This window comes from Rhodobacter sp. P1_C2, from assembly GCF_056406375.1.
In genome coordinates, this window is record NZ_JBFUAG010000012.1 from 56,452 (window position 1) to 150,911 (window position 94,460).

Sequence of the window (94,460 nt, forward strand, 5' to 3'; positions counted from 1 at the left end):
GCCTACGATAGGGGCGAGGGTGATGTCGGGCGTTACCTCTGGCCCTTCGGCTGGGATCGGAATGTTCCAGAACCCGCGTTCCATCCGTGTCTCAGGGGTCCAGGGGCGAAAGATCAGGGGCGCGCCTTGCGCCATGACGACGGGGAGAGCAGCCCGCGCCCCGCGTGCCGCAAGGCCCGCCAGCCAGCTGCGCAGGTTCAGTTCGGCCTTGATCGGCCACCAGGCGGAAATCGTCAGCCCCCGCAATGACCCGAACCGCTCCGCCAGCACCCGGTCCAGATGGTCCGCGATGGCATGCGATGCGAGATGGCGCGTTTCCACCGGCATCGCGGCACGCTCCGCCAGCAACCGCTGGCGTTCTGCCTTGCGCCAGACCGCCACGTCATGGGCCTGCTCGGGGTCAACATGGCCGGGGTCGAATTCATCGGCCAGACAGGGCGGCGAGGCGGGTGGTTTCATGATGTCATGCCCTGCAGTCTGGTCAGAGCAGTCTGCGCCTCTGCCACAATCGTGGCGATGCGGTCTGCGGCCCTGGGCAGGGTATCAATCAGCGCGACACTTTGCCCGGCAAAGGCCGCCATCGCCTCCAGATCGCCGGTCGTGGTGCGCAAGGGCGAGTCGGTGGAAAATTTCAGAAGCGGGCGGCCTTCGTCCCAGGCAATCACATCACGCGGCAGGCGGTCGGGGTGGTGGCCCATCAGGTCATGGCCCAAGGCCCGTGTCAGCGAATTGCCGATCACCCGAACCGGCGCGTTCGGGGGCCAGTTCAGCGCGAAAGCATCGGTGTAGACCGTGTCCTCGGCCGAGGCCCCAAGCACGCGCGCTTTGTGGTCGTCATGGGCGAAGGATTCCCGCGTGGCCAGAAACGCGGTGCCACAGTGGATGCCCTGCGCCCCCAGGGCGAGGGCGGCAACCAGGCTCGCCCCAGTGGCAAACCCGCCCGAGGCGATGATCGGGAGCGACGTCGCCCGCGCCACCTGTTCCACCAGCACCAGCGCCGCCACCGTGCCGTGGACATGGCCGCCCGCCTCCACGCCCTCCACGCCCTGCACGATCAGCACATCGACGCCCGCCGCCTCGGCCGCCTTGGCCGCGGCCAGCGATCCCACCTGATGCAGCACCAGACAGCCCGCCGCCTTGGCCTGGGCCACGGCCTCTGGCACCACGTCCCAGAAAAAGCACATGGCGGGGACGGCGCGGTCAAAGCAGACCGCGAGTTCCGCCTGCAGCAGGACCGGATCGGTGGCCGCCGGGATCAGGTTGACCGCGAAGGGGCGCGTGGTTCTGGCCCGCACGGCGTCAATCTCGGCCCCGATCAGCGCGGGGGGTTCCCGCACCATGCCAAGGATGCCGTAACCGCCGGCCTCGGCCACCGCCGCAACCAGTTCAGAACGCGCCACGCCGCCCATACCGGCCAGCAGGCTCGGTACATCACAGCCAAGACGCGCACAGATGGGGGTATTCAGGCGGGGATCAGGCATGGCAACTCTCCGGATCTGGGGTCTCAAAGCCTTGGGGGCAGACCCGCGCGGCCGTAGCCTGTGCGCGAGTCCAGGATGTTCATGTGGATCGAGCCTGCGATCCGCTCTGCCCGTTCGATCACCCAGGCGGCACCGGCGGGCGGGCAAACCTCATGTGCAGTCTGGCGGAACAGCTCCAGCCAGCGGTCAAAATGCGCGGCCTCCACCGGCAGAGGCAGATGCTTGGGCATGGGCTGGCCGTGATAGCGCCCGGTCATCAGGGCGACCGAGGACCAGAAGTCCACCATCTTCGCCAGATGCGGGCCCCAGTCGGTGATGCGACCCTCAAAGACCGGGCCCAGCATCGGGTCCACCCGGACCCGGTCATAAAAGCCATGCACCAGCCGGGCCAGCATCGCCTCATCGAGGCCGGTGCGCGCCATCAGATCCGCCGTCACGGCGGGGCGGAGGCTGGCGGTTTGGGCTTCGGAAAGGTTCAGGTTTGTCATGAAGCGGCCTTCCATCCTGTTTCCCCAGGCCAGAACCCTGAAGGAGCACTGATATTTCATGTCGGGCGCCCGGCATTGCCCGACCCACCTGACGTGGGGTGCGGGCAATGCCTGCGTCACGAGATCAGACCGGTCCTATTTGACAGAGGCCAGATAGGCCGCGATATCCTCGCCGCCGGTGGCCATCTTGAAGGTCATCTTCGCCACGGCCTTGTCGTCGCCGGTCTGGGTTTTCAGCCAGGCCGTCGGGTCTGTCACATAGGCGGCCACCATGGCTTCATCCCAGATCAGGCCCTTGGCGCCGGCCGCCTTGATCGAATCGCCATATTTGAAATCCGGTTCGCTGGCGACGGCCCTGCCAATCACGCCATAAAGGTTCGGGCCGGTCTTGCCGCCCTTCTGGACGGCGGTGCCATCGGGCGCCACGATGGAATGGCAGGCCTTGCAGCGCTTGAAGTCATCGGCACCTTTGGTCGCATCGCCCGCAGCAAAGGCCGGGGCAGCGGCGAGGGTCAGAGCGGCAATCAGGGTCAGGGTTTTCATCGCGGTTTCCTTCAGGGTTCAGGGGTGGTGGTAAAGTCAGACGAGGGCTTCGATCCGGGTGAGCGGAAAGGCGTTCAAAGCGGCCTCGATGGAGGGCCGATCCGGCATCAGACAGGCGGCGGTCGACAGCGCATCGGCCAGCGCGGACGACGGCGCGCTGACGGAAATCGAGGTCCAACGCGGCGTGGCGGGCAAGCCAGTGCCGGGGTTCAGGATATGGCCGACCTTGCCTTGACCATCGAACACTGTCCCCAAGGGTGAGGAGGTTGCAAGGGCCCGCGCCGCAAGGCTGACCGCGCCGCCGCTGACCAGCGTGACCGGCCATCCCTCTGCGCCCGGCATCCGGCCGAGGGCGCGCAATTCGCCGGTGTTGATCAGGATGTCGGTCAGGCCCTCCTGCATCAGCATCTCGGCCACCTTGTCGGCGATGAAGCCCTGCGCCACGCCGTTCAGGGTCAGCGCCATGCCGGGCGGCATCCGCACGGCCGCGCTGTCATAGGTGAGGCGGTGGAGGCCCACTTGCGGCAGAAGTTCGGTGATCTGCTCCGATGTGGGGGCCGCGCCCGCGGCAAAACGGGTCGCGTAAAGCTGCCAGAGCGGTTGCACCGTCGGGTCGAACAAGCCGGCGGTTGCGGCATGGACGCGGGCGCAAAGCGCCAGACATTCCAGCAGCTCGAACGGCGGCGCGTCCAGCCGGCCTGCGGCGTTCAACTGCGACAGGGCCGAGTCGGCGCGGTAGAGGCTGAAGATCTGTTCCAGCCGGTCAATCTCGAGCACGGCGCGGGCGATGATGGCCTCGGCCTCCGGATGATCAAGGTAGATCGCAGCCTCGGCCCCGAGCGCCGTGCCGTGCCATTGCGTGATGTTCGCGGCCCGGGCCGGGAAGGACAACGGGAGGGCGGCCATGGCAGAGAGGGTCAAAAAGCGGCGGCGGGTCAGGATGGGCATGTCAGCCTCCGGTATTGGAAAGGGCGTGCAGGCGGGCGGAATAGTCGGCGTCAGTGTCGTTGGCGGGGGCGCCAGGGGCGTCGATGCCGGTCTGGGGGATCTGGGCCAGCGTCATCACCTGACCGCCGTGCGCGGCCACGAAGGCTTGCGCCTTGGCGGGGTCGCTGAAGGGCACGAACTCTGGCGCGTCCATGCCGCCTTTCGCGTCAGAGCCTATGACGAAGACCGCCTTGTCGGCGGCGACCCAGTTGCTGGCGCCGGGATTGTCCCAGCTCGGGGCGGCGCCCATGTCGCTGACATAGGTGGCGGTCACGGTGTCGATCTGCTCTGGCATCCGCAGATAGGCCACGGCATCCTTGACCTGACTGAAGAACAGGGGCTTGCCGGGATAGGTGGCCAGATGGATCTGCGCCTTGGGGCCGGGATGGCCCAGGATGTCCATCTGGCAGAAATAGCCCGTAGAGTCGGCGGTCAGCGCCACTGGCAGCGGAAGGGGCGCCTCTTCCTTGCATGCGGCCAGCAGAAGCAGGATCAGGGCCAGGCGTTTCATGGTATCACCTTTCGAAAGGCGGCGGTGGCCAGGGCCAGTGCGGCAAGGGGCCAGAGCGTGATGGACGCCAGCGAGGCCCAGATCGGGATCGCATTGGCCGCCCCTGCCACGCCAGACGCCGCCGCCGTCGCTTGCGATGCGGCAAGGTTGTAAAGCCGGAACGCATCGGCCGGATTGGCCAGCAGGGCCACCGGGAAAAACCTGGTGGTGAAGATGCCGCCATTATCGGCCACGATGGCCGCCAGCAGGCCCAGATCATACAGCACGATCAGCCCCAGCCAAAGCCCGATCGCCAGCCCCGCCGCCCCGGAGGGTCTGCGCGCCAAAGCCGAGGCCGCATAGCCCACCCCGAGGAAGGTCGCCCCCAGCAGGACCGAAGACCACATCAACCGCCAGAGCGCCGCTAGGCCCGCAACGGCCGTGCGGTCCACCGCCAGGGCAGCCCCGGCGGCAATGCCGTAGCCCACCGCTACGGCCAAAGTCAAAATCGCCAGATGAGCCACAAGCTTGCCCAGCAGGATCTGCGGGCGCGACACCGGATAGGTCAGCAACAGCGGCAGGGTGCCGCGTTCCACCTCGCCGGCGATGGCGTCGAAAGACATGAGGAGCGCCACCAAGGGCACCAGATAGACGGCAAGGCTGGTCAGGCTCGCTACAACGACGGAAAGCCTGTCAGCGCCGACCGTGCCGGTGGCCGATGACCCGGCCGCCGACAGGACCAGAGAAAACAGCGCCATCATCGCCACAGAAATGCCCACCCAGCGATTGCGGCGGGCGATGTGGAACTCGGTCCCGGCGGTGGCAAGGATGCGCTTCATTGCCCGGCCCTCTTGCTGAAATGGCTGTAGATATCCTCCAGCGAGGGCGGCAAGACGTCGAAATCCTCGATCCGGCTGGCCAGATCGGAAATCCGGGTCAAGAGGCTCAGTTTGTCATCCTGGGCGCAGGTCAGGGTCAGACCCTCGGCCGCGCGGGTCGCTTCCGGGAAGGCCAGCGCGACCTCTGCACCCTGCCCCTGCCGTGGCGTGATGTGAAAGGCGATGGGAAGGGCGGCCTTGCGGCGCAGGTCCGCCAGGGTGCCTTGCGCCACCAGCACACCACCGGACAGGATAAGGATGCGGTCGGTGCGGGCCTCGACCTCTGTCAGGGCGTGTGAGGACAGCAGGATCGACGCGCCGTCCGCCGCCAACCCGTCCAGCAGTTCATAGAAATCGCGCCGCGAGACGGGGTCAAGGCCAGAGGTCGGTTCGTCCAGCACCAGCAACCTGGGCTTGCCGATCAGGGTTTGCGCCAGACCGACGCGCTGGCGCATGCCTTTGGAATAGGTGCCGATGCGGCGTTTGGCGGCGTGACCCAGACCCACCCGTTCCAGCAGCGCCATCGCCTCAACGGGATTTTCACCGCGCAGGGCAAGATAGTAGCGCATCTGTTCCAGCCCGGTGAGGGCTGGATGAAAGGCCACGTTCTCCGGCAGATAGGCGACGCTGGCCCGCGCCCCACCCGAACCGGGCGCGGCGCCGTTGACCGAGATTTCACCGGAATCAAAGGGGATCAGACCCAGGATGATCTTCATCATCGTCGACTTGCCCGCGCCGTTGTGGCCCAGTAATGCCACACGCTCGCCGGGAGCGAGGGCCAAGGACACATCCGACAGCGCAACCTGCGCGCCGAAGGTCTTAGTCAGACATTGAAGCTGCAGAGTCGGCGTCATGGCTTGGTTCTTTCAGCCAGCGGTCAGCCACAAGGGCCTCCATCGCGGCAATCTTGGCAGGAATTTCGATGACGGGGGCGGCCATCAGCGGATGGCTGTCGATGACACCGCCGGGCAGGATGGCGGGAAAGGAAGACTGGCTCCACCGCACCAGTTGCACGGCGGGCGAGCCCATGAGCAGGGCGGCCGCCGGTTGCGACCACAGGATGGAATCCATCAGGTCATTGGGGTGGAAGGGGCTGTCGGCATAGCCATCGCCGTTCAGATCGAACACCGGATGGTCGGACCAGAAATTGCCACGCCCCTCGAAGCTCCACTCCATGTTGCGGGTGCCGACGTATTTCACCTGGGTCCGGCTGCCGATGAACGCATTGCCGGTCATGGCGTTGCCTTCGCTGCCTGCGGTGAAGTGGATGCCGATGTCGCAGCCCTCAAACCGGTTGCCGACAAACAGGTTCTTGTTGGCGTCATAGATGAAGGTGCATTTGGCCGCCCCTTTCACCAGATTGCCCGAAAAGTCGGAATAGTTCGAGGCGTTGATCATCAGCCCATGGTCGCGGTCACCCAAGGACATGTTGCCGGTGACCTTCACATGGTCGGAGAACATGATCGCATATCCCAGATGATTGCCGATCGAGATGTTGCCGGAAACCTCGGAGTCCCGGGTGTACATGTAATGGATGGCAAAGCGCAGGTCGCGGAACAGGTTGCCCCGGTAAATGTCGTGGCTTGAAGTATTGGAGAAGATCCCGTCCCTGCCCCAGCGAATGTCGTTGCCCTCCACGACCAGGCCGGGTGAATGCCAGACATAAACCCCGTTGCCGCGCTGGTTCATGCGGTCTGTCTGGCGGCCCTCGATCACGTTGCCCCGCACCACGCAGTCGATCCCGCCATGCACATCGACGCCGTGCATGTTGTCGACCAGGTGGTTGCCTTCGACGACGTTGCGGTCGGCGCCCTTGACGATCTTTACGGCGGCATCGATGTCCTCATTCCTGTCGCCGGAATGGATGATCTCCAGCCCGCGCAGCGTGATGTCGTCGCCGGTCAGCGTGACCACGGTGCCCTGTCCCTGCCCGTCCAGAATGACGCCCGGCGCGCCTTGCAGCGTCACCGCGTGGTCAATCACGAAAGGCCCCGCATAGATGCCCGGGGCCAGTTCCAGCACATCGCCGCTGTGGGAGGCGGCGATGGCGCGTTGCAGCGCGCCTGCCCCCGGCGCCACGCGCACCTCTTCGGCCAGCGCAGGCAGCGCCAGAACCAGAAGGGCAAGGCTCAGGGGCAGGCGCATCTTCAGGAGGCCTTGGGTTCAACAAGCATCCGGCCGCGCATTTCCATGTGGAGCGCGTGGCAGAACCACTGGCAATAGTACCAGTGCACCCCGGGCTGGGTCGCGACGAAAGTCACCGAAGAGGTGGCCTGCGGCCCGATCTCCATCGCGATGCCGTGGTTGCCAAGGGTGAACCCGTGGGTCAGGTCATCAATGTCATCAAGGTTGGTGACACAGACCGTCACTTCGTCGCCCTGCTTGACGGTAAAGCTTTCAAGGCTGAAGTTCGGCGCCTGCGACGACATGTAGACCCGCACCTTGTTGCCATCGCGGATCACCGAGTCCTGGAAGTCGTCAAGATTGACGCCATCGGCCTCGGCCTGCTTGCGGGTCTCGGCCCACATCTTGTCCTTGCGATCCCAGACCGACACGGGGTTGACCATGGACACCGGAACGGCGATCGCGTCATGCGGCTCTGCAAAGTTCGGGCCATCGTGGACGACCTTCATCTTGTCGCCAGAGATGTCGATCAACTGGTCATTCTCGGGCTTCAGGGGTCCGACGTTGATGAACCGGTCCTTCGAGAATTTGCACAAGGCTACCAGCCACTTGCCATCGGCATCCAGCGTCTCGCCCAGCGTCGTCTTCAGGTGGCCCGGCTGATACTGCACGTCGAGCTTGTCAAGGATCGGGTCGACCTTTTCACCGGCATAGGCCTTGACCGCGGTGGCGATGTTCCACTTCACCACCTGGCTGTCGAGGAACAACGAGGTATAGGCATTGCCCTTGCCATCAAAGGCGGTGTGCAGCGGGCCAAGGCCCAGTTCCGGTTCCGCCACGACAACCGAGCGCGGGTCGGCGTCCGATGTGAAGAGCGTGTCCAGCTTGGTCACGTCGATCACCGTCACCGTGGGCGACAGCTTGCCGCCGATGCAGAGGTGCACCTTGTCGGGCGCCATGTTGCAGCCATGCGGGTTGTTCGCCACCGGGATGTAACGGGTGTAGTTCTTGTTCGACCCGATGCGGCCGTCCAGCACCTTGCAGCCGTTGAGTTCGGTGAAATCCCCCGCCGCGATGCCCTTTTCGATCTCGGCCAGGTTGAAGACCACGACATGGTCCATCTCGGCCGCGGTCATGTCGGCCTGGGTCATCCCCATTTCCGAGTTGTACGAGGTCGAGAAGGCCCATTTGCCCTCATAGTCCGCGTCGGTGTTGTCGAGGTTGCCGGAAACCTGGATCTGCCAGGCCACCTTGAATTCATCGGCATCGACGGCGGTGAAGATGTTGGTATAGGTCGACACATCATTCATGGTCGAGCCGTCGTTCTTCAAGGGCGTCTCATCCTCGCCATTGCAGAACACATAATTGGTGCGCGGCCATTTTTGCGGACGCAACCCGTGGATGCCACGGGCGTTCGGAATCTCCAGCACCTTGTCGGTCTTCATCACGTCGCAGCGCACCCGGGCAACGCGGGTGTTGGCCTTGTCGTTCATGAAAAGGAAGCGGCCGTCATACTTGCCCTCGGTAAAGGACATGTGGACGTGGTGCAGGTCGCCGTTTTCATGCACGACCTGATTGTTGGCGGCGAGATAGGCCTTGGTCTCCTCGCTAATCGTTTCGTTCAGGATGCGGCGGCTTTCATTGGTGCGGCCCCAGCCGGTGGCGGAACAGCGGTTGAACACCGGCACCCGCATCAGTTCCCGCATCGAGGGAATGCCCAGGATGCGCATTTCGCCGCTTTGACCCGAGGACCAGAAGCCGTAGTAATCGTCCAGAGCACCCGGAGCGACCTCAAAGGACTTGCCTTCGGCGCGCGCCGCGGTGGCCGAGACCGACGTCACACCCGCCGCACCGGCCAGCATGGCCAGACGCGAGGCGCCAAGCCCGCCCAAGAGCGCCGCGCCACCCGCGGTCGCCCCAAACAATCCCCGCCGGCTAATTCCGGGTTTCTTATCATCAGACATTTTTCGGTCCTTTCACATTCGGATGGTTGATCAGTTCGCCGAGGTCACGGGAGGCGGGCATCCGCAGCGCGGGCCCGGCCGTGCCCACCGCGCCGCGCCGTTTGACCTGGCGGATGACGACGGGGCATTTGGTCTTGCTTTGGTAAAGCACCTGACAATTCAGGCAGTTCACGCATTCATTCGGGTTGATCTCTCCGGTCGGATGGATCGCCTGCACCGGGCATTCGTTGGCGCAGGTCTGACAGGGCGCGCCGCATTCGTGGTAGCGCTTCAGCCAGTCGAACATCCGCAGACGTGCCGGGATCGCCAGCGCCGCGCCCAGGGGGCAAAGGTAGCGGCAGTAAAAGCGTTCGACGAAGAGCCCCGCCACCAGAAGCGCCACCACATAGGCCACGAAGGGCCAGGCGCGGATGAACTTCAGGACGATGGCGGTCTTGAACGGCTCGATTTCCGCATAGTGCTCGGCCTGGTCGATCGACATGAGGGACACGCCGAAGAGGCCCAGGAAGATCATGTATTTCAGCGGCCAGAGGCGTTCGTGCAGGCCCCAGGGCAAGGTCCATTGCGGGATATGCAGCGCGCGGGCGATCTTGTTGGTCAGCTCCTGCAAGGCGCCAAACGGGCAAAGCCAGCCGCAATAGGCGCCACGTCCCCAGAACAGCAGGGCGGCGGCAAGCGAAAACCACAGGATGAAGGTCAGCGGGTCCAACAGGAAGGCCTGCCAGCTGAAGCCGGTCACCAGCGCGCCGAAGAGGGCCATCAGGTTGACCACCGACAGTTGCGCGCTGGCATACCAGCCCAGAAACACCAGCGTGACGGTCAGAAAGCCCATCCGGAACCAGAAGAAGGCGCGGGCATTGCGGGTGGCGAGGCTTTGAAAGAAGAAGACCAGCGTCAGCACGGCAAGCATGGCGGCAAGGCCGGCGATCTCGACCTTCTTGTCGAGCCAGATCTTCTGCCACAGCGCGGTTTGGGCGGCGGTTTCATCCCCCGTGGTGGCCGCGTCGGCTGAGACAGCGGCAACCGGGGCCGCAATCGCGCGCAGGTAGTGCGGCGGCAGCTGGTAGGCGAGGTCGAAAGTCAGAAAGTCCTTCTCGACCGGCGCCACCTGACGCTGCACCAGAAGCTGGATGCGGAAGGGTTTGGTCGGATCAAAGCCCGAGGCCGCCGGGATGCGAAACAGGTCCGTCTCGGTGAAGTCCGGCGCCCCCTTGGCCACGATGGCGCCCAGCCGCTTGTGATCCCGGTCATGGAAGCGGACCGAGACGTCATCCTGCACCAGAACGATCCGGTCAAAGATGCCACCACGGACATAGCCCGAGCCCTTGAACGAGAAGATCCCCTTGCCTGCGATCATCAAGGCCTGATCGCCCGGTTGCAGCCAGGTCGTCAGGTTGGTCTGGTCCTGCGCGCTCAACAGCGCCTGGCCGATCGCCGGGACTGACACCAGCGCCACCTGCATTTCGGTAAAGATGGTTTCTGGCGGCGCGGTCTCTGGCTTGGCCCTGGCGCGCGGGTCATTCAGCCCTTCGAAGGCCGCGTTGACCTGACCCACATCCAGCGAAAGGCGGCGCAGGGTGCCGTCACCCTCCATCGCCATCCAGTCGGCGGGGGCGGTGGCCGCCGGGTCCAGTTCGACCGTCGGCCCCGCGACAGTCTCGGGCGTCAGACCGCCGAGGCCCAGGGCGCGGGCAACCTTGAAGCCAGACCGCAGGATGGAATCGTCCAGCACCATCACCGTGACCGTGGCGCCAGAGATGATGTTCATGTCGTGCTTGCCGCCGGACTTGGCCATCGCCACCAGATCCATGCCGACATAGCTGGCCGCCAGAGCCTTGACCTTCGCGTCGGGAATGCCGATCAGAACAATCGGCTCCGAATGCTTCACCAGCTTGACCCCGGTGATCTTCGCCTCGTTGTCGACCGCCACCAAAGTGTGGATCGGCTTGCCGGAATACCCGGTCGTCCCCACGAAATCCGACGTCAGGAAGACCCAGCCGATCTGCTGGCCGCCTTTCAAGACAGGGGCCAACGCCAGATCGCTGCGGATCGGCCCGAAGGCGTCGGCGCCAGCCACAAGGTCGGAGGCCTGAACCGTCGGCAAATACTTCGACAAAACCGTGTCGGCCAAACCGGGCGAGGACAGGAGGACCACGGCCCAAAGAGCAAGCAGCAGGCGGTTCAAAAGGAGGCGGAGTGCATGTGTCATGCCGCCCCTATGCCCGATAGAAAGGCCCCCTCCCTTGATTCAGGTCAAATCATATATCCTTTTTTTCGGAAAATTGAGAGGGAGCTTGATTCTGATCATTTCCAAACAACCCTTTTGCAAAGAGAAGATGACAGACGTTTGCGAAAGAAAGCCCGGCCCATGCACCTGACCAAGTTCAGCGACTATGCCCTGCGCGTCCTGATGATCGCCGCTGCCCGCGGCGAGGATCGGCTGACGATTGAAATGACGGCGGAGGCCTTCGGGATTTCGCATGGGCATCTGAAGAAAGTGGTGATGAAGCTGACCAAGGCCGGGTTCCTGCGCGGCGTCAAAGGGCGGACGGGCGGCTATCTGCTGGCCCGCAAGCCCGAAGACATCAATCTCGGCGCGGTGCTGCGCGTGACCGAGACCGATTTTGGCATCTTCGAGTGTTTCCACGACGGCAAGGCCTGCCCGATCGTCGGCCCCTGCCGCCTGCCCTCGCTGGGCCGCAAAGCCATCGCGGCCTTTCTGGCGACCTTCGATCAGGTGACTCTGGCCGATGTGGCCCTGCCGATGTCCTCGTTCCGTTTGTCCCCGGAGGCCGGGACCCCATGATGCGTGCCGTTCTCCACTCCGCCGGAACCCCCGTTCCGCTGCGGTCTTTTGCATCCTGGCCTGCCGGCCTTGCTGCCCCGGTGCGCGCTTTGGTCCGCCCTGCGGACCCTTTCCCAGACATGCCGGCCTTGTCCGGTCAGGAGTAACCCGATGAAACCTGTTCTCGCCCTCGTCCTCGTGCTTTCCCTGCAGGCCGGTGCCTCCTTTGCCCATGCTGGCCTTGTCAGTGCTACGCCCGCCGGTGGCGCAACCGCCGCGGCTCCCTCGGCCTTGACCCTGACCTTCAGCGAGAAGGTGACGCTCAAATTTTCCGGGATCACGCTCACCGGTGCTGACGGCGAAGTTCGGGCGATCGGCGAGGCCGGGTTGAGCGCTGACGGTCTGACCCTGACCATCCCCGCCGCCGCACCTCTGACCGCCGGTACTTATGCGGTGGACTGGCATGCTTTGGCGGATGATGGCCACAAGTCGCATGGCCGCTACACCTTTACGGTCAAGTAAACCCCGTGCAGACCGCGTTGATCCTGTGCCGGTTCTTGCAGTTCGCGGCGGCGATGCTGCTGTGGGGGGCTGGCAGCTTGCGGGCGGGGTCCTTCTCACCCGGGCTGCTGCGCACCTCGAAGCCGGCAGCGGTTTGGCTGGCGCGCATTGGCGCGCTGCTCAATGTGTTTGCCGCACTGGGATGGCTGGCTGCCGAGGCTGCTTTGGCCGGAGATGGCCCGCAAGATGCGGTCAATCCGGATGTCTTGATGGCTGTGCTGACCTCGACGCGTTTTGGGCAGATTTGGCTGGTGCATCTGGCCCTGGCGGTGGCGTTGCTGCTGGCAAGTTGCGCGGATCGACCCAAGACGGTGGCGGTCTTGGCCGGATTGAACCTTGCCAGCCTTGGCCTGACCGGCCACGCCGTATTGCCTGCGGGCTTTCTGGGTGCGGTGCATCAGAGCCTGTCGGCACTGCACCTGTTGGCGGCGGGGTTTTGGGTGGGCGGGTTGACGTTGATCCTGCCGCTCCTCGCGAAGCCGTCCCTGACCGAGGAGGCCGCCACCGTTCTGCGCTGTTTCTCACGCTGGGGGCATCTTGCGGTGGCGCTGGTCTTCGCCACGGTCGGGGCCAAGACCCTGCTGATCCTCATGTCACGGGACGGTCCTGAGCCCGCCGTGGATTACCTGGGCCTGCTCGTCCTCAAGGTGGCGGCTGTCGTGCTGATGCTGGCTCTGGCCTTGGTCAACCGCTATCGGCTGGTGCCGCGCCTCGGGTCTGACGACCGAAACCTGGCGTGGCGTCTTCTGCGGCGCAACACGATTGCAGAATTGGCGCTGGTTGTCGTGGTGCTGGGTCTGGTCAGCCTCTTTGCCACATGGTCACCCTTCGCAGAGGTTTGACGTGTCGTCGCCGCGCCCGAGGTTCAGACATGGTCATAACCCCCGGGATTGAAGCGCGCGATAAGTGCAAGTCCACCGACTACGCTAAAGGCGATGCTGACAGCGCTCTCAGTCTAAATTCAAGCGCAGGCGCCAACCTGAGGGCGTGAGTAACAACCGGCGGCCGCCGCCAATTGGCGGATCTGCGCGAGGCTCATCGTGGGGACAGTGAGATTGTAGGGCTGGTCCTTGCGCCTGCTTGCTGCTCCGTGACCTGTCACCACGCATTGAAGCCGCCCACTCGCATGAATGCAACCATTTCGGCCTGCCACGGTTTTCGTTTCAACTGATGACAGACCCTCAATTTGCCGGGCGCTCTTGGGCGTACGCCGGCTGCGAGCTTTGGGTCGGCGGAGAATCGGGTGCGTCGTTTGGCGCCAGAATGCGGGCGGCGGCGCCGTCGAGGTCGTCATATTGACCGCTTCGCAGGTTCCACAAGAAGGCACCGAGGGCGACCAGGCCGATTGTGAGCGAGACGGGGATCAGGAACAGATAGGTCATTGCTCTTCAGCCTCCGGTCCGGGGCGCAAGTCGACCCAGGCGTGCCAGGTGCCATAGCCCAGTACCGGAAAGATCACGATCAGTCCCAAGAGGCCGGTTATCGCACAAAGGGCAAAGCCCACTGTCACGATGATCGCCCACGGCAGAGCGCTGCGCAGGTTTTGGGTCGTCATGGCGAAGCTGGTGCCAAAGGCCGTCAAGGCATCGGTCCGCCGCCCCAGCAGCATGGGGATGGAGAATAGGCTGATTGCCATGGCAAAGGCGGCGAAAAGCCCGCCCACGGCTGACCCGGTGATGATCAGCGCCCAGCCTCGGGGGGTGGTCAGAAGCGCGGCCAACAGATGGTCAAACCCCGGAAATGGCAGCAGACCGTAGAACAGCGCATAGAGCAGGTCAGCTGCCCTGAGCCACAGCATGACCAGAAGGCACAAGAGCAGTCCCGCAAATGCCAGTTGCCCGGGCGAGCGCGGCTTGACCAACAGCATGTCGCGCAGTCGGCTTTGGCGGTCTCGGCTTTTCTGGTAGAGACCGCTTGCGAACAGGGGCCCTACCACCAGAAACCCTGAACTCGCTGGAAAGATCAGCCACAGTAGATCAGCCGCAATCAATCCCCCGATCACCAGCGCCGAAAGCGCAAAGACGACCACGCCGTACAACAGGCTTTCAACCGGGCTGTACCGGAAATCCGCCCAGCCCGCGGTGAGCCAGCGCAAGGCGGCATTCGCCGGCAAGGCACGCGCATAGCTGCGAGAGGGGCGCAGTCTTGGCTCGATCAGGGGCAGAGGCTCTAGCATGGATCACCTTTCAGCAATCTTGGGACGCAGAGGGTTTTCCCGGACTGACCGGAACGCAGCCTGGATGCGTGACGACGGCCAGCCGGATGAAGTTCCAATTGGCCACCACGAACAGGGCGACGGTCGCGGCAGCCACAATCCAGGCCAGCGTGCGCGTCATTTCGTCTGCCCTGCTTTCGATTGGCCCGCATTCGATTGGCCCGCTTTCGAAAGCTCCGCCACGTAAAGCGCCAGTATGCGGATCTGGACCGTATCCAGGCGGCCCGCCCAGGTTGGCATCTTGCCTTGACGACCATACATCAGGGTTTGGTGAATGGATGCCGCATCGCCACCATAAAGCCAGTCGGCATCGGTCAGGTTCTGCGCGCCGGTATCCTTGACGCCCTTGGCATCGGCACCATGGCAGGCCGCGCAATTGTCCTGAAACAGTTTCGCGCCGGGTGACGGGTCGTTGGAAATCACGCCCTTCGAGAGGGTTTGGACATAGTCGGTCAGTGTGGCAATCTCTGCCCCGGTAAGCAGGCCGCCGCGCCCAAAGGCGGGCATTTGCGAGACGCGGCTGTCAGGATTGGCGCTGTTGATGCCGACCGTAATGGTCTGGGCAATATCTTCGACCGTGCCACCCCAGATCCAGATCGTGTCGGCCAAGCGCGGAAAGCCGGGGCCGCCAATGCCCTCCTTGCCGTGGCAGGACTGGCAGTTCTGGCCAAACAGCGGGGCTGCGGTGGCCATGACCTTTGCCATCAGGTCGGGGTCAGCGCGGATTGCGTCATAATCCAGCGTGGCTATCTGGTCGCGCCACCCGGCTCGCGCGGCGTTGGCGGCAGCGATATCAGCCGCCACATCGGTCCTTTGATCCACGCCCAGTAGGCCCTTGGTGTAGGTATGGCCGAGGGGCCAGGCCGGCAGCAAAATCCAGCCGATCAGCGCCAGAACATGGGTGATGATGATGAAAAAATATACCACACGCGGGACCGGAGAGTTCAGTTCCTTGATGCCGTTCCAATCGTGGCCGGTGGTGGTGTAACCGGAAACCGGGTCGCGCTCTGTCACGGCCATGGGTGATCCTCCGGCGCAAGGATCGAGTTTGCCGCGTGTTCGGCCTTGGCTTTGCCCGATGGGCGGTAGGTGTGCAGCACGACAATTACGAAAAACACAATCAGGTAGATCAGGCCAAAGATCTTGGCCAGCATCAGGGCAAATTCATGGGTCACGATCGGGGTCATGGCACAGGGCTTTCCGAGTAGGCAGCTTTGGTCATCTGGCCAAGGATCTGCAGATAGGCCACCAGCGCGTCCATCTCTGTCACTTCGGCCGCACCGGAAAAGCGCCGGATATTGGTGGCCGGTCCATAGCGTTCGCCAACCGCGGCGGCCCGGTCCGAGTCCGGCGAGGCCTGTGCCAGCGCGTCACGCGTGGCATTGGCGATCATGTCATCGGTATAAGGCACGCCCAAATCGCGCAGTGTCGCCAGATGGGCACCAAGGTCGGTTGCGTCCAGCGGTGTCTCATTCAGCCAGGGATAGGCCGGCATGATCGAGGTCGGCACAACGGCACGCGGGTTTGTCAGGTGCGCTACGTGCCAATCGTCGGAATACTTGTTACCCAGCCGCGCAATGTCCGGCCCGGTCCGCTTTGACCCCCACAGCATCGGATGGTCGTATTCGCTTTCCACCGGCAGCGAATAAGGCCCATAGCGTTCGACATCATCGCGCAGGGTGCGGATCATCTGGCTGTGGCAGGCATAGCACCCCTCACGCATGTAGATGTTGCGCCCGGCCAGTTCCAGGGGAGTGTAAAGGCGCATGTCAGGCGCGGCCTCGACCGTCTGGTCGATGGTGAACAGGGGCGCAATCTCGACAAGACCGCCAACGCTCGCGGCCAGAATGATGGCGATCACCAAGGCGACAGAGTGCTTTTCCAGATTGTAGTGGGCTTTGAACAAGGGCATGGCCTTACTCCGCCGCCTGTGTCAGGGGTCGGTCGGCGGCGCTGAAAGCCGGTCCGCGCACCGTCATCCAGATGTTGAAAGCGCCGGTGATCATGCCCGCCAGAAACAGGGCGCCGCCAATGAAGCGCACGATATAGTAGGGCCGCATCGCCTCGATGCTGTCGAGGAAGGAATAGTTCAGCGTTCCCGCAGCATTGTAAGTGCGCCACATCAACCCTTGAGTGATGCCAGCGTTCCAAAGCGCGAAGACGTAGGTCAGAAGGCCCGTCAAGGCCAGCCAGAAGTGCCACTCCACCAATTTGGGCGAATACATCGCACTCCGCCCCCAAAGGGCCGGCACGACCGAGTAGAACGCCCCGAAGGTCACCATGGCGAGCCAACCCAACGCGCCGGAGTGGACATGCCCCACGGTCCAATCTGTATAGTGCGACAGCGCGTTGACCGGGCGGATCGCCAGAAATGACCCCTCGAAGGTCGAAAGACCGTAGAATACCGCCGCCACGAACATGAAACGCAGCGTGGCGTCATCGCGCACCCGGTGCCACGCCCCGTTCAGCGTGGCCAGGGCATTGCCCGCCGAGGCCCAGCTTGGCACCAGAAGCATGACCGAGAACGTCATGCCAAGGGTTTGCACCCAGTTCGGCAAGGCCGTGTAAAGCAGGTGGTGCGAGCCGACCCAAAGGTAAAAGAACGTGATCCCCCAGAAGCTGAGGATCGACAGCCGGTAGGAAAAGATCGGCCTTTGCGCCCGGATTGGCAGATAATAATACAGCATTCCCAGAAAGCCCGAGGTCATGAAGAACGCCACCGCATTGTGCCCATACCACCACTGCACCATGGCATCCTGCACACCGGAAAAGACAGGATAGCTCTTCGCCCCGGCAAAGCTGACCGGCAGCGCCAATCCGTTGACGATATGCAGCATCGCCACGACCACGATGAAGGCCAGATAGTACCAGTTGGCGACGTAGATATGCGGCTCTGCACGTCGCGCCAGCGTGCGCAGGTACAAGATCAAATAGACCACCCAGACGATCACCAGCCAAAGGTCGGCGTACCACTCCGGTTCGGCATATTCCTTGGATTGGGTGACGCCCATCAGATAGCCCGTGATCGCCCAGACCAGGAACAGGTTGTAGCCCACCAGCACGAACCAAGGCGAAAGCTGATCGGCCAACCGCGTGCGGCAGGTGCGCTGCATGACGTGAAACGAGGTGGCGATCAGCGCGTTGCCGCCGAACGCAAAGATCACGCCGGTGGTGTGCACCGGGCGCAGACGACCATAGCTGGACCACGCCTGCCCGAAAGTGGCATCCGGCCAGACCATTAGCCCGGCAACCCAAAGGCCTACGCCCATGGCAAAGACGCCCCAAACCATCGACAAAAGAATGCCCGCCTTGATCGGATCGTCGTAGTAGCGCAGCGCCTGCGCAGCGTCCGCAGCAGGTTCCTCCAGCACGCCGCCCACCACGAATACCAGCACAAAGCCAAGGCCAAGCGCCATGAACCCATGCACCGCCATAGGGTCTTGCCGCCCGGCAACCGCCATGGTCAGGCCCAGCAACATCAGCGCAATGGCAAGCCACATGGCAATCCGGCGTTCGCGTTTACTGAGTTGCGCGATCATGGAAAACTCCTGAAAGGGCGAAAGTGCCCCGCAGTTCAAGGTTCATGCGATGTGCAGACGTCTGCGAGATTCAGGCCAAGCTTGTCATAGTGCAAGGCATAGCCAGGGAGGCGGATCTGGCACCTCGGCGGATCGCCAAAAAGGTGCATTCGTTTATCTATTTACCTGGTCTGTCTGCGATGCAAGTCCTGATTGTTCTGGCTCATGCGCATCCCTGGCGCGATCTCCTCGCTGTTGAGGAAGTCAGTGACGGATTTGGCGGCTGATAACGCAGCCTCGGCCCGTATTCTCTTTTCATCCGCCACGACCTTTGTGCGCACCAGAACCATCAGCGCCATGGGGAGCCAAAGCCAAACGGCCGCGCAAGAGCATCATGTCCGGGAACCTTTTCCCCGGACCTGCATCCAATGGCATGAGGTTGGCATTTCGCCGGCCCGAACCCGAAAGGACGACACCATGTTTCTTCGCCCCGTCGCTGCGGCCTTCGCCATTGCCCTGACCGCTTTGCCCGTACTGGCTGACAACGCCTTGATGACCGCCCCGCCCGCGGCGCCTTATGCCAAGGTTAGCGGCCTGGTGGCCCTGCCGGACTTTCTGCCCGGCCTTGGCACGCTTTACGTCGATCCCAAGACCCTGCCCGCCGGGCCCTTCCTTGGCTACGATCACGACGGCAAGCTGGCAGCCACAATCTACATGACGCCGATCAAGGCGCTGGAAGGCGGCACCTCGTTCAATGATCTGGCGGTGGGTGACCCCGACGTGACCTCGGTCGATGTTTACTACAATGCGGGCCATCCCGGTGTGGAAGAGCCGCATGTCCATATCGTGCTGTTCCACGGCGCCGATGCCAAGGCGAGGTTGGCCAAATGATCTGCCTCCGCAGACAGGCTCTGATGCTGGGGGGCGGCCTGCTGGCTGCCCTCGCCACGCCGGCATGGGCAACCGCGCTTCAGGTGATCGAGATGCGCGGCAGTGCGCGGGGTGAGAGGGTCTGGTTCGCGCCGCAGGGCCTGTTGGTGGACCCCGGCACGACATTGCGGTTCGTGAACCATGATCCGGGCAACAGCCATACCTCGACAGCCTATGATCCCGCGATCCTTGACCGTCAACGCCGCATTCCTGCGGGCGCCACGCCGTGGAACAGCGATTTGCTGCTGCCAGACCAGTCGTTTGATGTCACACTGACCCTACCCGGCGTCTATGACTTTTACTGCCAGCCGCATGAACATGCCGGGATGGTCGGACGCATCGTCGTAGGCTTGCCAGACCTACCCGGCTGGCAAGGTGCCGCGCCGGACTCGGGCGATCTGCCGGCCGAGGCAATGGCCGCCTTTCCCAAGGTAGCCGACATCCTTGTGCGCACCCGCGTACTTGCCAAGGAGGCGAAATGATCCCGGTAATCGCGCAAAGGACCGAACGGGGACTGCACACGGCCAGCGAGGTCGACCTGATCACGCTGGCCGGCCAGCGCGACGAGGGCGCGGTGCGCGAGTTAATCCGTCGCCTGAACCCGCGCCTGTTCCGGGTGGCGCGGGGCATGCTCGACAGCGACGCCGAGGCCGAAGACGTGGTGCAAGAGGCCTACCTCGCCGCTTTCACCCGGCTCGATCAGTTCCGCGGCGAGGCCGCCTTTGCCACCTGGGTTACCCGCATCACCATCAACGCCGCCCGGATGCGCCTGCGCAGGCCACCAAGGCACGAACTCTATGACACGGTGAACGAGGCCGAACCCGCCAGCGCTGCGGTTCTGCCCTTCCCCTTCCCGGAGACCGCCGAGATGGCCTTGGGCCGCCACGAACTGCGCCACATGCTGGAAGAGGTCGTGGCTGACCTGCCCTGCGACCTGCGCCTTGTCTTCCTGCTGCGCGAGGCCGAAGGCCTTAGCGTCCTGCACATCGCCCGCGACCTGTCGATAAACCCGATCACCGTGAAAACCCGTCTCTTCCGCGCCCGTCGCCGCCTGCGAAAGGCGCTTGAGGGCCGCCTGAAAGGGGGCTTCGAGGCCGTCTTTCCCTTTGACGGCGCAAGGTGCCAGCGGTTGACCGGCTCCGTGCTGGATCAACTGCAGGTAATTGGCTGGCTTCCAAGGCGATAGAGTGGCCAAACCTTTTCGGGCGCCCCCTCTGACAGGGCCGCTGCGCCCGAGCGCTTGGCCTTGAACTCCGGCTCGATATGGATGCTCACCCCACTGCCCCTCACCATCAGCTTCAAAGCCGCCCAAAACAGTGCGCAGGTCTTATGCACTGTTGCATTGGTCTGCTTGCCAGGCACCATCAGTCGATACAAGTCTCCGGTCCCGGATGGCAGGTCATGAGGTCCGCCGGCGCCCCCTGTCTCTTGCGAGAGGTTTTCGCGCATCCCAGTCAGAAATCTTTCTGGACCGGCTAGTATATGAGGCAGCCTGCAGAGTTGCGAACCACTATCCGACCGGATCACAGGATGTCCAGGCTGGAGACCGAGGCTTGGGCCCAACTGAGAAAGACTTTGTTCGATAGCAGTTTGAAATAGAAACGGTGAGCGACGGGTGCTTGGCATATCGGTCGTTCTGATATCGGAGATGCCGCAGGACCAACGAGAGACCGCTCCGGCCCAATGCTGCAGTTGCGCTTCCGCAAGGCCGTCAGGCCGCATTCCGCCCCTTGCGTAGGCTAAGCCGGGATCGACGTACCTGGCCCTGAGCTGTCACACAGGGACCGAACCGCGGAACCCGAAACCCGTCGTTGTAGCCGCCGATCAATTTGGAGGTCGCTTTGCTCGACAGAGCACGGCGCTTCTTAGGATCGGTTTCGGGACGCATTTTTTTGTAACGGCAAAGTGGCCACGACACTGCCACCCCGATTTAACATTACTGCAGTGTGCTGAGCATTGTCAGAGGTCGGATGTCAACCGGCACGGCCAGAAGCCGGTCAAGTTGCGAGAACAACGGTTTCAGGTGCGGCATCGCGAGGTGAGTGTCAAGTGCAGCGCGGCTGGTCCAGTTTTCGTAGAACACGAAGACGCAGTGGTCGGCGGCATCGACATGGAAGTCATAGTTGATGCAGCCGGGTTCGGCGCGCGTGGGGGCCACTTGTGCCAGCAGCAGGTCTTGCAGTTCGGCGCGGGTTTCCGGGCGGGCGGTGACGGTTCCGATGATCGTATACATCTTAGGCCTTCTTCTGGCTGAGGGCGACGGCCAGGATGATGATCGCACCACGGGCGATCAGTTGCTGGCTGAACTCCAGTCCCATCAGGATCAGGCCGTTGTTGATCAATCCGATCATCAGCGCGCCGACGATGGTGCCGACAACGGTGCCCTTGCCGCCAAACAGGCTGGTGCCGCCAAGAACGGCTGCGGCAATGACCGAAAGCTCATCCCCCTCACCCAATTGGAAGCGGCCCGATTGCAGTCGTCCGGCGTAGAGCATCCCGGCGAGTGCTGCGGCGGTGGAGGACAGGACCAGCACCTTGAACTTGATGCCTGCAGTGTCGATGCCGGAGTAACGGGCGGCAGTTTCTCCGCCTCCGGTCGCCAGAACGCGGCGGCCAAAGCCGGTGCGACGCAGGACAAAGTGGCCGATGGCACCTGCGACCAGCATCCAGAACAGCAGAACCGGGATTGGGCCGACAGAGCCGCCACCGAAGGCCCAGGAATAGTTGGGCGACAGGATTGGCACCGCGGCGGTGGCAGAAATCCACATGGCGACGCCCTTGGCGATGCCCATCATGGCGAGGGTGGTCAGAAAGGATGGTATGCCCACCTTCGTTGTGAGGAACCCGTTGAAACAGCCCACCGCGATGCCGGTGGCAATTCCGGCCAGCACGCCTGCAACTGGCCCTGCCACGGCGATTGCCATGGCGACAGTCACGGTTGCCAAACCGGCCACGGCGCCGATGGACAGGTCAATCTCACCCGAGGCCAGAACGAAGGTCATGGCCACCGCCATCACGGCGATCATCGCGGTCTGGCGTATGATGTTAAGAAGGTTGGTCGGGTTCAGGAAACCCTTCTGGCTGAGCGTCAAGGCAAAGATCACGAAGATCAGCACGAAGCCGATGTAGATGATGTTTTGCCGCCAGTTGGTGAAGAATCCGCCCATCGGCGTGGTGGTTGCGTCAGCCATGGGACACCTCCTGTGTCATTGCGGGCTCGAAGGCGAGGGCTTTCTGGATTTCAATCTGCAACTGACGCTCGGCCCCTTGCAGGCGGTGGCCAAGGTCAGGTTCGGTTGGGTCGTCCAGCGTGGCGCGGTCGATCATCTGATGCGCACGGCCGTCGGCCATCACCAGGATGCGGTCGCAGGCGGTCAGAAGTTCGGACAGTTCGGAGGAGATCATCACGATGCCCTTGCCTTGGGCGGCAAGGTCGCGGACCAGCCGGATGATTTCGGACTTGGAGCCAATGTCGATGCCGGCGGTGGGTTCATCCAGCACCAGAATGTCCGGGTCGGTGGCGAGCCATTTGCCGATCACCACCTTTTGCTGATTGCCGCCCGACAGGGTGGAAACCGCATGGTCCCGGCTGGCGGTCTTGATCGAAAGCCGCTGGATCATGCCATCGGTGATCTTCTGCGCCCTGGCACGGTCCACCACACCCTTTTCGGAAATGCGGTCCAATACTGCCAGCACCATGTTGGTGGTCACCGAATGAGCGGGAATGATGCCTTGGGTCGCCCGCGCCTCTGGCACCAAGGCCACACCAGCATTGATGGCGTCGGAAGGTTTGCGGATGGCGATGGACTGGCCTTTGATGCGAATTTCGCCTGACACTGCGGGTTCGACCCCGGTGATCACACGGGCCAGGGCCGAACGGCCAGACCCCAATAGCCCCGCCAGACCCAGAACCTCACCCCGATGCAGGGTGAAAGAGACGTTGTCGGGCTTGTGCGGGCCGGTGAGGTTGCGCACCTCCAACAAAACCTCACCGCGGGCTGCATCCCCCCGGTGAACGTCAGACAGGCCTTTGGAGCGCTTGCCGACGATATGTTCGATCATCACGTCGATGGGCAGATCAGACATAGGCGCGGTGATCACATGTTTGCCGTCGCGCAAAATCGTGGCGCGGTCGGCGATGCGGGCAATTTCGTCCATGCGGTGAGAGACATAGATGATCGCCACACCCTGCGCCTTCAGCTTGCGCAGGAAGGTGAACAGGCGTTCGACATCGGACACAGCGAGGGCGGTCGAGGGTTCATCCAAGATCAGGACTTTTGAGGTCTGGCTGATCGCCTTGGCAATCTCTGTCAACTGCTTTTGACCGGCGCCAAGGTTGGCCACGATCGCCTTGGGGTCAACCTTGACCTCCAGCATGGCGAAGATCTCAGTCGCTTTTGCCTCGCAGGCGGGGTCATCGATATAGCCGCGTGATGTGCGGGCTTCGCGGGTCAGGAAGATGTTCTGCGCCACCGTCAGCGTGGGGATCAGGCTCATCTCCTGAAAGTTCATAGCAATCCCGGCAGCGCGAGATGCTTCCGGCGTGTGCATGGTCAGGGGCGTGCCCCCGACCGCTATCGTTCCGGTATCGGGCTTGTGGACCCCATTCAGAACTTTGAGGATGGTCGATTTCCCGGCCCCGTTGCCGCCCAGAAGGGCGTGAACTTCACCGGGAAAAACCTCGAAATCCACGTTGTCCAAAGCTTTGACACCACCAAAAGCCTTGGAAATTCCCTTCATGACGACGGCGGAGGTCATTTTCCCACGACCTCCCACAATCCGGTTTCGCCGGATCGCAGCAGGGCGTCGGCGACCAGTTCGCAAGCCAACCCATCGTCGAAATTGGGGCTGGGCTGCTTGCCCGTAGCGATGGCGCTGAAGAAGTCGTGGCATTCCACGATCTTCGTCTCGGAATAGCCGATGCCAAGACCGGGGATCGGCCATAGACCTTGGCCATAGGGATGCGCCGGGCCGGTATAAACGGTGCGGAACCCGCGTGCATCGGCGGGATCATCGGCGAACATCACCTGCAACTCATCCCGGCGCTCATAGTTGAACGCGATCGAGCCTTTGGTGCCGTGAATCTCCAGCGTGATGAAGTTGTTGCGGCCCCAGGCGTTGCGCGTGGCCTCCAGCGAGCCTATGGCTCCGCTGGCGAATTTCAGCATCGAGACGACTTCGTCATCCACATCGACCTCGGCCCGTTCCGCGTCCGCCGATTTTTCGGACGCGCCCAGCTTGTCAACGCCGCCCTGTTGCAGGGGACGGGTCTTGACGTAAGTGCGGGTCAGCGCGTTTACGGCTTCGATTGGGCCAGCGAGGTAGTGCGCCAGATCGACCACATGGGTGCCAATGTCACCCACGGTGCCAGAGCCAGCGATTTTCTTCTGGAAGCGCCACGACAGTGGGCCGTTCTCATCCGCCGACCAATCCTGCAGATAGGTGCCGCGAAAGTTGAGGATGCGACCGATGCGGCCTTCGTCGATGTATTTCTTGGCCAAGGCCACGGCAGGCGTGCGGCGATAGTTGAAGGCGACCATGTGGATCACACCGGCCTTTTTCACTGCAGCGGCCATGGCGCGGGCTTCTTCCACTGTGCGGGCAAGCGGTTTTTCACAGATGATGTGCTTGCCTGCGGCAGCCGCAGCAATGGCAATCTCGGCATGGACATTGTTGGGGGTGCAGATGTCCACCACGTCGATATCGGGGCGGGCCACCACAGCGCGCCAATCGGACGAGGCTTCGTCAAAGCCAAAGCGTTGGCGAGCGGTCTCGGCAGCGCCATCGGTCACATCCACCACGACCTTGCGGTGCGGGATGGCGGGCGCGGGCCAGAAGAACATCGGCATCGCAGCATAGGCCATCGCATGGGCCTTGCCCATGAACCCGCCGCCGATCATCGCGACGTTCATCACTTTGGTCATCATCTCTCTCCTGAAAAGAATACGCCTGCGCCGCGTGGCAACTAAGTCCGTAAGATGCGCGGGCGGCTATTGGATCGCCCGCGCTGTGGGGTCAGTTGACCATCGAGGATTTAACGTTCTCGGTCGCTTCGGTCGAATAGACCTGCTTCCACGCGTCCAGCAGGTTGGCATGGGCCACCGGCAGCGCAGGCAGCGCCACAAAGGCAGGGGCCGCTTTGCCCAACAGACCGTATCCCGCCAGCTTCGCCTCTACCACGCCGGCGTCATAGGGGCGCTGTGCGCCAAGCCCCTTCACGAAGCCGTTCTGAGCCATGGAAATCGCAACATTCTCGCCCAGATCGCAGGTAGTGATGATGAGATCATCGCGGCCGGCGTTGCGGGCGGCAGAAATTACGCCCTCCGCAGGCACGTCCCAAACCGCCCAGATACCCTGAATCTCAGGATGAGAGGTCAGCATGGCGCCAGCGGCCTTTTCAGCATCGCCCGAGAAGTCCGGGCCGCCGATGCCTTGTTCGTCCACAATCTTGATATCGGGGTAGTCGGTGGTGATCGTGGTCTTGAAGGCGTCATAGCGCTGCTTGGTCACGAAGAAATCGGCGGCGTGGAAAACCAGACCGATATTCCCCTTGCCGTTCAATGCTTTGGCCATCAGATGCGCCGCGGCGACTCCATTGCCGTAGTTGTCGGCGGAGACGACTGAGACATAGTCCTTGCCCGCTGTCAGCCCGGCGGCCACGTTGTCCATGAACACGATCTTCACGCCCGCATCAGCGACGGCCTTGTAGGCGGCAGCGGTTGCGGTTGGGTCGGTCGGGATGGTGATCATGATGCTGGGCTTTTGCGCCATGATCGTCTCGATGTCCGAGACCTGCTTTTCAGGCTTGAAGCCCGCATCGGTGACAGCGATCACCTTGATCCCCATCGCGGCAAACTGGGTTTGGAGACCGTTGATCTGCGCCCGGCTCCAGTCGTTTCCGCCGTAGTGCATGACGATGGCGGCGGTAGCGTTCATCGACTTGATCTTGGCAAGTTCGTCATCCGTCAACGTGACAGAGGATGCTGGCGAAGGGTCTTCGCCATTCGGGCCCTTGGACAGAACGCTTTCGACCAACTTGGCCAAAGCCTCGTCCGGGCCGGCGTAAGCCGGGCGCATCGCGGTCATCAGCGCAAGCAGCGCCGCGCCGCCCAAAAGGCTGCGTCTCGTGATCATGGTTCTTCCTCCCAGAAGCGGGGCCAAGCCCCGGTTTTCAGTGTGTTTTCAGGTAGTCCATGCTGAGCCGCGCCCCTTCGGCAGGGTCGGTCCAAGCATCGAGTTCGGTGCAAACCCAGCCATCAAAGCCCACATCGCGCAGGGCTTGCAGGATGGGCAGGGTCGGCACATCGCCACGATCCAGCGGCGTGAAGGCAAAGGGTTCGCGTTGGAAGCCCTTCAGGTGGACATAGGAAATCCGGGCCGCGTGATCGCGGATCAGTTGCGCCGGATCGCCGCCGGCAGCCGCAAGATGCGCCGTGTCGGGGACGAAGTCGATGGCCGTTAGGTCGAAGATTTTGGCCACGCTGGCCGGGCCTTCAACAATGGTGGACAGATGCGGGTGGTAATGCGCCCGCAGACCACGCGCCTCAGCCAGATCCTTCACGCGGTCCAAGGCTGCGGCCAGCTTGTGATAGTCCGCCTCACGGATGCCGTCGAACCGCTTGGCCCCGCCGCCAACCACCAGATGAGGCGCGCCGAGTTCGGCAGCCCTGTCGGCGGCACGGGTCACGCGGGCCAACTCCTCGGGCAGGATGTCGTCGAAGATGAAATTGCCGCCCGCATAGGCCGCCACAAGTTGCAGACCGGAATTGGCCAACAGGGCGCGAAAATCAGCGGCGGAGTTGTCCAGCAGGTTGCCGTCAAACACCTCTACCCCCTCATAGCCCGCCGCCGCAATTTCGGCAAATGCGCGGTCCATCTGACCAAAGGTGCGATAGGCCAGCTGCGTGATCGAAGTGACGCCCACTGCATCGCCCCCCAGCAGGCCCCAACAATTGGCGTGATACGCCAGTTTCCAGTCCGTCATGATCCCCTCCCCTGAACGCGCAGGCCTCTCGAAGCCTTGGCGCGTCGACCTCCTCAAGCCGTTGGGCAACTTCTTATGCCTGGAATCATGTCGGGTCAATGTATTTACCACTTAACTATACCATCTTTTGCGGAAAAAATGCAGAAGTATTCGCTTGATCAGACGAAGGCCCCGATTTATCTAACAAAAGAGAGGATCGGAGAGGCGATGCCGCAAGACCTGACAGCGACGACCGCCGCCGCACGTGGCAAGGGGCGACCTCGGGTGGCCGAAACGGCGGCACCCTCGCTGGTCGAACTTCTGAACCTGATTCGCGCCGAAGATCCGGCGACTCGCCAGGAACTGGAGCGCAAAAGTGAACTCGGTCGTGCCGTTGTGGCGGACCGGCTGACCATGCTGGCGGATCTGGGCCTGATCGACGAAAGCGAGACCGGCCCCGCCACCGGGGGGCGTGCGCCGCGACTTGTTCGGCTGGCGGCGCGGCGGGGCCGGGTGCTGGTGGCCACGCTGGACCAGACTGCCTTGGGTGTGGGCGTGGCCGATCTGGCCGGCAACCTTCTGACCGAACACCACGAAGAATTCGAACTGACCGCCCCACCGCCGGCCTTGGCTGAACGGTTGACGACGCTGCTGCGCTGGTCGCTGGAACGTCAGACCTCTCCCGCCGGGCTCTGGGGCATCTCGCTGTCCGTGCCCGGCACCGTGCCCGGCACCGAGGGCGACTTCCTGACCAGAACGCCCCCGGCCCTGCCCGCATGGGAAGGCTTTCCTCTGGTCGAGATGCTGACCCGCAGCTTTGGCGCACCGATCTGGATGAGGTCCTCGGTCGATATGATGACGATGGGCGAACTTCATGCCGGGGCCGGAAAAGGTGTGTCCTCGATGCTGTTCGTCAAGGTTGGGCGGCGGATCGGGGCGGGCATCGTCTCGCAGGGGCGGCTTTATCGCGGCGCGCTGGGGGCCACCGGACTGATCGGGGCAATCCCGGTGCATTCTGGCGACCGCTCGGGCACGCTGGACGCCATGGCCGGATCGGACATGATCCTGCGCGAAGGACGATTGGCCGCAGAAACAGGCCGCAGCCCCCTCCTCGCGGACCACGTCCACCGGGGCGGCGAGATCACGGCGATCGACGTCGCCCAAGCGGCCCAGATGGGCGACGAGGCCTGCACCGAGATCCTGACCACGTCGGGACGTCTGATCGGTCAGGTGGTCGCGACGTTGACCAATACCCTCAATCCCGAGGTGATCATCCTGTCCGGTTCGATCGTGCAGACCAATGACATCATCCTGGCGGCGGTGCGCGAGGCTGTCTATGGTGCCAGCCACCCCCTTGTGACCCGGGATCTGCGCATTATCCGCAGCCAGATGGGATCGTCTGCCGGTCTGGTGGGTGCGGCACGCGTGGGTGCTGAATTGCTGTTTGCGCCCGGTTTCCTGAAAGATTGGGTGATGCAGGGCAGTCCCCTTCAGCATCCCGGCTTTGTTGCCTTTCGTGCTGGCCTCGACATCACCCCGCCACCGCCAGTCTCTGTCCCGCCCCCAAGAAAAGGTGCGCCATGACCATCTCCGGCCTCGGCCCCCATGGCGAGCGCGCCGCCCCGCCTGAACGCGTGACCCTGCTGCCAGAGGACCGCGCTGCCGCCAAGGCGCGCGGCTTTCGCGTGGCAGTCGTGATGCACACGCTCGACAGCGACTGGGCAAGCCAGCAACTGTCTGGAATGGTCGGAAGATTTGGCGATTGCGGCACGGCGGTGACCCATGTCATCGACTGCGCTTTCTCGCCCTTGGCGCAGGTCGAGGCGCTGGACAGGCTGCTGTCGCAAAAGCCGGATGCCATCATCTCGTTGCCAGTGGCGAATGAAGAAGTGGCCTTCGCCCACGCGCGCCTCGCTGATGCCGGCATCAAGCTGGTCCTGCTGGACAATGTCCCCACCGGACTGCTGCCGGGACAGCATTACGGAACGCTGGTCTCCGCCGACAATTTCGGCCTTGGCAAGATCGCGGCCGAAGGTCTGTCGCGACGTCTGCCGCAAGGCGCCGAAGTCGGGCTTCTTGGCTATGCGGCGGATTTCTTCGCAACCAATGAGCGTGAAGTGGCCTTTGCCAAATGGATGCGGGCCCATCGCCCCGACGTGACCATCCGACAAGACGCCTTCGGCCGGATCGACGAAGCCACCCGCCGCACCCAGGCGATGCTGGCAGCATATCCAGATCTGGCAGGGCTTTTTGTGGTCTGGGACACGCCCGCGCTGAAAGCCGCCGAGGTTCTGCGGGGCAAGTCCCGGCCTATTCCCATCGCCACCGTAGATTTGGGCGAGGAGGTTGCGATCGGCCTTGCGCAGGGCGCACCCTTTTCGGTGATTGCGGCGCAACAACCTTATTTGCAGGGGGTCGCCGCAGCGCAGACCACGATCCTGACGCTGCTCGGCCGGCCAACCCCGGCCTGGATCGCCTTGCCCGGCATCGCCGTGACGCGCAGCAATGTCGTGGAAAGTTACCAACGCGTCTGGCGCAAGCCGGCGCCACAGTCGGTCTTGCAAGCCGTGGGCCTGATCCGCTGAACTCGCTCGCGTGGGCCCTGGATGATTAGGTCGTTTCTGTTTGAGAGCCTCGCTACAGTTCAGGTTCGCGTTTCAATCGGCTCGAGCCGCTTCTCGTCCTTGGCCAGCGCTTGCTGAAGCGTAAATCGTCGTCGCTGAACGGCAGCTTTCATCAAATACGGCGCGCATAATCAGTTCCTTGCGAATGGCAGGCATCCGCCCCTTGTGACGATCCAGGGCGTCATCGATGCGTTCGGCCTCGGTTAGACATTCGAACCGGGTGAATCGAATGTCCGGATGCGCCTTGGAACATCGACTGGCGGCACGATCCCTGATTGAAGACAGGGTGCCGTCGCTAATCCAGTCCGAAGGTCCCGCGAAACTCTCTGGCCGAATTCTTGTGGGGGAATGCCGTCTCGGGAACCGGAAGCCCCAAGGCCGCGCACAGGGGCTCCCATCCGTCGTCAGGCTTCCACTCCAGGAAACGGCCAGGGGCAACGCCCTTGCGAACCGAGGCGTTATGACGTTCGTAGGCAGCTATCACGGTTTCTCGGTCGCTGCAGTCCGGCGAAAAACGTAACGACATCATTTCAGAGATCATGCCGGACGATACCGCCAGCGGATCCGTGGGCGACACTGGCTGGCGGTTCTTTTCGAAAATTGTTGCGTTGGCGCTTCGCCACCAGGCTTCGGCTGAGTCGCGAACCGTCAGGACAACGAGCGCATCGGGAAACAGCGCACTCAATTCCCGCCAGAAAGCACCACCTGGCCAGTCGACGGTGGCGGCGTAACCTTCCATGACAGCCTTCAAGTCGGCTGGCTCGCCCCGGAGAGCCGATCGCCACACCTCGACATGCTCGGGATGACTGTAGACCTCGTCCATGTGATAGCATGGAGCTTCGAGCAGCAATTCCAGAGCCGTCTTCAGCGATGTTGTCCCGGTCCGTCCCAGTCCAGCGCCGACCACCCTCAAGGTCATTCTCGCCTCCCTCCGAACACTGCGTCGACACTGGCAGGATGCGCAGATTCAGTTCTGACATCCGCCCTCTGACGACCGCTTCGGAGTAAGAATTGCGCCGGGACCGGTCATTGGCAAGTCCGATCACGCTGTCGGCGCTCCCGGGATGGGGATAAGGAAAGAATGAATTCCGAGCGCACAGAGATTCATGGAACCCCGCCATCTCTCAAAGCGAAAGTTGCTGCGAAGCCCGATCACGGCCTGCTTTCCCGGCCAAACCTGGTGACTAGGTCCGTGCGCGCTTCATACGACCATAGGATGGATAAGTTCGCTCGAAAACTTGGCCGAGCAGCCACCAAACCGCCGAAGCCGCCAACTCGGTGCGTGCTTGAGGTCACAGTGGCGCCCTCGGTCAGTCTTCCTCGACCTCGGCGCGACGATAGATGTCGTCCGGGCAAACCGCTGTCGGAGCCATGCCGCGTTGCGGGTCTGAAAGGTATTCGTCCACGCCTGAGGTCGCGACCGTCTCACCCAGAAAACTTTCCATCCGGCCAGCAGCTTCGGTCAGGCTTTCGGCGTCCAGGAGGCCCTCGTATACATAGGCAGCGAAGGCCTCATTCACACGGCCCACCAGACCGGCCGTCGCCTCGGGGTCGAGCTCCGTAGTGCCCGTCGCATCCAGCCGCAGGGCATGGGCGAGCGCGGTCGTGACGATCTCCAGCGCCACTTGCGCGTCGCTCTGGCCTTGCGCCCAGCGGCCGATCGCCAGGAGCCTGCCCGCATCGGTCAGTTCGAACCCGAGAAGGCCCAGCGACTCGGTCAGGCCATCGAGTCGGTCGGAGGCCGGAACCTGAAACCCGGCGTCGAGCGGCATGCCTCCCAGGGTCTCGGTGAAGTCCGAGAGCATGAAGCGGCGCGGCCTTTTGGGCGGGGCAGGCGGCAGGATCTGGGCCGCGACGGCATCGGCGTCAGGCGGCAGGTCAGGACTGGCGGCTTCGGGGGAGTTCAGTGGCAGTGGATCCGGAGCCGCGACATCGACGGCTTCGGGCCGCGCCGGGTCCGCCTGGTTGGGCGGGGGCGAGATTTCCTCGGCGACCGGAACGACTTCGGCCCGGACCGGCGCTGCCACCTCTGCGGCGATCTTGCGCCCATAATCCGTAACCCGCACCCAGAGTGTTTCGCGCGCGCCGAAGAGGCGAGCGAAAAACCCCGGCCGGACCCGGCTCTCTTCGATCAGGCCCTGCTGGCACAGGTGCAGATAGGGGCGGCCGAGTTCATAACCCCTTGCGCCCACCAGGACGCGCAGCACATTCCGTTCGAGCTTCTGGTCGCCCAGAAGCTCGACAAGGACGGCGAACAATTCCGCTTCCAAAGTCGCGTGCATGGCCATGGAACAGGTCTCCTTCATAGAGGGTGACCTGCTATGCAATTGGTTGCGCGCGTGCAATGGCATTCGTCCTGAAGTGTCCCCCGGGCTGCAAGTGCGCCGAAAGGGCCTTTGCCGCGAAAGTGGGCAGTGCCTTTATGGGTCGCACTTTTCGCCGATGAACCTGCCCGTCAGCACTGGGGCAGGGCACCATAGTTCCCATCCCCGTCTCGCCTGCTTGGACCATTCCGGCGGCAGCCGGGCTGCGTTAGTGTGCGGATGCTGGACATACGGCTCCTGAAGCATGAGCCCCATGCTTCCTCGACGGGAGTGTTCCAAAGGACAGGGCATCGACGTGCCGCCCACCAAATTCGAATTCGTCGATCACCGCTTGCCGTCGATCCGTTGCTAAAAAAACCTAGGTGGGGCGTCCACGGTTGCCGATGTATGTTCAAACACCCGACCACATTGGTCCTGCCAATCTGCGATTGCTTTCGATAGCTGGGTCGCCCCAGAAATCGAAGGATGGAAAATGAAATCAACATCTTCTGCAGTCACACCGCGCAAGATCGCAGAATTCTGCAAGGCTCGGCTCACGTCGATCTTCACCGAAGGTGAGTTGCGCTTGCTCTATAACTGCTTGGTCGACCTGCTCGAGCGAAACGAATACCCGCCTTACCGCGGCAGTGGGCTCGACCTGCAATCGTTGTCCGCCATGCTGGACATCGATGTCGATCGCCTGCGTGCCCACCGGGCAATGCTGCAGCCTATCTTCGACGCCGTGGCACGCGAGGTTTCAAATGTGACCTTGCGTCCGGCCCGCGCCGGAGGCCGATCAACACGCTCCATGTCCAGCGGGCCTTATATGAACCCCACCGGCCTTCGAACGATCAGCACCGAGAAGGTTCGCAAGAAGCCAGGCGTACGGCCGAGGGCGATCATTGAATTTCCCGAGCCACTCGACGAGACCTGGCAGGATCCTGCGACCTTTGGCGAAGCCCTTCAGCTGCACGCCCGCCGTCATGGCGAAACCATCTACCACCTTTACAACGCGGTGGTGCGACCCGAGGACGGCGTCAATCGCAGCACACTGATCAGTTGGGGGCGCGGTAAGAAGGTCCCGCGCGCCGCGATCAGCCTCGAAATCTTGGGGCGGATCGAGCGGCGTTATCGGCTGCCGGCGGGCTACTTTCTGGGCCTGTCTGGTACCCCTGATCGAGCGCCAGGCGACTTTGATCTGGACGACATCTCGCCGTCTGAGCGGCGACGTTTGGCGTGGCACCTCCCCGAAGATTTTAACCGACGGCCAAGTCAGGAGAAGGCGGAAATCCTGAACTGGGTCCGCACGGTGATCATCAGTGGGTCAACGGATTACCGCAGGTATCAGGCGGCTGCCATTCGTCAGCGATATGCTGTTCGCTTCAGCTGTGCCTCGGGGCCGGTTCGCAAGTCTTCTCCCGCGCGACCGCCGGAAGAGTCGGGCATCATCATTGCGCCCAAACGATTGAATGACGAGATGGTCGAACTCCTTAGTTTCAAGACATCGACCTTTGCCGCCTTCGGCATGCAGCGGAATGGGGTCTGGGGCGCGGAGACCGCGTCCCAGAAGGTTGAGCATTTCGGGCTGTGGTTCGGGGCGTTTGTCGCGCCACCAGAGAGCGAAGTGCAGGGCCTCGGCGTCGATCCGAAACTCTTGACCTTCGCTATGATGATCTTCCCGTACGTCTGGGATTGGTACCTTCACTGGCGGGAGCGCCGGCGGGGCTTCTACACCAAATGGGAAATCGACTTGCTCTCGATTGCCGCTGCGATTTGTCGAGAAGAGACCGGTTGGCTGCGCCAGTCGCCCCGCATGGGGAGCAGCCTTCGTCCTATCGAGGGCCTGATTACCGAGGCTGACATCAGCGCTGTGCAGTCGGATTGGCCCGCCGCCTGCGACCGCATGTACAAACACGCCCGTCGGCGGATCAAGGAGATCGACCGTGTTGCCCGCGTGCATCGAGACCCCTTCGAGCCCATCCTGCCGGTGCTCGAAGCGCCAAGCCCTGTCGGCGAGTATCGCAAGATCACTGAAGAGATCCTGCAGCGGATGCCAGATGAGCGGCACAACGCACGCGCAGCGGCAGAAGCTGTTCGGGCATTCCTGATGCTGCGCATCGGTCTTCACACGGGACTGCGCCAGAAGAACCAGCGCGAACTGATGCTGTGCCGGCCCGGGACCTTGCTGACCTCGGAGCGTAAGCTGGAGGACCTGAAGCGTGGCGAGTTGCGCTGGAGCAGCCGCGACCAAGGGTGGGAAATCCTGATCCCGTCGGTCGCCTTCAAGAATGCCAATTCCTCGTTCTTCGGTTCCAAGCCATTTCGCCTGACCCTCCCGGACCTCGGGCGGCTCTACGAATTGATCGCGGCTTGGATCGAACGCCAACGCGCCCGTCTGATCGGCGAGGCGGCCGACCCAGGCACGTTCTTCGTCAAGACGGCGAAGATGACGAGCACCAACGCGGCTTACTGCCAGAACACGTTCTATGAGGCATGGCGGACGGCGATCCAGCGCTACGGCATCTACAACCCCTGGACCAAGCGCGGAGCCATCGAAGGCCTTCTGCCGCACGGGCCGCATAATGTGCGCGATGTTCTGGCAACCCACATCCTGAAGCGCACCGGGTCCTACGAGCAGGCGAGTTATGCCATTCAGGATACGCCAGACATGGTCGCACAGCATTACGGCCGGTTTCTGCCGCAGGACAAATCCGAGATCGCGGCACGGATTCTGAACCAGGTCTGGGAAGCTGCCTGATCAATTAAGAAGAACTGTGGATCCGGAAGTCTCCCGGTCCACAGCCCAGAGCGGCAAATCCTAGTGGCATGCGCTAGTGGCAGAAAGCCGAATTTCTGTAGATTTTGCCAATGAAACAGAATATGTTGCTTCTCATTAGTAGTGGCATGCTGGAGCCCGCTTGAAGTACATCGTGTCCCCATCGCGGATCGAGCCTGCCCGGCTCGAAGATGGCATCCCGCTTGACCTGGTCGAGACGGCAAACCGGCTGATCCAGTCAGCCCGCGGTTTGGGTCGCAATTTGCCCGCCCGAACCTTGTCCGACCTTGCCGCGATGGTGCGGATCATGAACAGCTACTACTCCAACCGGATCGAGGGCAACAACACCCGTCCGCGCGACATCGAACGCGCACTGGCCGGCGACTTTGACGCCGATCCAGGACGCCGGGCACTGCAGCAAGAACATGCGGCGCATGTCCGCCTGCAGGAAGAGATCGACCGCCGGGCAGTCGAGGGCACTCTCCCAGATCCGAGCGATCCGTCGTTCATCAAATGGCTTCACCAAGCCTTCTATGAAGGTGCCACCGAAGAGATGCTGACCCTGCGTCATGGGGGCCAGGTGGTCCGGATCTTTCCCGGGGAATGGCGGCAGGGCGACGTGGAGGTCGGTGCCCATGTTCCGCCACCTCATGAAGCTGTGCCCGCATTCATGGCGCATTTACACACGCGCTTTCGGCTGGATTGGCTGCATGGTCAGGTCACGCGCACACTGGCCGTGGCCACAGCGCACCATCGCTTCAACTTCATTCACCCGTTCTATGACGGCAATGGCCGCGTCAGCCGCTTGATGTCGCATGCGATGGCTCATCACGCTGGGATCGGGGCAGGCGGGCTTTGGTCGGTATCCCGTGGCTTGGCACGTGGCCTGAAAGATGGTCTCCCGGGCCGCGATGAATACCGTGAGATGATGCAACTCGCCGACCGTGTCCGTCAGGGCGATCGTGATGGGCGCGGGAACTTGTCGTTGGCAGCGCTGGTTAGCTTTACCATGTGGTTCCTCGCGGTTTGCGAGGATCAGGTCACCTTCATGGCGGGCATGTTCGACTTCGACCGACTGGGCGAGCGGCTGGCCCGTTACGCTTCGCTGTCTGGCCTGGGCGAGAGGGCAGGGGAGTTGCTGCGCATTATCCTCCTGCGTGGTGAGGTCGACCGTGGTGACGTTGCGGCCCTGCTGGGAGTGGCCCCGCGAACCGGACGGGCCACAATGAAATCCCTCCTGGACGATGGCGTGGTCGGGTCCGAGACTCTCCGCGGCGCCTTGATGCTGCGCTTTCCCAGCAAAACCCACGATGTGCTGTTTCCGCGCCTGTTCGACCTGGCCTGAAGGCCCGGCCGTGACGGGGAACCGGCCATAGTGGTTCAGCACCGGTTCTGCGGCGAGCAGAGAAGAGTTCGAGGCAGGCTGAGGGTCTGATGACGGGCCAAGGCCGGGAGAGAGGCTTCCGGCGCCCGTCGCGGAGAGACTTTCGTGAACACTATGCAAATTCTGGACCCCGTGCGGCCGGTGAAGTCGCGCGGCTACAAGGTGGATGTGAGCCGGGGCGAGCGGAACGGGCGGGTGTCGTCCGAATGGTACAACCGACCGGATGACGAGCGCTATCTGTCGCTCGACGATCTCTGGGCCTCGGTGAAGGGCCGTTCGGAGCGGAGCCGATCCCGGGTGGTTGAAACAGCGGAGATCCGGGTTGAGGCTTCGCGTGACAGCGCTGATCGACTGCATCTGGTGCTGCCCAAAGCCAAAGAGCCCGTGGTGCCGACGCATTGGGCCTTTGGCCAGCTGGCCAGCATTGTCGGCGCACCGGCCTCTTACCTGCGGCAACTGCCTGCGCCGCTCGCGGGTATCAACCTTCAGTACGGCCTGAGCAACCACCGCGCTGAGCAGGTGAAAACCTTCGAGACCGAGGATGGTCGCACCGAACTGCGCGCGGTGACTGGACCTGACTATGGGCGCATCCATGACCATGAACTCGTCGAGGCGGTGCAGCGCATCGCAGGCAATGGCACCGGTGACACGCGCTGGAAGGTGCCGGGCGTCCTCGACTGGTCGACCGGGGTCTACAACCCCGATGTCGAGATCAGCCGCGACACGACGACGCTCTATGCATCGGATCGGGATGTCTTCCTGTTCCTGGTCGATGACCACAACCCGATCGAGGCCGGCCGGTTGGCTGATGGTTCGCCGGACCTCTATTTTCGGGGATTCTACTGCTGGAATTCTGAGGTCGGCGCGAAAACCCTTGGAATCGCTAGCTTTTATCTCCGTGCGGTGTGCCGGAATCGAAATCTCTGGGGCGTCGAGGACTTCCAGGAGATCACCATCCGCCACTCGAAATACGCCGCCTCCCGCTTTGCCCACGAGGCGGCACCGGCGCTGACCCGCTTCGCCAATTCGTCGGCGCAGGGCTTTGTCAACGGCATCAAGGCAGCGCGGCAGCAGATCGTGGCGCGGACCGATGAGGATCGGGATGAGTTTCTACGGAAGCGCGGCTTCTCGAAAGCGGAATCCGGCAAGATCATCGAGAAGGTTCTGATGGAAGAGGGTCGTCCCCCGGAATCGATTTTTGATTTTGTTCAAGGGATTACGCGATTGGCGCGCGACAAGACCCAGCAAGATGCGCGCCTCGACATGGAAGGGCGGGCCAAGAAACTCCTCGACCGCGTCAGCTGACATCTGCGGCAGGGCAGGGGGCCCGGTGGTCCGCTGCCCGCACCAGTTCCTTTCCCTTTCCCCTTCCCGGCCTACTCCGCCCCGGCAGCGGGCTGCTGCAGGTCGGTAGTGGCCGGTTCAACTCATGAGACCCAGATGTCCCTATTTTCCGAACTAGCCACGCCTTTCGCCTCGCGGCGCTCCGGCAGCTGCGAGGTGACCGCGCAGGAGCAGGCCACCGTCTTCGCCGCACGCGAAATCCTGTCACGTCACATCAACCGCAATCCCGTCCTGACGTCATGGCAGGCGGTGATCGACTATTGCGCCCTGTCAGTCTGCGGCGAGGTCGAGCGGTTTCACGTCCTCTATCTCGACCGCAAGAACCGGATGATTTCTGATGAGCGGCTTGGCGTCGGCACGGTTGATCACGTCCCCGTCTTTCCGCGTGAAGTCGTTCGACGCGCCCTGGACCTCAATGCTTCGGCGCTGATCCTGGTCCACAACCATCCGTCCGGCGACCCAGAGCCATCGGAGGCGGACATTGCGATGACGAAGGAGGTGGAGAAGGCCTGTGGCGTACTTGGATTGACCCTGCATGACCACATCATCGTGGGCGCGGGCCGGGAGGCCAGTCTTCGCGGGTTAGGCCATCTCTGATGCCCTGACGTGGCGAGAGAGAAAGAGAAGGGCAGGGGGTTTTCGACAGGTGGGAGACCGAGAGAGAGGCTCTCGGCGCCTGTCGCGGAGATTGGTCCGATGACCAACATGAAGAAAATCACCCTCGCCTCGTCGCGGGACATCGCCTTCCACAATCTGGTCCTGAGCCAGTCCAACGTCCGGCGTGTGAAGGCCGGGATCTCGGTTGATGAACTGGCCGAGTCCATCTCTCGCCGGGGCCTGATCCAGAGTCTGCACGTTCGCCCGGTGATCGGCGAGGATGGGTCGGAGACCGGCAAGTTTGAAGTGCCCGCCGGCGGCCGCCGCTACCGGGCGCTGGAACTACTGGTGAAGCAGAAACGCCTGGCCAGATCGGCACCGGTGCCCTGCATTGTCAGCGCGGCCGATGATTCCGTCCTGATCGACGAGGTCTCGCTGGCCGAGAACATCGAACGTGCACCGCTGCACCCGCTGGATCAGTTCCGCGCCTTCCAAGCGATGCGCGAAAAAGGCATGACGGAGGAAGCCATCGCGGCGGCTTTCTTCGTCGATGTGAAGGTGGTCAAGCAGCGCCTGCGTTTGGTCACGGTCGCGTCTGAGCTTCTGGAGATCTACGCCGAAGATGGCATGACTCTGGAACAGCTGATGGCCTTCACCATCTCGGGCGATCATGCGCGCCAAGTGCAGGTCTGGGAGGCGGTCAAGAACTCCTGGTCGAAGGAACCCTATCAGATCCGCCGTATGCTCACCGAGACCGCCGTGCGGGCCTCCGACAAGCGCGCGCGGTTCCTCGGGCTTGAGACCTATGAAGCGGCCGGTGGCTACGTCCTGCGCGACCTTTTCCAGGAGGATGACGGGGGCTGGCTGCAAGATCCCGTGCTGCTGGAGCGACTGGTGGGCGAGAAGCTGAAGGCGGAGGCCGAGACCATTGCCGCCGAGGGCTGGAAGTGGGTCGAGGTCGCTGCCGGCTTCCCCTATGGCCACACGATCGACCTGCGCGAGGTTCTGGGCACCACGGTCGATCTGACTGAAGAGGAGCGGGCCACGCGGGAGGCGCTGCGGGACGAATTCGACCGGCAGGAAGCCGAATATGCTGAGGCCGACGACCTGTCCGAGGACGTCGATCAGCGGCTTGGCGAAATCGAGCGCATGCTTGGCGCCTTCGACAGCCGCCCGATGGCTTTCGATCCCGAACAAGTCGGCAGGGCAGGGGCCTTCGTCAGTATCGACAGCGATGGCAGCCTGCTGGTCGAACGTGGCTTCGTACGACAGGAGGATGAGCAGCGGGCAGCGCCGGCGGGTCAGCCGTCCAGCGAGGCTGCGGAGGGTGACGCCCCGATGGAAGCCGAACACGGCGCCAACCGCACGGCAGTGATCAACATGGCGGGCGAGAATCGGGTGCAGGAGGATGACGAGGACGAGGGTGATGCGATCAAGCCGCTGCCCGAACGGCTCGTCATCGAACTGACGGCGCACCGCACGCTGGCGCTGCGGGATGCGGTGGCGAATAACCCGCGCATCGCGATGACCGCACTCCTGCACAAGCTGGTCGTGGATTGCTTCGTCTCCCGCGCCTCCGGTTCAGCGCTTGAAGCGACGGTGCGGGATATACACCTGCCCGTGCAATCCGCCGATCTGGCCGACAGCTTTCCTGCGCAGAACATCGACACTCGGCGCGCAGGTTGGAAGGCAGACATGCCGCTGGGGCAGGGGGACGATGTCCTCTGGGACTGGCTCCACGCACTGGACGAGGCCAGCCGCCAGGCGCTGCTGGCCCACTGCCTCAGCTTCGGGGTGAATGCCCTCTATGAGCGCCCGAACCCTTACAGTGGCACTGGGATCAGCCAGAAAGGCCTCGACCGCCGTCTGCGTGAGGCGGATCGTCTCGCTCGCACGACCCAGCTGGATCTGGTCGAAGCAGGCTGGAAGCCGACGGTGGCCAACTACCTTGGCCACGTCACCAAGAGCCGCATCCTGGAGGCCGTGCGCGAAGGGGCAGGGGCCCAAGCCGTCGAACTGATCGCGCACCTGAAGAAGGGCGACATGGCACGCGAGGCGGAACGGCTCCTCGACGGTTCCGGCTGGCTGCCCGAGCCGCTGCGCCAAGACGATCCCGACCTTGGCAATGATGCCGCACCTGAGGATGCCGCGGTCGAACTTCCCGCCTTCCTGACCGAAGACGACGAGGTCGCTTCCGACGACGAAGAGGAGCGCCAGCACCTAATCGCAGCTGAATGACCTTGAACGGGGCGGCTTCGGTCGCCCCGTTTTTTCATGCGGGCGGATGGAGAGGCGGTGTGTTCAGGCAAGTCGCTCGGAATAGCGCTTTTTCACGGCTCGGTTGATGAATTCGTTCAGCCCATCTCCCGCGCGCGCCAGCACGATCATGCGGTCGATATTGGCCTGCCCTGCCGATATCGAGGTGTATCGGTAGATCGCTCCGTCCTTAAACGCGACATCCATATGCGTGGGCCAAGCTCGTAGGCCCGGAAGCCAGAATCCTGATCCCAATCACGATATGGTGTCATTCGAGCCTCACTTCACAACATGCTGAATCGGCATACTGCCCGTTCGTGCTTTGTTCAAGCGCTGGTGCTGCCACTCTGTCCCCGAGTTTCGACGGACCTTTGCCAAGCGATCAATGAGGCGGCAGGAAATGGGGGGGCGTGAGGGAAAAGGCCTCACCGTCAGATCATTGTCGAGTTGCGTGGGTTGGGATGGCGTCTAAGCTTGGTTCGACCAGCATTTTGGCCCGGCCGCAGCGCTCGTTCGAATCTCGTCCTTTACCTGCCATCACGCTGACAGACCTGAACCAAGTGGAGCGGCGGTTTCCGCGAGGCAGCAGGGCAGGGAAAGGCGCAGGCTGGCCAGACTGGCCGCCAGAGGCGTTTCACATCGCCGGTGGTGCCTGTCCTGTCATACCTTCCGTGCCTTCAGGGTCGCCTTGATCTCCGTGGATTGTCTGTCCCAGCCCGCGTGCAACGGCCTCTGGTGATGGGCTGATCTGCCCGAAGAACGTCTTCGCCTCGACCGCTTCGGCGCAACAGCGTCGTCACAACTTTCTTCCCCTGTCGGTGCGGGCACCGTCATTCCTCGCGGGACAAGAAAGTTCCTCCTGTGCTGTCAGGCCCCGTGAACGGGGTGCGCCAGCGGTCGCCTCCGGGCTGTCGATCGCCATCGAGGCCGCAAGGACGCGGGCCCGAAACAGCAAAACGGAGAAAGAACATGGCGACCATCGGCACCTTCAAGAAGACCGGCACCGAATACACCGGCGAAATCTTCACCCTCAGCCTGCAGGCCAAGGGTGTGCGCCTCGTCCCCGATCTGCGGGCCTCGGGCGAGAACGCACCCTCCCACCGGGTTCTGGTCGGCCGCGCCGAGATCGGCGCCGCCTGGACGAAGAAATCGAACGAGGGCCGCGAATACCTGGGCCTGAAGCTGGACGATCCGAGCTTCGCCGCGCCCATCTACGCCAACCTCTTCGATGACGAAGACGGCGATGGCTACAGCCTCATCTGGTCCCGCCCCAACTCCCGCCGCGGCGACTGATCGTGCACAAGCAAAGGCCCCGGTCGAAAGACCGGGGCCGAAGGCTTCAACCCGAACAAGATTTTCAACACCTGTTGAAAACCCGAGATTCAACGAAACATCGCAAGTGGCAAAAGTCGCTTGGCGACGCCTTACAGGACCTTTCGGACCTGGTCCGCGCGCTGAATTGAATCCGTGATGATCGGATCGCTGACGCTGCCCGGTACTTGATCACCTAGGCAGAGTTTTGTCCGTTCCAGCGCCGGACCGAGGCCGTCAGCCACGTCCGAGAGAAGCTCCAGCGCACGGTTCCTGGGAAGCCCACTGGCTTTGCCCTCTGCCTCAAAGTGGCGGGGAATGATTTCGTCAATGCCGTAATGGCCGTCGATCGACATGGCGAGCCGGTAGCGTTTGCGCTGAAGGCGTCCCGCATAAACGACAGGTGCTACACTCAGGATGTCGTAGAGCGGAGCGAGACGGAAGCGGCCGCGGCGCCGCAGTTGCAGACTGAAATTCTTGGCATGGCCGTCAGAGGCGCCTATCAGGAAGTAGAAGATCTGGGCGCGGAAGAAGGTTTCTCGATCCCGGATAGGCTCGTCGGATTCTCTTAGGAGTTCCATGATTTGACCAATGCCGGGCCCACCTGCCTTTTGGTATTTCCGGGCCGAGGGGAAACCCAGCGATTGGCAGATGTCTTCCTGTGGCAAGCGCTTTAGGGAATCGTGATCCCAGACTCGGTCGAAGCGTTCGACCGCGAGTGCGACCTGTCCGGGCAGGACGATTTTCCTGACCGTAGCAACTGGCAAGCCGATCTCACCGGCCAGAGTCATGCAGAACAGCTCGTTCGCGACGCTATCGCTCATGTCAATTTCGTCGGGACCAGGCAAGATGCCCATCGGGGTTTTGAAGATGTGGCTTGTGGGAGTGATGCCGCGTGGTTTCGCCCAATGGTCGCCAATGCGAAGGTAGGCGGTTTTTTCCTGTGCCCCGGCGATGGAGATCCGGAAATCCTCGTCATCCCCGAGTGCCAAGGGTGCGGCGGCAAGGTTCTTAAGATCGGCGACCATCTCCTCTTCGGAAATCTGGCGATAATCCATATCTTGGGCCGCGGGTTCTTCCTCCAAGGGCAAGAATTGCAGCGCCCCCACACAGTCCCGCCCAAGCGCAGACAGAAGGGAGAAGACATCTTTGCCTTCGGCGCCGACTCGCGCCGCGATCTTTTCGCGCAACTCTCCTTCGGCATCGGGCAGCAGGTTGTCGAAAGCGGCAATCACAGGATCGCCTTTCCAGTCCGCTTGGGTCAGCGGCAGCACACTGGCGACAGGGAAAGCCAAGTCCGAGGCCAGCCAGGCTGGATCATAGGAAAAGGCAACGCCGCCATCAGTGGCCCTGATCAGCGTGCCAACCCGTGTCCGCTCATACCAGACTGCCGTCTTGCTACGCCGGATGCCGGCCCGCCTGCGTGCCAAGCGTGTCATGTCAGTTCGTATCCCGATCAGGCATGCGGCCGGTCACGGTCAACTCAGCACCGAGGGCTTCGAGAAGGCGCAGATAGACGTCGAGGCTGACCGAAACGACACCGGTCTCTATATCCGAGATGGTCGATTGGGCAGTGCCCGTCGTTTCGGCGAGTTGCTTCTGGGTCATCCCCTGTGCACGCCTGCGGGCGCGAAGGGCTGCTGCCGCCTGCCGGAGGCTACGTATTGAATGAGTTAGGGGCTTCTCCATAGCAAACTGATAGTCTATCAGCGATATTTCGTCAATATAGCCAAAAGACGATTTTTTCGTGATATCCCAGTTAAGCTATAATTTGAAAATATCGTTCAAGGGCGATGCGTAAGGCTCAGCCGGGCGCAAGAGGAACTAGAACGCGGTTAAGCCGAGCCGGACAGATAAAGCGTCAACCCGTTGGGATTCCAGGCCTTCCATCGCCGCATTCCGGGCAACGGCGTTGAAAAACGTCTGAACCGTTCGCACCGTACCGCGCCCCGCAGTGGTGACATTGCAGGATGTAGACAATCTGGTTGTGGTCAGTGCCAGGCTGTGCGGTGCGGGACAGCACTTCCTGACTATTGCGGTTCACGTAACCAGTTGCCGTGGTTGAGGATCTGCGAGGGCTTTCACTCTTTGGGCGGGAGCGGGGCTTGTCAGTCGGGGGCCAAGTGGTTCCGAGAATCCAGCCTTCGACCTGAGCTGTCATCGCAATACTTTCCGGCTGGGGCGGCGCAAACGCCTGTTTGATTTCACCGCTGAGAGAAGCCTCCTGAAGCCAGCGCGCGATTGCATAGGCATCGTGTTGGTCCTGCGTTCTAGCCTCGCTGCCGTAGAGGCTGCTCCACAGCCTCGGATAGGCCTCGAGGATCACTGAGGCGTCTTGAGCAGGTTCCCAACCATCAAAGGGCCAGAAATGGATTTGCGGGCGAGCCTGTCGAATTTTGCGCAGCCATGGGATGCCGGCATGGGTTGATTTGGCGACCGTTCCCTGAACGTCGAAATGGAAAACTGACTTTGCCGATCCGGCAGCCTCCTCGGTCAGCCGCCGCCAATGCCTCTCCCCTTGCCGCGCCGCGCCATTTCCAACTGACCCGTCGCGCACGAAATCGACATAAGTGTGCTTGCCATCTGTCGGCCAGTGCGCACAGAAATCCTCGAGGAAATTCGGCCAATCGGGCTCAAGGCCATGCCGCTCGAAGTAGCGTATGGGGAATGAAAAGCCGTGATCAATGCCGACAACTGTCGGCACCGATCCATCCAAGGTTTCGATCAGCCAATCGGCGAGGCTGTGCCTTGTCCAGTATTTCTTGGGGCCGGCGGGCGGCAATACCTCTTCGGCGGCGCTATCGCCCAAGGTCTGATAGACGCGCAGCCCTTTCAGGCTGGCCTCGGCGGTTTCTGCCCCTGAATAGTCGATGCCGATGGTGCGACGGAGTCTGCGATTTCCGATCATTGGAAGCTCGCCTGAAACTGTGTGGCGGTCAGAGAAACATGGGCATCGAGTGGCGGTCGCAGTTCAAATGCCTGCGGGGCCCGCGCGAAATCGTACAGACGGAAGAGAATCCAATCTTCACGGCGCTCCTCTGCCACGGCCAGTTCGTTGCGCGAAATGTGGAACGGAGTGCGATCCCAGCCGTTTGTTGTTTTGACCTCGATCAGACGGTCACGCCCGTCATGGCTGAAGCTGGCGATGTCATAGCCTGCTCCATCGCCATCCTCGCGCGAAATCCAGCGGACACGACGCGCCAGATCGTCCCGGCCGTGTTGACGCAAAGTGTGGCGCTCATGATGAAAGACTCGCTCTTCTCCGGCGCGACCCAGGGTGCGATTGCGCTCATCGCGAGCGGCAACGTCGAAGCGGCGGGCAACTGCTCGCATCTGGTCGAGTTCGGGTGGCGGCAAATTGCGAAGAGTAGGGGCGGTCCCAATGAATAGGGGTGCGGCTTCAGCCATGGCGCGGGATTGAGCCCCAATCAACGACGGCTCCCACTCTGGGTGTCCGGCCAGCCAACGTGACACGGCCAATGCCAGCGCCATTTGGAAGTTAAAGCGTGGCCGATAGCCCTTGATCGCGGGCAGGCCAAACCCACGGAACGCGGCTGAGATGTTGCAGAGCTTGAATTCGATTGAACCCCGGCTGCGGCCAGTCTGTTCCTGCAAAAGCTGGTTCTGCGCTGCCTTGTTGTAAGCGTCGCCTGCCAATTCCTGCCCGAGCATCGCGAAGTAACTCGCAACGCAGGCATCGTTTTCAAGATCGGTCCAGTCGTCTGCGCTCATGGGGCGAGGCTAATCGGGCTGCGCTTGGCTGTCATCCTGAAACCCGTTGGATTGCGTTGGTTTCCGGTCTGGCCCAGCAAGACATTTGATCAATGGGAGCCTAGACAGGCCGTATAACGGTGCACCGATCGTATCTTGCGATTTGGACCAGCATCGCCTCCAAATCGTTTCGAAGGGCCTTTGCAAAGCGATCTTCGAAGCGGTGAGAATTGGGGTTTGGGACAGGGGCATTGGCCGCACCGTCCTTTCGTCAAACAGTTACAGACTGACTCAGGCATCGTCAGCCCGGATGGGCCTGTTTCTCTGCCTGGTCACGTACTAAGTTCGATGTTTGTCCTTTAGCTTCCACCACGCTGGCAGACCTGAACCGAGTGGAGTGGCGGGAGCCGCGAGGCAGCAGGGGAAGCGCAAGCTGGCCTGACCGGTGGCCAGAGGTAGTTCATCACCAGTGGTGCCTGTCCGGTCCCTCCTAACGGGCCTTCAAGATCGCCTTGATCTCCGTGGATTGTCTGTTCCAGCCCGCGTCCAACAGCCTCTGGTGATGGGCTGATCTGCCCGAAGGCCGTCTTCGCCTCGACCGCTTCGGCGCAACAGCGTCGTCACAACTTTCTTCCCCTGCCGGACCCCACCCCATGCGACAGGTCGCATGAGGACCCCGGGTTTGGCACCGTCATTCCTCGCGAGGCAAGAAAGCTCCTCCCGTGCTGTCTGGCCCCCTTGGAGGGGGTGCGCCAGCGGTCGCCTCCGGGCTGTCGATCGCCGTCGAGGCCGCAAGGACGCGGGCCCGAAACAGAGCAAAACGGAGAAAGAACATGGCGACCATCGGCACCTTCAAGAAGACCGGCACCGAATACACCGGCGAAATCTTCACCCTCAGCCTGCAGGCCAAGGGTGTGCGCCTCGTCCCCGATCTGCGGGCCTCGGGCGAGAACGCGCCCTCCCACCGGGTTCTGGTCGGCCGCGCCGAGATCGGCGCCGCCTGGACGAAGAAATCGAACGAGGGTCGCGAATACCTGGGCCTGAAGCTGGACGATCCGAGCTTCGCCGCCCCGATCTACGCCAACCTCTTCGATGACGAGGACGGCGAGGGCGCGAGCCTCATCTGGTCCCGCCCCAACACCCGCCGCGGCGACTGATCGTGCACAGGCCATTGGCCCCGGTCGAAGGACCGGGGCCAATGGCCTAGACCGCAAATGCGTAACTGCGGCGGCGGTCGTTTCGACTGTAGATCACGACGCTCACCTGAGCGTCGTGATCTATCCTGTCTGCATCATTGACCCCAAGCTAGCTCGCTTCGTCGGCCAGTGCCCCACTGCGCGCGTGAACAAGTGCCATGATCTGGCCCTGGACGACGCTTGCAGCCTCAGCTCTTGCCGCGAAGGCCGGCAGCCGAACGGTCCCGGCAGCCTTTGTGAGGGTGGTGGTCAACTCGGCAATGGCTGTCTCTGCAACACCCTGAGACACGCCAATCGTGCGAGCCAGCGTCAGGAAATCCCCACGCGTTAGCCGGTCATCTTTACCATTCAGCTTCAATGCCATGCGGTCACCTGCAAGGCCGGGGAAGACCCGGGTTGTGACGGCATCGTAAAGCGGCGCGAAACGGACCGAGGTGAAGGACTTTGCCTTGGCCTCCGCGATCTTGAGCAGGGCAAGGTTCTTAAGGTGCATGTCGCCATCGGCAATCAACCAGGCAAAAACGGCGCGCCGGAACAGAACTTCGAGGTCGGCGGTCGGATCTGTCGACAGAGGTCGCAGGCCACGGGCCATGCGTTCGATCGTTCCGTCGTATTTCGCTGAGGCTGGGAGATCGAGGACCGAACAGAAGTCTTCTAGCGCGAACCGGCGCAGATCCTCGGGACTGCGACGAATGTCAAAACGCTCGACGATCAGGGCGGGCGACATGCCATCCGGCATCGCAGTCAGTGCGACATCCGGCACGGTAAAGCCCGCTGCGCGACCAAGTTCCAGGCAAAGCCATTCGACGATCGGCAGCATCTCGAAGCCGGCCGTTCCGGCGGGCTTAAGGATGTGCGTGAAGGGGAGATCAATCGCCGGCAGAAGTGAGCCGTCGAGTGCAAGGTGCATCGGGGCCTTGATCTGGACACCCGAAAGGCGCGGTGTCTCGGCCCGCGCATAGATTTTCGCAAGGTTCTGCTCAAAGCCCTCTTCGATTGCTCCGCGCGCCGGGCCGGCGTAGTGCCCCGTGAATTGTCCTGCTTCCCTGAAACTGCTTAGCGCGGTCGAGAGTATATCCTGCGGTAGGGCCGGACCGTCATCGCCAGCCGCAACCACGGTGATGTTCGACATATACCGTTGCCCGCGCCGCAGCGCTTCACGGTCGTCGCGCTCGTGCAGCACTTGTGCGAGCCAGCCCTCCGGCAGCAGCGATTCAATGAAAGCCGGGAGCTTCCCCGGCGTGGTTTGGCGGACAAGTGTTGGTCCAGCGCGCCCTCTCGGTTTCCAGCGCCATTCGAATCCGTCGTGGGCGAGATGCCCGAGCGGCTCGCCATGCCAGGCCACCAGCAGATCAAGCGCCGCCTTGTTCGCCGGAGGCTTTGGTGCGCCAGACTGCGAAAGGAGGTAGCGTTCGGCACCTTCGCCCTCGCGATACCAGTTGTTCTCGCGCGCCAAAGCCCAGATTGCATCGGCCGCTGCCTTGGGGGATCCGTGCTCTTCGACGAGGCGTGCGGACATCTGCGCCCGCATCTCGGCGTTTATGGCGCTTGCATGCTCGCTCCGCAGCCGGAAGGCTTCGAGGAAACGCTGTCGGGGGGAAGATACAGGAATCCGCAACTCGCCCAAGTCATCGCCGACGATTGCCGTTGCTGTGGAAGGGTGAGGCGGGGCTTCGTTCTGCACAATCTCCAGGCCGCGCAGCCGGGTACGTTGGTTGCGGCGGCCACTGATGAACAGTCGGCCATCCTGCGTGGGTGCCAAGAGGGCTGCGCTCGCCGACGACAAATAGGCATTGGGATAGAGGTAATGCGCGATGCGGATCGCATGATTCAGGACGGCCGCGTCAGCATCGATGCCGTCATCAACGTAGACGCCGCGAAACAGTTGGATAATCTCACCGGCCTGCGCGCGCTGGTGGGCGCGTTTGGCATCAAGCGTTTCTCCGACCAAGTGGATCGCCAAAGGATTATCCCGCATTTCAGATGCGCGAAAATTCCACGATCTGGATCGCAATGCAAGAATTATCTCACATCTCACATGCGCGATAATGCTGAGGTTCGGCCAGAGTGGCGTCTACACCGCATCGCGCACGCGATGGCCTGATCTCCGGAAGTTCGGGCCATAGCCCATCCCGGCCGAGTCCGGAAAGGGCTCTGATCGTCCAAATTGGAGCCTGCGGGTCGCAGTCTCCCCTATGTGGGCAACGATCCCTCTTGCGAACTCCGGTCAGGCCGAAAGGAGGCTGGAGCGGGTGAGGTTCGGCGCGCCGCGGCCTCACGCCAGAGGTCGGGTCGGGCGCGGGGGCCCGCCTCGTATTCATGGGCGGCATTGGAATTCGTGAGACCCCAGTCTGGAATAAGACGATCCCCTGAGACCAAAGTGGCGGCACGGCTGGCGAGCGGTTGGCATCCCGTGACGGGGCAGGGCACCTGTCCGGGGTCAAAGCCCCATCCCCCGCTTCCATTCGCTGTCCTTGGTCTGATCCGTCTCTTTGACACTCAACCCCAGAGGGGTCGGCTACGCGGGCGTGCCGCCCTCGCGGATTTGGACGAGCCAAACGCACGAGGGTGATTGCAGATCCGGTCAGACACTTCGGGCGCCTGTCGCGCGGGGGATGGTCCTCCGCCCCCAAGAAGACAGGAGCCAACCCCATGTCCTACAAGGATGCCACCGCTTACGCCGCCAGCCTCGCCGCCACGCTGATGGTCTCGATCGTCGTGTTCCAGGCCGGGGACGGCACCCACGCAGCGATGCCGTCCGATGAATACGATGGCGACGAAGCCCTCGTCGCCTTGGAAATCGACCCCTGGCAATGAGGCGCGAATGCGCCTCGCCCCCATCCGGCAGCGCTTACCAGCGCGCCCGTTCGGGGAAACGGCACCGAACCGAGGGGTCCGGCAAGGGAGAGATCGAGGAGGGAGCGGGCAAGGCGAGCCCGCTGAGACAGAGAGAGCGGCGGCGGGCTTGCCTGTAACCCGCTCTCCCCGGAGATCCCGAAATGACCATCCACCTTCCCGGCCGCGCTGCGCCGGCCCCTGAACTCTCGTCCGAACTTTCGCGCATTCTGGCCGAGCAGGCCGAGCGTGATGCCGCCGAAGTGGCACTGCACGCCCGGAACAAAGAAGTGCTGTTCGACGGGCTCCGCCATGTCGGCATTGCCCATGTACTGGTCAGCTTCGATGGCTCGGGCGACAGCGGCCAGATCGAAAGCATCGAGGCCCGGAGTGATGCCGACCAAAGCGTCACGCTGCCCGCCGCCCAAATCACCTTTGCTGGCATCGATTGGCAGAGTGGGGCACCCATGGAGCGCCGTCTAACCCTCGAAGGTGCCGTCGAAGAGCTGGTCTACGACCTCCTCTCCGATACGCATTCCGGCTGGCAGGACAACGACGGCGCCTATGGCGAGTTCTGCATCGATGCCCGCGCCCGGACCATCCATCTCGAGTTCAACGAGCGGTTCACCTCGTCCGAACTCTACACCCATGATTTCTGAGGGGCGGCGATGGCACATCCGTATCACCATGCCTTGTCTTCGGTGAAGAAATGGGGCGGGACGGTCGACGACTATCTCGCCTGCCATGAATTCTTCGATGCCTCAAAACTCATCCTGGCGGACTTTCGGCATCGGGCGCTCCGCCACCACGCCGAGGGGATTTTCCTGCTGGAGCAGGTCCAAGGGAAAACCCTGACCCTCTCGACGGGCCGGGTGATCCCGACCCGCTGGGTCGGCGAACAGCATGTCCGCGACGATCTGGGTTTCATCCCCAGCTTTGCCGACTGGGCACGGTCGATCCGGGCCGAGCCATGGATGGGCCGGACTCAGAAGATCGAGGCCGAGGTCGATCCGCATCTGGCGAGCCCTGTGCGGGAGGTAAGCTGACATGAGCCGGGTATATCAGAACCTCGGTCTTCCACCCGAAGCCTCTCCCCTCACGGTCGTCCGCACGGCGATCCGGCGGTGCGTCCCGACACGCTTGCAGTCCGCAGTTGGCGCGAGGCGCGTAAGTGCTACTACCGCGAGCTTTTGCAGGCCCATGCCGCCGCGCAGGCCACCACTGAGCCCCCTCAGCCCGCGGAAGCGGGCTGATTTCCCTCTCACCATCGCAATCCACTGTGACCCGGCCATCGCGGTACGGGTTTCTCATTCTGAAAGGAGCCCATCGTGGCTGACTATTTCACCCAATTCTCCTGCGTCTTGGACGTGGGGGCGCCTGACAAGGCCGTCGCGGCGCTCGATCTTTTCCTGCGCTTGCGCGAGGAAGACGAGGCCTCGGACGATCCGGAGTTCTCGGGCTTCGCCCTTTCGCTGCCGGATGGCCCGGGCAGTTCCGTCCTCTGGTTCCATGACGACGGCCAAGGCGATGTCGAAGGTGTCATCCGCTTCGTGCTGCGCCTCGCGGAAGATCTCGACCTCACCGGCCTCTGGGGTTTCGACTATGCCCACACCTGTTCCCGGCCGCGGCTGGAGGCTTTCGGCGGCGGTGCGCATGTCATCGATCTCGGAGCGCGCAAGAGCGTCGGCTGGATCAGCACCAACGAATGGCTGACCGCTGCGCTGAACGGGGAAGACATCGACGCGGTGGAGGCGCTTGTTGCATGAATACTGCCGTCTCATCTTGCAACCCCGCCTCTTTCCCCGTCCCGGAATTCGACCGCAGTGCCGATGGCCTGACCGTCGCCCGGATCGGCGATGCCGCCTATGCCATGATCCCCACGTCTGACGGTCGGCACTACCTCGGCAGCGGCTGGCGTCTGTCCAAGCCCCTGTCAGACTGGAAGCGGTCCGACTTTTACGGCCGCGGCGGCGATGTTGCTGACGAGGCTGCTTTCCGCGCCTTCGTTCAGGAACAGGCCGAGCATCAGGGCGAGAAGGCCGCCATCGGTCGGCAGGAGTTCCGCGCCCATGCCAACACGCCCTGGGGACCATCGCAGGGCGCGGTCCGCTACGGCGAGGGCGTGGCGTTCCACTCGACCTCCGGCCATGGCGGGTTCCACCTGACGGCGGACCGCAATGCCCAAGTCCATTCCCTGCTGCGCTCGGCTGGTGGCTGGTACGAAGAGGATGCAGCCTGGGCAGCCGTCGCGGCCGCCTGGCCGGATCTCTTCACGGGCCTTGAACGCCGTCAGGCCGAAGAGACGCTGCGCCACAGCTGGCCGGATGCCTGGGAGGCGATCCATGGCCGGGCGCTCAAGCCCGGTGAATCCCGCACGCGCGACGGCGAAGCCTTTGCCCGGGACAATGCGGCAAACTGGGTCGTGATCTCGGCGATCTATTCCGACCAGCATTGTGGCTTCACCGAGGTGATCGCCACGCGCGGTGGCCAACGCGACCCCAAGTCCGATGAGCGTCGGTTTCTTGTCCCCTCCGGCGACTACAAGGTCGGAACCTTCGGTTTCGTCATCGATGAGGCGCGCTACACCGCCTATGACGGCCCTTCGAGCTTCATCGGCTGGCGCGGCAGGGCAGGGGGGTGAACCCCAGATGGCGGGTGTCGATCCTGGTGGTCGGGCACCCGCCAGAGGAAGAGACGGGTGGGGGATTCCGTGACGGGTCTCAGGGTGGGAGAGAGTCTCCTGCCGCCCGTCGCGGAGTGATCCCGATGACTGCACCCATCTCCCAAACTGCCTTCCGTGGCCCCGGCGACAACTTGGTCGGCGGGGTTCTTGCCCATCTGCGCCTCGCGGACCGCTTGCCCCTGCGGGTCAGCTCCCGCTGCCTTGCGCATTGGGACGATCCGGCACTCGAACAGCTGTGCATCAATCGCGAGGTCGATCTCGGCACCTGCGGCGACCTCGCGACTGCCCTTACCCTGACCCGCAAAGCTGTCGCTTCCGGTCAAGTCGACCCCGGGCGCGATGCGGCCCTGCGCCTGGTGCCACAGTTCGTCACGATCCTCGATGCCGAGCACTGCCTCGTGTTGGCGGGTGAGGTGCAGGCAGGTGGCGTTCAATGGTGCATGCCGGTCGACAGCGATGTCGAAGCGCGGCGCGTGGTGGCCGAGGCCTGCGGGTTTCGGGCCAAGGCCCGCGCGGCAACGGACGCCGACGATCCCGCATCTGCCGCCGCGCTGCTCACCTGCGCCCAAGCGCTGGAAGGCCGTCTGGTCGACCCGTTCTGGCGCGACCTTGCGGCAGCCGCGGTCGATCTCGCCTTGGCGGCCTGATCCCTCCCCTCTCCGGAAATCTACCCCCGGCAATTGACCGGGCCATGCAAATGAGGGAACCGCTCATGCCCCAAGTGATCGCCACCACCGTCTACCGCCTTCACGAACTTCCCGACGGCGCAAAGGACAGGGCCCGCGCCTGGTATCGTGAAGGCGGCTTCGACTATGACTGGTACGATTCCGTGTACGAGGATTTCCAGCGCATCGCAGAGATCCTCGGCATCCGCCTCAAGACAAGGGTTTCCCGCCTTATCGGCGGTCGCACCCGGGAGGATCCCTGCATTTGGTTCAGCGGCTTCTGGTCGCAAGGCGATGGGGCTTGTTGGGAAGGCACTTACTCCTACCGGAAATCCGCCGCCGCCGAACTGCGCGCCTATGCGCCGCAGGACCAGACCCTGCATCGCATCGCTGGGACCTTGCAGGCGGCGCAGCGGCGGAACGTCTACCAGCTGCACGCCGAGGTTTTACATCGCGGCACCTATTATCATGCCTTCGCCATGGCAGCCTCTGTGACGCGGGACAGTTCGGCTGCGGCCGAGGTCACCGGCGATGCCGAGACCATGGTCACAGAAGCGTTCCGCGATCTTGCCAACTGGCTCTACCGCCAGCTGGAACAGGAATACGACCACCTGACCTCGGATGAGGCCGTGGACGAGACGCTGATCGCCAATGGCTATACCTTCACCGAGGAAGGGCGGCGGTTCGGATAGCCGTCCATAAAGACTGCGGTGCCCACCCCGGAGCCCGGTCATGCCTCACCGGTTGCTGCCGATCCAGCGCGACAGCAACTGCCGGTCCCGAAAACATTCGTCCGGCACGGCACGGCGCCTGATCCGCGCCAGTCGTTCGGCAAAGGCGACCTGCTTGGAGGTCGGATGGCTGGTGTCAGCAGGTTTCAGCTTCGCCTGCGCCTCGATCCAGGCGCTGAGCGAGCGGCGGTCCTGTTGGACTTCCCAGGGCAGCAGGCTCTGGTTCTTGAGCGCCAGCGACCGCGCATAGGCGATCTGGCGTTCGGTGGCGGGCAGGGCAAATGTGGCAGCGTCCATGATGGGTCTCCCATTCGGATCGTCCCATCAATATAGAACACATAGAGAACAAAATCAACTCCGCGACCGCCAAAGAGCGAGAGTTGGGTCGGAAAGCGGCGTGTTCCGGCGGGTCGAGAAAGCCGCCGGGGCGCGCCTTTCACCCATGATCCGGAGGATTTCCAATGACCCAAGCTGCAACCGCCCTGAAACCCGTGACCCCAGTGCCCGAGGCCCGCCGCATGGCATTCCTGCCCGCAATCTTCGGCCCCGCCCTGATGCTGATCGGCGAGCGCGCCGTCTATCAGTTCATGTCCTGGCTGGCCCCCGACGACTACACCGGTGGGCTCTGGCATTTCCACGAGCGGGGCGGCCAGCCGCTGTTCATGTCGCCCGACGCCGACAAGAGGTTCCGCATCTTCTGCGAGACCAACGGCTACATGGGCGAGGTTTCGGCCGAGACCGCCGGGATCATCGCCACCCTTTTTGCGCTGTCGCATCTCTCGTTCCGCCATGAGGCCGACCAGTTGTCCGAAGCCTATATGCGGCTTTACGAGTTCGCAGGTGAACATCCCGAGGCAGGCGAGATCTTCAAGGCGATTGACTGACGCGGGCGCAGCGCTAGCCGACTGACAATTCCTGACCCTTTGGCACCCTCCGGCGGTTTCGTCGGGGGGTATTTGCATTTGGCGGGTTCAGGCTGGCACGGGTGGCATTCGGCATCTGTCCGCCGGTTGAGGCATACGGATTTCCACGGCTGGACGGCCCCGGGTTTCGACGTGCCTTTGCCAGGCGATCATTTCAGCGGCAGGAATTGGGGCGGGGCGTGAGGGCAAAGGCTTCACCGTCAGATCATCATCGAGTTGGGCTGGTTGGGGTGGAGTCTCAGCCTGGATTCACCACCATCTTCGCCTGTTGGCTGCCCTCGTTCGAAAATCGTCCTTACATGCCATCACGCTGTCCGGCCTGAACCAAGTGGAGCGGCGGGCGCCGCGAGGCCGCAGGGCAGGGGGAGGCGCAGGCTGGCCTGACTGGCCGCCAGAGGTGGTTTCATCGCCGGTGGTGCCTGACCTGTCTGTCCTGACGGGCCTTCAGGGTCGCCTTGTTCTCCGTGGATTGTCTGTCCCAGCCCGCGTCCAACGGCCTCTGGTGATGGGCTGATCTGCCCGAAGGACGTCTTCGCCTCGACCGCTTTGGCGCAACAGCGTCGTTGCAACTTTCTTCCCCTGTCGGTGCGGGCACCGTCATTCCTCGCGAAGCAAGAAAGTCCCTCCTGTGCTGTCCAGCCCCCGTGAATGGGGGTGCGCCAGCGGTCGCCTCCGGGCTGTCGATCGCCATCGAGGCCGCAAGGACGCGGGCCCGAAACAGCAAAACGGAGAAAGAACATGGCGACCATCGGCACCTTCAAGAAGACCGGCACCGAATACACCGGCGAAATCTTCACCCTCAGCCTGCAGGCCAAGGGTGTGCGCCTCGTCCCCGATCTGCGGGCCTCGGGCGAGAACGCGCCCTCCCACCGGGTTCTGGTCGGCCGCGCCGAGATCGGCGCCGCCTGGACGAAGAAATCGAACGAGGGCCGCGAATACCTGGGCCTGAAGCTGGACGATCCGAGCTTTGTCGCCCCGATCTACGCCAACCTCTTCGATGACGAAGACGGCGATGGCCACTCGCTCATCTGGTCCCGCCCCAACACCCGCTGCGGCGATTGATCGCCAAAGCAAAGGCCCCGGTCGAAAGACCGGGGCCGATGGCTGGAGGTCTTGGTCGTTGCGGCTCTCAATCGACGCATTGGGTGGTCAGCGGATGGTCGCTGCAAGATCGTGCCGAGCACTCGTGCAAAGGCGTCCGAGTGGTCCAGCGGTCGCAATCATCCTCTACATCCTTGAAATTTCCGCAGAAGTTGCACACTATGTTGTATCACATGTAAAGATAGAGGGCGCGGCGCATGTTGCTCAAATCTGTTCAAATCGACCATTTCAAACACGTCCTTGATTCCACGCTCGTTGAAATACAGCCAGACATCACCTGTCTCGTCGGGAAGAACGAGAGCGGAAAGACTGCGTTCCTTGAAGCCCTTCGACGCCTCAAGCCTGCGCAAGGCAATGTCGATTTCAATATTGGCAAGCACTATCCGGCGTGGTTGGAGAAAATGCACAAGCGCCAAGGTAAGAACCTTGAGCAGTCAAAGCCCATTCAGGTCGTGTTCGAACTTAGTGATTCTGACGTTGCGGCGGTAGAAGCCGTCTTTGGGAAGGACGTTTTGACATCGCGAGTGTTCAGCCTAGCCCGCAGATACGACAACTACTACAGCCATGGGTTTGAATCTGACGAGGCCGTCGCAGTGTCCAATGCTGCGGCACTTATTGATTTGCCCAAGAAAGTCTCGACTGCGATCGCAGCGGCAAAGACGTTTGCTGACCTTAAGAAAGCGCTTACTGTCGCCGCAGAAAAGAACGGCGAAGACGCGCAAGTCCAGACGGCTTGTGAAGCGCTCCAAGCGAAGATTCTGGAGATGGTTCCCGCCGACAGCAACTTCATAAAGCGCGTCTGGCATCTTCTTTTCTCCCGCGTTCCCAAATTCTTCTTCTACTCCGATTACAGCCGACTGCCCGGCAAAGTCCGCATCCGCGAACTCTTGGAAGCTGACGCGGAGAAACTTGACGAAGATGACCAAACCGCCCTGTCGCTGCTCAAGCTGGCCGGCAGTGATCAGGACTACCTGCTGGATCCAGACTATGAGACGCGTAAGCGGGAGCTTGAGAATGTCGCCAACGCGATCTCTCAGGACGTTTTGCAATACTGGACGACCAACACGGACCTGCGGGTGCTGATCGACATCTCACAGACGACCGAAAAGCGGTCAGACGGACAACATGCTGTCCATGATGAAATGCACGTTCGGATGTATGACAACCGACACATGCTTTCGCTTCCCTTTGATGAGCGCTCCTCTGGCTTCCAATGGTTCTTCTCGTTCCTGACTGCCTTTTCCAGGTATGAGTATGACGACACGCCCGTCATCATCTTATTGGACGAGCCCGCGCTGGGTTTGCATGCGAAGGCTCAGAAGGACTTCCTGCGCTTTATCGAGGAGCGACTGGCAAAGCGCTGCCAGGTTATCTACACGACGCATTCGCCTTTCATGATCCAGCCTGACCACCTTGAGCGCGCCCGGCTTGTCGAAGACAAGGGCCGCGACACCGGTTCGGTCACGACTTCGGACGTTCTCACGACCGACCGCGACACCCTGTTCCCGCTGCAAGCCGCGCTTGGCTATGACATTGCCCAGCACCTCTTCATCGCCAAGGACAACCTTGTTGTGGAAGGACCGTCCGACTTCCTGTTCATGCAGACCATCTCCGCCCGCCTGATTGAGGACCGACGCGAAGGGCTGGACCCGCGCTGGTCGATCATGCCACTGGGCGGAGCGGATGTGATCCCGGCTTTTGTCGCCCTCTTGGGCAACCACCTTGATGTGACTGTCGTCGTGGACGCCCGGAAAGAGGGCCACCAGAAGCTGACCGAATTGGCCAAGGCCGGGTTCCTTGCGGAGAAGCGGATCATCACAATTGGTGAGATCACCGGCGGCAAGATGGCCGACATTGAAGACCTGTTCGCCAAGGACGACTATCTTGCGCTCTACAATGCCGCGTTCAGCAAGAAGGTCAAGGCCGCTGACCTGACGGGCACAGACCCCATCGTGCAGCAGATAGCCCGTGCGGAAGGGGTTGCGCGGTATGACCACAACGCCCCGGCGGAAGTCTTGTTACGAGAGCGGGCTAAGCGCGTTGCGGGCCTTTCGGCAGAAACGCTTGACGCATTCGAGGCACTGTTCAAACGCATCAACGGGACTCTGGCCCAGAGGTGAGCGACCTCCGGGCATGCGTGTGATCAGGCGAGCAATGCCTTATCTACCTGTTCGCCGAGCCGCACTGCCTCCCGGGATTGATGCGGCCGCGGCTGGTTGTAGACCCGCGAAAGGATCATCTCGCGGATGTCGGCGCTGCTTGCCTCTTCAATCCAGAAGACACTGCATTTCGGCACTTGGATCAGCAGGATCGCCGCCGCTACTTTGGTCGTGGGGTGGACATCTGGGCCTTCCAGTTCGTCCATGACGTCAAGCAACTGGCGCATGCGCCGCTCCCGAATGTGGTCCTCTAGGAACCGGCCTTGCGCATATGCGAGCTGTCTTTCTGTGCCGACCGAGATCTCGGCGTATGTCTCTCGGTCAGCTTCGCTTAGGTGAGTAAGCCGACCTTCCGTGGTTTCGATAAACCCAGGAGCAAAGCGCTCGAACAGGTCCTCCAGCATGCCAAGCTTGGTCGGGTAGTCCACAGCATCAAACATGATCATGTCGTCGATTGCGTCATGGGCCGGCCAATCCAGTTCCCCAATCGCGATTTGAATAAATGCCGAAGGATCCCTGCCCGCCGCGCGGATTTGCTCACCAAGATCATAGACCAAGCCCATGGCGGTCTTAAGACCCCAACTCCCAAACGGAAGTTCCGAAACGATTTCCCGGGCCCCATTGTCCCTGATCCGTGTGACGACGATCTGTGGTGCGGTCTGCATTCTTCTGCCCTCGAGCTTTCCGAGAGAGTTGGGGAGTAGTCCCGGGTCGTGCAAGACCTCTCCGAACTAACTCAGTGACTTAGACGCTGTGGGAGAGATCGCGCGACTGAAGTGGCAAGTTGGCACCTCCCGGCGTTCTGCCGGGACCGCGCTCTGGTCCTCCGGACTGGAGCCAGCCGCGGCAGTCTCCCCCCTGCGGGCGACGATCCCTGGCGCGAAGAGGGAGAGGGGTGCCGGGACGGGTTAGGTCCGGCGGGTGAGAGAGAGCGCTGATCGGGCCTGACCCGCTCCCGCTCTCTTGAGGAACTCCCGATGAACGACCTTTCCCCGGCGACCCTGGCGCAAGCGCCGGTCGCACCGGCCTCTGTCATCTTGGCCGCAGCTGACACGCTACTTCCCTTGCTCGAACGCGGGCATCGCGTCGACGCCGCCACGCTGCGCACAGCGATGGAAACTGCCTTTGGCGCTTCCGATGCCTCCGGCCTCTGGGACTGGAAGACAGCCTATGAGGCCTGCGAGGCCGCGACCGTCCTGTTCCTGCGGAAGTACGGCCGCACGATCTTCCGCCAAGCTGGCGCACCTGCGGCGCGGCTGGCAGCGCTTTCGAAAATCTCCGGCCTCCTGCCCAGCCACACGCGCCGCTCCGAGGAAAGCCAGGCCTTGCAGCAGTTCTCCACGCCGATCCCGCTCGGGTTCGCAGCACTGTCCGCAGCGGCAATCCGACCTGACGATGTGGTGCTGGAGCCTTCCGCCGGCACCGGCCTCTTGGCCATTCTCGCCGAAATCTCCGGCGGCAGCTTGATCCTCAACGAACTGGCCGACACCCGAGCTGACCTCCTCTCTTCGCTCTTCCCGGCCCTTTCTGTGACCCGCTTCGATGCGGCGCAGATTCATGACCATCTCGATGCTGGGGTCGTGCCGTCTGTCGTCCTGATGAACCCGCCTTTTTCCGCAATGGCGAATGTCACCGGCAAAGTTCAGGACGCTGCCCTGCGTCACATCGCGTCCGCCCTGGCGCGCCTCGCTCCGGGCGGGCGGCTGGTCACGATCACCGGTGCGGGTTTCGGCCCCGACATACCCGCCTGGCGCGAGGCTTTCGTCCGACTGCAGGAAAGTGGGACCGTCGTCTTTTCGGCGGCCATTGACGGTTCCGTCTATGCACGTCATGGCACGACGTTTTCGACGCGGCTGACCGTGATCGACAAGGTCCCTGCCGAGGATCCCACGCGGTTCTCCGCCTCTCTTGGCATGGGACCAGACGTTGCGACCCTTCTCGGCTCGATCACCGACCATGTGCCGCCGCGTGCTGCCGTCGATTTGCCGAAACCGCCGTCACCTACTTCGCCCGCGCGCTCAGTCCGCGGCTATCTCGCTCGGGCCAATGCTGCCCCCGCCATCCGCAAGCCTGATGCATCCCCGGTGGCTGTCGAACTCGGCTACGAGACCATCGATGCGGTGCCGGCCGACGCCGCCCGCCTGTCGGATGCGATTTACGAAGAATACGGCCTGCAATCGATCCGGATTCCCGGCGCTTTGCCGCATCCGACCAAGCTGGTGCAATCCGCTGCGATGGCCTCGGTCGCACCGCCGCGGCCGACCTATCGGCCCATGTTGCCAGCGGACATCAGCCAACGCCTGTCCGATGCCCAGTTGGAGACGGTGATCTATGCCGGAGAGGCCCATTCCGACCATCTTGCCGGAAGCTGGACCATGGATGAGACCTTCGACACCGTCAGCGCGGCGGCCGAAGGCGCCTCGGGCGCGGTCCGCTTTCGCCGCGGCTTCATGCTGGGCGATGGCACTGGCGCGGGCAAGGGCCGCCAGTCGGCTGGGATCATCCTCGACAACTGGATGCGCGGACGTCGCAAGGCGGTCTGGATCTCGAAATCCGACAAGCTGATCGAGGACGCGCAGCGCGACTGGTCAGCACTTGGCCAAGAGAGGCTCTTGGTCACGCCGCTGTCGCGCTTTGCCCAAGGCAAACCTATCACCCTGTCCGAGGGCATCCTCTTCACCACCTATGCGACACTGCGCTCGGATGATCGCGGCGAGAAGGTCTCGCGCGTGCGCCAAATCGTGGACTGGCTTGGGCGCGATTTTGATGGGGTCATCATCTTCGACGAGAGCCACGCTATGCAGAATGCGGGCGGCGGCAAGGGCGAGCGCGGCGATGTCGAAGCCTCACAGCAGGGCGGGGCGGGCCTGCGCCTGCAGCATGCATTGCCCGACGCTCGCATCGTCTATGTCTCGGCCACCGGGGCGACGACCGTCCACAATCTCGCCTATGCGCAGCGGCTCGGTCTCTGGGGCGGCGAGGATTTTCCCTTCGCCACCCGTGCCGAATTCGTCGAGGCGATCGAGGCCGGTGGAGTCGCGGCCATGGAAGTGCTAGCCCGCGATCTGCGCGCCCTCGGCCTCTACACCGCAAGGTCGCTCTCCTATGACGGCGTCGAATACGAACTGGTCGAGCATCAGCTGACCGAGGAGCAGCGCCGCATCTATGATGCTTACGCGGGAGCTTTCGCCGTCATCCACAACAACCTCGATGCGGCGATGGAGGCGGCGAACATCACTGGCTCGGATGGCACGCTGAATCGACAAGCCAAGTCCGCTGCCAGATCGGCCTTTGAGTCCACCAAGCAGCGCTTCTTCGGTCATCTGCTGACCTCGATGAAAACCCCGACGCTGATCCGATCCGTCACCGCCGATCTGGCGGAGGGCCATGCCGCGGTCATCCAGATCGTCTCGACCGGCGAGGCGCTGATGGAACGGCGCTTGGCGGAAATCCCGACCGACGAATGGAACGACCTTTCGGTTGATGTCACGCCCAGGGAATACGTCGGGTCGTATTTGCAACATTCCTTCCCGGTGCAACTTTATGAGCCCTTCACCGATGGCGAGAGCAACCTGTCGTCGCGCCCGGTGTTCCGCGATGGCCAGCCGGTCGAATGCCGCGAGGCCGTCGCCCGGCGCGATGAGATGCTGGAACACCTCGGTTCGCTGCCCCCCGTTCCGGGCGCGCTCGATCAGGTCATCCAGCATTTCGGGACGGAAGTGGTCGCAGAGGTCACCGGTCGGTCGCGCCGCATCGTCCGCAAGGGCGAGGGCCCGGCGGCGCGGCTGGCGGTCGAGACCCGAGCTCCGTCGGCCAATCTCGCGGAAACCTCCGCCTTCATGGATGATCAGAAGCGCGTGCTGATCTTCTCCGATGCCGGCGGCACCGGGCGCAGCTATCACGCCGAATTGTCAGCCAAGAACCAGCGGCTCAGGGTTCACTACCTGCTTGAGCCCGGCTGGAAAGCCGATGCCGCCATTCAGGGCCTTGGCCGCACCAATCGGACCAACCAGGCGCAGCCCCCGCTGTTCCGGCCAATCTCGACCGATGTGAAGGCGGAGAAGCGCTTTCTCAGCACCATCGCGCGCCGCCTTGACACGCTCGGCGCCATCACCCGCGGGCAGCGCCAGACGGGAGGGCAGGGGCTGTTTCGGCCCGAGGACAATCTCGAAAGCCTCTATGCCCGCGACGCGCTGCGCCAGCTCTACCTTCTGATCGTGCGCGGCAAGATCGAAGGCTGCTCGCTGCAGCGTTTCGAGGCGGCGACAGGCCTGAAGCTGATGGACACCAATGGTATCAAGGATGATCTGCCGCCGATTACCACCTTCCTGAACCGGCTGCTGGCGCTGACCATCGAGATGCAGGGCATTCTCTTCACGGCCTTCGAGCAGCTGCTCGAGGCGCGGATCGACGGTGCGCTCGCTTCGGGCACCTATGATCTCGGGCTGGAGACCCTGCGCGCCGAGAGCTTCCGCGTCACCGACCGGCAGGTGATCTACACCCATCCGACCACTGGCGCGGAAACCCGGCTTCTCTCCATCACGGAACGCCGGCGCAATCGGCCGCGATTGCTGGACGAAGCGCTCGTCGAACTCGACGACCCGCGCGCTGTCCTGATGTTTAACACCCGCTCGGGTCGGGCGGCGGTGCAGGTGCCGACCACCAGTCTAATGCTGGACGATGGGGAGATCGAACGGCGGGTGCGGCTGATCCGCCCCACGGAAAGTCAGAACATCGCCATCCGCCTTATGGGCGGCACGCAATGGGTCGAGACGGATCGACCCAACTTCGTCGCGGCCTGGAATGCCGAAGTGGCCGAAGTGCCGGAGTTCACCGACAGCACACTCCATGTCGTCTCGGGTCTTCTCCTGCCCGTGTGGAAACGCCTGCCCCAGGACGAAACCCGCGTCTATCGTCTGCAGACCGATGACGGGGAGCGGATCATCGGTCGCCGGGTGTCGCCCGCCTGGGCCGCCACGGCCACCGGGGCAGGGGTGCCGAGCCTTTCCGCGGAACAGGCCTTTGCTGCGCTGATGGAGGGTAAGACGATCCTCGATCTGGCCGAGAGCCTGCAACTCCGCCGCTCCCGCATCATGGGGGTGAACCGGATCGAGCTGACCGGGTTCACCGAAGGCATGCGCGAGCGGCTGCGGGCCTACGGCCTCTTCAGCGAGATCATTTCGTGGAAACTGCGCTTCTTCGTGCCGGTCGGACCTGATAGCGCGGGAGTTCTTGCCAAGATCTTCAACCTCTGGCCTATCTCCCGCATTTCTGAGCGTGAGGTTGCCTGATGTCCCGCATTGATGCCGCAGATTTGGCGCAGCGCCTTGGCCGACAGGCCGAGGCTGTCTGCCGGACCTATCTCTCCAACGGGCGCAGACAGGGCAACTACTGGCAGGTTGGCGATGTCCGCAACACGGCAGGGCGCTCGATGTTCGTGCGCCTCACTGGTCCCGCTTCAGGCAAGGGTGCCGCTGGAAAGTGGCAAGACCCATCAGAAGGTAGCCATGGTGACCTTCTGGACGTCATCCGCGAAAGCCTCGGGCTGGTCGACTTCGCCGACGTACTCGAGGAGGCCCGCCGCTTCCTCAGCCTGCCGCAACTGGAATCGGGGTCGAACACCCCAACCCCGAAACTGGCACCCGCACCGTCTGGATCGTCGGAAGCGGCACGGCGGCTCCTTAGCATGTCCAGTCCGCTAAAGGGCTCGCTGGCAGCAACCTATTTGGCAGGACGCGGCATCACCGATCTCCGCGACACTGGCGCCCTGAAGTTCCACCCGAACTGCTACTATCGGGGGCAGGGCGAGGATCAGACCGAGACCTGGCCCGCGATGATCGCTGCCGTCACCGACCTCGCAGGCAAGGTCACCGGGGTGCACCGCACTTGGCTTGCGCGCGATGGCGGCTCAAAGGCGCCTGTCGACACACAGCGGAAGGCGATGGGGGATTTGCTCGGCCACGCGGTCCGGTTCGGGGTGGCGAAAGAGGTCATGGCAGCGGGGGAGGGGATCGAGACCGTGCTATCCCTCCGACAGGCCTTGCCCAGAATGCCGATGGTTGCAGCGCTGTCGGCCGGACATCTCGCAGCCCTCCACTTTCCAGCTCATCTGCGCAGACTCTATATCGTCCGCGACAACGATCCGGCGGGGGACGGTGCAAGGGATAGTCTAGTGGCCCGGGCCCACGGGGTCGGGATCGAGGCGATCACGCTCTCGCCCATACTGGGGGATTTCAACGACGATCTTGTCACCCTTGGTCTGGATGCACTTCGGGCGCATATCCGGGTGCAACTCGCGCCGGAGGACGTCAGCCGCTTCATGGCGCAGGATCATGTGAACCGTCAAAGCGGGTGATCCCAGAGGTCCGACCTCATCACGGGCATACGAGGCTGCAGTTCCATCAGCGGGACCGCGCCTCGGCCTTCTAGAGGGCGAGCGGCCCACAAGCGGTCCGGTCAGGCAATGGCGGCGCCCGACTATTTTCCGCCGGCGGCAGAGCCGCCTTTGCATCGCGAGGCAAAATAGCCGGGCTTGGCCATCGAGGCCCTCGCAAGAGGCTCGGGCTGCCAGACCGGACCGCTTGTCGGCTTTTCGTCGCCATGAAGGCCGCGACGGTCGCGGTCCAGACGATGGAGCATCCCATGTACGCCCATGACGAATTCGAACCCGATCACACCTTCTCGCCGACCGACACCATGATCCAGGACCTTCAGCTCTATGGCTACCGTCCCGCAGCGGGCGAGGCCGATCCCCGGGTCACGCCCGAAGACCACGTCATCCAGACCGCGGTGGCTGACATCTTCGACGCCCTGATTTCCACCATGGCCGACACCAGCCTCGATTTCGACCTCGACGAGATCCTGTGGTCGACCGTCAACACCTTCCACCGCGCCGCCGAGCGGATCGAGACCAAGCTCGACGATAACGAGCAAGCGCAGAAACGCCTTCAGCGCGAACAGGACGGCTCCGAGGTGAAATCCGTCCAGCTTGAAACCCTCATCGACATCGGCCAGGGCCTGATCGACCGGCGTGAGAGCATGGAACTCTTCCGCGAAACCGCTGCGGACCTCTTCCTCAAGGCCACCGGAACCCATTGGTCACCGCGTTCTGGCTCGCGCACCAGCCATCGCCACCTAACCGCTGCGATGATCGACAGCCGCGACTTCATCGCCGCCCAGAAACGTGCTGAGACCGAGAGCCTGGTGCCTCCGGGACCCAAGGTTGCCTTCTCGGGCGGGGACACCACCGATCACCGGGTGATCTGGGACCGTCTCGATCAGATCCACGCCAAGCACCCCGACATGGTGCTGTTGCACGGTGGATCACCGAAGGGCGCCGAGCGCATCGCGGCCACCTGGGCCTCCAATCGCAAGGTGCCACAGGTCGCCTTCAAGCCGGACTGGACCAAACACGCCAAGGCCGCACCCTTCAAGCGCAACGACCAGATGCTCGACTGCATGCCGATCGGCGTCGTGGTCTTCCCGGGCACCGGTATCCAGGACAACTTGGCCGACAAGGCCCGCAAGATGGGCATCCCGGTTTACCGTATGGCGACGGGCAGCGCGTGAGCGCTGCCTTTGGCAAAGGTCACTCTTGACAGCCTATTGGAAAGTCCCGAATGCCTAGCGCGGTGTGGGAACTTCCGCCGAGCAGCCTTCTATGCAAATGAAAAGGTGCATGAGTTCTAGTTGGGCGTTATCCCTGATTTGCGCCCAGCTCTGCGCAGTGTATTTGGCAGCATCAGGTCAAGTTCATTCTCGGAGAAGGTTAATTCTTCACGATTCTTTATCCCGTCCTGCGCTTTGCGATAAGCAGTCCCGTCTGTGAGAGGAGCAGTGGAGTATACCTCGCCAAGCTCGTTCTGGAGGGTTTCCCTGCGCGTCCGAAGCGTTGCAAGTGGGACGGCGTCATCGAGCGCATCGGTGATCAGGCTCAAGTAGGACTCACGGATCTTCCAAATGCTCGAAGCGGCTTCTCGGTGCTTTTGGGCCATCGTCGCGGGATCAAATTCTTTGATGCAAGAGTTAAAAATTAAGCTAGAGATTGCCAGGATCGCAGTGGCATAACTTGCGTACCCTGAGTAGCCAGAGAGCGGGCTATTCGCATCGAACAATGCTCCGACGGCTCCGCCAGCAATCAAGGCTGAGAGGACTATGTTCACCCACTTTAGCCAGCTTTGATAGCGATCGAACCGCTCAGCCATCTTTTCGTGTGTCTTGTGCGTATAGGCGCACCGGCCATAACATTCGCGCACCTGGCTCTCGATTTGATAACGCGGATCAGAATGGATGGGTTGAACCAAATAAAATCCTCCAATGTGGGTAGCGCGCTAGTCCGTTATTGTTGCTATGCGGCATTCTCTGCGTCCTCCGCACTGCGCGAGCTGATAGGAACCCGAATTGAGTCCCTAGCGACTACTACTCCTCGTTGAACAGCGTAGCATTCGACTAGGTGGTCGCCTCGGAAACTTGTCGTCTCGCGGCACTCCCTCCCGCCATGATCCCGTGCAATCTGCCCACGAATCATGTCGCGGCGCTCGGCCTCCTCACCGCAGTTCAGGATCTTCCAATACCACTCAATATCTTCAGGCAGGTCCGCAAAATCGGTCACGAAGAAGTGGAGGTTCTTCTTTGGAAGAAGAATGCCGTGGCCTTCCAGAAGATCGCGAAGCAACCCAGGACGAAACCCGTTCTGTGTCACCTCGCAATTAATGCTTAGTTCGTAACGGATATCCATACGGAATTTGTCTTCGGCGAACTCCTCGGTGTTCCGGAACACGTGAGTGAAAGCAGCAGCTTCTCCGGCTGCGCTCTTCGCGGGCGCGGGATAGGCGTTACCGAATACTTCGCGCCACTTCTGACGTTCGTTTTTCTGGCCACTTGCCTCAATCGCCTTGAGAGTCAAGTCATAGGCTTTCTTGGCCTTTCTCTCGAAACGTTTCTTCACGCGGACCCGCTGGCGACTGCCGAGGGCTGCATATTCTGATTGCTTAGGCTGGTCCGCTAAGAATTTGAAGAAATCCCGACACATGTAATCGTAGTAAAGGTAGCTTCTCGAGTCGTATTCATCGGTCGAGTCGAGAAAGTTGTAAGCCAAGGTGTCAATCAGCAAGCCACCTATCGCAACGCCATGCTTGTTTTTCCAGGCTCGCGCCATCTTGCACAATCGACGGAGATTCCGGTTCCTGCGCGCATTGGCTGCTCGCATTTCGTCGATCTCGGCTTGCGGCTTAGTGATTTTCCACGACCCACCGTTCGCCGTGTCTGGGTACTTGTAGCTCCCATCTGCCAGCTTAAAGGCTGGCATCACCTCAATGTGGAAATCCTTGTATAGCACGCGAACAACCAAACGATCTACTTTTACGGTTGTAGTGGGGTATCGCCGTTTGATGGCATCCCTCGCGTCGCGAAGTAGTGTGTACGGGTCGCCGCTCTTGTAGGTTTCCCACTTCGACGCAGGCATCAAGTAAATCATGTCTAGGTCTGAGATACCTTTGATGGCTGTCCATCGCCCGTACGACCCTACCTGAAGGCTGTTTGCTGACTTTGAATCTGTATCCCGAAATTCCTTGTTCAGGGCAGCAGTTACCTCCCCGTATCTCAAAGAAATCGTCTCTGCGTTGTCGACTTGGATATTGTCGAGAAACGTCTTGAAGTCGTCCGCTATTCCCATATTGCCTCGCATCGACTTCGGTCATCATCCGACCGGGACCAACTTAATCTACTGAAATATAGGCGACCTTACCACGTCTCCAAACGGTTTATGTTCAAATTTGCCTTCGAGTGAGTATGCTTTGGCAACGTCAAATCCTATCAAAAATCGGGTGGTCTTTTTCGCCGCGCTCCCAAAGAATCTCACGAAACCTGTTGGTCACAGCGGGGTTCTTAAAGTACCGCGCATAACGCTCAATCTCGCCTTGCTGTTCCCCAAAATCCTTGGCGAGATACTTTGGCTCAGTACCTTTCAAGAACTCAGTCCAAGGGACCAGAAGCATGGTGGCGAAGCATTCAGCCTCAAGTTCTTCCTGCGTATCCACGATCTGACAAATAGTGCCGTTCGCTTCCTCACTATCTTCCTCTATCTTGGCCCACTCCTGAATCGGCAGATAGGTTTCGGCGGCCGAGATCAAGAGCCTAGAGTGAAGAACATGGTGGGCGTACTCATGGCATATAACATGGCGGCGGAATCCACTGCCCCTAACGGCCATTTTATACCCTTCTTCTTCCAAAAGAATGATATGCCCTTCTGCGGTCCCAACAATGCAAGCGAACGCTCCCCGGGCATAAGTAGGCAGGACTTCAACAACATCGAAGTCGAACTTCTCGTCGCGGGCGGATTCGGAGGCAAGCAGATTTTCGAGGTTCATCTTGCGAGTGTCTGGATCAGTAAATTTTCCCCGGTGGTCCTCCGCCAAGAGACAAAGATCTACAAATCGTTCCAACGCCATAGTGGGGCGCGGTGGTACTCTTTTCGACTTCCGCTCGACACGTTGCTTGCTCGCAGAGCGGGTGTTGGAAAACTCCAACGTGGCAACTTCGAGGGCCAAGCTGGGGTCGAGATCCTTCATGATAAGCTTGCGAATGCCTTCGACGGTACGTTCGGACAGCTTGTCTCCAAACTGAGCTAGAAGCGCATGGATAGAGTCATGCGTGAGGTTCTTGTTCTTGGCGGACAACCGTGAATTCGAAAAATCTGCGAATCTCCGCAGCTTGCAGATTTCTTCGCCATCGAGGTCGAGGGCCTCGATATACTTCCCAATGATCGCATCATTGATACTGGTTCGCTGATGTTCAAGCTGGCTTACACGCGACAAGGATTCCCCGATGGACGCGGCGAAAGCGGACTGGGTGATGCCTTTTCGGACACGGACGTCCTGGGCTAGGCGACCAAAGGAAGAACGCATTTCAGCACCTACATCGGTTGGGGGTGATTAGGTTTACTGAATTTTGATAAAGTCCAGCCGAGCGGTTGTCAATATATTGTGGTGGTTTTGCTGAAGGATGGAAGATAGTGTGCTGTTCACAAGCCGTAGCGGAAGGTCTGGCCACGCTGGCGCATTTTGTTTTCGTTTGCGCTGGCAGTTGAGCGAGGGTGGATCGAGCAGAGGTAGATGACTAGGGGTAGAGTGTTGTCAGCTTGCTCGCCCCTTATGAAGTGGAAGGTGTAAAGCAGGAGATGGGGCGTGGATACTCCGGTTGACCAGCTATATTACATAATCTTTATTATAGGTCTTTTACTAATAGATTGAAAATAATACGAAATTAGAGAATTCAGAAATCTGAGCCCTTTCGGTCTGCGCCAAGTGACACCCAATCTTGCCCGCCGAAGGCAACAAGGGCGATCTGGAGAACGTCACGCACGACGTCGACACGGAACACGATGGTCAAGCGATGACCCCGGCCACCGTGGCGGACCAGCCATCCCTCAAGCGGACCGGTAAGGCGCATGCCAGACATCGGGTTTGCAGCGATGTCGCGGATGAGATCGTCGATTTCGTCAAGCCGACGGGCGGCGGCCTCGAAATCGCCCTGAGTGACCTCGACGATATGGTCCACGATCCCGACCAGGTCGCGTTCGACCAGCGGGTGCTTACTCTGGCGCATCAGGATTTCGTGCTGTTCTCTTGGGCGGCCTTGAGCTGAGCCAGATGTTCGCGCGCAGACCTTGTGAAGGTGCCGAGTGCCGCCACAGGTTCCCATTGATCAGGTGGCAAAGCAAGGCGCCGTTGCACCTCGGCTTCCAGCAAGGTGCGTTCGCGCTCCCGCGCGGCCTTGGCACGGGCCATTTCACCAGAGACCGCAGCGCTGACATTGGGATACTCGCCGGCTTCGACCAGTTCGCGGGCGAAGGCGAAGGCCGCATCGGTAAAGCTCACGCTCTGCTTATGCAAGGTCATCGTTGGCGCTTCGGTTGGTGTTCCATTGGAGTACCATACTTCAACCGAGGCGCACTAGCAACTCGGCTACAGCCCCGGATCACAGCTTCCCGGCCCTGAGAAGGAGCATTTCGTGACCGGCCTCTTTCTCCTTCCCGCTGAGGCCCTGAGGTCAATCACCTCCGACCGAGGCTTCAAATTCCTCGCTTAGCCCCACCTTCAGATGGGCCTCGGCGCCGCCGTCTGGCTCTACGATCCCCAGTCGTTCGGGCGGAAGCAGGCGCCCTGCCCTAGACTCACTATCGGTCAAATGCGCACTTCGGCATGAATCCACATAAGCTTGGCGCACTGCGACGCCGTTGGGGAGAGAGCGGCATCCACCTCATCTCTGCCTGTACGGAACTTCAAATCTTCTGCTCCGGCTCCCGGCCGCACTTTCTTTCGTCAGGATATCGCGAATCCTTCGGCCGAAGGGGTCGGACGGGAGGGACCTAATCGAGACCAGCCGCAACCTGCGCTCGGAAATAATGGTATTCGACAGGAATTCGCGGGATGATGTATTTTCCGACCCATCGGATCGGGAGGCCGCGCCGCATGCCAGAGCCCAGGACCCACCGCCGTCTTGCCGCCATTTTGGCCGCAGATGTCGTTGGCTATTCAAGGATGATGCAGGTTGACGAGGCTGCAACCCTCGCGGCGCTAAAACTGCGATGGCGGGACGTGCTTCAGCCGGGTGTTGCGCGGCACCATGGCCGGGTTGTCAAGGTGATGGGCGACGGGGTTCTGGTGGAGTTCGGCTCGGCCGTGGATGCCGTGGACTGCGCGCTCGATCTTCAGGCGCGGTTTGCACAGGCCAACGCGGATCTGCCCGAGGCGGCTCGGATCGCCCTTCGGATCGGGATCAACCTCGGTGACGTGCTTGTCGAGGGAGGCGATATCTTTGGCGACGGCGTCAACATCGCCGCGCGTCTGGAAGGGATTGCCGCGCCCGGTGGCATCAGCGTCTCGGCCAAAGTCCATGCCGAGGTGCAGGGCAAGGTCCAGGCGACCTTTGCCGATGCCGGTCTCGTGGCGCTGAAGAACATCGCCCAGCCGATGCAGGTCTTCAACGTCACGCCGCCCGCGCAGGGGTCCGCGGTCGCAGCCGTACCAGCCCAGTTGCCTCCGGGAAAGCCGTCGATTGCAGTCCTGGCGTTTCAGAACATGAGTGGCGATCCCGGGCAGGACTACTTTGCCGATGGCGTGGTGGAGGACATCACCACGGCCCTGTCGCGCCGCAAGCAGCTGTTCGTCATCGCCCGAAATTCGAGCTTCAGATACAAGGGCCAAGCGGTCGACATCAAGCAGATCGGGCGCGAGCTTGGCGTGCGCTATGTGCTGGAAGGCAGCCTGCGGCGTTCTGGCGACCGGTTGAGGATCACCGCACAGTTGATCGACGCCACAACCGGTGCGCATCTCTGGGCCGAACGCTATGATGGCGTTCTGGCCGATGTTTTTGACCTGCAAGATCAGATCACTAGCCGAGTCGCTGGTGCCATCCTGGCGAAGGTGGAACTCTGTGAAGTCGAGCAGGCGCAGCGCAAGGCCCCCGGCAACCTGGACGCCTACGACCACTATCTGCGTGGGTTTGCATGTCACCATAAATGGACATTTGAGGCCAGCAGCGAGGCGCTGACGCATTTCTATCGGGCCATCGCACTCGATCCCGGCTTTGCGCCTGCCTATGCATTCGCGGCGCAATGCTATGTGATGCGCAAGATCGTTGCCTCCGGAATTATCAGCGACGAGGATGTTGCCGAGGCAGAGCGCCTGGCCTTGCGGGCAGTGGCCCTGGACCCGGCAGACGACGTCGTGATGCAAATGGCATCGAGTGCCATCGGCTACGGTGTTGGCGACGTTCGCCGCGGGCTGCTTCTGGGAGAGCGCGCATTGCAGCTGAACCCCAATTCTGCCCAGGGGTGGTTCATCCAAAGCTGGAACCGTCTGTATGCCGGTCAGTTCGATGCCGCCATCGAACATTGCGAGCAGGCAATGCAACTCAGCCCGCAAGACCCCCTGCTCTTCCAGATGGATGTCTGCATCGCCCATGCCCATTTCACGGCTGGCCGAAATGCCGAGGCACTCGCCTGGGCCGAACGTTCCCTGAGCAAGCGACCCGCAAACCCCGACGCCCTGATCGTGCATGCCGCCAGCCTTGTCGATCTTGGCCGGCAGGAGGAGGCGCAGGCCGCTTTCCGGCACTATCTTGCGCTTGACCCAGACTGCAGGCTTGGCGAATTGCCCAAAGGCATGCCCTTTACCGACCCACGGCATCTGGCGCGCTGGACCACTGCTCTGAGGCGGGTTGGAATGCGCGAATGAACCAGCAGGGCATGGAGGGTTCGACGAAGAGGCTGAACAGATTGCGGACGTTTCGTGAATGGGTTCCCGCCATCGTTACGCTGATGCTTGGGGCGCCTTGAGCTGCCTCCCGAAAATCGGACAGTGAACGAAGCTACGATCTGAAGTCTGCTGATCTCCAAGCACGAGGAGATCATGACATGTCGAAACGCACCGACTGAACCACTCCGGGTTTGCCGGAGGCTCCAACTCCTGAGTAGGATAGCTGGCGATTTTCAAGCCAATGCAATTGGATTTCGTCCGCAGGAACGCCCGGAGGTCAATTTGCGCGCGGTACTCTTTCTGGCAGGGTCGCGAGGGCGAAATGAACCAGATAGTCATTCAGCGCAAGCGACGCTGCATGGGCTGCTTCACTGTCGCGCCGAACGATCGCTGAAAGGATCGCCTCGTGCAGAGCCTTTCCCGCAGCGATTTCTTGCTTTTCGTCCCGCAGATGCATGATCCAGAACCGGCGTGACAAACTTTGCAGCGGGACGAGCGCTGCTCCCAGATAGGGATTGCGGGCCGCCCGAATGATGAGTGAATGGGTTTGTCGCACAGTTTCGATATACGCACTCAGGCCAAAATCGCCCGTCAATTCTGCCTTCATATGCGCGATGTCGCTGAAATCTTTAGATGTCGCACGCTGGCAGGCCAGCATGACGGCCAAACCTTCCATCGCGCGCCGCACTTCCAGCCCGCCAAGTTGGTTTTCGACGGACACGTCTGGTATCTCGATGCCCTTACTAGGATGTATGCGCAGCATGTGGGTCAGCGCGAGCCTTTGAAGCGCCTCCCGCACAGGCGTTCTGCCCAGTCCTGTCATTTCCATGAGGCCACGTTCTGACACCATGGTGCCGGGCTGAAGTTCGCCCCGTTCGATCAGGTCTTGTAGCAACGCAACGGCGTGGTCCGATTGGCTGCCCATGATGGCTCCATGCTTGCTGGCATCAATTTGCAACTTACGGTGTCATCGCAAGGAATCGCTTGCCATGCAACCGATATATCGGCGATATATCACGGGAAGTTGCCAACCAAGGACACATGATCATGAAATACGCCCCGCACTTGGAACCGAGCCCCTTGCCTTTTTCGCCTTTCAAAAGCTGCACCATCCCGCGGCCGATCGGTTGGTTGTCGTCGGTCAGCACCTCGGGCGTCGAGAACATCGCCCCCTACAGCCAGTGGCAGAACCTGTCCTTCGATCCGCCAATGGTGATGTTCTCGGCAAATCAGTACCCAGATGGGCGGCGCAAGGACACCGTCATCAATGCCGAGACCACGGGTTGGTTCGTTTGGAACATGGCCACCTGGGACCTGCGCGAGCAGATCAATCTGAGCGCAATGGCCTTGCCACCGGGCGAAAGCGAATTCGATCATCTGTCAGTCACGCGCGACTACGCTGACAACGCGCCCATTCCGATGGTTCGCGAAAGCCCGGTCAAGTTCGAATGCCGCTATCTGTCCACGCACAGGATACCGGGAAACTCACCTGTTGGAACCGTGGACATCGTGTTTGCGCGCGTTGAAAAGATTCATATCGACGATCGGGTTATCCTTCCCGACGGTCGGCTCGATGTCCCCGCCATCCGGCCAATCGCACGATTGGGGTATTTCGACTATACTGTGATTGATAACGTGTTCGAGATGCGCGTTCCGGGGTCCAATGCAGAGGCGCAGGCCGGTCTTGAGGGCCGCTCCGGGATCTAGGGTCTGGCCCCACTGATCATCTCTGGAGACCGTTATTCACGGTCAGTCAGGAGACCTGATCGAAGAACCGGCTGTTCGGGCTGACCGAAGCCCGGATGGCCCGGCTTCGGCCCCTCTTTCCCAAGAGCGAGGGGCGAGCGAGGGTCGATGAGCAGCGCGTCCGGGGTGGCATTATCTTGATAAATCGCAACGGGTTGCGCGGGTTCGATGCCCGTCCCTCCATGGCCGCCAAAGACACTCTGCAACCGATGGAAGCGTTGGTGCGGCATGGGTGCCTTCGCGCGGATCCCGCAGGGCCTGGCATCGGAGGCGGCCGCGCAGAAGACCGTAATGAGTGGCGCGACCTAACTGAAAGTCCCCGCACGGCCTCGAGCCGGGCGGCCAAAAAAGGGGCCGCGAACGGGCAATCGGGCGCACGAAAGGCGGGCTGATCCCCAAGCTTCCTGCCGTGGCAGATGCCAAGGGCAGGCCGTTGACGTTCTTCATGACGGCGGCCCAAGTCTGCGACGATATGGGCGCTGCCGCCACAAGCGACGCAATCGGATCGAGATGATGTTTGGCCGCCTCAAGGACTGGCGCAGGATCGCGACCCGCTATGACCGATGCCCAAAGGTCTTTCTCTCCGCAACCGTCATCTTCTGGCTCTGCGCCTCAATGAGTCCCGACCCCTGCCGCCAATACCCCTGCCATTCTTCAAAATCCGAATTGACCTCGTCCGCGGCACGCGCGGACGCCTCCACCAACCAGTCTTTCTTGCGGCCCATAACGTCGGTCCGAAGTGCAACCGGATCGACATTGCCGGAGAGATGGATCGCCGCAAGGTCACTGCCCATGGCCGCAAGCACTTCGCTACCGAAAGCAGCCGTGCCGCCGTCGGTCAGGTCGATCTTTTCGGAATCGTAGGCGATGCGCCGGATCATGTAGCCGGAGGTGAGTCTCAGGAACGGATCGGGCGACCGGAAGCGGCCTTCGGCCAACACCAGGGATTGCCCTCCAGTACCGGATAGCCCGGAGGACCAATCCCATGCCGAAGGCACAAGGGCCTTGGCTTCGCGGCACACCGGACCGCCACGCCAACGGCCCTCCACCAGATAGCGGGGGCGCCCCAACGATCCGCCACCGCGCTGACGGGTCAGAAAGACAAGATCGCTGGTGCCCGGCGGCAGTTGTGCGATCAGGACCGCCAGAATCTCGCGCGGCAGGTCCGCGGCGGCGACGACGGCATTGGCTGCATCGTCCGCAATGCCAAGCCGAGACATCGGGCGACCAAGGAGCGCCTGCATCCAGGGTTGCGCGCCGTCCAGTATCCACGGTTTCGGGCTTTCAAGCCCGCGCAGATATCCCGTCAGGATCCAGTCAGCCCGATCCTTCGGGGACCCGGCGAGGCCCGATGCCAGCCGGGCACTGGTGGCCAACCGGACGAGATCGTAGGGATAGGGCAGCAAAGCCGCATCATCAAAGTCATTCACGCCCCAGACCAGCCGACCTTCGGCGTCACGCCAGGTGCCCCAATTTTCGATATGGGCATCTCCCACGCTCGGCACCTTGGGGGCTGAGGCCAAATGCTGAAGGTATCCCGGTAAGGTGCGGGCGAACCGAAAACAGGTGGCGCGCAGAAACTTGAAGGGATTCTTCGCCATGCGGGCGTGCTTTTCGCGTAAGCCTTCCTCGACGACAACCACGCAGGTCCTGAGCCAGGCTTCATAGGCATTGACGTCGTCGATCACGGGCATTGGAATGCCTTGCCTTTCGAGGTGTCGCAGCCGCTGTACGACATCCATGTCAAACGGATGATATACCGAAAGCACAAGCCATCCTGGAATAAAATCCGCAGAGTGGCCAGCGCGGGCTCAATCATTTGTAAGATGACCAAGCCTGTTCAAAGCGCTACGTCTTTCAAGATTGAGATTGAAATGTTGCTGCCTGTGGGTCTGTCATGCTGTGGCTTCAGGTAACCGGGACGAGGAGTGAATCCGATGGACCGAAGACGCTTTCTGGCACTTTCCGCTGTGGCGCTTGGCTGGCCGGATCTGTCCTTGGCAGGCGTACCCATCCCGTACGACTGGAACGCATCGCCGCCCATGGATGACCGGGCCAGGTTCATCGATTGGATGGTGACCAATCGCGGTGAGGACCCGGATTTTCTGGGCCAGCGCTATGACCGGTTCCTCTCCCTCATCGCCAACAAGGACATCTGGAATGACCGCAACAAGCGCGCCTATCTGATGACCCCGCGTGAGGAATTCGTCACCACCGCCAACCTGTCGCGCGCCTATCAGGTGCATTTCCTCGACATCGGATTTGGCGTCACGATCACCGGGCCGCATTCGGTGGCGCGAATGACCAACACGATTGACCCCCAGAGGGGAGAGCGCGTGTTGGAAGTCGGGACCGGCTCCGGCTACCAGTCGGCCTACCTGTCCAACCTGACTGATCAGGTGTTTACGATTGAAATTGTGCAGAAGCTTTATGAACGCACCGGCGGCATCTATGAAGCGCTGATTGCCAAGGGCTACTCCGAGTATTCCGCCATCACCCGCAAGAATGATGACGGCTATTACGGCTGGGAGGAGCACGCGCCTTTCGACAAGATCATCGTGACCTGCGGCATCGACCACGTTCCGCCGCCCTTGTTGCAGCAACTGAAACCCGATGGAGTGATGGTCATTCCAGTTGGACCTCCGGGCGCGCAGCATGTGCTGAAGGTGGTCAAGACCCAAAGTGCCGATGGCAAGTTCACCGTGGCGCGGTCGGATATCTACCACGGCTCCATCGTCAATTTCGTGCCGTTCACCAAGCTGGAAGGCGGAAAGATCGTGGGAACCCACTCCAATTGATCGGGCCCCCTGTGGCTAGACCTCTGCCGTCCGGACTGCGCCTTTATGGCGCGGTTGGCACCTTGGCCGGGTCAGTGATCGCGCTGCAAATCGCCGTGATGCGGGTCTTTGCGGTCGGATCATGGAGCCACTTTGGGTCTTTGGTCGTCAGCCTGGCCATGTTGGGCTTTGGCATGGCGAGCGTGTTCATCTTCCTGATGAAGGGCTGGCTCGACCGGCATGGAACGGGCTCGGCCAGCGCGGCGCTGGGTTTGTTCGGACCCTTGGCGGTCGGGGCCAACCTCGTGGCACAGCTGGTGCCGTTCAACGCGATCTTTCTGATTTCGGACCCGATGCAGAAATGGCGGCTTCTGGCGAACTTTCTTCTGTATCTGCTGCCCTTCCTGTCCGGCGCGTTCTTTCTGGGCATCGTGTTCCGGCAGGGCAAGGCGCATTTCAACCGGCTGTATTTTGCCGACCTGATGGGCTCCGGCCTTGCCGGGCTGGCTGTTCTTGGCGCGCTCTACGTCCTGCCGCCCGAAAAGCTGCTGGTGGCCCCGCTTGTGCTTTGGGCAGTGGCCCTTGCGCTGTGGATTGGTGTCGCGCAGTTGGGCAAGGTTGCGGGTGCGCTGCTTGGGGCGGGTATCGTTCTGGCCGCCTATCTGCTTCTGTCAGTGACGCTCGGCGTGCCCGATATTGCGGTGTCGTCCTACAAGGGCATCTCCTACGCGCGCAATTTCCCTGATGCGACGCGGCTCTACCGAAGCTTTTCACCCTTCGGCGATTTGCAGGTTTATTCCAGTTCCTACATGCATTTCGCGCCGGGCCTGTCCGACAACGCCGCTTTCAACGTGCCGGAATTGCCTGCCAACACCTATGTCGGCATGTTCATCGATGGCGAGGGGCCATCTGGCATCATGCGCCCTTTGCCGCCCGAGGATGTGGCTTACTACCAATATCTGCCGATGTATTACCCCTATGTCGTCAAACGGCGGGCCAAGGTCTTTGTCGTGCAATTCGGCGGTGGGCTTTCGGCCATGACGGCCTTGAACGCCGGGGTCACTTCGGTGACCATCGCGGAAGGCAACCCGGAGGTGCTGCGAGCCTTCCGGTCGCCGGAATTGGCGGCGGCCACCGGCAACATCCTCGCCGATCCCCGCGTCAACGTGGTGGGCTATGACGGTCGGTTGTTTCTGTCCCATACCGATGAACGGTATGACGTGATCGACCTCAGCCTTGCGGAGTCGGTCGGCCTGTCAAACCCGGGCGGCTTCGCGATAGCCGAGAAATACGCCTATACCGAGCAAGCCTTGCGATCCTATATAAAAGGGCTGGCCGCGGGCGGCGTGCTGTCGGTGACCCTGTGGAACAAGGAAGAACCGCCGAAATCGGTGCTGCGCTTTTACGCCACGATGGCGAAGGCCGCGCAGGCGGCGGGCGGGGATTGGGCCAAGTCCTTGTTCGTCAGCGCAAGCTACCTTTCTACCACCACCGTCCTGTACAAGAAGGGCGGCTTTACCGACGCCGAGCTTGAAGCCCTGCGCCAGCACACCGCCGATCTGTCCTTTGACGAGGTCTATTCCCCCGGCCTCAGTTTCGACCCGGCCAGCGCCAAGGGAATCCTGGGCCAATATCAGGCCTCGATCTTCGGGGACGGCTCGACAGTGGATGCGCCGACTGTTGACGCCCCTGCCCCAGGCAATGGAACAAAGGGCGAACAGGCGGTCCCGGGTGATGCCGCATTAGACGGCACTTCGGATACACCGGGCGATGGCACTGAGACTGCGGTGCCGTCCACCACGCTTGCGCGGTTGGTCTGGCAGGGGCTGGTCAAGGGCGGCACGGCTGATGTGATGCAGGACTACGTCTTTGACGTGCGGCCGCTGACCGATGACCGGCCCTATTTCGCGGACTACATCCGTACCGCCGACCTGCCCCGCACGCTGGACCGGCTTGATACGGTGCAGGACGATTGGGGCTATCTATTGCTATGGGCGACACTCGCCGTCGCCTGCCTTGCTGCCACAGTCCTGATCGTCCCGCCGATGGTGTTGGGAGGCCGCGCCGGAATCGGGCGCGGCAAGCTGACCATCATCGTCTATTTCGGCTGCCTTGGCCTTGGCTACATCACGGTCGAGGTTGGGCTGATCAGCTGGTTCACAAGGGCGCTGACCAACCCGACGATCGCGGCGTCGATCGTGTTGTCGGGGATGCTGGTGTTCTCCGGCCTGGGCAGTTGGGTGGCTGAAAAGATCAAAAGGGCGGATAACGTGCTGCCGGTCTTGCTGGCGGCCGTAGCGCTTTCCCTGGGGGCCATGACACTGGTCTTGCCCGCGATACTAGGGGCGATTGGCGCCCTGCCCTATCTGGGCCGGATCGCGAGCTGCCTTGTCCTCGTGGCGCCCCTGGCCTTTCTGATGGGCTTTCCCATGGCCACCGCAATGAACGGACTGGCCGCACGCGGGCGGGATCAGATGTTCGTCTGGGCTTGGGGCATCAACGGCAGCTTTTCCGTGATCGGTGCCGCCGCAGTGCCTCTGATCGCCGTCAGTTTCGGCCTGTCCGCCGTGCTGGAGGTTGCAGCGGTGGCTTACGCCTTCGCCATGTTGGCGTTCCTTGCGATGATGCGGGCGCGCTAAAGGTCGCGCAACTGATCCACCGCAGCCTTGCGCAGGCTCGCCTCCGCCAGCATCACCGCCACGCAGACCGAAGTCGCAACCAGGCCGACCAACAGCGCCAAGTATCCCAGCGGAAGCACCAAACCTTCCGGCGGCGGGTCGAACACACCTGTCAGCAGTTTGACCAGCATCCATGCCGTGACAATGCCCGACAGCAGCCCCAGTACGGACCCACCAAGGAACACCAGCGCGCCTTCCGACCACAGGAACGCGCCCAACTGCGCGCGTTTTGCCCCAATCGCCGTCAGGATCGCAAAGCTGCGACGACGGTCGTTGAACCCCAAAGCTAGCATCAGCCCCGCCGCCGAGGCCGCCATCAACACCGCGAAGGCAAGCTCGATCCGCGTCAGGCTGGTCAGATTGACCGAGGTCAGGCTGGACCCGATGATCTGGGTGACATGGGAGATGTCTTGCACCTGCATGTCAGGCAATGCTGCCCGAACCTTGGCGGCCAGCGCCACCGGGTCACCTTCTGTGCGCAGCAGGACATATTCAGCCGAGGCATTGCCGGTCATCTTGGCCACATAACCCGCGTTTGCCACAAGGAAGGAGTCCTTCGGCGCGGTTGGAAACTCTCTTGCCACGCCGACGAAGGTAAAGGGCACCGCGCGGTATTGGTGATCGGCCCCCATCAGGCGCAGGTTGAGGGTATCGCCCAAAGTCAGCTGGAAATCCGACACGGTTTCCTCTGACACCAAAACCCCGTCCGGCGTGGCCGCCAGTTTCGCCATGGCCTGCGCCGCCGTGCTGCCGCTGAAGAAAGCGTCCGACAGTTGGGCCACGTTCTGAATGCTATCCGTGTCGATCCCATACAAATCCTGAAGGTCAGACCCGACATAGGCAAAGCGGTGCTGCATCGGTTCAGCGATGACGCCTGCAAGACCCGACAGCTTGTCCAAATGCAGGCTGGCAGGGGCGGCGGAAGTACCAAAGACGCCCACATCCGCGCCATTGGTCAGCATGGCATCAACCCGCGCCTGCGCCTGATAGGTGGCGTTGAAGATCGCGGTTGAGGTTCCGAACGATACCGCAAGCGCCGTCATCGCCACGCCCAGGGTGATCCGTCTGGCCTGTGTGGCCAGTGAGGCCGCCACCACCGGGGCCAACCGCCCGGCGATGGGGGCTAACAGTCGGTGCACCAGCGTGCTTGCCCCGATTATGCTCACAATGATCCGCACCACCAGCAGTCCTGACCCGACCCAGAACAGCGCCGGTGCCAGAAATGCTTTGTAGTCAACTGATGCCGCCGCAACCCCTTCGGGTGCCAGCACAATCTCATATCCGGTGCTGGCACTTTGCCAGAAGAACCCTGCGGCGAGCGCCAGCAGAACCGCATCCAGCCACAGCCTTTGCCACAGGGGCGCGCCTTTGCGGCCCACGGATTGGCGCGAAGCTGTCACGGTTTGGCCGTGCGCCTGCCGCCAGGCGGGAAGCAGAATGGCGGTCAGGCCCAGGACCAGCCCAATCAACGCGGCCCCGCTCGTGGTCACGCCCAACGCACCGGCGTCGCCCCATTCGGCCAAGCCAAGCCGTGCCAGACCCGCCGCAGCCAGCAAACCCACGGCAATTCCCCCGGCGCTGACCAGCACAGCCTCCACCGCCGCCAGCCCCGTGATGCGCCGCGCACTGGCACCGTGCACCCGCAGCAAGGCTTGTTCCGTCCGCCTGTGGCCAGCGCCACTCGCGGTGATGGCAAGGGTCAGCGCCGCCCCAAGCGCCGCACCCGGCAGCCCAAGGAACAAGAACAGCACCGCCGCGTAAAGCGCATCGCCGCGCACCGCGTCAAGACGGGCGGCGATTGTGTCTGACACCAAAGCCTGACCTGCCACTTGCACCTCAAGATTGCGCGCCTGACCAGTGACTTGGGCATAGGCTGTGGTCGGTTGGGCGGACAGGACCGCGTGGTCCAGATGGACATGGAATTGCAGGCGGGTTGTGTCAGGGCGCAGCGCGGTTTGGGCGTCAAAAATCCTGTGCCAATCGGCTGCGGGCAACAGGATCACGTTGTCAGGCGGCGCTTGTGGGGCCGCTTGGGGTGGCAGCCCTACCCCCTGAAAGAACGCATCCGCATCGGGCATGTCGATGACACCCGCCACCGTCACCACCACGGGATCAAGACCGATCCGCGTGATGCTGACTGGGTCGCCCGGCCCGACATGCAGGTTTGACGCGGTTTGCTGTGCGATCAGCACCCCGTCGCGGGAGCCCGACAACAGCCGGACTTCCTTGGAAAAATTGACCAGATACTGCGGCCCCAGACCCACCACTTTACCCGGCCCGGTGGTTTGCACCGTGCCGCCAGTGGTTGCCTGAAACCCGTCCGTTCCGGCATAAAGCACCTGTTCCAGCGCCTTGACCAAATCCGCTTTGCGAATGGCTGCGTCAATGGCGGCCGCATCAGCCCCCGGCGTCGCCTCAACCTGCCAATCTATGGGGACAGTCGAGGTGGCACGTTCCGTCATCGTCGCCGTGCTGCTGGCCAGAAATGCGCCAAGCGAGGCGAGCAAAGCCACCGTCACCGCAATGCCAAACCCGGCACCGACCAGCCGCATCAAACGGTGACGCAACAGCCCCATGATCCACAGATATGTCATGGTGCCGTCCCCTTGTTGGTGTCGATAAAAAGCGCGCCGTGGTCGATGGACCATTGGCGGTCCATCCGAGCCGCCACGGCGGGATCGTGGGTGGCAATGACCAACGCGGCGCGGGTCTCATCTGCCACCTCAATCACCGTGGTCAGAAACTCTTGCGCGGTCTTGCTGTCCAACTGGCCGGTCGGTTCATCGGCGAGGATCAGGTGCGGCGAAACCGACAAGGCACGCAGCATGGCCACGCGTTGTGCCTGACCACCCGACAGTTCCTCGGGCAATTTCAGAGCAAGGTCGGGCAGGCCAAAGCGCGCCAGCAAGGCGTCCGGCGTGAACCCCGGCATGGCATCGCGACCCGCCAGCAAGAGCGGCAAGGCGATGTTCTCGCGCACGTTCAGAGCCGGAAACAGACTGGGCGCCTGAAACACCGCCTGAACTTTCTCCGGCAGCAAACCCTGTTGAGCCCCCAAAGCAGGCCAGGAAACTTCTCCGTCGGTCGGCGGGATGAAGCCGCCAATGATATGGAGCAGGGTGGATTTTCCGCTGCCAGACGGTCCGATCAGAGCGATCCGCGCTTCCGGCTCAATCCCGCAAGTGATGCTGGATAAAACGCGGGTGCTCTCCCCGTCAGTCGCTGGATAGGTTTTGCCCACTGCTTTGATTTGAACCAAGGCCTCATTCATGGCTGATCGCCCCATCCTTCAGACGCAAAATCCGGTCGGCACGGCGCGCCAGCGCCTCGCTATGGGTGGCAATCAGGGTGGCCTGCCCGGCAGCGCGGCGCGCTTCGAACTGCGCTATCAGGCGGTGTTCGGTGGCGGCATCAACCTCAGCGGTCGGCTCATCCGCAATCAGGATCGGCGGATTGCAGGCCAGCGCCACGGCCAGACCAGCCCGTGCCGTTTCCCCACCCGAAAGCTGGGTGACACGGGCAAATCCGCGATGCGCCAGACCTACGCTGTCCAGCAAAGCCTCAGGTCGCGTGGCGTCTGCCATGCCGCCCAACTGCATTTGCAGGCGGATATTCTCGGTCAACGACAGGTGGGCAAAGAGGTTTCCCGATTGCATCAGGATGCCGAGAAACTTCGCCCGAATTGCAGCTCGCGCAGCCTCGGGTTGCCGCGACAGGCGCGCTCCGCCGATTGTGACCAGCCCGGCGTCGGGCTCATCAAGGCCCGTCAGGCAGTTGAGCAAGGTTGACTTGCCGCTGCCCGAAGGTCCCATCACCGCGACGATCTCGCCAGGCAGGACGGTCAGGCCCACACCGCGCAGGGCAATGACCTCATCGTCGCCTGTGTGAAAGAACTTATACAGATCGCGTGCTTCCAGGATCATCCTAACGCCACTCGAACGAGCGTGAAATCAATTCCCACTGATCGACGTTGTCAGCTCCAGCCGGGGCGTAAAGGTCAAGGGCGGCCAGAGCGCCCGCTTTGAAGAACAGATAGCGGGCATTCTCCAGCCGGATTTGTTTCATAGTGACGGCATTCGGTTCGGAGTTCGACGTGTAGTCGATGCGGATCGCAGGGCCCCCTGGCAGGGTTTCCACACTGATGCCCTTAACCTCAACGGCCCTTCCCGCCTTGATCAGATCCGGCACATACTGAGCCTTGACCCAATCCAGCGTCGGAGCCGTCGCAGCGGGGGTCAGGGTGACCGAGACCCCATCCAGCTTTGAGGTAAAGCTGACGTTGGGTTCGGTGACGGTGCGCGCCCAACCCTCGGGCACCTTCAAAGCGTAGCCGTCAGCCGCATAGACAATGAAGACCTGACTGTCGGGAATATCGCCGGGCGGGTTCTTCTCGGGCGCAATGGCGGTTTCGGCCTGGGTGGCCGTTGTGATGAAGGGCTGCGGAACAAGGGCACAAAGGCCCAGGGCGAAAAGGGTGGCTTTGGCGACGCATTGGCGGAACTGGGTCATGGCGGCTCTCTAATTTTGATGCCTCGTGGCGTTGGATCGGAGTGTGCGTCCTGCGAATGCCTGACACCTGACAGCCAGCTTACAAATCCGTAATGTCGGAGGAGAATTGACCCCGCCCGTTCACAGGTCAGCCCAAGGGGAACTCTTTTCTGCAGACACGAAATTCGCCAAAATTCGACGACCGAAAAAACGCGACACCCATCAGATGCCGCCCTTCCGATCAAAGTGAGGCAGAATCAGTTGTCGCCGGTTTCTTCATCAGCCGTCGCAATGGTTTGCACCAAGCTGGTGGACCCGGTCAGATAGGCCTATCCCCCTTCCATCGGGATTGGCCGGGCTTGGCTCGCGGCCATAACTGCCGCGCCGCTGATCAGCGCAAGCAGGGTGGCTGGGATCTTCAAGGATGTGTTGGCATTCAAATCCAATCTCCGGCTGATCAAGCCCGCATTGTGCAAGCCGATGAGAGACAGATGGGGATCGCACCTTACAGTGGGTTGTGGGCCACCTTACAGCTGCATACCTATGCCGCATTGCAGAGATCTCTCGCCGAACGCCTCTGGCAAAACCGATGACCGGCTACGCCAAATCTTTGGAAACCTTAGCCTGCAGCGTCACTGTGCTTGAAACTCAGGCTCACGCGCAGGCCGGGGGTTGCGTCTGTCAGGGTCAGATGGGCCTGATGCAGGTCGGCCACTGCCTTGACCAAGGCGAGGCCAAGGCCGGAGCCTTCGGTGGTGCGGCTTTTCTCCAGCCGATAGAGCCTGCGCAAGACATTATCCCTTTCGGCTTCGGGGATGCCGGGACCGGTGTCGCGGATGGTGGCGACGACCCGAGTTCCTTCGGCTTCAACCGCACAGGTGATCGCGGTGCCGGGCGGGCAGTGGCGCAGGGCGTTCTCGATCAGGTTGGCGAAGGCTTGCGTCAGAAGGTCCTTGTCGCCTTCGGTGAATGCGGGGCCAAAGGTCCGGCAGGTCAGGGTCATGCCGGCATCCTCGGCCACCTCGATATAGGCTTCGGCCACGGCCTCCATCACGGCGGCCAGATCGACAGGGCTGAACTTCTGCCGCGAGGTGCCCGCTTCGATCTGGGCGATGCGCAGCAGGGCGGAAAAGGTCTGGCTGATGGCATCGCTGTCGCTGAGGGCTGCGGCGAGGTCGGCTGCGACGGGCAGCCCCTTCGCTTCTGCTTCGGCGGCGGTTTCGATCCGGATCCGCAGCCGGTTCAAGGGCGTGCGAAGGTCGTGGGCGATGTCGGTGCTGACCTGGCGCATGGCCTCGACCAGAGCGCCAAGGCGGGCCAGTGCGTGGTTGATGGCGGTGAATATCTGGTCAAGGTCATCGCCCTGCCCCGAGACCGCAAGCCGCGCGGTCAGGTCGCCCTGCGCCACCCGGTGCAAAGTCGCCTCCACGGCGTTGATCCGGGCCTGAATGCGGGCAGCGATCACGGCTCCGGCCGCAATGGCCGCGATCAGGACGCCGAGGGCCGACCAGCCAAAGGCGCCGAGGCTGATCTCAGCCAGGTCATCCAGATCGGCGTCGGTCAGGCCCACGACGATGGAATAGTCGCCAACATCACTCGCATAGGTGCGGTAGGGATAGTCGGTCGCCACATGCAGGGTTGCGGCATCGACCGTGGACCAGCCGGGCTTGAACCAGATGTCGGGGATGCTGGCGGCCAGAACCTTGCCGTCCCGGCCGCGCAGCAGATAGACGGTCGCATGGTCCGGGCTGGCGTTGATCCTTGTGGTGACCGCCTCGACCAGATCGCCCTCGTCGCCGGATTGGCTTGTCTCCTGCAGAGCGGTAAAAATCTCGGTCACGCGGGCGTCCTGGCGGGCGACCAACTGCTGACGCAGCAGATTGTAACCGATCGTGCTGGCCAGAACGATTGAGGTCAGCACAAACAGCGTGATGCCCAAGGCCAGCCGGAAGGCCGTGCGGCGCATCAGGTCAGCGGGGCGCATGCAGCATGTATCCCGCGTTCTTGACGGTTTGCAGCAGGGCCACCTCGAAAGGCTTGTCGATCTTGGCGCGCAACCGGCTGATATGGGTTTCCACCACCGAGGTTTTGGGATCGAAGTGGAAATCCCAGACCCGCTCCAGCAGCATGGTGCGGGTGACCACGCGGCCGGCATTGCGCATCAGAACCTCCAGCAGGGTGAATTCCTTGGGCAAAAGGTCAATCATCTGGCCGCCCCGCCTTGCCTGGCGGCGCATCATGTCCAGCTCCAGATCGGCCACCCGTAGCACGGTCTGCACATCCTGCACCGGCGGCCTGCGGGCCAGCGCATTGACCCGCGCCATCAGTTCGGCAAAGGCGAAGGGCTTGGTCAGGTAATCGTCGGCCCCGGCCTCCAGCCCCTCGACCCGGTCATCAATGCCGCCGAGAGCGGTCAGGAACAGAACTGGCACCCGCCCGCCTGCCGCCCGCAAGGCGCGCACCAGCGACAGACCATCGAGGCCGGGCAGCATGCGGTCCACCACCACGACATCGTATGTCTCGCGCGATGCCTGAAACAGGCCGTCCTTGCCATCGGCCAGCACGTCACAGACATGGCCAGCCTCGGTCAGCCCACGGGCGATATAGGTCGACACGGAAGGGTCGTCTTCAATTAGCAACAGGCGCATGGGCAGCTTTCGGCTTTGGGTCTGGGCCTGACCAGACATGACAGGGCGCAATGGCAGCATGCTTTCGGCCAGTTTACATATTTGTAAACCCGCGGACAGGTCCCGGTATGACACGGCTCCTATCAGACATCCCAAGTCCAAATGGCACCGGAGAACGATGTGAAACAAATCCTGCTTGCGACCGCCCTGATCCTTGCGCCGGTGGGCGCCTTTACCGCCTTTCAGATCACCTTCGTAGGCTCTGCCCAGGCCGATGCCTCGCTGGGGGATCTGGCGCCGATGAAGGCCATCATTGCGGATGTGCAAAAGATTGCGGCCACCGGCGACTTCGCCGCCGCCGCCACCCGCATCACCGATTACGAAACCGCCTGGGACGACGCCGAGGCTGGCATGCGCCCGCTGAACCCCACGGCCTGGGGCAAGATTGACGACGCCTCTGACGCCGCCCTGAAGTCGCTGCGCAAAGGCAAACCCACCGCCGAAGTGGTCACCCCCGCTTTGGCCGCCTTGATGGCCGCGCTGGACAATCCCACCGGCAAATGAGGCACAAGCCTCACTTCGTGGCCCCCAATCGAGGATACCTTGCATGACAACCATACCCTTTGCGACAGCGGTCCCTACCGCGGACCCAGCCCCCATGAACCGCGTCCCGAAGGTCACGGTCGACTTCTGGCTGATCAAACTGATGGCCGTAACCATGGGCGAGACTGCCGCCGACTATCTTGGCGTCAACCTTGGCCTTGGCCTGACGACCACATCAATCCTGATGACCGCCGTGCTGGCTGTGGCGCTGGTCCTGCAATTCCGCCAGAAACGCTATGTGCCATGGAGCTATTGGCTGGCCGTCGTGCTGATCTCGATTGTCGGCACTTTGGTCACCGACAACCTGGTCGACAACTTCGGCGTCAAGCTCATCACCACGACCTGGGTCTTCACCGCCGCCTTGGCCGCCACCTTCGCTCTGTGGTACCGGGCCGAGGGGACGCTTTCCATCCATTCGATCCTGAACACCCGGCGCGAGATCTGGTACTGGCTGGCGATCCTCTTCACCTTTGCCTTGGGCACGGCGGCCGGTGACCTCGTGTCCGAACAGTTCGGTCTTGGTTACCTCAGCACCGGCATCCTGTTCGGGATGATCATCGCCTCCCTTTCGATCGGCTATTACTTCCTCGGCCTCGACTCGATCCTTGGCTTCTGGCTGGCCTATATCTTCACCCGCCCGCTGGGCGCGTCCTTCGGCGATCTCTTGTCGCAGCCGCATGAATATGGCGGCTTCGGGCTTGGCACCATCATCACCAGCGCGGTCTTCCTGGGCGCCATCATCCTGATCGTCGCCTACATGACCTTCACCCGGGACGGCGAAGAGCCGGCGGTTGCGGCCTAGGCCCGCGCCAAAGCCCCGCTTGCCCACAAGATCGCTGCGCCGAGCCGGTTTCAACACTCGCTCGGCGCAGTGCAATTGGGTCATGGCTTCGTGGCAAGTCATCGCAACCTTACAATTTATTGATCTTGCGGCAAGGTGGATGCAAGTTTTGATCCCTCATGGTGCGGCTGCCGCGTCACGCGGTGTGTCGCAGAGGAACACCATGAACGTCACGTCCCCGCTCTGTATTCTGGCCGCCGCCCTGACCCTGCCGTCCCTCGCATCAGCCGGCGATCTGGCGCTGACGGGCGGGTTGACTGCCACCACGAACTACCTGTCAGACGGCGTTTCGCTTTCGGGTGGCAGGCCGGCCCTGCAACCCTCGCTTGAGGTCAGCCTGAATGGTTTTTACGGCGGCGCGTGGGCTTCCACCAGCAACGATGCCGACGGCAACCAAGTCGCGCTGGACCTGAGTGCTGGCTATCGCGGGCAGGTGATGCAAGGGCTGGACTTCGATCTGGGTGTCACCCGGCACCTGTTTGATAAAACCAAGGATTCTTCGGCAGAGCTGGACGGGTCGCTGGATTACGCCCTCACCGACAAATGGTCACTGTCAACCGAAGTATCCTACGACCTGAAGGAACACACCTTCGGCAAGACCTTGGGCGCCAGCTATGCGCTGACAGACAGTTGGAACATTTACTACGATGTCGGGCGGCCTGACCCAGCGTCACCCATCGTTGGACAAGGCGGCGTAACCTATGCGCTGAACGACAAGGTGAACCTTGACCTGCAATACCAAGATTTGAAGGGATCCAAGGGCCTGATCGCCCTGTCGGTCAACTACAAGTTCGGCGGCGGTGACAGCGGTGGCGGTGCAGACAGCGGCGCCGGTGATTAGATGGCCCGTTGAACGTCCGAAATCCTGACGAGGAATTTGCCTTGCGCCCGGTACAGGGGGAAGAGCGCGGGCCAGTATCCTCGGCCCGGGTTTACGGGATACGCTGGATCATTTGCCAAACTCCTCTGACCGGTCACGCCAAGGAAAGCCCCTCCGCTGCAGGGTAGAACAGGATGATGCAACGAGGCGGCTCGGTTCCGAAAAGACGGAGCCACGCCCCAGAGACTGCTGGAGAGACTTCTCTGAGCCAAATCGGCGTGGCGCGACATTTGGCTACCCGCGTGGGCCTAACGCTTGACTTCGGCATGGCCAGATCACGCGGCGGAACTGGGGCGGTCACCGCCCGACCGCATCGGGCAGTCTTGCCAATTGATTGCGCAGAGAGTGGCTTCAAACCTCTTCGGACTGACCCCGATCCATGGTTTTGGCCAAGGTACCATTCGGATTTGGGTCTGGGTGATACTTCAAGCCGGATGATCCCTTGCCCGAAAAACACTGACGTGGGCGACGGCTCGACAAGCTTTGGGCGCGCCGCTAGAAGGCAAACTATATGGGTTCCAATATTGATTCGCCGACGTGATGAGGTCCGGATGCCACACGATGCACAGATAATCATGGATGCCCTGCGGCGGATCGTTCAGGCGCTGCGGCAATCGTCGGCACAAAGCGAACAAAGCTCCAGCATCACTGGGGCACAGGCGCTCGTCCTGAAACATGTCGCGGCACATCAGGGTCTTTCGATCAACGAATTGGCCGGGCTGACCTTTACCCATCAAAGCACCGTGTCAGAGGTCGTCAGCCGGCTGGAGGGTCGTGGCTTGCTGGCGCGGGTTCGTGGTCTGGAGGATGGCCGCCGGGTCGAGTTGCGATTGACCGACGCAGGCCAAGCCACGGTGCAGACCACGATCGTCACGGCTCAGGAAAAGCTTATGCAGGCGTTGATGCAGATGCCGGGTCCGGTGGTGGCCGAATTGGCGCAGGGGCTCGAGGCGCTGATCGGGGCCGCAGGGCTTTCCGGCGAAGCGCCCGTCATGTTCTTCGAGATGCCGTCTACCCAGAAAGGTGACCTGACATGAACCGCCATCCCGTTGAAGAGGCCTCAACCACACCCGGCCTGCCGATTTCGGTCGGCATGGCAGAGGTGCTGGAAGAGGCCGGGGTAGAACGCCACGCAAAGACCCTCGACCGGCGGGCAATGACGATTGTTCTTTTGAGCGTCGGCACGGCGGTCGTGGTTGCGGCGGTGGCGCGCATGCTGGTCTATCTGATCGGTCTGATCACCAACCTGGCCTTCTACGGGCGGATTTCAGCCGAAATGACAACGCCTTGGGACAACCAGCTGGGGCTTTGGGTCATCCTCGTACCGGTCGCAGGCTCGCTGATTGTCGGCGTCATGGCGCGTTATGGATCGAAGGCGATCCGAGGCCATGGCATCCCCGAAGCCATGGAACAGGTGCTGACCAACGAAAGCCGGATCCCGCGGCGCATGACCTTCCTCAAGCCGCTGTCGGCAGCCATTGCCATTGGCACCGGTGGGCCATTCGGGGCCGAGGGGCCGATCATTGCGACAGGCGGCGCCTTGGGCTCCTGGCTTGGTCAGGTGGTTCACGTCAGCGCGCTGGAGCGCAAGACATTGCTGGCGGCCGGGGCGGCGTCGGGGATGACGGCCATTTTCGGCACCCCCTTCGCGGCAATCCTGCTGGCGATCGAGCTTCTGGTATTCGAGTTCCGCCCACGGTCCTTCATCCCGGTGACGGCGGCGGCCCTGACCGCAATCGCCCTGCGCCCGCTTTTGTTCGGGGCGGCGCCGCTGTTTCATGTCGGCATCCTTGCGCCTGCAACGGATTCTGCCCTGCTCGCCTATGCGGCCGAAGGTGGGCTGATGGGGCTGGTGGCGGTGGGCATGTCACGCTCAATCTACCTCATCGAAGATCTGTTCGAAAAGCTGCCCTTGCACTGGATGTGGTGGCCAGCCATCGGCGGGCTGGTGGTCGGGATCATTGGGTTCGTGCTGCCGCGCACGCTGGGCGTCGGATATGAGAACATCGAGCAACTTCTGAATGGCCAGTTCGTCGGATCGGCTCTTGCGGTCTTTTGTGTGTTGAAGTTCCTCTCGTGGTCGATCGCCCTTGGCAGTGGCACCTCTGGCGGCACGCTGGCACCGATCTTCACGATTGGCGGCGGTCTTGGGGTGCTGACGGGCGAGGCGATCCAGAGCCTGATTCCCCATGCGGGGGTTGACTTGCGCATGGCGGGCCTGATCGGGATGGCGGCAAGTTTCGCCGGAGCTTCGCGCGCCCTTTTTACCTCAGTCGTCTTCGCTATGGAGATCACTGGCCAGTTCGATTGCCTTTTGCCGCTGCTGGCGGGGTGTTCCTCGGCATTCGTCGTGTCGGCTCTGACCATGCGCAACACGATCATGACTGAGAAGCTGGTACGCCGCGGGCACCATGTTCCAACCGAATATGTCGCGGCCGGACCAAAGTCCTGACGTCAAAGTTTGACCCAGAATTTGAAGTCAAACACTCTGGTCCGGGCCCGCTGGTTCAGTGACGCCACCTCCGCAGCGAGATCATCATGCAAGCGAAATGTGATCGTATCTTGTTCAGGCCAAGCGTCTTGGATCAAACAAGCCTACGGGCGGATGGTTCGACGGTGTTCGCACCCGTCATGGAAAGATGCGGCATGAATGGAAGGGCATCATTTGCCTGATACGTTTATCGCTAGGGTTGTATCGACCCAGCGGAATCTGCTCAGGTTAAGCCGCTAAGGCGAATGCCTCAGCTGGCGTTTTCATGTCCAGCGCCTGATGCGGGCGTCTGGTGTTGTAGAAGCTGATCCAGTCACCGATGGCGCGTGTGGCGTGCTGGATGCTGTCGAAGCGCTGGCGATGGATGCATTGCTCCTTGATTGTCCGGATGACGCGCTCGACCATGCCGTTCTGCTGGGGGCAATGGGGTGTGATGAACTCTTGCTTCAGACCATAGCCCCGGACCAGGGCCGTGTATTTGTGGCTGGTGAAGACGAGCCCGTTGTCCGACCTCAGCAGGAATTCCCGCGTCACCTTGCCCAGGGTGCCGAACCGGTTGATCAGGGCGTGCTCCAGAGCACTGGCCGCCGTCGTCGATTTGCCGGATCTGGACAGATGCCAGCCCAGAAGCTCGCGGGTGTGGCAGTCGATCACCAGAGCGAGGGTCGTCCAGCCATCGCGGCCCGACCAGACACGGCAGAGGTCCGTCGACCAGCGCTCGTTCGGCGCCGTGGCGACCGAGGGCACCGCCTCGATGCGCGGCCGCATGCCGATGGAACGCTTTCGAACCTGCCAGCCCTTGATCTGGAAGATGCGTTGCACCGTGTTTTTGTTGAAGCCCAGAAGCCAGGCCACAGTGCGGTAGCCGAAGGAAGGCTCTTTCTCGATCAAGGCCTTGATGGGGTCCGCCAAGCGGGCGTCGACCTTCGGTGCGGCCTTGGTCGGCTTGTAATACACCGTCCGCCGCGGCACGCCAAACCAGGCGCAAAGCTTGGCGAGGGGCACTTTGATTCCATCCGCCAGCAGGCCCTCATGGAGCGTCCGGATCATTGCCCGTCCTCCCGCTCCATGAGGGCCTGGAACTTTTTTCGGGCGCGCAGCTCCAGCATGGCCTCGCCGTAAGCTTCTTGCAGGTCTTTGAGCTGCTTCTCGTATTGCTCCCGGATCTCCAGCGGGTTCGCCCGAAGAGCATTCTCCATGCCCCTCTTCGCGTCATCCACCCAAGCTTCGATCTCCGAAGGCGAAAGGTCATAGGCCCTGCTGGCCTCGGAAACTGTCGTCTTGCCCTGGATGATCTCGACCACCAGTGCCGTCTTCCGCTTCGCCGTCCAACGTTTGATGCTGTCGTCCATCGTCACACTCATCGCTACCTTCTCCTTTGTAGCATGAGCAGATTTTCACTGGGTCGATACAGGGTCGCCCAGATCTCGGGCACCTGAGGCCAAGGGCCAGAACCTGGACTGAGATGCCGTGGCGCTGGTCAAGGTCGCGGGCGATCCCTGCCAGTACGGTCTTGCGCCGGGCCACCAATGCGAGGTCGAAGCCCTGCGTGGCCAAGGCCTCTGTGATGGCGCGGCCGATTGCGTCGCTGGCTTCGGTGATCACAGCGATAGTGCCATCGAGGGCCTGGAGGTCGTACATGAACACAGGATCAGTGAGCGACGAATACCTTCAGGTCAAAATACCCAAGATAGGGATGTAGAAAGTCATCGGTCACAACGTGACCAGTTTCTGTGATCATCCCCTTGATGGAAGTGGCAGCCTCCAGATAGAAGTCAAGAACTTGCGCAACCTCAGTTTTCGTACTGACCACAGCTACAAGTTCTACGCGCAGCAGACCTTCGTCACCTAAGGCTCCAAGCAACTCCAAGTGGGTTGGGAAGTTCAGGAACCTTGTTTGATTGTTAGTATACAATCTAACGCTCCAAGGGAGTGTTTCTTTGGAATGTTGTTCAATGTGCATGAGATCAATTTGACGGAAAAGGGTTAACAAAGCTTTAACGTTGTAGCGCACACAAGGTGGCTTTATGGATGTTTGGGAAGAATACCGAGGTCAGTTTCCTGGCGCTTTGAATAACATCGCGACGTGCCCATTTACTCAGCAGATTGAACTGCTGGCCTTGCGTCATCGAGCCACCCCCTATTGGCACACCTTCCTGAGGGGGCGACATATCGGTGTGTTCCGTCCCGGGCCGAATGTATGCACATGGACGGCCCGGATTCAAACTAAGGACAAGCGATACCTGCAGAAAGCATTGGGACCAGCCCTGAACTTGGGTGCGGGCCAGATTCCTTACAGCGAGGCCGTGCGTCGTGCTTTTGAATGGTTTGCCACGTCGCATGTTAGCGCGTTAGCGAGCACACCTAAAGCTGTAGGGCGGACCCAATCACTGAACTTCTGCCCCATCGGAAGCGTCTACACTGCAGGTCACGCTTTGGCCGATTATTTGGATTGGTCCCGCATCGCACGCTCCTATGGTGGGCACTACAACAACTTGGTGATGGTCAATCACCACATCGTCAGTGACCTAGGCTCTGGACCCATTAAATTGCTTGCTGTAGCGGCAAGTCATTGATTCATTGGTGGCACCGAGGAGGTGGCGCGATGACCGATTTGATCCTGCTTTCCGAAGCCCAGATGGCACAGATTTCGCCGTTCTTTCCCTTGTCTCACGGGGTTCCGCGCGTTGATGACCGTCGGGTGATCAGCGGCATCATCTTCGTGATCCGCAACGGGCTGCGTTGGCGCGATGTTCCGCCAAACTACGGGCCGCACAAGACAATCTACAACCGCTTCGTGCGCTGGAGCGAGTTGGGCGTGTTCGGGCGCATCTTCGTCGAGCTTGCGAAGGGCGGCGGCGAGACGGACGAACTGATGATCGACGCGACCCATCTCAAGGCACACCGGACTGCAGCCAGCCTGCTCAAAAGGGGGCTCTTCCCCGGCATATCGGACGCACGAAGGGCGGCCTGAACTCGAAGCTGCACGCGGTCTGCGACAGCCTGGGCCGCCCCCGCAGCCTCTTTCTCACCGCAGGCCAGGTCAGCGACTACACCGGCGCTGCCGCCCTGCTGGCGACAATGCCGCCCGCCAAGGTGCTGCTGGCCGACCGGGGCTATGACGCCGACTGGCTGCGCGATGCCCTCGGCGAGCGCCAGACCGAGGCCTGCATCCCCTCAAAATCCAACAGGAAAATCCCGATACCCCATGACAAGGCCCGCTATCGAAAGCGCCACAAAATCGAAAACATGTTCGGCAAACTCAAGGATTGGCGCCGCATCGCCACCCGCTACGACGTAAGCGGTGCGACGGCCCCGTGGTTCCGGGGCGAAGGTCTTTCGGGCATGCCGCCCTGCAACTGAGTTTGCAGGAGTTTGGCAGTGGAACACCAAAATGAGCACCGGATGGAGGTTCCCAGTCGCAAGGGAGTTTCGCGCATCGAGGTTCTGGATGGGCCAACCGGGCGGCGGCGTTGGCCGGATGATCTGAAGGCACGGGTTGTGGCCGAGAGCCTGGCTCCCGGGGCGCGTGTTTGTGATGTGGC

General features: G+C 62.0%; 90 protein-coding genes and 1 pseudogene (1 of these 91 running past the window's edge). 41 read left to right on the forward strand and 50 right to left on the reverse strand.

What is annotated here, in order from left to right; genetic code table 11:
* The 11 genes from AC1DZT_RS19270 to AC1DZT_RS19320 all read right to left on the reverse strand — a co-directional run.
* Positions 1-459: the 5' portion of a 5-formyltetrahydrofolate cyclo-ligase gene (locus tag AC1DZT_RS19270; RefSeq protein WP_478008269.1), read on the reverse strand. The gene continues 201 nt to the left of window position 1, outside the view; only the first 459 of its 660 coding nucleotides appear in the window; the start codon lies at positions 457-459; its stop codon lies beyond the left edge, outside the window.
* Positions 456-1,481, reverse strand: a complete 1,026-nt coding sequence (locus AC1DZT_RS19275; RefSeq protein ID WP_478008270.1) for an NAD(P)H-dependent flavin oxidoreductase — start codon at positions 1,479-1,481, stop codon at positions 456-458. The genes AC1DZT_RS19270 and AC1DZT_RS19275 overlap by 4 nt, the downstream gene beginning before the upstream one ends.
* A 23-nt stretch (positions 1,482-1,504) precedes the next feature.
* Entirely contained in the window at positions 1,505-1,969 is a 465-nt protein-coding gene (locus tag AC1DZT_RS19280; RefSeq protein WP_478008271.1) for a group III truncated hemoglobin, read from the reverse strand.
* Between the two features lie 135 nt (positions 1,970-2,104).
* The gene (locus tag AC1DZT_RS19285; protein ID WP_478008272.1) at positions 2,105-2,512 is read right to left on the reverse strand and encodes a c-type cytochrome; all 408 of its coding nucleotides are present in this window, start codon (positions 2,510-2,512) and stop codon (positions 2,105-2,107) included.
* Positions 2,513-2,548: 36 nt separating this feature from the next.
* Positions 2,549-3,460, reverse strand: a complete 912-nt coding sequence (locus AC1DZT_RS19290) for an FAD:protein FMN transferase (protein ID WP_478008273.1) — start codon at positions 3,458-3,460, stop codon at positions 2,549-2,551.
* A gap of 1 nt (position 3,461) precedes the next feature.
* Positions 3,462-4,010, reverse strand: coding sequence for a nitrous oxide reductase accessory protein NosL (locus tag AC1DZT_RS19295; RefSeq protein WP_478008274.1), 549 nt, complete (start codon positions 4,008-4,010; stop codon positions 3,462-3,464).
* Entirely contained in the window at positions 4,007-4,828 is an 822-nt protein-coding gene (locus tag AC1DZT_RS19300) for an ABC transporter permease (protein ID WP_478008275.1), read from the reverse strand. Before AC1DZT_RS19300 ends, AC1DZT_RS19295 begins: the two co-directional genes overlap by 4 nt.
* Positions 4,825-5,721: an ABC transporter ATP-binding protein gene (locus AC1DZT_RS19305; RefSeq protein WP_478008276.1), complete on the reverse strand. Its 897-nt coding sequence runs from the start codon at positions 5,719-5,721 to the stop codon at positions 4,825-4,827. The genes AC1DZT_RS19300 and AC1DZT_RS19305 overlap by 4 nt, the downstream gene beginning before the upstream one ends.
* Positions 5,687-7,012: a nitrous oxide reductase family maturation protein NosD gene (locus tag AC1DZT_RS19310; RefSeq protein WP_478008277.1), complete on the reverse strand. Its 1,326-nt coding sequence runs from the start codon at positions 7,010-7,012 to the stop codon at positions 5,687-5,689. The genes AC1DZT_RS19305 and AC1DZT_RS19310 overlap by 35 nt, the downstream gene beginning before the upstream one ends.
* Before the next feature lie 2 nt (positions 7,013-7,014).
* Positions 7,015-8,955: a TAT-dependent nitrous-oxide reductase gene (nosZ, locus tag AC1DZT_RS19315; RefSeq protein WP_478008278.1), complete on the reverse strand. Its 1,941-nt coding sequence runs from the start codon at positions 8,953-8,955 to the stop codon at positions 7,015-7,017.
* Positions 8,948-11,164 carry a 4Fe-4S binding protein gene (locus AC1DZT_RS19320; RefSeq protein WP_478008279.1) on the reverse strand — a complete coding sequence of 739 codons (2,217 nt, stop codon included), beginning with the start codon at positions 11,162-11,164 and terminating at the stop codon, positions 8,948-8,950. Before AC1DZT_RS19320 ends, nosZ begins: the two co-directional genes overlap by 8 nt.
* Before the next feature lie 159 nt (positions 11,165-11,323).
* On the opposite strand from AC1DZT_RS19320, the gene AC1DZT_RS19325 reads away from it, so the two are divergent.
* From AC1DZT_RS19325 to copD, 3 genes are all read left to right on the forward strand, one after another.
* Entirely contained in the window at positions 11,324-11,761 is a 438-nt protein-coding gene (locus tag AC1DZT_RS19325; RefSeq protein WP_478008280.1) for an RrF2 family transcriptional regulator, read from the forward strand.
* A gap of 150 nt (positions 11,762-11,911) precedes the next feature.
* On the forward strand, positions 11,912-12,262 hold the full coding sequence (gene copC, locus AC1DZT_RS19330) for a copper homeostasis periplasmic binding protein CopC (protein WP_478008281.1): 351 nt from the start codon (positions 11,912-11,914) through the stop codon (positions 12,260-12,262).
* Between the two features lie 5 nt (positions 12,263-12,267).
* Entirely contained in the window at positions 12,268-13,143 is an 876-nt protein-coding gene (copD, locus tag AC1DZT_RS19335; RefSeq protein WP_478008282.1) for a copper homeostasis membrane protein CopD, read from the forward strand.
* 339 nt (positions 13,144-13,482) lie between these two features.
* Here the strand turns inward: copD and ccoS are convergent, their stop codons facing one another.
* The 8 genes from ccoS to AC1DZT_RS19375 all read right to left on the reverse strand — a co-directional run bounded on the left by ccoS (position 13,483) and on the right by AC1DZT_RS19375 (position 18,393).
* Positions 13,483-13,683, reverse strand: a complete 201-nt coding sequence (gene ccoS / locus AC1DZT_RS19340) for a cbb3-type cytochrome oxidase assembly protein CcoS (RefSeq protein ID WP_478003017.1) — start codon at positions 13,681-13,683, stop codon at positions 13,483-13,485.
* Positions 13,680-14,396, reverse strand: coding sequence for a DUF2189 domain-containing protein (locus AC1DZT_RS19345; RefSeq protein ID WP_478008283.1), 717 nt, complete (start codon positions 14,394-14,396; stop codon positions 13,680-13,682). Before AC1DZT_RS19345 ends, ccoS begins: the two co-directional genes overlap by 4 nt.
* Positions 14,397-14,487: 91 nt before the next feature.
* On the reverse strand, positions 14,488-14,637 hold the full coding sequence (locus tag AC1DZT_RS19350; protein ID WP_478003015.1) for a hypothetical protein: 150 nt from the start codon (positions 14,635-14,637) through the stop codon (positions 14,488-14,490).
* Complete coding sequence (gene ccoP, locus AC1DZT_RS19355) at positions 14,634-15,536, reverse strand: cytochrome-c oxidase, cbb3-type subunit III (RefSeq protein ID WP_478008284.1); 903 nt, start codon at positions 15,534-15,536, stop codon at positions 14,634-14,636. The genes AC1DZT_RS19350 and ccoP overlap by 4 nt, the downstream gene beginning before the upstream one ends.
* Complete coding sequence (locus AC1DZT_RS19360; RefSeq protein WP_478008285.1) at positions 15,527-15,703, reverse strand: cbb3-type cytochrome c oxidase subunit 3; 177 nt, start codon at positions 15,701-15,703, stop codon at positions 15,527-15,529. The genes ccoP and AC1DZT_RS19360 overlap by 10 nt, the downstream gene beginning before the upstream one ends.
* Positions 15,700-16,428, reverse strand: a complete 729-nt coding sequence (gene ccoO, locus AC1DZT_RS19365; protein ID WP_478008286.1) for a cytochrome-c oxidase, cbb3-type subunit II — start codon at positions 16,426-16,428, stop codon at positions 15,700-15,702. The genes AC1DZT_RS19360 and ccoO overlap by 4 nt, the downstream gene beginning before the upstream one ends.
* A 4-nt stretch (positions 16,429-16,432) precedes the next feature.
* Positions 16,433-18,055: a cytochrome-c oxidase, cbb3-type subunit I gene (gene ccoN, locus AC1DZT_RS19370; RefSeq protein ID WP_478008287.1), complete on the reverse strand. Its 1,623-nt coding sequence runs from the start codon at positions 18,053-18,055 to the stop codon at positions 16,433-16,435.
* Positions 18,056-18,216: 161 nt separating this feature from the next.
* Positions 18,217-18,393: a hypothetical protein gene (locus AC1DZT_RS19375; RefSeq protein ID WP_478008288.1), complete on the reverse strand. Its 177-nt coding sequence runs from the start codon at positions 18,391-18,393 to the stop codon at positions 18,217-18,219.
* A 118-nt stretch (positions 18,394-18,511) separates the two neighbouring features.
* Between AC1DZT_RS19375 and AC1DZT_RS19380 the strand changes: the two genes are divergently transcribed.
* The 3 genes from AC1DZT_RS19380 to AC1DZT_RS19390 are packed head-to-tail and all read left to right on the forward strand — an operon-like array spanning position 18,512 to position 20,150.
* Entirely contained in the window at positions 18,512-18,925 is a 414-nt protein-coding gene (locus AC1DZT_RS19380; protein ID WP_478008289.1) for a hypothetical protein, read from the forward strand.
* Positions 18,922-19,446: a cupredoxin domain-containing protein gene (locus AC1DZT_RS19385; protein WP_478008290.1), complete on the forward strand. Its 525-nt coding sequence runs from the start codon at positions 18,922-18,924 to the stop codon at positions 19,444-19,446. The genes AC1DZT_RS19380 and AC1DZT_RS19385 overlap by 4 nt, the downstream gene beginning before the upstream one ends.
* The gene (locus tag AC1DZT_RS19390; RefSeq protein WP_478008291.1) at positions 19,443-20,150 is read left to right on the forward strand and encodes an RNA polymerase sigma factor; all 708 of its coding nucleotides are present in this window, start codon (positions 19,443-19,445) and stop codon (positions 20,148-20,150) included. The genes AC1DZT_RS19385 and AC1DZT_RS19390 overlap by 4 nt, the downstream gene beginning before the upstream one ends.
* Before the next feature lie 750 nt (positions 20,151-20,900).
* Here the strand turns inward: AC1DZT_RS19390 and AC1DZT_RS19395 are convergent.
* The 6 genes from AC1DZT_RS19395 to AC1DZT_RS19420 all read right to left on the reverse strand — a co-directional run bounded on the left by AC1DZT_RS19395 (position 20,901) and on the right by AC1DZT_RS19420 (position 26,948).
* Positions 20,901-21,197: a putative quinol monooxygenase gene (locus tag AC1DZT_RS19395; RefSeq protein ID WP_478008292.1), complete on the reverse strand. Its 297-nt coding sequence runs from the start codon at positions 21,195-21,197 to the stop codon at positions 20,901-20,903.
* A gap of 1 nt (position 21,198) precedes the next feature.
* Positions 21,199-22,155, reverse strand: coding sequence for an ABC transporter permease (locus tag AC1DZT_RS19400; protein WP_478008293.1), 957 nt, complete (start codon positions 22,153-22,155; stop codon positions 21,199-21,201).
* Positions 22,148-23,722: a sugar ABC transporter ATP-binding protein gene (locus tag AC1DZT_RS19405; protein ID WP_478008294.1), complete on the reverse strand. Its 1,575-nt coding sequence runs from the start codon at positions 23,720-23,722 to the stop codon at positions 22,148-22,150. The genes AC1DZT_RS19400 and AC1DZT_RS19405 overlap by 8 nt, the downstream gene beginning before the upstream one ends.
* Entirely contained in the window at positions 23,719-24,888 is a 1,170-nt protein-coding gene (locus AC1DZT_RS19410) for a levoglucosan dehydrogenase (RefSeq protein ID WP_478008295.1), read from the reverse strand. The genes AC1DZT_RS19405 and AC1DZT_RS19410 overlap by 4 nt, the downstream gene beginning before the upstream one ends.
* Positions 24,889-24,979: 91 nt before the next feature.
* A complete protein-coding gene (locus tag AC1DZT_RS19415; RefSeq protein ID WP_478008296.1) occupies positions 24,980-26,125 on the reverse strand; it encodes a substrate-binding domain-containing protein in 1,146 nt (381 codons plus the stop codon).
* Positions 26,126-26,135: 10 nt separating this feature from the next.
* On the reverse strand, positions 26,136-26,948 hold the full coding sequence (locus tag AC1DZT_RS19420) for a sugar phosphate isomerase/epimerase family protein (RefSeq protein ID WP_478008297.1): 813 nt from the start codon (positions 26,946-26,948) through the stop codon (positions 26,136-26,138).
* 207 nt (positions 26,949-27,155) lie between these two features.
* On the opposite strand from AC1DZT_RS19420, the gene AC1DZT_RS19425 reads away from it, so the two are divergent.
* Entirely contained in the window at positions 27,156-28,511 is a 1,356-nt protein-coding gene (locus tag AC1DZT_RS19425) for an ROK family transcriptional regulator (RefSeq protein ID WP_478008298.1), read from the forward strand.
* A complete protein-coding gene (locus tag AC1DZT_RS19430; protein WP_478008299.1) occupies positions 28,508-29,512 on the forward strand; it encodes a substrate-binding domain-containing protein in 1,005 nt (334 codons plus the stop codon). The genes AC1DZT_RS19425 and AC1DZT_RS19430 overlap by 4 nt, the downstream gene beginning before the upstream one ends.
* A 334-nt stretch (positions 29,513-29,846) precedes the next feature.
* Here AC1DZT_RS19430 and AC1DZT_RS19435 read toward each other — a convergent pair whose 3' ends face one another.
* Entirely contained in the window at positions 29,847-30,470 is a 624-nt protein-coding gene (locus AC1DZT_RS19435) for a sulfotransferase family protein (protein ID WP_478008300.1), read from the reverse strand.
* A 391-nt stretch (positions 30,471-30,861) separates the two neighbouring features.
* Positions 30,862-31,839, reverse strand: a complete 978-nt coding sequence (locus AC1DZT_RS19440) for a hypothetical protein (RefSeq protein ID WP_478008301.1) — start codon at positions 31,837-31,839, stop codon at positions 30,862-30,864.
* A 508-nt stretch (positions 31,840-32,347) separates the two neighbouring features.
* Here AC1DZT_RS19440 and AC1DZT_RS19445 point away from each other — a divergent pair.
* From AC1DZT_RS19445 to AC1DZT_RS19465, 5 genes are all read left to right on the forward strand, one after another.
* The gene (locus AC1DZT_RS19445; RefSeq protein WP_478008302.1) at positions 32,348-34,612 is read left to right on the forward strand and encodes a hypothetical protein; all 2,265 of its coding nucleotides are present in this window, start codon (positions 32,348-32,350) and stop codon (positions 34,610-34,612) included.
* A gap of 160 nt (positions 34,613-34,772) precedes the next feature.
* Positions 34,773-35,975 carry a Fic family protein gene (locus AC1DZT_RS19450; protein WP_478008303.1) on the forward strand — a complete coding sequence of 401 codons (1,203 nt, stop codon included), beginning with the start codon at positions 34,773-34,775 and terminating at the stop codon, positions 35,973-35,975.
* A 153-nt stretch (positions 35,976-36,128) separates the two neighbouring features.
* Complete coding sequence (locus AC1DZT_RS19455; RefSeq protein WP_478008357.1) at positions 36,129-37,319, forward strand: DUF932 domain-containing protein; 1,191 nt, start codon at positions 36,129-36,131, stop codon at positions 37,317-37,319.
* Positions 37,320-37,454: 135 nt separating this feature from the next.
* On the forward strand, positions 37,455-37,955 hold the full coding sequence (locus tag AC1DZT_RS19460) for a JAB domain-containing protein (protein ID WP_478008304.1): 501 nt from the start codon (positions 37,455-37,457) through the stop codon (positions 37,953-37,955).
* Between the two features lie 99 nt (positions 37,956-38,054).
* Positions 38,055-40,193 (forward strand): ParB/RepB/Spo0J family partition protein, encoded by a 2,139-nt coding sequence (locus AC1DZT_RS19465; protein ID WP_478008305.1) that lies wholly within the window; start codon positions 38,055-38,057, stop codon positions 40,191-40,193.
* Between the two features lie 63 nt (positions 40,194-40,256).
* On the opposite strand, the gene AC1DZT_RS19470 is transcribed toward AC1DZT_RS19465, so the two are convergent.
* Positions 40,257-40,418 carry a hypothetical protein gene (locus tag AC1DZT_RS19470; protein WP_478008306.1) on the reverse strand — a complete coding sequence of 54 codons (162 nt, stop codon included), beginning with the start codon at positions 40,416-40,418 and terminating at the stop codon, positions 40,257-40,259.
* A gap of 762 nt (positions 40,419-41,180) precedes the next feature.
* Between AC1DZT_RS19470 and AC1DZT_RS19475 the strand changes: the two genes are divergently transcribed.
* Positions 41,181-41,504, forward strand: coding sequence for a DUF736 domain-containing protein (locus tag AC1DZT_RS19475; protein WP_478008307.1), 324 nt, complete (start codon positions 41,181-41,183; stop codon positions 41,502-41,504).
* A gap of 131 nt (positions 41,505-41,635) precedes the next feature.
* Here the strand turns inward: AC1DZT_RS19475 and AC1DZT_RS19480 are convergent, their stop codons facing one another.
* The 4 genes from AC1DZT_RS19480 to AC1DZT_RS19495 form a co-directional block, all read right to left on the reverse strand.
* Positions 41,636-42,961 (reverse strand): HipA domain-containing protein, encoded by a 1,326-nt coding sequence (locus tag AC1DZT_RS19480; RefSeq protein ID WP_478008308.1) that lies wholly within the window; start codon positions 42,959-42,961, stop codon positions 41,636-41,638.
* 1 nt (position 42,962) lies between these two features.
* The gene (locus tag AC1DZT_RS19485) at positions 42,963-43,211 is read right to left on the reverse strand and encodes a helix-turn-helix domain-containing protein (protein WP_478008309.1); all 249 of its coding nucleotides are present in this window, start codon (positions 43,209-43,211) and stop codon (positions 42,963-42,965) included.
* Between the two features lie 172 nt (positions 43,212-43,383).
* The gene (locus tag AC1DZT_RS19490) at positions 43,384-44,430 is read right to left on the reverse strand and encodes a hypothetical protein (protein WP_478008310.1); all 1,047 of its coding nucleotides are present in this window, start codon (positions 44,428-44,430) and stop codon (positions 43,384-43,386) included.
* Positions 44,427-45,254, reverse strand: a complete 828-nt coding sequence (locus AC1DZT_RS19495; protein ID WP_478008311.1) for a protein NO VEIN domain-containing protein — start codon at positions 45,252-45,254, stop codon at positions 44,427-44,429. Before AC1DZT_RS19495 ends, AC1DZT_RS19490 begins: the two co-directional genes overlap by 4 nt.
* Positions 45,255-46,066: 812 nt before the next feature.
* Between AC1DZT_RS19495 and AC1DZT_RS19500 the strand changes: the two genes are divergently transcribed.
* Positions 46,067-46,390 (forward strand): DUF736 domain-containing protein, encoded by a 324-nt coding sequence (locus AC1DZT_RS19500; protein ID WP_299479892.1) that lies wholly within the window; start codon positions 46,067-46,069, stop codon positions 46,388-46,390.
* A gap of 148 nt (positions 46,391-46,538) precedes the next feature.
* Here the strand turns inward: AC1DZT_RS19500 and AC1DZT_RS19505 are convergent, their stop codons facing one another.
* Positions 46,539-48,392 (reverse strand): type II toxin-antitoxin system HipA family toxin, encoded by a 1,854-nt coding sequence (locus tag AC1DZT_RS19505; RefSeq protein WP_478008312.1) that lies wholly within the window; start codon positions 48,390-48,392, stop codon positions 46,539-46,541.
* Positions 48,393-49,081: 689 nt separating this feature from the next.
* Here AC1DZT_RS19505 and AC1DZT_RS19510 point away from each other — a divergent pair.
* The 7 genes from AC1DZT_RS19510 (at position 49,082) to AC1DZT_RS19540 (ending at position 53,304) form a co-directional block, all read left to right on the forward strand.
* Positions 49,082-49,246 (forward strand): hypothetical protein, encoded by a 165-nt coding sequence (locus AC1DZT_RS19510; RefSeq protein ID WP_478008313.1) that lies wholly within the window; start codon positions 49,082-49,084, stop codon positions 49,244-49,246.
* 182 nt (positions 49,247-49,428) lie between these two features.
* The gene (locus tag AC1DZT_RS19515; RefSeq protein ID WP_478008314.1) at positions 49,429-49,923 is read left to right on the forward strand and encodes a DUF6878 family protein; all 495 of its coding nucleotides are present in this window, start codon (positions 49,429-49,431) and stop codon (positions 49,921-49,923) included.
* Positions 49,924-49,932: 9 nt separating this feature from the next.
* Positions 49,933-50,310 (forward strand): DUF6915 family protein, encoded by a 378-nt coding sequence (locus AC1DZT_RS19520; protein WP_478008315.1) that lies wholly within the window; start codon positions 49,933-49,935, stop codon positions 50,308-50,310.
* Positions 50,311-50,592: 282 nt separating this feature from the next.
* Positions 50,593-51,030 (forward strand): hypothetical protein, encoded by a 438-nt coding sequence (locus AC1DZT_RS19525; RefSeq protein ID WP_478008316.1) that lies wholly within the window; start codon positions 50,593-50,595, stop codon positions 51,028-51,030.
* The gene (locus tag AC1DZT_RS19530; RefSeq protein ID WP_478008317.1) at positions 51,027-51,905 is read left to right on the forward strand and encodes a DUF7007 domain-containing protein; all 879 of its coding nucleotides are present in this window, start codon (positions 51,027-51,029) and stop codon (positions 51,903-51,905) included. The genes AC1DZT_RS19525 and AC1DZT_RS19530 overlap by 4 nt, the downstream gene beginning before the upstream one ends.
* 125 nt (positions 51,906-52,030) lie before the next feature.
* Positions 52,031-52,594 carry a hypothetical protein gene (locus AC1DZT_RS19535; protein WP_478008318.1) on the forward strand — a complete coding sequence of 188 codons (564 nt, stop codon included), beginning with the start codon at positions 52,031-52,033 and terminating at the stop codon, positions 52,592-52,594.
* Between the two features lie 65 nt (positions 52,595-52,659).
* On the forward strand, positions 52,660-53,304 hold the full coding sequence (locus AC1DZT_RS19540) for an antitoxin of toxin-antitoxin stability system (RefSeq protein WP_478008319.1): 645 nt from the start codon (positions 52,660-52,662) through the stop codon (positions 53,302-53,304).
* 45 nt (positions 53,305-53,349) lie between these two features.
* Here AC1DZT_RS19540 and AC1DZT_RS19545 read toward each other — a convergent pair whose 3' ends face one another.
* A complete protein-coding gene (locus AC1DZT_RS19545) occupies positions 53,350-53,640 on the reverse strand; it encodes a hypothetical protein (protein WP_478008320.1) in 291 nt (96 codons plus the stop codon).
* A 164-nt stretch (positions 53,641-53,804) separates the two neighbouring features.
* On the opposite strand from AC1DZT_RS19545, the gene AC1DZT_RS19550 reads away from it, so the two are divergent.
* From AC1DZT_RS19550 to AC1DZT_RS19560, 3 genes are all read left to right on the forward strand, one after another.
* Positions 53,805-54,227, forward strand: coding sequence for an antirestriction protein (locus AC1DZT_RS19550; RefSeq protein ID WP_478008321.1), 423 nt, complete (start codon positions 53,805-53,807; stop codon positions 54,225-54,227).
* A 777-nt stretch (positions 54,228-55,004) separates the two neighbouring features.
* Positions 55,005-55,328 (forward strand): DUF736 domain-containing protein, encoded by a 324-nt coding sequence (locus AC1DZT_RS19555; RefSeq protein ID WP_478008322.1) that lies wholly within the window; start codon positions 55,005-55,007, stop codon positions 55,326-55,328.
* 236 nt (positions 55,329-55,564) lie between these two features.
* A complete protein-coding gene (locus AC1DZT_RS19560; RefSeq protein WP_478008323.1) occupies positions 55,565-57,487 on the forward strand; it encodes an AAA family ATPase in 1,923 nt (640 codons plus the stop codon).
* Positions 57,488-57,510: 23 nt separating this feature from the next.
* Here the strand turns inward: AC1DZT_RS19560 and AC1DZT_RS19565 are convergent, their stop codons facing one another.
* Positions 57,511-58,191: a hypothetical protein gene (locus AC1DZT_RS19565; protein WP_478008324.1), complete on the reverse strand. Its 681-nt coding sequence runs from the start codon at positions 58,189-58,191 to the stop codon at positions 57,511-57,513.
* Between the two features lie 312 nt (positions 58,192-58,503).
* Here AC1DZT_RS19565 and AC1DZT_RS19570 point away from each other — a divergent pair, with 312 nt between their 5' ends.
* The 3 genes from AC1DZT_RS19570 (at position 58,504) to AC1DZT_RS19580 (ending at position 65,095) form a co-directional block, all read left to right on the forward strand.
* Positions 58,504-62,817, forward strand: a complete 4,314-nt coding sequence (locus tag AC1DZT_RS19570; RefSeq protein WP_478008325.1) for a strawberry notch-like NTP hydrolase domain-containing protein — start codon at positions 58,504-58,506, stop codon at positions 62,815-62,817.
* Complete coding sequence (locus AC1DZT_RS19575; protein ID WP_478008326.1) at positions 62,817-63,881, forward strand: DUF7146 domain-containing protein; 1,065 nt, start codon at positions 62,817-62,819, stop codon at positions 63,879-63,881. The genes AC1DZT_RS19570 and AC1DZT_RS19575 overlap by 1 nt, the downstream gene beginning before the upstream one ends.
* 287 nt (positions 63,882-64,168) lie before the next feature.
* The gene (locus tag AC1DZT_RS19580) at positions 64,169-65,095 is read left to right on the forward strand and encodes a DUF2493 domain-containing protein (protein ID WP_478008327.1); all 927 of its coding nucleotides are present in this window, start codon (positions 64,169-64,171) and stop codon (positions 65,093-65,095) included.
* Positions 65,096-65,211: 116 nt separating this feature from the next.
* Here AC1DZT_RS19580 and AC1DZT_RS19585 read toward each other — a convergent pair whose 3' ends face one another.
* The 3 genes from AC1DZT_RS19585 to AC1DZT_RS19595 all read right to left on the reverse strand — a co-directional run bounded on the left by AC1DZT_RS19585 (position 65,212) and on the right by AC1DZT_RS19595 (position 68,430).
* On the reverse strand, positions 65,212-65,829 hold the full coding sequence (locus AC1DZT_RS19585) for an SLATT domain-containing protein (protein WP_478008328.1): 618 nt from the start codon (positions 65,827-65,829) through the stop codon (positions 65,212-65,214).
* Between the two features lie 44 nt (positions 65,830-65,873).
* Positions 65,874-67,199 (reverse strand): SMODS domain-containing nucleotidyltransferase, encoded by a 1,326-nt coding sequence (locus AC1DZT_RS19590; protein WP_478008329.1) that lies wholly within the window; start codon positions 67,197-67,199, stop codon positions 65,874-65,876.
* 130 nt (positions 67,200-67,329) lie between these two features.
* On the reverse strand, positions 67,330-68,430 hold the full coding sequence (locus tag AC1DZT_RS19595; RefSeq protein WP_478008330.1) for an ImmA/IrrE family metallo-endopeptidase: 1,101 nt from the start codon (positions 68,428-68,430) through the stop codon (positions 67,330-67,332).
* A 412-nt stretch (positions 68,431-68,842) separates the two neighbouring features.
* Between AC1DZT_RS19595 and AC1DZT_RS19600 the strand changes: the two genes are divergently transcribed.
* The gene (locus AC1DZT_RS19600; RefSeq protein WP_478008331.1) at positions 68,843-69,169 is read left to right on the forward strand and encodes a hypothetical protein; all 327 of its coding nucleotides are present in this window, start codon (positions 68,843-68,845) and stop codon (positions 69,167-69,169) included.
* Here the strand turns inward: AC1DZT_RS19600 and AC1DZT_RS19605 are convergent.
* On the reverse strand, positions 69,130-69,423 hold the full coding sequence (locus AC1DZT_RS19605; RefSeq protein ID WP_478008332.1) for a hypothetical protein: 294 nt from the start codon (positions 69,421-69,423) through the stop codon (positions 69,130-69,132). The two genes, AC1DZT_RS19600 and AC1DZT_RS19605, sit on opposite strands and share 40 nt — an antisense overlap.
* Positions 69,424-69,954: 531 nt before the next feature.
* Here AC1DZT_RS19605 and AC1DZT_RS19610 point away from each other — a divergent pair.
* Positions 69,955-71,763, forward strand: coding sequence for an adenylate/guanylate cyclase domain-containing protein (locus tag AC1DZT_RS19610; protein WP_478008333.1), 1,809 nt, complete (start codon positions 69,955-69,957; stop codon positions 71,761-71,763).
* Between the two features lie 298 nt (positions 71,764-72,061).
* Here the strand turns inward: AC1DZT_RS19610 and AC1DZT_RS19615 are convergent, their stop codons facing one another.
* Positions 72,062-72,709 carry a GntR family transcriptional regulator gene (locus AC1DZT_RS19615; protein ID WP_478008334.1) on the reverse strand — a complete coding sequence of 216 codons (648 nt, stop codon included), beginning with the start codon at positions 72,707-72,709 and terminating at the stop codon, positions 72,062-72,064.
* A gap of 122 nt (positions 72,710-72,831) precedes the next feature.
* Here AC1DZT_RS19615 and AC1DZT_RS19620 point away from each other — a divergent pair, with 122 nt between their 5' ends.
* Together AC1DZT_RS19620 and AC1DZT_RS19625 are read left to right on the forward strand one after the other, a co-directional pair.
* Positions 72,832-73,491, forward strand: a complete 660-nt coding sequence (locus AC1DZT_RS19620) for a flavin reductase family protein (protein ID WP_478008335.1) — start codon at positions 72,832-72,834, stop codon at positions 73,489-73,491.
* Between the two features lie 95 nt (positions 73,492-73,586).
* Positions 73,587-74,136: pseudogene (locus AC1DZT_RS19625) on the forward strand (transposase family protein); the annotation flags it as partial.
* Here the strand turns inward: AC1DZT_RS19625 and AC1DZT_RS19630 are convergent.
* Positions 74,085-75,272 (reverse strand): DUF2252 family protein, encoded by a 1,188-nt coding sequence (locus tag AC1DZT_RS19630; RefSeq protein ID WP_478008336.1) that lies wholly within the window; start codon positions 75,270-75,272, stop codon positions 74,085-74,087. The pseudogene AC1DZT_RS19625 and the gene AC1DZT_RS19630 sit on opposite strands and share 52 nt — an antisense overlap.
* 195 nt (positions 75,273-75,467) lie before the next feature.
* Here AC1DZT_RS19630 and AC1DZT_RS19635 point away from each other — a divergent pair, with 195 nt between their 5' ends.
* Entirely contained in the window at positions 75,468-76,328 is an 861-nt protein-coding gene (locus AC1DZT_RS19635; RefSeq protein WP_478008337.1) for a protein-L-isoaspartate O-methyltransferase family protein, read from the forward strand.
* A 74-nt stretch (positions 76,329-76,402) separates the two neighbouring features.
* Positions 76,403-78,946, forward strand: coding sequence for a spermidine synthase family protein (locus AC1DZT_RS19640; protein WP_478008338.1), 2,544 nt, complete (start codon positions 76,403-76,405; stop codon positions 78,944-78,946).
* Here AC1DZT_RS19640 and AC1DZT_RS19645 read toward each other — a convergent pair.
* The 6 genes from AC1DZT_RS19645 to AC1DZT_RS19670 all read right to left on the reverse strand — a co-directional run bounded on the left by AC1DZT_RS19645 (position 78,943) and on the right by AC1DZT_RS19670 (position 86,121).
* Positions 78,943-81,579, reverse strand: a complete 2,637-nt coding sequence (locus tag AC1DZT_RS19645) for an ABC transporter permease (protein ID WP_478008339.1) — start codon at positions 81,577-81,579, stop codon at positions 78,943-78,945. The genes AC1DZT_RS19640 and AC1DZT_RS19645 overlap by 4 nt on opposite strands.
* Positions 81,576-82,256 carry an ABC transporter ATP-binding protein gene (locus tag AC1DZT_RS19650; RefSeq protein WP_478008340.1) on the reverse strand — a complete coding sequence of 227 codons (681 nt, stop codon included), beginning with the start codon at positions 82,254-82,256 and terminating at the stop codon, positions 81,576-81,578. Before AC1DZT_RS19650 ends, AC1DZT_RS19645 begins: the two co-directional genes overlap by 4 nt.
* Positions 82,249-82,908, reverse strand: a complete 660-nt coding sequence (locus AC1DZT_RS19655) for an ABC transporter ATP-binding protein (protein ID WP_478008341.1) — start codon at positions 82,906-82,908, stop codon at positions 82,249-82,251. The genes AC1DZT_RS19650 and AC1DZT_RS19655 overlap by 8 nt, the downstream gene beginning before the upstream one ends.
* Before the next feature lies 1 nt (position 82,909).
* A complete protein-coding gene (locus AC1DZT_RS19660; RefSeq protein WP_478008342.1) occupies positions 82,910-83,494 on the reverse strand; it encodes a hypothetical protein in 585 nt (194 codons plus the stop codon).
* A gap of 598 nt (positions 83,495-84,092) precedes the next feature.
* Entirely contained in the window at positions 84,093-85,457 is a 1,365-nt protein-coding gene (locus AC1DZT_RS19665) for a sensor histidine kinase (protein WP_478008343.1), read from the reverse strand.
* Entirely contained in the window at positions 85,444-86,121 is a 678-nt protein-coding gene (locus tag AC1DZT_RS19670; protein ID WP_478008344.1) for a response regulator, read from the reverse strand. Before AC1DZT_RS19670 ends, AC1DZT_RS19665 begins: the two co-directional genes overlap by 14 nt.
* 159 nt (positions 86,122-86,280) lie before the next feature.
* Between AC1DZT_RS19670 and AC1DZT_RS19675 the strand changes: the two genes are divergently transcribed.
* The 5 genes from AC1DZT_RS19675 to AC1DZT_RS19695 all read left to right on the forward strand — a co-directional run bounded on the left by AC1DZT_RS19675 (position 86,281) and on the right by AC1DZT_RS19695 (position 90,876).
* Complete coding sequence (locus tag AC1DZT_RS19675) at positions 86,281-86,664, forward strand: hypothetical protein (protein WP_478008345.1); 384 nt, start codon at positions 86,281-86,283, stop codon at positions 86,662-86,664.
* A gap of 94 nt (positions 86,665-86,758) precedes the next feature.
* Positions 86,759-87,505, forward strand: coding sequence for a COG4705 family protein (locus AC1DZT_RS19680; protein ID WP_478008346.1), 747 nt, complete (start codon positions 86,759-86,761; stop codon positions 87,503-87,505).
* 202 nt (positions 87,506-87,707) lie between these two features.
* A complete protein-coding gene (locus tag AC1DZT_RS19685; RefSeq protein ID WP_478008347.1) occupies positions 87,708-88,385 on the forward strand; it encodes a TorF family putative porin in 678 nt (225 codons plus the stop codon).
* A gap of 590 nt (positions 88,386-88,975) precedes the next feature.
* Complete coding sequence (locus tag AC1DZT_RS19690) at positions 88,976-89,461, forward strand: MarR family winged helix-turn-helix transcriptional regulator (RefSeq protein ID WP_478008348.1); 486 nt, start codon at positions 88,976-88,978, stop codon at positions 89,459-89,461.
* A gap of 56 nt (positions 89,462-89,517) precedes the next feature.
* Positions 89,518-90,876, forward strand: coding sequence for a chloride channel protein (locus tag AC1DZT_RS19695; protein WP_478008349.1), 1,359 nt, complete (start codon positions 89,518-89,520; stop codon positions 90,874-90,876).
* Positions 90,877-91,143: 267 nt separating this feature from the next.
* Here the strand turns inward: AC1DZT_RS19695 and AC1DZT_RS19700 are convergent, their stop codons facing one another.
* From AC1DZT_RS19700 to AC1DZT_RS19710, 3 genes are all read right to left on the reverse strand, one after another.
* Positions 91,144-91,965, reverse strand: a complete 822-nt coding sequence (locus tag AC1DZT_RS19700; RefSeq protein ID WP_478008350.1) for an IS3 family transposase — start codon at positions 91,963-91,965, stop codon at positions 91,144-91,146.
* The gene (locus tag AC1DZT_RS19705) at positions 91,962-92,279 is read right to left on the reverse strand and encodes a transposase (protein WP_478008351.1); all 318 of its coding nucleotides are present in this window, start codon (positions 92,277-92,279) and stop codon (positions 91,962-91,964) included. The genes AC1DZT_RS19700 and AC1DZT_RS19705 overlap by 4 nt, the downstream gene beginning before the upstream one ends.
* Before the next feature lie 287 nt (positions 92,280-92,566).
* Positions 92,567-92,929, reverse strand: coding sequence for a hypothetical protein (locus AC1DZT_RS19710; RefSeq protein ID WP_478008352.1), 363 nt, complete (start codon positions 92,927-92,929; stop codon positions 92,567-92,569).
* Between the two features lie 13 nt (positions 92,930-92,942).
* On the opposite strand from AC1DZT_RS19710, the gene AC1DZT_RS19715 reads away from it, so the two are divergent.
* Both AC1DZT_RS19715 and AC1DZT_RS19720 read left to right on the forward strand, forming a co-directional pair.
* Positions 92,943-93,491: a hypothetical protein gene (locus tag AC1DZT_RS19715; RefSeq protein ID WP_478008353.1), complete on the forward strand. Its 549-nt coding sequence runs from the start codon at positions 92,943-92,945 to the stop codon at positions 93,489-93,491.
* A 29-nt stretch (positions 93,492-93,520) separates the two neighbouring features.
* A protein-coding gene (locus AC1DZT_RS19720) for an IS5 family transposase (RefSeq protein ID WP_478008354.1) occupies positions 93,521-94,278 on the forward strand; the annotation gives its coding sequence in 2 pieces (ribosomal slippage) (positions 93,521-93,854 and positions 93,854-94,278; 759 coding nt in all).
* Positions 94,279-94,460: the final 182 nt, after the last annotated feature.

Bases quoted from the DNA above. Each gene is read 5' to 3' on its own strand.
- AC1DZT_RS19275 (WP_478008270.1), bottom strand. From the start codon at position 1,481: ATGCCTGATCCCCGCCTGAATACCCCCATCTGTGCGCGTCTTGGCTGT.
- AC1DZT_RS19280 (WP_478008271.1), bottom strand. From the start codon at position 1,969: ATGACAAACCTGAACCTTTCCGAAGCCCAAACCGCCAGCCTCCGCCCC.
- AC1DZT_RS19285 (WP_478008272.1), bottom strand. From the start codon at position 2,512: ATGAAAACCCTGACCCTGATTGCCGCTCTGACCCTCGCCGCTGCCCCG.
- AC1DZT_RS19290 (WP_478008273.1), bottom strand. From the start codon at position 3,460: ATGCCCATCCTGACCCGCCGCCGCTTTTTGACCCTCTCTGCCATGGCC.
- AC1DZT_RS19295 (WP_478008274.1), bottom strand. From the start codon at position 4,010: ATGAAACGCCTGGCCCTGATCCTGCTTCTGCTGGCCGCATGCAAGGAA.
- AC1DZT_RS19300 (WP_478008275.1), bottom strand. From the start codon at position 4,828: ATGAAGCGCATCCTTGCCACCGCCGGGACCGAGTTCCACATCGCCCGC.
- AC1DZT_RS19305 (WP_478008276.1), bottom strand. From the start codon at position 5,721: ATGACGCCGACTCTGCAGCTTCAATGTCTGACTAAGACCTTCGGCGCG.
- AC1DZT_RS19310 (WP_478008277.1), bottom strand. From the start codon at position 7,012: ATGCGCCTGCCCCTGAGCCTTGCCCTTCTGGTTCTGGCGCTGCCTGCG.
- nosZ (WP_478008278.1), bottom strand. From the start codon at position 8,955: ATGTCTGATGATAAGAAACCCGGAATTAGCCGGCGGGGATTGTTTGGG.
- AC1DZT_RS19320 (WP_478008279.1), bottom strand. From the start codon at position 11,164: ATGACACATGCACTCCGCCTCCTTTTGAACCGCCTGCTGCTTGCTCTT.
- AC1DZT_RS19325 (WP_478008280.1), top strand. From the start codon at position 11,324: ATGCACCTGACCAAGTTCAGCGACTATGCCCTGCGCGTCCTGATGATC.
- copC (WP_478008281.1), top strand. From the start codon at position 11,912: ATGAAACCTGTTCTCGCCCTCGTCCTCGTGCTTTCCCTGCAGGCCGGT.
- ccoS (WP_478003017.1), bottom strand. From the start codon at position 13,683: ATGACCTATCTGTTCCTGATCCCCGTCTCGCTCACAATCGGCCTGGTC.
- AC1DZT_RS19350 (WP_478003015.1), bottom strand. From the start codon at position 14,637: ATGACGCGCACGCTGGCCTGGATTGTGGCTGCCGCGACCGTCGCCCTG.
- ccoP (WP_478008284.1), bottom strand. From the start codon at position 15,536: ATGGCCGTGACAGAGCGCGACCCGGTTTCCGGTTACACCACCACCGGC.
- AC1DZT_RS19360 (WP_478008285.1), bottom strand. From the start codon at position 15,703: ATGACCCCGATCGTGACCCATGAATTTGCCCTGATGCTGGCCAAGATC.
- ccoO (WP_478008286.1), bottom strand. From the start codon at position 16,428: ATGCCCTTGTTCAAAGCCCACTACAATCTGGAAAAGCACTCTGTCGCC.
- ccoN (WP_478008287.1), bottom strand. From the start codon at position 18,055: ATGATCGCGCAACTCAGTAAACGCGAACGCCGGATTGCCATGTGGCTT.
- AC1DZT_RS19375 (WP_478008288.1), bottom strand. From the start codon at position 18,393: ATGGCGCTGATGGTTCTGGTGCGCACAAAGGTCGTGGCGGATGAAAAG.
- AC1DZT_RS19380 (WP_478008289.1), top strand. From the start codon at position 18,512: ATGTTTCTTCGCCCCGTCGCTGCGGCCTTCGCCATTGCCCTGACCGCT.
- AC1DZT_RS19385 (WP_478008290.1), top strand. From the start codon at position 18,922: ATGATCTGCCTCCGCAGACAGGCTCTGATGCTGGGGGGCGGCCTGCTG.
- AC1DZT_RS19390 (WP_478008291.1), top strand. From the start codon at position 19,443: ATGATCCCGGTAATCGCGCAAAGGACCGAACGGGGACTGCACACGGCC.
- AC1DZT_RS19395 (WP_478008292.1), bottom strand. From the start codon at position 21,197: ATGTATACGATCATCGGAACCGTCACCGCCCGCCCGGAAACCCGCGCC.
- AC1DZT_RS19400 (WP_478008293.1), bottom strand. From the start codon at position 22,155: ATGGCTGACGCAACCACCACGCCGATGGGCGGATTCTTCACCAACTGG.
- AC1DZT_RS19405 (WP_478008294.1), bottom strand. From the start codon at position 23,722: ATGACCTCCGCCGTCGTCATGAAGGGAATTTCCAAGGCTTTTGGTGGT.
- AC1DZT_RS19410 (WP_478008295.1), bottom strand. From the start codon at position 24,888: ATGACCAAAGTGATGAACGTCGCGATGATCGGCGGCGGGTTCATGGGC.
- AC1DZT_RS19420 (WP_478008297.1), bottom strand. From the start codon at position 26,948: ATGACGGACTGGAAACTGGCGTATCACGCCAATTGTTGGGGCCTGCTG.
- AC1DZT_RS19425 (WP_478008298.1), top strand. From the start codon at position 27,156: ATGCCGCAAGACCTGACAGCGACGACCGCCGCCGCACGTGGCAAGGGG.
- AC1DZT_RS19430 (WP_478008299.1), top strand. From the start codon at position 28,508: ATGACCATCTCCGGCCTCGGCCCCCATGGCGAGCGCGCCGCCCCGCCT.
- AC1DZT_RS19435 (WP_478008300.1), bottom strand. From the start codon at position 30,470: ATGACCTTGAGGGTGGTCGGCGCTGGACTGGGACGGACCGGGACAACA.
- AC1DZT_RS19440 (WP_478008301.1), bottom strand. From the start codon at position 31,839: ATGGCCATGCACGCGACTTTGGAAGCGGAATTGTTCGCCGTCCTTGTC.
- AC1DZT_RS19445 (WP_478008302.1), top strand. From the start codon at position 32,348: ATGAAATCAACATCTTCTGCAGTCACACCGCGCAAGATCGCAGAATTC.
- AC1DZT_RS19455 (WP_478008357.1), top strand. From the start codon at position 36,129: ATGCAAATTCTGGACCCCGTGCGGCCGGTGAAGTCGCGCGGCTACAAG.
- AC1DZT_RS19460 (WP_478008304.1), top strand. From the start codon at position 37,455: ATGTCCCTATTTTCCGAACTAGCCACGCCTTTCGCCTCGCGGCGCTCC.
- AC1DZT_RS19465 (WP_478008305.1), top strand. From the start codon at position 38,055: ATGACCAACATGAAGAAAATCACCCTCGCCTCGTCGCGGGACATCGCC.
- AC1DZT_RS19470 (WP_478008306.1), bottom strand. From the start codon at position 40,418: ATGGATGTCGCGTTTAAGGACGGAGCGATCTACCGATACACCTCGATA.
- AC1DZT_RS19475 (WP_478008307.1), top strand. From the start codon at position 41,181: ATGGCGACCATCGGCACCTTCAAGAAGACCGGCACCGAATACACCGGC.
- AC1DZT_RS19480 (WP_478008308.1), bottom strand. From the start codon at position 42,961: ATGACACGCTTGGCACGCAGGCGGGCCGGCATCCGGCGTAGCAAGACG.
- AC1DZT_RS19485 (WP_478008309.1), bottom strand. From the start codon at position 43,211: ATGGAGAAGCCCCTAACTCATTCAATACGTAGCCTCCGGCAGGCGGCA.
- AC1DZT_RS19490 (WP_478008310.1), bottom strand. From the start codon at position 44,430: ATGATCGGAAATCGCAGACTCCGTCGCACCATCGGCATCGACTATTCA.
- AC1DZT_RS19495 (WP_478008311.1), bottom strand. From the start codon at position 45,254: ATGAGCGCAGACGACTGGACCGATCTTGAAAACGATGCCTGCGTTGCG.
- AC1DZT_RS19500 (WP_299479892.1), top strand. From the start codon at position 46,067: ATGGCGACCATCGGCACCTTCAAGAAGACCGGCACCGAATACACCGGC.
- AC1DZT_RS19510 (WP_478008313.1), top strand. From the start codon at position 49,082: ATGTCCTACAAGGATGCCACCGCTTACGCCGCCAGCCTCGCCGCCACG.
- AC1DZT_RS19515 (WP_478008314.1), top strand. From the start codon at position 49,429: ATGACCATCCACCTTCCCGGCCGCGCTGCGCCGGCCCCTGAACTCTCG.
- AC1DZT_RS19520 (WP_478008315.1), top strand. From the start codon at position 49,933: ATGGCACATCCGTATCACCATGCCTTGTCTTCGGTGAAGAAATGGGGC.
- AC1DZT_RS19530 (WP_478008317.1), top strand. From the start codon at position 51,027: ATGAATACTGCCGTCTCATCTTGCAACCCCGCCTCTTTCCCCGTCCCG.
- AC1DZT_RS19535 (WP_478008318.1), top strand. From the start codon at position 52,031: ATGACTGCACCCATCTCCCAAACTGCCTTCCGTGGCCCCGGCGACAAC.
- AC1DZT_RS19540 (WP_478008319.1), top strand. From the start codon at position 52,660: ATGCCCCAAGTGATCGCCACCACCGTCTACCGCCTTCACGAACTTCCC.
- AC1DZT_RS19545 (WP_478008320.1), bottom strand. From the start codon at position 53,640: ATGGACGCTGCCACATTTGCCCTGCCCGCCACCGAACGCCAGATCGCC.
- AC1DZT_RS19550 (WP_478008321.1), top strand. From the start codon at position 53,805: ATGACCCAAGCTGCAACCGCCCTGAAACCCGTGACCCCAGTGCCCGAG.
- AC1DZT_RS19555 (WP_478008322.1), top strand. From the start codon at position 55,005: ATGGCGACCATCGGCACCTTCAAGAAGACCGGCACCGAATACACCGGC.
- AC1DZT_RS19560 (WP_478008323.1), top strand. From the start codon at position 55,565: ATGTTGCTCAAATCTGTTCAAATCGACCATTTCAAACACGTCCTTGAT.
- AC1DZT_RS19565 (WP_478008324.1), bottom strand. From the start codon at position 58,191: ATGCAGACCGCACCACAGATCGTCGTCACACGGATCAGGGACAATGGG.
- AC1DZT_RS19570 (WP_478008325.1), top strand. From the start codon at position 58,504: ATGAACGACCTTTCCCCGGCGACCCTGGCGCAAGCGCCGGTCGCACCG.
- AC1DZT_RS19575 (WP_478008326.1), top strand. From the start codon at position 62,817: ATGTCCCGCATTGATGCCGCAGATTTGGCGCAGCGCCTTGGCCGACAG.
- AC1DZT_RS19580 (WP_478008327.1), top strand. From the start codon at position 64,169: ATGTACGCCCATGACGAATTCGAACCCGATCACACCTTCTCGCCGACC.
- AC1DZT_RS19590 (WP_478008329.1), bottom strand. From the start codon at position 67,199: ATGGGAATAGCGGACGACTTCAAGACGTTTCTCGACAATATCCAAGTC.
- AC1DZT_RS19595 (WP_478008330.1), bottom strand. From the start codon at position 68,430: ATGCGTTCTTCCTTTGGTCGCCTAGCCCAGGACGTCCGTGTCCGAAAA.
- AC1DZT_RS19605 (WP_478008332.1), bottom strand. From the start codon at position 69,423: ATGACCTTGCATAAGCAGAGCGTGAGCTTTACCGATGCGGCCTTCGCC.
- AC1DZT_RS19610 (WP_478008333.1), top strand. From the start codon at position 69,955: ATGATGTATTTTCCGACCCATCGGATCGGGAGGCCGCGCCGCATGCCA.
- AC1DZT_RS19615 (WP_478008334.1), bottom strand. From the start codon at position 72,709: ATGGGCAGCCAATCGGACCACGCCGTTGCGTTGCTACAAGACCTGATC.
- AC1DZT_RS19620 (WP_478008335.1), top strand. From the start codon at position 72,832: ATGAAATACGCCCCGCACTTGGAACCGAGCCCCTTGCCTTTTTCGCCT.
- AC1DZT_RS19630 (WP_478008336.1), bottom strand. From the start codon at position 75,272: ATGGATGTCGTACAGCGGCTGCGACACCTCGAAAGGCAAGGCATTCCA.
- AC1DZT_RS19635 (WP_478008337.1), top strand. From the start codon at position 75,468: ATGGACCGAAGACGCTTTCTGGCACTTTCCGCTGTGGCGCTTGGCTGG.
- AC1DZT_RS19645 (WP_478008339.1), bottom strand. From the start codon at position 81,579: ATGACATATCTGTGGATCATGGGGCTGTTGCGTCACCGTTTGATGCGG.
- AC1DZT_RS19650 (WP_478008340.1), bottom strand. From the start codon at position 82,256: ATGAATGAGGCCTTGGTTCAAATCAAAGCAGTGGGCAAAACCTATCCA.
- AC1DZT_RS19655 (WP_478008341.1), bottom strand. From the start codon at position 82,908: ATGATCCTGGAAGCACGCGATCTGTATAAGTTCTTTCACACAGGCGAC.
- AC1DZT_RS19660 (WP_478008342.1), bottom strand. From the start codon at position 83,494: ATGACCCAGTTCCGCCAATGCGTCGCCAAAGCCACCCTTTTCGCCCTG.
- AC1DZT_RS19665 (WP_478008343.1), bottom strand. From the start codon at position 85,457: ATGCGCCCCGCTGACCTGATGCGCCGCACGGCCTTCCGGCTGGCCTTG.
- AC1DZT_RS19670 (WP_478008344.1), bottom strand. From the start codon at position 86,121: ATGCGCCTGTTGCTAATTGAAGACGACCCTTCCGTGTCGACCTATATC.
- AC1DZT_RS19680 (WP_478008346.1), top strand. From the start codon at position 86,759: ATGAACCGCGTCCCGAAGGTCACGGTCGACTTCTGGCTGATCAAACTG.
- AC1DZT_RS19685 (WP_478008347.1), top strand. From the start codon at position 87,708: ATGAACGTCACGTCCCCGCTCTGTATTCTGGCCGCCGCCCTGACCCTG.
- AC1DZT_RS19690 (WP_478008348.1), top strand. From the start codon at position 88,976: ATGCCACACGATGCACAGATAATCATGGATGCCCTGCGGCGGATCGTT.
- AC1DZT_RS19695 (WP_478008349.1), top strand. From the start codon at position 89,518: ATGGCAGAGGTGCTGGAAGAGGCCGGGGTAGAACGCCACGCAAAGACC.
- AC1DZT_RS19700 (WP_478008350.1), bottom strand. From the start codon at position 91,965: ATGATCCGGACGCTCCATGAGGGCCTGCTGGCGGATGGAATCAAAGTG.
- AC1DZT_RS19705 (WP_478008351.1), bottom strand. From the start codon at position 92,279: ATGAGTGTGACGATGGACGACAGCATCAAACGTTGGACGGCGAAGCGG.
- AC1DZT_RS19715 (WP_478008353.1), top strand. From the start codon at position 92,943: ATGGATGTTTGGGAAGAATACCGAGGTCAGTTTCCTGGCGCTTTGAAT.